We start from the raw sequence: 109,825 nt of genomic DNA, 5'->3' as shown, positions 1-109,825 counted from the left end.
TCAAGTTCGAGTACAAGCACACGCCCGCGAAGGTCACCACCGAGCAGGCGAACAAGATGGGCATCAAGGAGGTCATCGGCGAGTTCCAGACCGGTGGCTTCGCTCCCGCCTCGGGCGTCAACATCCGGGTCGTGGCCGAGAAGGTCAACGGCGCGATCGTGAAGCCCAAGGAGACGTTCAGCCTCAACAAGCACACCGGCCCCCGCGGTACCGCGCAGGGCTACGTCGAGGCGGGCATCATCGAGAACGGCATCCCCGGCATGGCGGTCGGTGGCGGCATCTCGCAGTTCGCGACCACGCTCTACAACGCGTACTACTACGCGGGCATGAAGGACGCGGGCCACAAGGAGCACAGCTACTGGATCACGCGGTACCCGAAGGGCCGCGAGGCCACCGTGTTCATGGACGGCGCGGGCAACAGCCTGATCGACATCGCCTTCACGAACCCGGACGACACGGGCGTCGCCATCCAGACGATCTGGACCCCGGGGTCCATCAAGATCGTGCTCTGGGGCACCAAGAACTACGACGTCACGGGCTCCACCAGCGGTGACTTCAACCCCACCCAGCCGCAGGAGAAGAAGGTCAACAAGGCCGGTTGCGCGCCGAGCAACGGCGCTCCGGGCTTCTCGGTGACGGACACCCGCACGATCACGGACCGTCGCACGGGCCAGACGCGCAGCGAGTCGCGCACGGTCCGGTACGACCCGCAATTCAAGATCATCTGTGAGCCGCCACCCGGCGGCTGAGCAAATTTCAGGTTGACAGTGGCCACGCGCGGGTAGTCACCCGTTCGTGGCCACTGTTGCGCAAGAGGCGCGAAGACACCCCGTCGTCCAGACGCTCGGACGGGCGGGAATGGTGTTGTACGGGGTCGTGCACGTCCTTGTGGCGTGGCTCGCGATCCAGGTCGCGTTCGGCAGTTCCGAACAGGCCGACTCGAAAGGCGCGCTGAGCGACATCGCTCAGGGCGGCGCGTGGTTGCTGTGGACGCTCGCCATCGGGCTCGTGTGCTTCGCACTGTGGCAGCTGCTGCTCGCCTTCGTCGGATACACCTACATCAGCAAGAAGCGGAAGCGCATCTCCAAGCGCATCGGCTCCGCGGCACGCGCCATCACGGCGACCGGTATCGCGCTGGGTGCCTTCAAGTACGCGACGGGCTCGGGTGGCTCCGGCGACCAGAGCCAGCAGCAGCAAGAACTCACGGCGCAGGTGCTCGCCCTCCCCGCCGGCCAGTTCCTCGTCGGCGCCGTGGCGATCGGCATCCTCTGCATCGCCGGCGTGATCATCTACAAGGGCATCAAGAAGTCCTTCGAGAAGGACCTCGACATGAGCCGCGCCCCGAGCTGGATCGAGCCGGTCGGCAGGATCGGCTGGATCGGCAAGGGCACCGCGTACGGCGTGATCGGTGTCCTCGTCGGACTCGCCGCCGTCAACGCCGACCCCCAGCAGTCCGGCGGCATGGACAAGGCGCTGAAGACGCTGGCGGCACAGCCTTACGGCATGTTCCTGCTGTCCGCCGTGGCGATCGGCATCGCCGCTTTCGGCGTGTACTGCTTCGCGGCGGCACGCGCTCTCAAGGAGTGACGGAGGTGGCCGTGCGCCTGTGCCGATGCCGGGCCGCGGCCGCCTGCGCTTCCACCGTCATGGACGACAGCACCTGTCCCGGCGCCACGTAGAGGACGTTGGGGCTGGCGGAGTCCGGACCCCAGCCGGGACTGCCGCGCAGCAGCAGGAGGTCGCCGGGACTCGGGTCCATCCCCTCGAACCAGGAGTCCTGCTCGACTCCGGTGCGCTCCCACGCGATCACGGCCTTCGTGCCGCGCTTGGCTCGCTGGTACACCTGCGCGACCCTCGCCAGCTCCGCTTCCGGTGACACCTCGCGCAGCGCGTTCATGTGCTGCTCGTACCCGAACCACAGCTCGTCCTGGCGCACCTGCCGGTTCTTCAGGCGTCGCAGGACGATCGTCGCCAGCGCCACGACGCCGACGACCGCGCACAGCATCAGCAGGTACAGGAACACCGGCCAATCTTTGATTCCGAACGAGGGCCTGTCAACTGACAACGAAATCAAGCTGCACCGTGTGAGGTGATCGCGCTACCGTGCCGATCATGTCGAGTCCTGAGGCATCCAGGGTCGGGTCTGCGGTCTGAACCGTCAGCCCCGGTAAACCCCTCGTCCTCGGAGCTCCTCCGTGCCTTTTTCGCTGTACCTGCTTGCCCTGGCCGTGTTCGCCATGGGCACCTCTGAGTTCATGCTCTCCGGGCTGTTGCCCGCCGTCGCCGCCGACTTCCACGTCTCCGTGGGCACCGCCGGCACGCTCACCTCGGCCTTCGCGGCGGGAATGGTCGTCGGCGCACCGCTGATGGCCGCGCTGGCCCGTGCCTGGCCACCGAGGCTGAGCCTGTTCGCGTTCGTCGCCGTCTTCTTGACGGCACACCTGGTCGGGGCCGTCACCGAGAGCTTCGCCGTGCTGCTCGTGACCAGGGTGGTGGCCGCGCTCGCGAACGCCGGTTTCCTCGCCGTGGCGCTGACGACCGCCACGGCGTCGGTACCGCCACGTCAACGTGGACGGGCGCTCGCCGTGCTGCTGTCCGGCACGACGGTGGCCATGATCGCCGGTGTGCCGGGAGGATCGCTGCTCGGCACCGCGCTCGGCTGGCGTGCCACGTTCCTCGCCGTCGCGGTGCTCTGCCTGCCGGCCGCTGTCGGTGTCCTCCAAGGGACTCCACCGCGTCAGCAGCACGCCGCCGTCGCGTTGCGACCCGAGTTGGCGGAGCTGCGGAAACCGCGGCTGGTGCTGGTGATCGTGCTCGCGGTGCTGGTGAACGCGGTGACCTTCGGCCACTTCACGTTCCTGGCGCCGGTCGTCACCGATGTCGCCGGACTGGGCGAGTGGTGGGTGCCGGTCGTGCTGGTGCTGTTCGGCGTCGGCTCGTTCGCGGGGGTCAACGCGGGTGGACGCCTGTCCGGCTCCGCGGCACGCCCGGTCGTCGCGGTCGGCGGGGTGCTGGTGCTCGCCGGGTGGTTCAGCCTCGACGTGCTCGGCCGTGAGCCGGTCGTGTTGCTGCCGCTGGTGTTCGTGCTCGGTGCGCTGTCGTTCGCGGTGGGCAGCACGTTGATCGCGAGGGTGCTGCACCACGCGGCGGGAGCGCCGACGATGGCCGGCTCGTACGCGACCGCCGCGCTCAACATCGGTGCCGTGGCCGGTCCGCTCCTCTTCGTGGCGCAATGAAAAACGGGTCCTCGCACCTCGGGCAGGAGGTGCGAGGACCCGTAGTCCCTCGAGGCGCTTTAGAAAACGCTCTCGTCGATGTCCATCAGCGCGTTGTCCGTGGACTCCGCGATCTTGCGGCGGGCGGTGAGCTCCGGCAGCACGGTCTTCGCGAAGAACGACGCCACCGCGATCTTGCCCTCGTAGAACGCCTTGTCCTTGGCGGACGGCGTGCCACCGAGCTTCTCCAGCGCGACCTCGGCCTGGCGCAGCAGCAGCCAGCCGACGAGGACGTCACCCGCGGTCATCAGCAGGCGGACCGAGTTCTGGCCGACCTTGTAGAGGTTGCGGACGTCCTCCTGCGAGGTGGTCAGGAACCCGACCAGCGCGCCGAGCATGCCCTGCAGGTCTTCGAGACCCTGCTTGAGCAGCGCCCGCTCCTCCTTCAGTCGACCGTTGCCGCCCTCGTTGTCGAGGAAGGACTGGATCTCGCCGTTGATGAACGTGAGCGCCTGGCCCTTGTCGCGGATGATCTTCCGGAAGAAGAAGTCCAGCGACTGGATGGCCGTGGTGCCCTCGTACAGCGAGTCGATCTTCGCGTCGCGGATGTACTGCTCGATCGGGTACTCCTGCAGGAAGCCCGAGCCGCCCAGCGTCTGCAGTGACTGCGCCAGCTGCTCGTACGCGCGTTCCGAGCCGACACCCTTGACGATCGGCAGCAGCAGGTCGTTGACCTTGGCCGCCAGCTCGGCGTCGTCGCCACCGAGCATCACCTTGTCCTGCAGCGTCGCGGTGTACAGGTACACGGCGCGCAGGCCCTCGGCGTACGCCTTCTGCAGCATCAGGCTGCGGCGGACGTCCGGGTGGTGGGTGATGGTGACGCGGGGCGCGGTCTTGTCCGTCATGCGCGTCAGGTCGGCGCTCTGCACGCGCTCCTTGGCGTAGGACAGCGCGTTCAGGTAGCCGGTCGACAGCGTCGCGATGGCCTTGGTGCCGACCATCATGCGGGCGTACTCGATGACGTCGAACATCTGCGCGATGCCGTCGTGCACCTCGCCGAGCAGCCAGCCCTTGGCGGGCACGCCGTGCTGGCCGAAGGTCAGCTCGCACGTGGTGGACGCCTTGAGGCCCATCTTGTGCTCGACGTTGGTGACGAAGGCGCCGTTGCGCTCGCCCAGCTCACCGGTCTCCGGGTCGAAGTGGAACTTCGGCACCAGGAAGAGCGACAGGCCCTTGGTACCGGGCTTCGCCTCGATGCCTTCGCCCTCGGGACGCGCGAGCACCATGTGCATGATGTTCTCGGTCAGGTCCTGGTCGGCGGACGTGATGAACCGCTTCACGCCCTCGATGTGCCAGGAACCGTCCTCCTGCTTGAAGGCCTTGGTGCGGCCGGCGCCGACGTCGGAACCGGCGTCCGGCTCGGTCAGCACCATCGTGGCGCCCCAGCCGCGGTCGATCATCAGCTGAGCCCACTGCTTGTCGCGCTCAGTGCCGTTGTTGTAGACGACCGTCGCGAAGCTCGGGCCCGCCAGGTACATGTAGACGGCCGGGTTCGCCCCGAGCAGCAGCTCGGACGCGGCCCACGTGACCGACGGCGGGGTGCCGAAACCGCCCAGCTCGTTCGGCAGGAACAGGCGGTACCACTCGCCGTCCCACACCGCCTGGTACGACTTCTTCAGCGACTCGGGCAGGGTCGCCGAGTGCGTCGCCGGGTCGAACACCGGCGGGTTGCGGTCGGCGTCCACGAAGGAGTCCCCGAGGACACCCTCCGCGAGGTTCTTCACCTCGGCCAGCACGCTGCGCGCAGTGTCCTCGTCGGACTGCTCGAACGGCCCCTTGCCGAGGTGGTCCTGCACGTTGAAGACCTCGAACAGGTTGAACTCGAGATCCCGGACGTTGCTCTTGTAGTGGCCCATCTCGTCAGCTCACTCCTCAGGGTCGCGGCGGGGTCGCCTACTGACCGGTAACAACAGGGTATTACTCGACAGTAACCCCGGCAAGGCCGACCACCCACTGGTGGCGAACCAGACAGTCCTCCGCGTCACCTGAATCGGGCATGAGGGCCGGTCAGACGCGTGCCGGCCGCTGGAGGGGCCAATTTTCGGCGGCGCCGGGTTCGTCTGCTCGCGAAGCTCGGTGAAGGCGGGTGTTCGGGCTACTCGAACGCGGCCGGACAGCCGATCAGCAGGCCCGACCGGTAGGCGAGCGACACCGCGTGCGTCCGGTCGCGTGCGCTGAGTTTGCGCAGGATGCCTTTGACGTGGGTGCGCACGGTCTCCACGGACACGATCAGCTCGTTCGCGACCTGCTGGTTCTCGAGGCCGTCCGCGATCAGCGTGAGCACCTCGTACTCGCGCCTGCTCAGCGTCGGCCGCTCCTTCGGTCGCAGGTCGGGGTGCACGTACCCGCGCGAGCGGACCGTCTCCGCGATCACCCGCGCGATCTGGCCGGACTCGGCGCTGCGCGGCACGACCCCGCGGACCCCTGCCTCCAGCGCGGACGTCACGTAGTTCGCGTGCGAGTGCGCGTCGCGGACCAGTCCGATGACCAGCAGGGCCGGGTCGCGCTCGGCCAGCAGCCGGGCCACGTGGCCCACCGGGTCGAGCACGGAGTCGATGAGGAGCACGTCGGGCCGCAGTCGTTCGTGCAGGCGAACGGCGGCGTGCGGATCGCCCGTCGAACCGAGCCAGCGCAGGCCGGGGGTCCGTCTGATCAGGGCGGACAGGCCTTCTCGGTAGAGCGGCACGGGATCGATCAGCGCGACGCCGGGGGCAGGCCGGCCGGGCGGGAGCATCAGCACCTCCGTTCGTGCTTCTGGAGGAGAGACGTCGTTCCCTCGGACGTGTGACGCGGAATAGGCAGTTCACGTGGATGAACAAGGGTCACGAATGTGATTCAAGACGGCCGAAGGTCTTCCATCCCACCGCAACAGTCTCGTAAGACCTACGTCACATATCCCGTGCGGATGTGCCAGGTTCCGCCGCCATGAGGCCTGGTGCTCTCGCGGGCACACGTGTGTGCACGCAAGGAGGTCACATGGGCACCCTCGATTGGATCGTGGTTGTCGGCTATTTCTTCGTGATGGTCGGGATCGGGCTCTGGTCGCGCGGGCGAGTCCACAACATCGCCGACTTCTTCACGGCAGGCGGCAAGATGCCGTGGTGGTTGTCCGGCATCTCGCACCACATGTCGGGCTACAGCGCGGTCATGTTCGTCGCGTTCGCCTCTGAGGCGTACCGGCTCGGACTCACCGTCTACGTGTGGTGGTCGCTGACCATCGGCATCGGCGTCGGCATCGGTGCGTTCCTCTTCGCGCCCCGGTGGAACCGGCTCCGCGCGAAGCACGACGTCAAGTCGCCGCTCGAGTACCTGGCGAAGCGCTACAACGTGCCCACCCAGCAGGTCATGGCCTACGCGGGTGCGTTGCTCAAGGTCGTCGACATCGCCGCCAAGTGGGCGGCCGTCTCGATCCTGCTCCGCGGCTTCGCGGGTGTCCCGATCACCTGGGGCATCGTCATCATCGGCCTGGTCACGATGATCTACTCCGTGCTCGGCGGCCTCTGGGCCGACGCGCTCACCGACTTCGGCCAGTTCATCATCCAGGCGGCCGCGGGCTTCGCGATGCTGTTCGCCGTCGCCGGCGCCCTCGGCTGGGACTTCCCCGTGACGATCTGGGACAAGCTCCCGGACAGCCACAGCGACCCGCTGGCGGGCCCGTACACGTCGACGTTCCTGATGGCGCTCTTCCTCATCAAGACGCTCGAGTACAACGGCGGCATGTGGAACCTGGCGCAGCGCTACATGGCCGCGCCGTCCGGCTTCGCGGCCAAGCGGTCCGCGCTGCTCTCGTCCGCGCTGTGGCTCGTGTGGCCGCTCGTGCTGTTCTTCCCGATGTGGGCCGCCCCGCTGATCGTGCCGGGCCTCGAAGGCGCCCAGGCGGAGAACGCGTACATCGAGATGGGCAAGGAGATGCTGCCCGCGGGCATGATCGGCCTGGTCCTGGCGGGCTTCTTCTCGCACACCATGGCCATGGTGTCGTCGGACGCGAACGTCATCGCCGCGGTCATCAACCGCGACATGCTGCCCCACCTGTGGAAGAAGGTGAAGACGTTCTCCGCGGACAACCAGCTGAAGCTGGCTCGCATCACGACCTTCACCTTCATCGGCGTGAGCATGATCATCGCCATCGCCTCCGGAGGCCAGGGCTTCGTGCTCAAGGTGGTGGTCGACCTGGTCGCCGCCACGATGGGGCCGATCGCGATCCCGCTGATGCTCGGCCTGCTGCCGTGGTTCCGCAAGATCGGTTCGACGGCGGCGATCGCCTCGGTCGTCGGCGGCCTGGGCATGTGGGCGTTCCTGTACGTCGAGCAGATGAACAAGGCCGCCTGGGTCACCAAGGGCGTGCTCGTGTCGTGGCCCCTGCTGCTCTCGCTGGTGCTCTACCTGTCGATCGGCTTCCTGAAGAAGGAGCCCTCCACCGAGCGCGACGTCCTGCTCGACTCGCTCAACTCCGACGAGCCCGAGCCGGAGCGGGTGAAGGCGTAAGCCGTTCGTTCCGCATGATCCTCGCGGCGGCGCACCCGAACAGGGTCGCCGCCGCGAGCCACACGTAGGGCATCGGCGTTCCGGTGTAGGTCTGCGCCGTGCTCGCCAGCACGACCGTCGCACCCGCGACCAGCCCGGTCGTGTGCGTGACCGGGAACTCGCTCCTCAGCACCGTGAAGACCGCGACGGGCACGAGCAGGAAACCGTAGGCCAGCACGCGCGTCAGCAGGTTGGCGTGATCGGCGATCTCGTACTTGAGCGCGGGGAGGGCGAGCATCGTGAGGACCACGCCCAGAGCGAGCCCTCGTGCGAGGCTCTTCACGCTTTGCCCTTGCCAGGAACGCGTCATGCGCTTCAGGACGCGTGTGTGGCGCATCGGTTGCCGTGGCGTGCGTCATCGTCACGAGACTCTTCCTGCTCTCGCATGCACAGTGGATGCATGGGTAAGTGGTCTCCCGCAGACGACGCGGAACTCGCCACGGGCTGGCGGCTCTGGCTGGAGCTGAGCGACCGCGTGTGGCCGGACCCGTCGTGGGACGGCACGCCGGCCGACGCCATCCGTCAGGTGCGATCGCTGCTCGCCGTGTGCGAGGAGATCCGCCTCTCCTACCTCGCGGAGACCTCGCGGCCTTCCGTGGCTCTGCTGCAACTCCTGCAGTCGATGTCGTTCGTCGCCTCGTTCCCGGTCGACCTGTGGCACGACGACACACACCCGTTGGACGTCGAACGAGCCGAGCTGCTGCACGGGGACCTGGCGTCGTTCGCCGAGCACGTGGCCGGTGTGCGCGCTGCGCTCGCACGCGGTGGCGGCTGGGTGGAGCTCGACCGCCGGCCGTGGGGCCTGCCGGTCGACTGAAGCTTTTCGGGTTTGTTCCAGAAATGCCGAAAGCCCTCACGCGTGGAGGGCTTTCGGCATTTCTGCGCGCTGATCCGGTCTAGACGATCAGGTCGGACTCGATGCGCTTGAGCTGGTGCCGGGCCAGCGCGAGGTTCGCGTTGTCCCTTTCCAGCACCAGGTACAGGAACAGCGACCCCCTGTTCTTCACGCCGCCCATCAACCGGATCAGGTGGTACTGCCGGTGCAGCGTGATCAGGATGTCCTCGATGCTGTCGCTGAGCCCGAGCGACTGCATCACCCGGAGTTTCGAGCGAATGACCTCGGTGTTCCCGGCCGCCGCGATCTCCAGGTTCAGCCAGTCACCTCCGCCGCTGGTGCCGAGCGACATCCCGCTGTCGTAGTCGACCAGTGCGACACCGACAGCGCCGGAGATCGACATGGCTTCTTTCAGCGCGGTATCGATGTTCATCAAACTCCACTTCCCTATGTCTACTGGTGATCGAGGCGGCGCATCCGATTTGCCGTCACTCGGTCGTGTGCGGACATGTCTCCAGAACGAAGACATCATTGACGAGAACCGTGAACCGAGCGTGGGCATGAGCGGCGACCATTTTTCGCACTGGTGCTTCTACGAGGAAAGGATCACGCCGACTCGCTCGATGACGGGCCGGGTCTCGTGCAGAAGACGGCCGAGGTTCAAACCCTTGTCCCCGAGCACGACCATCAGGGACAGCCTGCCGATGGCGTACACGGCCATGTAGCCCTCGCTGCCGAACACCACGGTCTGGCTGAGGGTGCCCAGACCGATCACCTCAGCCGCCTGACGTGCGATGCCGAGGTCGGCGGCGGCCAGGGCCGAGATGTGGGCGGGGTCGATGTTCTTCGCCACGTCCGCGACGATGGGGATGCCGTCGGACGCGGCGATGACGGTGTCGGTCACTCCGGCGACGTTTTCTCGAAGCTTTCGCAGCTCGGCGCTCAGAGCGTCGTAGTCCAATTCACTCCCTTTCAGGATCGGAAATGTCGAACCGCTCAGGACAAACATCACACCTCCGAAGACCTCAGGGAGATTTCGACATCCGGTTCGGCGCGCGTCCGCGGGCGCAACGCGGCCAGCCCCCAGTGCGAACACCGGAACGACGTCGCGGGCGGGGCGATTTCCAGCAGTCCGTCCTCGAGCATCCGGCCGATCTCGACGGTGACCGGATGAAGACTCCGGCCGAGCGCGAACGCCAGGTCCCGCGCGGTGCGCCGTCCGTCGGCGAGCGCGACGATCTCCCGTCGTTCCGCCGACAGACCGGCCGGCTCCGTCACGCGGCCGGGCATCACCCGGTCCCGGTACGGCGACAGGGAGAACGCGGCGATCGCGTCCAACCGGCGGGCGGTCCCGGCCAGAAGCACGTCCGGCGCGACGCCTTGCTCCGCAGGTAGCAGCGGCGGATCGATGCACTCGTCGAAGACGTATCGCTCGATCTCGCCCGCGGCCGTGGCGAACGCCCCGTCCTGCACAGCGACCATCACAAGGCTCTGGATCTCGGTGGCGGCGATCCCGCGGGCGACGAGCGCCGCCTGCAGGGACCGCGTCTCGACACTTTCCACCAGAGCCGCGGTCCAGTCCCCTTCCTCGATCCGGCCCGAACTGAGCAGCAGCATCTCCGCTCCGGGCGAGCCGGGACTGTCCACCGAGATCACCGCGCCGTCGCGGAAATGGAACTGCCCGCCTGCGTTGCCCGCAATGCGCAATGTTCCGGTGACTCGATCCGCGTGACACCGCGCCAAAGCCTGCACGAGGACGTCGAATGCGGCTCGATTGTCGCGTCTCAGGGGGTGACTCCGGGTTAAATCGAACTTACGGAGAGGGACTGCCTGGCCAAGTGATCATCCGATCGAGTGCGGTACTCGAATCGAAAGAGCGACAGCCAGGGCTACTTCTTACCTTCCGATAGCGCGAATCCATGCCATGCGTCACCTGATCGAGTGAAACATTCCAATTGAGACGGGAACGTTTTATTCACGATAAATGAATCAAGCGGTAAGAGGGGTGCCCCGCTGCGACGTCACGGGGTCCGGGGGTCCGGGGGCGGAGCCCGCCCGGCTGGGGTCTGGGGGCTCGGCCCCCAGAAAACACCGAAGCCGGTGCGGCCTGCGTTTTCCGCAGGCACACACCGGCGCCGGTTTCGAGCGGGTGACGGGAATCGAACCCGCCTCTACAGCTTGGGAAGCTGTCGTTCTACCAATGAACTACACCCGCGATGAGACCGCGTGAGCAAGCTCGCCGCCGATCATACACAGAGCGGGAACCTGCGGTGCGCCCGTCTTCGGTTAGCCTGTCCCGGTGCTGCTGAGTGACCAGGATCTGCGCAAAGAGGTCGAGTCAGGCCGTCTCGTCCTCGACCCCTTCGACGTCGAGATGCTCCAGCCGTCGAGCTTCGACGTGCGGCTGGACCGGTTCTTCCGGGTCTTCAACAACACCAAGTACACCCACATCGACCCCTCGCAGCAGCAGGACGAGCTGACGAGCCTGGTCGAGACGCCGGAGGGTGAGCGGTTCGTGCTGCACCCCGGTGAGTTCGTGCTCGGGTCGACGTACGAGATGGTGACGCTGCCGGACGACCTGGCCGGGCGGCTCGAGGGCAAGTCCAGCCTCGGCAGGCTCGGTCTGCTCACCCACTCCACCGCGGGCTTCATCGACCCCGGCTTCTCCGGCCACATCACGCTGGAGCTGTCGAACGTCGCGAACCTGCCCATCACGCTGCACCCCGGCATGAAGATCGGGCAGCTGTGCCTGTTCAAGCTGTCGAGCCCGGCGGAGCACCCGTACGGCTCGAAGCAGGCCGGCAGCCGGTACCAGGGCCAGCGCGGTCCGACTCCGAGCCGCGCCTACCTGAACTTCCACCAGACCGACACCCGCCGCTAGCTCAGGTCGCCGTACCGCTCCAGCACCCGCCGGCGCAGTTCGGGGTCGGTGCGCGGGACGGGTTCGAGGAAGATCTCGTCCAGGTCCGGGAACTGCGTGCGCAACTCCGCGGAGATGCGCACGCACGCGTCTTCCAGCTGATGTGCCGTCAACGCGTCGTCGAAGTCGAGTCGTGCGCACAGCAGCACGCGGTCGGTGCCGATCGACATCGTCAGGACGTCCACGACGGCGTCGACCTCGGTCACCTCTGTGAGCCGGCGCCAGATCGACTTCACCATCACCGGGTCCGCCTGCTGCCCGATCAGCAGGCCGCGGTTGGTGCGCGCCAGCACGTAGGCGACCAGCGCGAGCAGCACGCCGATCGCCAGCGACGCGAGGCCGTCCCACAGCGACGAGCCGGTCAGCTGGTGCAGGCCGAGGCCCGCGAACGCCAGCACCAGGCCGATCAGGGCGGCCGAGTCCTCCAGGAACACCGTCTTCACGGTCGGGTCGTCCGAGACGCGCAGGAAGTCCCAGAAGCCGCGGCCGTGCGCGGCGGACTCGGAGCGGACCTGCCGGAACGCCTGCGTCCACGAGATGGACTCCAGGACGAACGCCAGGCCCAGCACGACGTAGCCGACCAGCGGCCGGGTCTGCTCCTCCGGCTCGCCGAAGACCGTGCGGAAGCCCTCGTAGAACGCGAACATCGCGCCCGAGGCGAAGATCGAGACCGCGGCCAGCAACGACCAGAAGTAGCGCTCCTTGCCGTAGCCGAACGGGTGGCGGCGGTCGGCCGGCCGGTCCGAGCGGCGCAGGGCGGTCAGCAGGAGTGCCTCGGTGAACGTGTCGGCCACCGAGTGCGCGGCTTCGGAGAGGATCGCGGCCGATCCGGTCAAAACACCCGCGACGGCCTTCATGACCGCGATGGCCAGGTTGACCAGCAGTGCGAGGACGACGGTCAGCGTGCTTTCGCCCGAGCCCTGCGGCTTCTCGCTCATGTCGATCAGCCTAGGCGGCGGGCCGCGAAGCACCCGTCCACTACTGCATTCGAGTGACATTCGGCGCCGGGGGCAACATCGGCCGCGGCTGAGGTGTCTTACAGGCGGGATCCGCAACCGGGGGGGACGCTGATCACCAGGGGGTAAGACGGAACGGCCCGCGTCCGGGAGAGACGCGGGCCGTTCTGCATGTCCGCCTCTTGTCGGGGAATCACGATCCGATCACTGTGGCAACCGGCCGGCTGGCTCGTGCGACCCATGTCCGCAAGCCCTGGGGAGGGCTTGCGGACATGGATTCTCTGGGGGAGAAATGCGCAAGTTCACCGTTGGTCTCGTCGCGGTCGCGTCCGTTCTGCTCGCCGGTTCGCCGGCGCTCGCCGAGCGGCCCAACACCGTCAACGGCGAGATCTGGCTCGACGTCAACGAGGACGGCGTTCGTCAGGCCGGCGAGCCGCCGCTGGCGGGCGCCGGGGTCGGTCTGCCGGGCAAGCCCGCCAACGCCACCACCGACGAGCACGGCCGGTACCGGTTCACCGGCCTCGCCGACGGCACGTACGACATCGAGTTCTTCCGGCCGGTGGGGCACGGTCTCACCAAGCCCGGCATCGACTCCGACGTCGACTGGCTCAGCGGCGGCAGGCACTCCGTCACCGTGCGGCACGGGTCGCGGCAGCGCGTGGACGCCGGTTACCGCAGGGCCGACCACAACAAGAGCGTGGGCGTGGTGGAGGCGGACCGGCAGTCGATCGCGGTCGGCGAGCGCGTCACGTTCAAGGTGTTCTACGCCAACGTCGGCAACGTCGCGGACCAGATCCAGCTCGACGCGCGCTGGGGTGCCGGGTTGAAGCTGGAGAGCATCTCCGGCGCCGTCCACCACGTCTGGGCCACCGAGGCCTCCACGTTGCTCGGCGCGGTCGCACCGAGTTCGGGTGCGACCTTCGCACTGGCCACGTTCGTCGCGACCGCTCCGGGCGGGACGAGCGTGGAGTTCGGTGTTCCCGCCGACGTCGAGGGCGACTCCGACCCGGCGAACAACGTCGCCCACGGGCACGTCACCGTCGTCGGCTGACGGAACTAACATCGTGGGATGGGCAACCGTGGTGCGGACGACACCGATGCCGAGGTCGAGTCGTGGAGGGCCATGGTTCCGGCGATCGATCCGGTGGTCGAAGGCGTGGTCGACCGGGTGCACCAGATCAGCAAGTACCTCGACTTCCTCGCCACGGAGATCGCGGCGCCGCACGGGCTGAACCGCGCGGACTACGAGATCCTCGCCCGGCTCTTCTGGATCGGGCCGCCGCACCGGCTCACGCCCAAGCAGCTCGCGAACGGCACGTTGAGCCCGGCGACCACGATCACGAGCCGCCTCGACCGGCTGGAGAAGGCGGGTCTCGTGGTCCGCGCGCTCGATCCGAGCGACCGCCGCTCGTTGCCCGCGACGCTGACCGACGCCGGTCGCGAGATCTTCCTGCAGATCGTCGCGGGTCAGGCGGAACGGGAGCGCGACCTCTTCACCGCGCTGCCCGGTGCCGACCTGGAGCACCTGCGCGACCTGTTGCGGCAGGTGATGGAGGTGTTGTCGGGCGAACTCGGGCCGGCTCACCGTCGCACCAGGCTCGCACTCGACAGCAAGGAGTAATTGCTGCGAACTCGTACTATCCGATATCGTGCTAACTGGCATGAGAGGGAGGGGTGCGAGATGGGTGGCTACCCGTTGTCGGAGTGACCTGGAACACGCAACACTGACCCCCGGTGTACCGATGTCCTAAGTGGAGCAATTCGGACACTGGGGGAGTCAGTGAGGAACACCTTCGCCGTCGCGACGACGGCTGCCCTCGTGCTGACCGCGACGGGCGCTCCCGCCCTCGCGCAGGACGAGACCATCAGCATCACCGGCCGCGTCTTCGTCGACCACAACGGCAACGGCACCTTCGACGAGGGCGACGGCGTCCGGGTCGGCGGGCCGGGCGTCCGGATCACCGACGAGGACGGGCGCACGACGGACCTCCCGGTCGGTCCCAGCGGCATGTACCGGGTCCAGAAGCTGCTCAAGTCCACGTACAAAGTGGAGACGCTCGACGTCGTCAACTACACCACCGCCAAGAGCTCCTACACGACCTCGGAGACGGTGACCGGCGGCGACTTCGCACTGGTCGGTCAGGTCGCGAAGGGCATCGCGTACGTCGACGCCAACGGCGACGGCGCCAAGCAGGCGGACGAGAAGTCCGTCACCGAGGGGATCAGGGTCACCGGTACCGCCAGGGACGGCTCCCCGGTCGACGTGACCAGGACCGCCGGCGCGGACGGCGCTTACCGGTTCGACCTGCCGCTCGGCGACCACACGCTCACGGCGCCGCTGCTCAACGCCGACAACCTGGTCCTCGGCAAGCCCAACGCCGCCACGGACATCGACTGGGCCACCGGCATCCGCAAGCTCACCGGTCCGGCCGAGCAGGTCGACCTGCGCTACATCACCGCGGCGGCGAACATCACCGTCAAGGGTTCGCTCGTGCCCGCCAAGGACACCTACGTGGTCGGCGAGGAGATCACCGCGAAGGTGCGGCTCGTCAACACCGGCAACGCGCCGGTCATGCCGACCATCGGGCTGGGCCAGTTCCACGCGAAGGTGCTGCGGCACAGCGACAACCTCGAGGCGGAGGGCAGCACCCAGTTCGAGCTCGAGCACCGGATCGTTCCCGGTGCGACCGAGGAGATCGAGCTGACGTTCACGCCCACCGGCACGATCTTCACCGCGTTCAACCTGGTCGTGTTCGACTCGATGCGCGCGCTGAAGGACGTCGACACCACCGACAACGTCCTGCTGATCTCCACGAAGGTCGTCGAGAAGGGCGCGGAGACCACCGCCCCGGCCACGACGACCACCACGGTCGCTCCGGCCACGACGACCACCACGCAGGCCGTGGCGCAGGCGGGCAACAAGTCCGGGCTCGCCTCGACCGGTGCGTCACCGCTGGGCTTCCTGGCCCTCGGCAGCGTGCTGCTCGCAGCAGGTGCGAGCGCGTTCTTCCTCGCACGCCGCCGCCGCTCCTGATCACAGCAGTTCTTCTGGGGGACAAGTGAAAAAGCTCTTCGCCGTCACCATGACGGCTGCTCTCGCGCTGCCCGCGGTGGCCACCACCGCGGCGGCCGAGAACGAGACCATCACCATCGAGGGCGCGAACTTCCTCGACCGCAACGCCAACGGGAAGTTCGACGAGGGCGAGACCCTGCGCCCGGACACCCGCATGCAGGTGAAGGACCTCGAGACCCGCCAGATCGTGTGGGACTCGCACGCCAACCGAGGCGGTCGCTACCACGTCGAGCTGCGGAAGGGACCGAAGTACTCGATCACCGTGGACCTCGGCGCCTACACGGCCGAGCGCACCGAGTTGATCGTCTCCGAGGACGACGCCCACGCCGACTTCGCGTTCACCGGCACCTTCCTCAGCGGCTTCACCTTCGTCGACTCCAACGGTGACGGCGTGAAGCAGGCCGACGAGAAGCCTCACACCGGCAAGGTGAAGGTCAGCGGCGTCACTCGGGCCAACCTCAGCTTCACCGCCGAGACCGAGGCCGACGCGAACGGCGCCTACCTGTTCGACCTCCCCCTGGGCGACCTGACGATCACCGCGCCGGATCTGAGGAAGAGCCGCCTCACGCTCGCGGAACCGAAGTCCGCCAACGACATCGACTGGCTGACCGGCACGCGCGCGGTGGGGGAACCGGCGAGCCGCCGGCTCCAGGTCGACCTGCGCTACGTCGAGGCCAAGGCCGATTTCGCGCTCGCCTCCACGATCACGCCGCTCAAGGAGACCTACACCGTCGGCGACCAGATCGAGCTGAGGCTGGCGGTGTCCAACAAGGGCAACGTGCCGGTCGCACCGACCGTCGTCCTGGGATCGTTCGCCGCGAAGCTCCTGTCGCACAGCCCCAACGTGACCGTGGAGGACGACGACGTCTTCACCACCGTCGACAAGATCCTGCCCGGCGAGCAGGCGGAGATCGCGCTGAAGATCGAGTTGGACGACGTGGAGTACGCGGAGGTGCACGCGATGGTGCGCTTCGTCCCCGGCGGCTACCAGGACGTCGATCCGACGAACAACGTCGTCAGCACGCTGATCAAGGTCGTCGGGAAGGCCGGGGAGAGCACCGCGCCGACCACCACGACCACCACCGCGCCGGCGTCGACGACCACCACCACGACGGCTCCGGCCGTCGCGCAGGCGGGCACCAGGTCCGGCCTCGCGTCCACCGGCGCCTCGCCGCTGGGCTTCCTGGCTCTCGGCGCCCTGCTGCTCGCGGCGGGCACCAGCGCGTTCTTCGTGGCGCGCCGCCGCCGGTCCTGACCACTTAGGACCCGCCACGGTTAGTCTGCGGCATGGGCATCTTGGTGCATGTGCTGCTGACCGCCGTGGCGGTGTGGGTGTCGACCGCCCTTCCCGGCATCGACCTGGGCGAGGGTTCCACCGGGTCGAGGATCCTCACGCTGATCGGCGTCGCGGTGATCTTCGGCCTGGTGAACGCGGTCGTGAAGCCGCTGGTGAAGTTCTTCGGCTGCCTGTTCTACCTGGTCACGCTCGGCCTCATCGGGCTCGTGGTGAACGCGCTGCTGTTCATGCTCACCGGGTGGCTGGCCGAGCAGTTCGACCTGCCGTTCCGCGTCGACGGCTTCTGGCCCGCGTTCTGGGGCGCGATCATCGTCGCGCTGACCGGCTGGGTGCTGAACGTGGTCTACGACAAGATCACCGACAGCGACTGACACACGAACGAAAAAGGCCCTCGGTCCACAACGGACCGAGGGCCTTTCGCTTGTCCTGACTAGGCCTTCGCCTTGTCCTCGTCCGGCAGCGGCGTGCCGGTCGGGACCTCGTCGGTCGGCGTGTCCGGCTTCTCCGTACCGCGCTTCACGGACTCGAGCAGCATCTGAGCCACGTCCACGACCTCGACGTGCGCACCCGCCAGGCCGTCGGACTGGCGTGCGGTCACGCCGTCGGTCAGCATCACGCGGCAGAACGGGCAGCCCGTCGCGATCTTCGACGGCGCGGTGGACAACGCCTCGTCCACGCGGTCGACGTTGATCCGCTTGCCGATCCGCTCCTCCATCCACATGCGAGCGCCACCGGCGCCGCAGCACATGGACCGCTCCTCGTGCCGCGGCATCTCGCGCAACTTCGCGCCCGACGCCCCGATCAGCTCACGCGGTGCCTCGTAGACCTTGTTGTGACGGCCCAGGTAGCACGGGTCGTGGTACGTGACGTCCTCGGTGACCGGCGCGACCGGCACCAGGCGGCGTTCGCGCACCAGCTTGTTCAGCAGCTGCGTGTGGTGCACGACCTCGTACGTGCCACCGACCTGCGGGTACTCGTTCGCCAGCGTGTTGAAGCAGTGCGCACACGTCACGACGATCTTGCGCTGACCGGCGGGCCGGTCCTCGAACACCGAGTTGAGCACCTCGACGTTCTGCTGCGCGAGCATCTGGAACAGGAACTCGTTGCCGGCGCGGCGGGCCGGGTCACCGGTGCAGGTCTCCTCCGGGCCGAGCACCGTGTACTTGACGCCCGCCGTGTGCAGAAGCTCGGCGACGGCGCGCGTGGTCTTCTTCGCGCGGTCCTCGAACGCGCCGGCGCAGCCGACCCAGAACAGGTACTCCGCGTCGCCCAGCTCGCCCTCGAACACCGGCACCTCGAACTCGAGGCCCTCGGTCCACGCCAGGCGGTCCTTGGCGTTCTGGCCCCACGGGTTGCCCTTGTTCTCCAGGTTCTTGAACATGCCGCCGAGCTCGCTCGGGAAGTTCGACTCGATCAGCACCTGGTAGCGGCGCATGTCGACGATGTGGTCGACGTGCTCGATGTCCACGGGGCACTGCTCGACGCACGCGCCGCAGGTGGTGCAGGACCACAGCACCTCGGGGTCGATGACGCCCAGCTCGTCCGGGCCGCCGACCAGCGGGCGCTCCGACTCGGCCATCGCCAGCACGTCGATGGACTCGAGGCGCTTCTTGTAGTCCTCGTACTTGTCCTCGGTCAGGCCGACCTCGTCGCCGGCCATGTCGCGCGAGCCGCCGGCCAGCAGGTACGGAGCCTTGGCGTAGGCGTGGTCGCGCAGCTGCGTGATGAGCAGCTTGGGCGACAGCGGCTTGGCGGTGTTCCACGCGGGGCACTGCGACTGGCAGCGGCCGCACTCGGTGCAGGTGGAGAAGTCGAGCCAGCCCTTCCAGCTGAAGTCCTCGACCTTGCCGACGCCGAACACGTCCTTGTCCGGGTCGGCCTCCTCGAGGTCCAGGACCTTGCCGCCGGACATCATCGGCTTCAGCGCGCCCAGGGCGACGCCACCGTCGTCCTCGCGCTTGAAGTAGATGTTGAAGAACGCCGAGAACCGGTGCCAGGCGACGCCCATCGTGAGGTTCCGGCCGACCACGATCAGCCAGATCATGCCGCTCAGCAGCTTGACCAGCGCCATCACCGAGACCCAGATGGGCGCGGCGGGGAGGATCTGCGCGAGCGGCTGCGTCACGAACGACGTCCACAGCGGGGCGACCTCCAGGCCGCTCGACTGCTTGAACGCCTTGACCAGCAGGATGCCGACGCCCTCGATGATCACGACGGCCTCGACGAAGTACGCGGACTTGAAGTCGGAGCCCTGGAAACGGGAGACCCGGTCGGCGCGGCGGGGGTGGTTGCGCTGGCGGATGACCGCCAGGGCCACACCACCGACGACCGTGCCCAGGCCCAGCAGCTCGATCAGCAGCAGCCACACCGACCACGTGCCGATGATCGGCCAGTGGAAGCGCGGGTCGAACACCTCGCCGTACGCCTCGAACAGCACCGCGGAGCCGATGAGGAAGCCCCACATCACCATCCAGTGCCACGGCGCCACCGAACGGAACTTCGCCATTCTGGTGTGCGCGACGAACTCGACGATCATCGTCTTCATGCGCGGCACGAACGGGCCCATGCGGGTGCCGTCCGGCTGGCCGAGCCGAATGATCTTGATCTGCTTCAGCACGGCGGCGACGAACACGCCCCAGGCGACGACGCTCACCGCCACGGCGACGAGTCCGAGAACCAGCTGGAGGGTCATGGCGGGATTCTAGGCCACGTTACTCATCAGTAACCACTTGGACGTGGCCGGTGTCTCCTCACGTACCGGTCAAGTATCCGGAAATTGATCAAAAACTTGTGGAACACTTGTTCAGGTAGTTGTCCCGAGCAGCCGGAGGCCGCCGTGTTGTACCTGTACCTCGCCGCGGCGATCGCGGCGGAGGTCGCCGCCACCGTCTCGTTGAAGCTGTCCGAGGGGTTCACCCGACTGTGGCCGTCCGTGGTCGTCGTCCTCGGCTACGCCGTCGCCTTCACCGTGCTTTCGCGCGCTTTGAAGTTGGGTATGCCCGTGGGCGTCGCCTACGCCGTGTGGTCCGCTGTCGGCGTTGCCTCGGTCGCGATCATCGGCTGGAAGTTCCTCGGCGAAACCCTCAACCCCACGATGGTCATCGGACTGGTCCTGATCATCGGAGGCGTGGTGACGCTCGAACTCGGGAGGACGCACTGACCGCGACAGCGGAGTTGCAGAAGGTCGACGGCCGCAAGGCGCGCGGCGAGAAGAAACGGCGCGCCATCGTCGAGGCCACCCTGCGCGTGATCGAACGCGACGGCGTCGCGGGCGTGACGCACCGCAGCGTCGCCCGTGAGGCGGGCGTGCCGACGACGGCACCCACCTACTACTTCGCGACGCTCGACGACCTGCTGATCGCGACCCTGCTGTGGTCGGCGGAAGAGCTGTGCGACGAGATGCTCAAGATCGTCGCGAGCGGCGGCAGCGCCCGCGAGATCGCGCAGAGCCTGGCGAAGGCGGTCAACGAGAACCGCGGCCGCACGCTCGCCGAGTACGAGCTGTACCTGCTGGCGGGCCGGCGTCCCGAGCTGAAGCCCGCCGCCCGCCGGTGGCTGGACCTGGCCGTGGAGGTGGTGCGGCCGGCGGACCCCGTCGCCTTCAGGGCGTTCCTCGCGGCCGTCGACGGGCTGCTGATGCAGGGCCTGATCGCCGACGTTGCTCCGAACGAGGACGAGCTGGAGCCAATCGTGTCCTTCTTGATCCGCGGCTGCGACGATTTCACGCCCGCCCCGCGGGAAGAATGAGGCCATGAAGTTCGCGCGAGAGGTGTCCGGCATCAGCCACGGGGTGAGCCTGGGGCTGCTCGCCGCGCTCTACGTGCGCGACTCGCTGGCGTTGTCGGTCGACGTCGAGCCGCACGTGCCGGGCCTGGACCCGTCGTTACCGGTGCAGGTGCCGCTGGGCACCGACCGCGCCGCGGTGACCGCCGAGTGGCCGGGCTGGTGGAACGACGCGCTCGACGCGTGCCGCCGCGGAGCCGAGCCCCTGACCGCCGAGGACGCCGAGGCGTTGCTGACCCGCCCGGCCAGCCGTGCCGCGGTGCTGGCGCTGAAGCCGGGCATCGAGCGGTTGCACCAGGTGCAGAGCCCTGCCGCGTTGCCGATGGGCGACGTGCTGCGCGGCATCGAGTCGCGCATCGGCCGGTGGGCGCAGAGCGTCGAGCTGCACATCGCCGAGGTGCCGGTCGACGGCCTGCTGTGGGAACGGATCGCTCCCGCGCACGTGCTGGCGTCGACGAGGTTCCTCAACGACCCGGCGCGCACGGCTCCCGCGTTGCGCGCGGTGCTCGAAGACCTGGTCTGAGAACGGTAGGGCCAGCCCCACCCCCGCTTCGGGGGCTTGCTGCCGTGTGACCGGGGCGCCGCGACCTCTAGTTTTGTGCTCATGATGAGGACGGCGCTGGTGGCGTTGGTGGTGGGGGCGGTGCTCGCAGTGTCGACCGGCTGTGGCATTCGCATCATGAAGTACGAGTTCTCCGACGACCACGTCGTGGCGGAGAAGTTCGCTTCGGTGAAGGTGCGCGGCGGCAACGACGCCGGGGACCTGACGATCCGGTACCAGCAGGGGCTGACCGAGACGAAGATCCACCGCAGGGTCGAGCACTCGAAGGACAACAAGCCCTCCGGCGTCTCGCACCGCGTCGAGGGCGACGCGCTGGTGCTGGAAGGCTGCGGCGACGACTGCGAGATCAACTACGACGTCCTGGTCCCGGACGCCAAGATCACGGTCCAGGGCGAGACCGGCTCCGGGGACGCCAGCTTCGAGGGCGTGGCCGCGGTCGACTACCGGACCGGGTCCGGCAGGGTGAAGGTCACCGACGTCGCGGGGGACGTCCGTTCGACCTCGGGGTCGGGTGACTTCGAGGCGGCCCGGATCGGCGGTGGCCTGATGGTCGAGGTCGGCTCGGGGAACGTGATCCTCGACCTGATCAAGGGCAAGACGATGGTCGTCACCCACTCCGGCGACGTCACCGGCACGGGGATCGACAACGAGGTCACGGCGGACGCGTCCTCGGGCAACGTCTCGCTCACGCTCCTGTCGGAGCGGTCGGTGCGGGCGAACTCCGGGTCCGGCGACATCAACCTGCGGATCCCCGGCGGCCCGTTCAGGATCGTCGGCCAGTCCGGGAGCGGTGACCGCCGGATCACCGTGCCGACCGATCCGGCCGCGAGGACCGAGCTCAAGCTGGACACCGGGTCGGGGGACATCCGCGTGGTCGGCATCTGAAGCAGAGCGACTGTGTCGAGGGCCACTCCACAAGGGGTGGCCCTCGGTGCGTTGTGAGGGAACAACCAGACCTTGTCGGCCGTTGGGACAGTCAGAAAGCTTGAGTCGGGTAGGCTCAAGGTTGGGTCGGGTGGCAAACTTGAGCCAGCAGCACTCAACAAGTACTAGCGGAAGGAACTCCAATGGCGCGTGCAGTCGGCATCGACCTCGGGACGACCAACTCGGTCGTCGCAGTCCTCGAAGGCGGTGAGCCGACGGTCATCGCCAACTCGGAGGGCTCCAGGACGACCCCGTCCATCGTCGCGTTCGCCAAGAACGGCGAGGTCCTCGTGGGTCAGCCCGCGAAGAACCAGGCCGTCACCAACGTCGACCGCACCATCCGGTCGGTCAAGCGCCACGTCGGCACCAACTGGCAGACCGACGAGATCGACGGCAAGAAGTACACCTCGCAGGAGATCAGCGCGCGCGTGCTGATGAAGCTCAAGCGCGACGCCGAGGCGTACCTGGGCGAAGAGATCACCGACGCGGTCATCACCGTCCCCGCCTACTTCGAGGACGCGCAGCGCCAGGCCACCAAGGAGGCCGGCCAGATCGCGGGCCTCAACGTGCTCCGCATCGTCAACGAGCCGACCTCGGCCGCTCTGGCCTACGGCCTCGACAAGGGCGAGAAGGAGCAGACCATCCTGGTCTTCGACCTCGGTGGCGGCACGTTCGACGTCTCGCTGCTCGAGCTCGGTGACGGCGTCGTCGAGGTCCGCGCGACCTCCGGTGACAACCACCTCGGTGGCGACGACTGGGACCAGCGCGTCGTCGACTGGCTGGTCGACCGCTTCAAGCAGGCCAACGGCATCGACCTGACCAAGGACAAGATGGCCCTCCAGCGCATCCGCGAGGCTGCGGAGAAGGCCAAGATCGAGCTGTCGAGCTCCAGCAACGCCTCGATCAACCTGCCCTACATCACGGTCGACGCGGACAAGAACCCGCTGTTCCTCGACGAGACGCTGTCGCGCGCCGAGTTCCAGCGCATCACGAACGACCTGCTCGAGCGCACCCGCGCGCCGTTCAACAACGTGATCAAGGACGCGGGCGTCTCCGTCGGTGACATCGACCACGTCGTGCTCGTCGGTGGCTCGACCCGCATGCCCGCCGTCGCGGAGCTCGTGAAGGAGCTGACCGGCGGCCGCGAGCCCAACAAGGGCGTGAACCCGGACGAGGTCGTCGCCGTCGGCGCCGCCCTGCAGGCCGGTGTCCTCAAGGGTGAGGTCAAGGACGTCCTGCTGCTCGACGTCACCCCGCTGTCCCTCGGCATCGAGACCAAGGGCGGCATCATGACCAAGCTGATCGAGCGCAACACCACGATCCCGACGAAGCGCTCCGAGACCTTCACGACGGCCGACGACAACCAGCCGTCCGTGCAGATCCAGGTCTTCCAGGGCGAGCGCGAGATCGCGGCGCACAACAAGAAGCTCGGCATGTTCGAGCTGACCGGCCTGCCGCCCGCCCCGCGTGGCGTGCCGCAGATCGAGGTCACCTTCGACATCGACGCGAACGGCATCGTCCACGTGTCGGCGAAGGACCTGGGCACCGGCAAGGAGCAGTCGATGACGATCACCGGTGGCTCCGCGCTGCCGAAGGACGACATCGACCGCATGGTGAAGGACGCCGAGGCCCACGCGGAGGAGGACAAGCGCCGCCGCGAGGAGGCCGAGGTCCGCAACCAGGCCGAGACGCTCGTCTACCAGACGGAGAAGGTCGTCAAGGAGAACGACGACAAGCTCCCGGCCGAGATCAAGGACAAGGTCAACGCCGCCATCGCCGAGGCGAACGAGGCGCTCAAGGGCACCGACATCAACGCCATCAAGACGGCGGTCGAGAAGCTCGCGACCGAGTCCCAGGCCATCGGCCAGGCCATCTACGCCAACGCTCCGGGTGCCGCCGGTGCCGAGGCCCCCGGTGCCGACGCTCCGGGTGCCGCTGGTGCGGGCGCCGGTGCCAAGGCCGGCCAGGACGACGTCGTCGACGCCGAGATCGTGGACGAGGACGAGAAGAAGTGACCGAACCGAGGCACGCCGCCCCTGACGAGGAGCAGCCTCAGGTAGTCGTGAACGACCGGCGCCGGATCGACCCCGAAACGGGTGAGGTCCGGGCGCCGGCCCACGCTGCCGGCGAGGAAGGTGCTGCTCCGGACGAACCTCTGGTCGCCGAGGTCGTGGACGAGGTGGCCGCCGAGCTGAAGACCCAGCTCGACGAGCGCACCGCCGACCTGCAGCGGCTCACCGCCGAGTACGCGAACTACCGCAAGCGGGTGGAACGCGACCGGGAAGCGGTGATCAACAACGCGAAGGCGTCCGTCGCCTCCGAACTGCTCTCGGTGCTGGACGACATCGAGCGGGCCGCCGCGCACGGCGACCTGACCGGTGCCTTCAAGGCGGTGGCGGACAAGCTCGTGTCCGCGCTGCAGAAGACCGGCCTGGAGCCGTTCGCGCACGACGGCGAGGCGTTCGACCCGTCGGTGCACGAGGCCGTGCAGCACAGCACGTCCCCGGACGTCGACGGCCCGACCGTCACGGCCGTTCTGCGTCGTGGCTACACCTTCGGCGACAAGCTCGTCCGGCCCGCGCTCGTCGCGGTGACCGACCACGAGCCCGCCGCGTCGTCCGAAGAAGCCTAGGGAGGAGGAGCCGTCCGGTGAGTCAGAGGGACTGGATCGAGAAGGACTTCTACCGCGAGCTGGGCGTCTCCTCCGAGGCGACCGCGGACGAGATCAAGAAGTCGTACCGCAAGCTCGCCCGCGAGCTGCACCCGGACGCGAACCCCGGTGACGCCAAGGCCGAGGCCCGCTTCAAGGCGGTCTCCGAGGCCTACGGCGTGCTGTCGGACCCGGCCAAGCGCAAGCAGTACGACGAAGCCCGTCGCCTGTTCGCGGGCGGCGGCGGGTTCCCCGGCTCCGGTGGCTTCGGCTCCGGCGGGTTCGACGTCAACGACCTGTTCGGCCGCGCCGCGCAGGGCACCGGTGGCGGTGGCCTCGGTGACCTGCTCGGCGGGCTGTTCAACCGGCGCGGTGGCGCGGCGGCGGGTTCGCCCACGCGTCCGCGCCGTGGTGAGGACGTCGAGACCGACGTCCGCATCGACTTCACCGAGGCGGTGAAGGGCGCGACGGTGCCGCTGCGCCTGTCGTCCCCCGCCGCCTGCACGACGTGCAGCGGTTCCGGTGCCAGGCCGGGCACCACGCCGCACACCTGTGCGACGTGTTCGGGTTCCGGTCTCGTCACGCGGTCGCAGGGCGCGTTCGCGTTCAGCGAGCCGTGCCGCGACTGCCGCGGCACCGGCCGGATCATCGACGACCCGTGCCCCGAGTGCGGTGGCGACGGCGTCAGCACCCGCACCCGCACGCTGACCGTCCGGATCCCCGCCGGGGTCGCCGACGGCCAGCGGATCCGCCTCGCGGGACAGGGCGAACCGGGCCGCAACGGTGGCCCGAACGGTGATCTGTTCGTGCGCGTGCACGTCAACCCGCACGGCATCTTCGGCCGTCAGGGCAACGACCTGACGCTGACGGCGCCGATGACGTTCTCCGAGCTCGCGCTCGGAACCACGTTGACCGTGCCCACGCTGGACGGGAAGGTCTCGTTGAAGGTGCCCGCCGGCACCGCCTCCGGGCGGGTGCTGCGGGCGCGGGGCAAGGGGATCACGAAGCGGGACGGGACCGCGGGCGATCTCCTGATCACCCTGGAGGTCGCGGTGCCGAACAACCTGTCGTCCGAGGCCCGCAAGGCTCTTGAGGCCTACGCGGACGCGACTAAGGACCACGACCCGCGCGGCGATCTGAACGCACTCCTTGAAGGGCGGTGAGTTCGGTGGGTTTTCCGTTCCCCCCGGGGACCGATGAGGACACGCCGTTCTTCGTGATCTCGGTGGCGGCCCAGCTGTCGGGCCTGCACGCCCAGACCCTGCGGTCCTACGACCGGATGGGCCTGGTCTCGCCGGGCCGCACGTCCGGCGGCGGCCGCCGGTACTCGATGCGCGACATCGTGCTGCTGCGGGAGGTCCAGCGCCTCTCGCAGGACGAGGGGGTGAACCTCGCCGGCATCAAGCGGATCATCGACCTGGAGAACCAGGTGGACGCGCTGCGGTCGCGGGTCGCCGAGCTCCAGCAGGAGCTCGCGCAGGCGATGGCGGCGGCGGACTCCGCGGCCGCCGCCGTGCACGCGTCCTATCGTCGTGATCTCGTGCCCATCCGGCAGGAGACCGCCCTCGTCGTCTGGAAGCCGAAGCCCCGCAAATGATCGAGCGACTCTACGAGGTCTTCGCGACGCCGCGTCCCAGCGTGGTCGACTTCTGTGACCACTGCGTCACAGCGGAGGACGTGGCGCCGTTCACGACCGTTCCGCTGCGAGAGCTGACCTCCGGCCAGGTCGGGAGGTTCTGGCTGAAGTCGGGGACGATCGGCGACGAGGACCTCGTGCGCTACCTGCTCCCGCGCGTGATGGAGCTGATCGCGGCGGGGGAGCTGGAAGCGGACTTCTTCTGGCTGCGCCTGGTGTCCGAGGCCTATGCGAAGGGCGACCCGCGTGAGCAGGCGGTCGTGCGCGAGTACTTCCTCGCCACACCGGTCGCGTTGGCCGGGCTCGTGCGCGAAGGGCCGGAGGAAGGCCCTTTGACCACGTGGTCCCGGACACCGGAAACGCTTGCCGTGCTGGAGGAAGCGGCGTTGAGCGAGCCGGATTCCAGCGGTGTGCTCTCCGACGCGCACGCGGAGCTCGAAGCTCACCTCTCCTCGAAGTAGAACCCGGCCTCCAGGTCTTCCAGGACGCCGGGTTCCTCCGGTTCCCAGCCCAGCAACGCCTTCGTGCGCTCACCGGACGTCGGAGCGTCTCGCGAGACCATGAACGCGAGCGGGCCGAAGTGCTCCTGGGCGCGTTCGGCCGGAATGCTCTCGACGGGCACGTTCAGCTTGCGGCCGATGACCTCGGCGATCTCCCGCATCGTGACGGCCTCCTCGGCGACCGCGTGCAGCACCGAACCCGCCGGCGCCTTCTCGGCGGCCAGCCAGTAGAGCCGTGCCGCGTCCAGCGTGTGCGTCGCGGACCAGCGGTTCGCGCCGTCGCCGGGATAGCCGGAAACGCCTGTGGCGCGGGCGGTCCTGACCAGGATCGGGATGAAGCCGGCCACGTCCAGTGCACTGTGGACGGTCGGCGGCAGCACGACGACCGCTCCTCGGACGTCCCGGGCGTCGATGATCGCGTTGCGGGCGGCGCCTCGCGGGCCCTCGCTGGAGATCCTCTCCTCCTCGGTGGCCGTGCGGCCCAGACCTGAGTAGGCCAGCGTGCCCGCCGTGCCGATCAGCGCCTTGCCGGTGCCGGACAGTTCGTCGAGGAACGCCCGGACGACGGCCAGATCGGCATCCGAGGCGCCCTGGTAGTCGCCCGCGTACATCTCGTCGTGCTTGAACGCCAGGTGGATCACAGCGTCCGCCTCGGCGGCGCCCTTGCGCAACCCGTCCAGGTCGTCCAGGTCGCCGAGCCGGACCGCGGCGCCCTGGGCGTCGAGCTTGGCGGCGGAGGCGTCGGAACGGGCCAGTCCGACGACCTGGTGTCCCGCTCGCAGCAGTTCCGGGACCAGCGCCGAGCCGACGTGGCCGCTGGCACCCGTGACGAAGACCTTCATGGCACTTCCTCCATGTGATGGGACTTGGTCTCATCACCGTAGCAGAGTGATGGGACCAAGTCGCATCACTTAGGATGTGGGCATGGGTCGATGGGAGCCGGACGCGCGGGAGCGGTTGGTGCGCGCCGCACTCGACCTGTTCAGCGAGCAGGGGTACGAGAACACCGCGGTCGCGCAGATCGCCGAGCGCGCGGGTCTCACGAAGAGCACGTTCTTCCGGCACTTCCGGGACAAGCGCGAGGTGCTCTTCGGTGGCCAGGACGTGCTGGCCGAACTGATGACCGGCGCGATCTCCGGCGCTCCTGAGGAGGCCGGGCCGCTGGAAGCGGTCGAGGCGGCGCTGGTGGCGACGGCCGTGACGTTCACCGACGAACGCCGGGCGCACGGGCCGCAGCGGCTCGCGGTGATCGCGGGCAACGACGAGCTGCGCGAGCGGGCCGCGTTGAAGATGGTCGGGTTCGCCGTCGCGATGACGGACGCGTTGAAGCGGCGTGGTGTGCCGGAGCTGGAGGCCGCCGTGGCCGCGGAGCTGGGCGTGCTGGCGTTCAACCACGGCTACGAGCGCTGGCTGGAGACCGGCGGGGACTTCGCGGAAGTCACCCGCCGGACGTTCAGCGACGTGCGTGCGGCAGTCGGCTCACTCGAGGGAGCCGAGTAGCTCCTCGACCTCGGCGGCGATGCGGTCCAGCGCCTGGTCGTTGTCGTGGGCGGCGATCGCGCGGTCCATCCAGTCCGCGACCAACGGCATCTGCTCGGGCCTCAGGCCGCGCGTGGTGATGCCCGGCGTGCCGAGCCGGATGCCGGACGGGTCGAACGGCTTGCGGGTGTCGAACGGGACGGCGTTGTAGTTCAGCTCGATGCCCGCGCGGTCGAGGGCCTGCGCGGCCGGCTTGCCACCGATCAGCTTGGACGTCAGGTCGATCAGCACCAGGTGGTTGTCCGTACCGCCCGACACCAGGTCGAACCCGCGCTCCAGCAACGCCTCCGCGAGCGCCTGCGCGTTCTTCACGATCATGTGCGCGTAGTCGCGGAACTCCGGCTGCGAGGCCTCCTTGAGCGCCACGGCGATCGCGGCCGTCGTGTGGTTGTGCGGGCCGCCCTGCAGGCCGGGGAAGACAGCGCGGTCGATCGCCTTCGCGTGCGCGGCGTCGGTGAGGATCATGGCGCCGCGCGGGCCCCTGAGCGTTTTGTGCGTGGTCGTGGTGATCACCGGCGCGTGTCCGACCGGCGACGGGTGCGCTCCGCCGGCGACTAGCCCCGCGATGTGCGCGATGTCGGCGACGAGCAGTGCGTCGACCTCCCTCGCGATGTCCGCGAACGCCGGGAAGTCGATGGTGCGCGGGATCGCCGTGCCGCCGCAGAAGATCACCTTCGGGCGTTCGGCGAGTGCGAGCGCGCGGACCTCGTCCATGTCGACGCGGCCGGTGTCCTTGCGGACCTCGTACTGGACGCTGCGGAACCACTTGCCGGTGGCCGAGACGCTCCAGCCGTGCGTGAGATGGCCGCCCATCGGCAGGGACATGCCCATCACGGTGTCGCCGGGCTGCAGGAACGCCAGGTACACGGCGAGGTTCGCCGGGGAACCCGAGTACGGCTGGACGTTCGCGTGGTCGACGCCGAAGAGCGCCTTCGCGCGCTCCTGAGCCAGCAGCTCGACCTGGTCGATGACCTGCTGGCCCTCGTAGTACCGCTTGCCGGGGTAGCCCTCGGAGTACTTGTTCGTCAGCACCGAGCCCGTTGCCTCGAGCACGGCCGCCGAGACGTCGTTCTCGGACGCGATCATGCGCAGCTTGCGGGCCTGGCGGTGTTCCTCGGCCTGGATCAGGGTGGCGATCTCGGGATCGACTTCGCGCAGCACGGCATCACTCCGTGCCGGGCACCCAGGCGTTCGGTGCGCTCGGCCGTCGCTTCCCGGTGGTCACTTCCACCCTCGGCACGCCAGTCGCTTCGACGTGCCGAGTTTAGTCCAGCGTGAACGGGTCGTACTTGATCCGGTCGAGCGGGGTTCCGGCGACCAGCATGCGGGACACCGTCGATCTGATCATGGCCGGGCTGCCGCAGACCAGGACGTCGCGCTCTTCCCACGCGCCGTAGCGGGTGACCACGTCGGCGAGGCTGCCCTGCTCGACACCTCGGACGCCGGGGTCGGACTCCAGCACCGGCACGACCGTGAGCCACGGGTTCGTGGTCGCGATGCGCTGCAGGTTGTCCAGGTCGTAGAGGTCCTCGCGGGTGCGGCCGCCGTAGAACAGGTGCACGCGCGGGTTCTCGCCGTACTGCGCCATCTCGTCGATGATCGCGTGCATCGGCGCGACACCCGTGCCACCGGCCACCATCAGGATGTCCGTCCCGGCCGTGCGGTCGACCGAGAGACGTCCCATGGGCGGTCCGATGCGCCACGTGTCACCGGCCTGCGTGTGGCCGACCACCGAGCGGGACACCCAGCCGCCGTCGACGGACCGGATGTGGAACTCGATGACGCCGTCCTCGCGCGGTGCGTTCGCCGGCGAGTAGTACCGCCACAGGCGCTTGCGCTGCGGCGTCTCCACGCTGACGTACTGACCGGCCTTGTAGCTCACCGGGTGGTCCGGCTGCAGGCGCACGACGGCCAGGTCCCACGAGACGCGCTGATGCTCCAGCACCGTCGCGTGCCAGTAGGCGGGCCCGTTGTCGGCGTCGGCCGCCTCCTGCATCGCCCTGGCCATGAGGGTGTAGGCCTCGGCCCACGCCATCTCGACCTTGGGCGTCCAGGCGGCGCCGGCGAACTTCTTCACCGCGGACAGCAGTGCCGTCCCGACCGCCTCGTAGTGGACGTTGATGACACCGAACTTCCGGTGGTCACGGCCCAGCTGACGCAGGAAGGGGATGAGGTCGTCCGGGCGGTCGACCATCTGCACCACGTGCACGAGGGCCCGCAGCAGACGGCTGCGTTGCACCTCCATGTTCGCGGGGAACATCTCGCGTGTGGCAGGCGAGAGCGAGAAGAGCATTCCGTAGAAGAACTTCGCCACTTCTTCGGAGTGCGGCTCCACCACCGCGAAGCTTTCCCGGATCATCCGCACCATCGCGGTGACACCAGGCGGGGGCTCTCGGTGGGGCGGGGTAGGGATGGGGCTCAGCACAGCGTTCGCAGTCATGGTCCGCGCGCAGTCTCCACGTTCTTCATCGTCGTTCTGAGTGGTGCCGGCAAGGCACCGTTCGTCCTCGTCAAGCATCCGTCCCCCGACAGGGTGGACAGTAACCCCTGATCGGGCCTTTTGACTCCTTGATGCCACCTTTGAGCGAAGCATGGTCACTCTAGGTGAGTAGTTGTTACCGCAACAGTGTGAATGTGAGGGTCCGTCTGTACCGGGTTGCGTGCTTGCGTGCTTGGGTTGGGCGCGTGTCCCTGCCTGAAACCACCTCACCCGACCGTGTCGAGCTCCCCGGCTCCCGCGGCGAGCACTTCCTCCAATGTGCCCTGGAGACGTCCGACCGCGCTACACGCTTCTACTCGGACCAGGTTCTCGATCACCTCAACCCCGCGATGGCCGAGTTCGTCGGCCGGATGGAGATGGCCTTCATCTCGACCGCTGACGCGGACGGGGAGTGCGACTCCTCCCTGCGCGCCGGGCCGGCCGGGTTCCTGCGGGTGATCGACTCGCGGACCCTCGTGTACCCCGAGTACCGGGGGAACGGGGTGATGGCCTCCCTCGGGAACATCATGGAGAACCCGCACGTCGGGATGCTGATGGTCGACTTCGCCGACGATCTGATCGGGCTGCACGTGAACGGGCGGGCCCGGATCGCTCCGGTTGAGGAGTTCGCTGTCGAGGACGAGGCGGAGAGTGGCGTTGGGGGGAAGGACGCCGGCGCTGGGGGTGCCGGGAGTGCTGGGAAGAAGGTTGAGCGGTGGGTGGTGGTGGAGGTTCAGGAGGCCTACATCCACTGCCGCAAGCACATCCCTCGGATGGTGCCTGTGGACCGGGTTCGGCATTGGGGGACTGATGACGTCAAGAGGAAGGGTGGCGACTTCTTCGGGGTGAAGGCCGACAAGATGAGTGGTGCCGGCGAGTGACGGGTCGCCTTGCGGGCGGCCTGGTCGCCTTGCGTGCTTCCCCTGGGGGCTCTGCCCCCAGACCCCCGGCAATCTGATCAGAGGGCCCGCGCCGTGCGCGGGTAGATGGCACGCCTGTTGCGTTGGGCGGCCGCCTGTTGCGTTGCTGGGTGCGTTGGCGGTGGGACCCCACCGCCCTTGCCTTGTGGAAGGACGGCTCGCCCTCGGCATCGCTTGGGTGGGCTGCTGCTCGCCTTCGGCTTCGCGTGCGATCCGGGCTCCAGCGGGTGGGCCGATCCTGTCCTGGGTGTGATGCATCAGCTACCGAATTAGTTGGCCTAGCTAACTATCTCCAGATATAGTTGTATGACATCAACTAATCACTGGAGGTGTGCCGGTTTGACTCGGCCCTCGTCGCATCGGGAGATCCTCGAAGCACTGTCCGGCATCTGGGTGGCGTTGCTGGTCGCGATCCTCAGCTCCACCATCGTTTCGAACGCTCTCCCGACGATCCTCGCCGAGCTCAAGGGCACGCAGACCCAGTACACGTGGGTCATCACCGCGATGTTGCTCGCGTCCACGGCCAGCACGCCGTTGTGGGGGAAGCTCGCTGACCTCTTCGACAAGAAGAAGTTGTTGCAGGCGGCGATCGTGTTGTTCGTCGTCGGGTCGGTGTTGGCCGGGTTCAGCCAGAACATGGAGCAGCTCATCTCGTTCCGGGTCGTACAGGGGCTCGGGATGGGTGGTGTGCAGGCTCTGGGGCAGGTCGTCGTCGGTGCGCTGCTCAGCCCGCGGGAGCGCGGGCGGTACAGCGGGTACACCGGGATGGTGATCTCCGCCGGGACCGTTGGAGGGCCGTTGGTCGGTGGGTTCCTCGTCGACTGGCCCGGGTGGCGGTGGTGTTTCTTCGTCTGTGTCCCGTTGGCGCTGGTGGCGCTGGCCGTGTTGCACAAGACGCTGCACCTGCCGGTCAAGAAGCAGCACGTGAAGATCGACTACCTCGGTGCCACGCTGATCACCGGTGGGGTGAGCCTGGTGCTGATGTGGGTGTCGTTCGCTGGTAAGGACTTCGCCTGGGTCAGCGGGGAGAGCGCGCTGTTCGTCGGTGGTGCCTTGCTGGCGATCGTGGGGGCCTACTTCGTGGAGCGGCGGGCCAGTGCGCCTGTCATCCCGTTGCACCTGTTCAAGAACCGGACCGTGGTGCTGGCGATGCTCGGGGGCGTCGCGGTCGGTACGGCGATGTTCGGTGCCTCGGTGTTCATGGGGCAGTACTTCCAGATCGCGCGGGGGTTCTCGCCCACCAAGGCCGGGCTGTTGACGGTGCCGTTGGTGCTCGGGCTGAGCATCTCGTCCACGGTCAGCGGGCAGTTGATCGCCCGGAGCGGGAAGTGGAAGAGCTACCTGGTGTGGGGGTCGTTCTCGCTGGTCGTGGGGCTTGCGCTGCTCGGGACGATCGACCACCGGACCAACCTGGTGCTGATGGGTGCCTACCTGGCGCTCGTGGGTGTCGGGGTGGGGCTGACCATGCAGAACCTCGTGCTGGCCGTGCAGAACGGGGTCGCGATGTCCGATCTCGGCGCCGCCAGTTCCACGGCCACGTTCCTGCGGTCGCTGGGTGGGACGGCCGGCGTCTCGGTGCTCGGGGCTGTGCTCGCTGCCTCCGTGAGCACCAAGACGCTCGACTCCGGCTCCCTCTCCCCCGTGGTGCGGGACTCCTACGGCGACGCGATGGGTGAGTTGTTCCTGATCGCCGCTGGTCTCGCCGTGTTCACGGTCATCGCGGTCCTGCTGATCAAGGAGCAGCCGCTGCGGGACTCGGTGGACGACGAAATTGTCACTCCAACGGGTTCTGGTGCACAGACGGTCGCCACTGAAATCGGTTCACCTGTGGATACTGACCAGCGGGTTGTGGACAACTCCGCATCCGCTGTGGACAAGCTGTTGGTGCTTTCGAGTGACAGCGATCAGGAGGTCGCGGCGCGTTCGGCTGCGCTGCGTTCCACGCAGAACTCGTTGCCCTCCGGGTCGCGCATCGTGACCCAGCCGGTGCCGTCCGGCCTGCGCTGATCGTCGAAGATCGTCGCGCCGATGCCGACGAGGCGTTCCACCTCCTCGTCGCGGGTGCCGTCGGTCGGCTGCAGGTCGATGTGCAGGCGGTTCTTGATCTCCTTGTCCTCCGGCACGTTGATGAACAGGTAGCGGATGCCGCCCGGCAGGTGGATCAGGCACTCCGGGTCGCCGGGGTTGTCCTCCGGGTCGAGCGGCAGGTCCAGGACCTGGCCCCACCAGGACGCGATGCCGTACGAGTCACGCGCGTCCACCGTGATGTTGTGGATGATTGAGGTCATGGCGCTGATCCTCGCCCAACCCGTGCGAGCGGCGGCCTGAATTTCGGAGCGGACGTGTGATCTGCGACGAGTTCAAGGTTGAGCGGAACACACTCAACTTTTCTGACGTTGTGCGGGATGATGGTCCATGCTTGAGGCTGACCACGAGGTGGAGGAATGGACGCTTTCAACCCGACGACCAAGACGCAGCAGGCCGTCTCCGCGGCGGTGCAGGCCGCGACGCTGAACGGGAACCCGGACGTGGGTTCCGTGCACCTGCTCAGTGCACTGCTGGCGCAGACGGACGGGTTGACCGCGCCGTTGCTGTCGGCGGTGGGTGCCGACCCGGCTCAGGTGCGCAAGGAGCTGGAGCAGCTCTCCCGCTCGTTGCCCAGTGCTTCCGGTTCCACCGTGTCCGCCCCGCAGTTCTCGCGCGACGCCGTGCGGGTGCTCGGCAAGGCCCAGGAGCTCGCCACCGAGATGGGTGACGAGTACGTGTCCACCGAGCACCTGCTCGTCGGGCTGGCGCAGCACGGCGGCCAGGTGGCCGACCTGCTGCGGCGGCACGGTGCGACGCCCGACGCGCTGACCGACGCCTTCGCGAAGGTGCGCGGGTCCGCGCGGGTGACGTCGGCCGATCCCGAGGGCACCTACAAGGCGCTGGAGAAGTACGGCGTCGACCTGACCGAACGTGCGCGCAAGGGCGAGCTCGACCCCGTGATCGGCCGTGACGCCGAGATCCGCCGGGTCGTGCAGGTGCTGTCGCGGCGCACCAAGAACAACCCGGTGCTGATCGGCGAGCCCGGTGTCGGCAAGACGGCGATCGTCGAGGGCCTCGCGCAGCGCGTCGTGGCCGGTGACGTGCCGGAGTCGCTGCGCGGCAAGAAGGTCGTCGCCCTGGACCTCGGCTCGATGGTCGCGGGCGCCAAGTACCGCGGTGAGTTCGAGGAGCGGCTCAAGGCCGTGCTGAAGGAGATCACCGACTCGGCCGGGCAGGTCATCACGTTCATCGACGAGCTGCACACGATCGTCGGTGCCGGTGCGACCGGTGAGTCGGCGATGGACGCCGGCAACATGATCAAGCCGATGCTCGCCCGCGGTGAGCTGCGCATGGTCGGTGCCACGACCCTGGACGAGTACCGCGAGCACATCGAGAAGGACGCCGCCCTGGAACGCCGCTTCCAGCAGGTGCTGGTCGGCGAACCCTCCGTCGAGGACACGGTCGGCATCCTGCGCGGGCTCAAGGAGCGCTACGAGGTGCACCACGGCGTCCGCATCACCGACGCCGCCCTCGTCGCCGCCTCGACGCTGTCCGACCGCTACATCACCGCGCGCTTCCTGCCGGACAAGGCCATCGACCTCGTCGACGAGGCCGCGTCCCGGCTGCGCATGGAGATCGACTCGCGGCCCGTCGAGATCGACACCGTCGAACGTGCCGTGCGGCGCCTCGAGATCGAGGAGATGGCGCTGGCCAAGGAGTCCGACCCGGCGTCGATCGAACGGCTGCACGCCCTGCGCGCCGAGCTCGCGGAGAAGCGCGAGGAGCTGTCGGCGCTGACGGCCAGGTGGCAGAACGAGAAGGGCTCCATCGACCGGGTGCGCGCCCTGAAGGAGCAGCTGGAGTCGTTGCGCGGCGAGTCCGAACGGGCCGAGCGCGACGGTGACCTCGGTCGTGCCGCCGAGCTCCGCTACGGCCGGATCCCCCAGCTGGAGAAGGAACTCTCCGTCGCCGCGGAATCCACACAGGACGCCGCGATGCTGAAGGAGGAGGTCGGCCCCGACGACGTCGCGGACGTGGTGTCGGCGTGGACCGGCATCCCGGCCGGCCGGCTGCTGGAGGGCGAGACCGCCAAGCTGCTGCGCATGGAGGACGAGCTCGCCCGCCGGGTCGTCGGCCAGGCCGAGGCCGTGCGGGTCGTGTCGGACGCGGTGCGCAGGACGCGCGCCGGAGTCGCCGACCCGGACCGCCCGACCGGCTCGTTCCTGTTCCTCGGCCCCACCGGTGTCGGCAAGACCGAGCTCGCGAAGGCGCTGGCGGCGTTCCTGTTCGACGACGAGCGGGCGATGATCCGCATCGACATGAGCGAGTACTCCGAGAAGCACTCGGTGGCCCGCCTGGTCGGCGCGCCTCCCGGCTACGTCGGGTACGACCAGGGTGGCCAGCTGACCGAGTCGGTTCGCCGCCGCCCGTACTCGGTCGTGCTTCTCGACGAGGTCGAGAAGGCGCACCCGGACGTGTTCGACGTGCTGCTGCAGGTCCTGGACGACGGCCGCCTGACCGACGGCCAGGGCCGCACGGTCGACTTCCGCAACACGATCCTGGTGCTCACCTCGAACCTGGGCTCGCAGACCATCGTGAACCCGTCGCTGACCGAGCTGGAACGCAAGGACGCCGTCATGGGCGTCGTGCAGCGGCACTTCAAGCCGGAGTTCCTGAACCGGCTGGACGACGTCGTGGTGTTCCACGCGCTCGCCACCGAGGAGCTGACCTCCATTGTGGACATCCAGATCACCCGTCTGGCTGACCGGCTCGCGGCTCGTCGCCTGACGCTGGACGTCACGCCGGCGGCACGCGACTGGCTGGCGCTGAACGGCTTCGACCCGATCTACGGGGCCAGGCCGCTGCGGCGGCTCGTGCAGTCGGCGATCGGTGACCAGCTCGCGAAGGAGCTGCTGGCCGGCGAGGTGCGCGACGGCGACAAGGTGCGGGTCGACGTGCTGGACGACAACAGCGGCCTGATCGTGGGCCGCGCGGCTTAGTGCCTCTAGTGGGTGGTTTCCGCCGTTATCAGGGCGGAAACCACCCACGACCTGTTTGACCAGGCGTTCGTGTGCTCGCGTACGTCGATTCGGCACACGCAGGTCACGACGCGCGGAAGTGATCTTCGTTCCTCGCCTCCGACCCACTAGGCTCTGGCTGTGGGCATACCGGCGTGGGTCTGGTTCACCGTCGCCGCGGTGGCGGGCGTGGCGGGGTTCGCCCTGCTCGCGACCGACCGGGCGCAACGAACCGCGCGTAATCGTGAACGGCGCCGTTGGGCTGCTCTGCGCGGCTGGCAGTTCGAGGAGACAGACCACGTGCTGCCGACCCGGTGGGAAGCCGGGGCCATCGCGTACTACGGCACGGGTCTCGCCCGTGACGTCGTCGCGGGCTCCACCTTCACCGCCGACGGGCGCAGGCAGGTCTACGTGCTCGATCACGAGACAGGCGGCAAGGTCAACTCCGTGCTGGTCGGCGTGCGCTGCCGCAGGGCGCTGTCGGTGGTGATCGAACTGTGGCTGTCGACGGTCCCGTTCCAGCGCGACAACGACAAGGTGCCGATGCCCGACCTGCTCGGGCCGGTGGGGTCGCGGTACGCGTTCGTCACCGACGTGCCGGCGGCTCGCAAGATCATCACACCGGACCTGATCGACGCCGCCGAGGAGATCGGGGGCGACGTCACCGTCGTCTGGATGGAGAACGACTGGGTACTGGCCGCCGCGCCGCCGAACTCGTCGCCCGCGCGCCTCGAACGGCTGCTGCGCGACGTCGGTGAGCTCGCGGACGTCATCGACCCGTTCGACCCGGACCCGTCCGAGCGCGAGGAGCCGGTGGCCGAAGAGAACGAGGGCGGCGAGGTCTACCGCCCGTCGTTCGGCCGCAAGCAGCCCTGACGAAAACCTCCACCGAAGCCGCTGCCGAACACCCGGCAGCGGCTTTTTCGTCGCCTGCGCACGCCTGGACCATGTGACGTTGGGTGATCAACAAGATTTACGTACCGCCTGTCGTGCCGCCTCGACCAGCGCTATTCCACACCGCATCCAAAGTAGTGTGAGCTACATCACACTTCGCTCTGTGTAAAACATCGGCGCTTGATTCAGATACTCCGTGCAGCAAGTCCGTCGTGTCCCCGAACCCCCGGAGGGAAGCACGATGTACGGAGGAAAGATTGTCCCGCCCGCAGCCGTGGCCGGTACGGCGTCCGTCGTGACGCTGGCCAACACGGGTGCGTCTGTCGGGTGGATGCTGTTCGGCGGTGTGGCGCTGGTCGTCTCCGGCCTCGCCCTTCGCCTGTTCGTGCTCCGCCGTCCGGCGAAGCGCGAAGCGTGATCATCGGCGGCCTTCGGCCCCGGCGACTTTCCGACTACCGTTCGGTGGCATGCCAACCGCATTGGTGACCGGATCGACCGTCGGGATCGGGGCCGCCTTCGCCCGCAGGCTCGCGGCCGAGGGATACGACCTCGTGCTGGTCGCGCGCACCGCGTCCGCACTCGAAGAACTCGCGAAGCAGCTGCACGACCGCCACGGCGTGAACGTGGACGTCCTGCCGGCCGACCTCAGCGACCACGACGACCGCCTGAAGGTCGAGCAGCGACTGGCCGAGTCGGCCGTCGACCTGCTGGTCAACAACGCGGGCTTCGCGAACACCGGCGAGTTCTTCGCCGCGGACGTCGACGACCTGCAGGCCCAGCTCGACGTCAACGTCACCACGGTGCTGCGGCTGTCCAGGGCCGCCATCCCCGCGATGATCGCGCGCGGCAAGGGCGACGTGATCAACGTGTCCAGCGTCGCCAGCTTCCTGCCCGGCCGCGGGACGAGCTACAGCGCCGACAAGGCGTGGGTGACGATGTTCTCCGAGGGCATGTCCCTCGCGGCGGAGGGCACCGGCGTGCGGGTCATGGCGCTGGCCCCCGGTTTCGTGCGGACCGAGTTCCACAAGCGCGCGAAGATCGACATGTCGAAGACCCCGAACTGGCTCTACGTCGACGTCGACAAGCTCGTCCACGAGGCGCTGCGCGACCTGCGCCGCGGCAAGCCGCTGTCGATCCCCGGCCTGCAGTACAAGGCGATCGTGACCATCACGGGGCTGCTGCCCCGCGCGCTCGTGCGCAAGATGGCGTCCCGGTTCGCGGGCGGCCGCGGTCGCACGTGATTGGAACCGTTCGGCCTAACGGCGCGTCGGAGCGGTCGTGAGCGAACAGTTCCAGGTCGAACCGGACGAGCTGCGCGGGTACAGCGAGCTGCTGGACCGCAACGCCCAGCACTTCCTGACCATCAAAGACCACGCCATCTCCAAGGGCGGCGACACCAGCGGGTTCACCGGCCTGCTGACCTTGCTGCACCCCGTCGTGACCGGCGTCGCGCGCCTCTACGGCGAGACGCTGGACTTCGCGAACAAGACGATGCTCAAGGACGCCGACGCGCTGCGGAAGACGGCCGACTCCTACGAGAAGGTCGACCTGCACGGCGTCCAGCTGGTGCAGCGGGCCGGGGGTGGCCGATGACCACGGCGTACGCGGACGTCCAGGACCCGTCGGTCGCGCTGAACGCGGCCGCGGAGAACCGTCCTGGCCGGCAGACCACCAAGGAGCTGATCGAGGCCGCCGGGTGGAAGCTGCAGGGCGTCAACTGGATCTACGAGAAGGTCACCGGCGAGAACCTGATCGAGTCGCTGATCAGCCCGCTGGTCGGCGACTTCGAGAAGATCGACGCCAACGCCAACGCGTGGGACCAGGTCGCCAAGGCGCTCGACGCCGTCCGGCACAACGTCGGTGACGGCGTCGGTCAGCTCAACCCGCACTGGAACGGTGGTGCCGCGCAGGCGTTCGAGCGCCGCATGGACACCATGTGGGTCATCGCGATCGAGGCGGACTCCCAGGTCGCCCGGATCATCGGCAACAAGTTCCAGTCCATGGCCTCCGCGTGCCGGTCGGCCACGAAGGTCGCGCTGTTCCTGCTCGACAAGCTCTGCACCATGCTGCTCGAGGCGGCGATGACCGCGGTGATCCCGGTCGTCGGCTGGGGCCGCGCGGTGTGGATGGTCTACGACGCGATCCAGATCGTCGACGCGATCCGCAAGATCATCCAGTCGATCATGACGCTGATCGAGGGCGTCCAGGGCATGGTCGACGGCATCGTGGCCATGGGCACGGCGCTGATGAAGCTCAAGGACGTGCGGGACGTGAACGACGCGCTGGACGTCGTCGACGGCGTCCAGGACGGCAAGCAGAAGTACGACAACGGCGTGGCCGCGGCCAAGTCCGGCGCGATCGGTGTCGGCCTCGGTGCCTACAGCCTCGGCAAGGCCGGTTCCGCGGCCTCCGGCCGGTACAGCACCCCGAGCTCGGGCAGCGGCGGCGGAGCCGGTGGCGGCGCTCCCGCTCCCGCCCCGGCACCCACCGGCGGGGGTCAGCAGTGACGTTCCCCTACGACCAGGCGCGGCTGCAGGCCCTGTTCTCCGAGGTCGACTCCAGGGTTGACGACCTCGGGAAGGTCGCGACGGCCGCGTCGCAGGTGCAGCGCAGGTCGCGCGGGCTCTCCGAGCAGGACCTCGCCGAGATCGAGCGGTTCGCGAAGTCGCCGGGCGCGCCGAAGGAGCTCAAGGACCTCCAGCGGCGCGTGGACGCGGGCGAGATGTCGTGGGCCGACGTCGCGTCCGGCCGCGCGGTGAACGACGAGGGCGTGCAGAAGGCGCTCGCGGTCGGCGTTCCCGACCTCCAGCGCGCCTACCGCGCGATCGAGGAGGGCCAGGACATCGACGACATCATCACCTCGGGCAACCCGGCAGCCCACCAGCCGCCGCCCCGCCCGCGCCGTGATGACGACGAGGGCGACGGCCCGAGCCACTTCCGCGAGGACGCCTGGTAGCCAGGCCTAGACGGGCCAGTCCACCCCGCCGCTGCTCGTGTGGCTGGTCCCGGTACCCCGGACGACGTCGAAGGCGACCGCGCAGGCGGTCGCCAGAGACCGCAGCGGCTCGGTCACCTGCGGGTTGATCCGGACGACGTCGCGGCGTACGCGCCTGCCGTCCCGCTTGGCACGGCCACCGGTCTCGATCCGCGCGACGTCGCCGAAGAAGCAGAGCTGCTGACCGCTCGCGTCGTGCAGCGACTGCTGCCACGCGCCGTGGGTCTTGATCGTCCCGATCACCTGGCCCTGCGGCGTGCTGACGCGGACCTGCGACCGCCGCCCGAATCCCCTGCTGATGTGCATGATCGGCTGGCCGTGCGGGGCGACGACGTCGAGCTCGAACGTCGTCCAGCCCGAGAACCCGGTGTGCCGCAGGGGCCGCTGCAGGCCGGGGCCGGATCGTTCCCTGACCACCGCCACCGGAGCGCCGTGCTCGTCGAACACCTCCACCCGGTAGTGCGGCCGGAACAACAGGCTCATCGCGGTCCACGGCTGTTCGACGTAGAGGGTGCTCACGGTGATGCAGCGTACGAGGCGTCGGACGCGCGGGTGTGCGAAGCTTGCGACCCGTGCGAACTGAAGTGGTCTTGGACGCGAACGCTAAGTCAGAACTCGCTCGTCTCGTGAGCGAATTGGCCGTGGTGCACGGCAAGGTGACCCTCTCCAGCGGCAAGGAAGCCGACTACTACGTCGACCTGCGGCGGGCGACGCTGCACCACGCGGCGGCACCGCTGATCGGCAAGCTGCTGCGGCAGCTCACGTCGGACTGGGACTTCGTCGCCGTCGGCGGTCTGACCCTCGGCGCGGATCCCGTCGCCTACGCCATGATGCACTCCGCCGGCGCGGACGGTGACGTGCTCGACGCGTTCGTCGTGCGCAAGGCGAACAAGGCCCACGGCATGCAGCGCCAGATCGAGGGCATCGACGTGCGCGGCCAGCGGGTGCTCGCGGTCGAGGACACCTCCACCACGGGTGGTTCGGTGCTCACGGCCGTCAACGCGCTGCGCGAGCACGGGGCCGACGTGATCGGCGTCGCCACGGTCGTCGACCGCGGCACCGGCGCCAAGGAGGCCATCGAGGCCGAGGGTCTGCAGTACCGCTACCTGCTCGACCTGAACGATCTCGGGCTCGCCTGAGGTTTTATCGAGAGCGCTTCGAGCCACCCCGTCTTAGTCTGGAGGACGGGGTGGTGCGAATGGCCAGGGTCTTCGCCGAAGCGGTCATGCTGCTGCACTTCGCCGTGCTGGCGTTCCTGCTGGTGGGCGGGTTCATCGCATGGCGGTGGCGTGGTGTGATCTATCCGCACCTGGCGATCGGCGCGTGGGCTGTCCTGAGCCTGCTGATGCCGGTGACGTGTCCGCTGACGACCGCGGAGGAGTACCTCCGCGCGCAGGCGGGCATGCCGCCGCTGGGGACGGGTTTCATCGACCACTACATCGACGGCGTCTGGTATCCGGAAAGTGCGTCGACACTGGTCCAGCTGGTGCTGGGGTCGATCGTGATCATCTCGTGGATCGGCTTCTATGCTGGTCACCGTGCTGCTCGAAGGCTTTCACGCTGTTAAGCACGCGTTGCGCTTCGGCGCCGACGTGCACCCGCTGATCACGACGGACCTCGCCGCCGCGATCAGCCTCGCCGAGACGCACGCACCCGACCTGCGCGAGCGGTTCGAGGCCGCCACGGAGGTCGACCAGAACCACTTCAAGCTCAGGGTCGGCCGCACGCACCCGACGGGTGTGGCGGGGTTCGCGGAGAGGCCCGACCTGCCGTTCGACCGGGACGCCCCGGTCGTCCTGCTCGACAACCCGCGCAACCTCGGCAACTTCGGCGCCGCCATCCGGGTGGCTGCCGGCCTCGACGCGGGTGGCGTGATCTCCACCGGTGACGTCGACCCGTGGCACCCCAACGTGCTGCGGGGGTCGGCCGGACTGCACTTCGCGCTGCCGGTCGCCAAGGTCGGCAGCCTCGACTTCTCCGGCGAGCTGATCGCGTTCGACGCGGACGGTGACCTGCTGAAAGGCCCGATCCCCGACGACGCGGTGCTGGCGTTCGGCTCGGAACGCCACGGGCTCTCGGCAGAGGTCCGCGAGAAGGCCGTGAGGATCGTCCGGCTGCCCATGCGCGAGAAGGTCAGCAGTTACAACCTCACAACTTCTGTGGCCATGGGCCTGTACCACTGGGCGATTCACCGAGCTTCTTGACCGGTCAAGCACGCACGATGGCCAGGTGGTGATCGCGAAACTGCTGGCGGCACGCGCGGGTGTCGCGGAGCGCGCGGTGTACTCCAGGCACCTTCGGCGGGTCTGGGGTGTGCCGGGCACGCTTCTCGGCGCGAGGGCGTGGCCCCCGCTCTTCAAGGACAAGATCCACACCAGCTTCAACTACTGGTGGCAGGCGCACCTGCTGGACTGCATGATCGACGGTTACCTGCGCTCGCCCAGCGAGCTGCGCAAGACGGCCGTCGCCAAGGTCGTGCGGGGCATCCGGGTGCGCAACGTCCTCGGCTGGACCAACGACTTCTACGACGACATCGCGTGGCTCGGCCTCGCCCTGCAGCGCGCCCAGCGCGAGGTCGGCATCGCCAAGCCCAAGGCGCTGGACGCGATCGCCGTGCGGCTGCGCGACGGCTGGACCGACCACGCCGGTGGCGGTATCTGGTGGAAGCGCAACGACGACTTCAAGAACGTCCCCGCGAACGGTCCGGCCGCGATCTTCCTGGCCCGCCAGAACGAACGCACCGACCTCGCCCGCGCGCGGTCCATCGTGGACTGGGTCGAGGAGCACCTCGTCGACCCCGGGAACGGTCTCGCGTGGGACGGCCTGCACGTCCACCCCAACGGCGAGATCCGCGAGTACGAGAAGAACATCTACACGTACTGCCAAGGAGTTCTCATAGGCGCGTGCGTCGAGCTGGCCCAGCACGGGCAGCAGGACAAGTGGCTCGACAAGGCCGCCCGCACGATCACCGCCGTGCACGACGACCTCGCCACCAACGGCGTGATCCGGGGTCAGGGCGGGGGTGACGGCGGCCTGTTCGCGGGCATCCTCGTCCGCTACCTGGCCCAGGCCGCGCTGATCATTCCCGGCCTCGACCCCGAACGGCACGAGACGGCCGACCTGGCCAGGGAGCTCGTGGTGCAGTCGGCGGAAGCGGCGTGGAACAACCGCGTGATGGCGGTGAGCGGGCCGCTGTTCGGTCCCGAGTGGGCCGCCCCGGCCGACGAGGTGGAGGGCCGCGACCTGTCCGTCCAGCTCGGTGGCTGGATGTGCCTGGAGGCGGCCGCCCTGCTCGAACGGAACGGTCTGGACGTCGCTACTGCTTGAGCCAGCCCAGCAGCGTCCTGGCGTCCTCGCGGAACTGCTCCGGCGAGTCGTCCAGCACGAACTCCAGCAGCGCGTTGCGCTCGACGCCGTCGCGCGCCAGCTCGGTCAGCACCGGCTTCCAGAGGTCACGGCGCTCGGCGAGCGGGAACCGCTCCTCGAAGCCACCGGTGCCCCACGAGAAGACGTGCGCCGTCACCGGCTCCAGCGTCCGCACCTCGTGCACGGCCGAGAACACGTCCTGGCCTCCGCGCGGCTGCCAGTACGACACCACGCCGTCGACCTCGTCGAGCAGCTGCACCGTCGAGTCCAGCGTGTCCGTCAGAGTGTTCCGGTGGTACTCCAGCGCGATCTTCGTGCCCATCGCCTCCGCGTGTTCGACGGCGTGGTGCAGCGCATCGACCACCGGCGCGCGGTCGGGGCACTCCTCCGATCCGGACGTGCCCGCCCAGACCCGCACGAGCGGCGCGTCGAGCTCGGCCGCGGTCTCCAGGATCGGCGCCAGGTCGGCCCGGTCGGAGACGCCCGCGCGGTAGTACGACCCGTACGCGGCTACCTTCAGGCCCGTGTCCAGCGCCCGCCGCGCCGCAGCGAAGTCGCCGGGCGGCACGTGCACGTCGCCGCCCCACTCGACGGCCTGCAGCCCGCACTCGGTCGCCAGCTCGCCGATCTCGGAGATCGTGAGCTGGCGGAACGTCACCGAGACCAGCCCCGGGATCAGCATCCGCAGGACTGCCTGTGCCGGAGCGAGGGCGCGAGCCGGATCGTCTCCGGCGGCCTCTGCGGGTCGGCGATGCGGGAGAGCAGCAGCTTCACCGCGGTCCGCCCGATCTCCTCGACCGGCTGGGCCAGTGTCGTGAGCGGCGGTTCGATCAGGGTGGCCCACTCGACCTCGTCGTAGGCGACGACGGCCAGGTCGGTGCCGAGCTTCAGGCCGCGGGCCCGAGCCTCGTGCAGCATGCCGACCGTGACGAGGTGGTCCGCCGCGACGACGGCCGTGGCCGGGTCCTCCTGGTCGAGCAGCGGCGCGAGCCAGCCGCTCTGCGACACCAGCGCCTCGTCCCACTTCAGGCCCGCGCGGCCGAGGCCGAGGCGGTAGCCGAGGATGCGTTCCTCGGTCGTCGCCACGCCCGCCTGGCCGCAGACGATGCCGATCCGGCGGTGGCCCAGCTCCGCGAGGTGTTTCACCAGACCCGACGTGGCCTGCACGTTCTCCGGCCCGACCTGGTCGATGTCCTTGGCCACGGTCAGCCGGTCGACCAGCACCGTGGGGATGTTCAGCCTCTTGAGCTCCGGCAGCACGAGGCTTCCCCCGGCGCCGGCGGACGGTGTGAGCAGCAGCCCGTCGACTCTTCGCGAGCGCAGTGTTCTGACCGCGGTCTGCTCGGATTCGGGGGTGTCCCTCGTGTCGATCAGCACGAGCGAATAGCCGTTGCGAGTCGCCTCGGACTCGATGGCGGCGATCAGCTCGGCGAAGTACGGGTGGGAGACCAGTGACACGGCCAGGCCCAGCGACTTCGTGCCGCCCATGACCAGCGATCGCGCGATCGCGTCGCCCGTGTACCCGGTCTCGTCGATCGCCTTCTGGACGCGCTCGCGCGTGTCCCCGGCGACCGGCCTCGTCTCGTTGATCACGTGTGACACCGTGGTGATGGAGACCCCCGCGAGAGCCGCGACATCCCGCATGGTGACCATGACCTGGGACCATACCCGTTTGGAGGAAGGCCAGATGGCAGCCGTGCTGTGTGTCGGGCTCACAACTCTCGACGTGACCCAACGGGTGGACGAGTTCCCGGACGCCGGGCAGAAGGTCCGCTCGCTGAGCGCGGTGTTGTCGCCCGGCGGTCCGGCGGCCAACGCGGCGCGTGCGGTCGCGGCACTGGGCGGCGGGTCCGCGTTGCTCACCGCACTGGGTGCCGACGCATTGGGTGAATTCGTCAGGGCCTCCTTGGACCCGGTCCAAGTGACCGCCGTGCCGGGCACGACGCCCGTGAGCATGGTCGTCGTCAGAGACGCTGATGGGGAGCGCACGGTCGTTTCGCGGAACGCCTCGGTGCCGGTGACGGCGCCGGATTTGTCTGATCTTCTGGCTGCCGCGGACGTGGTGCTCTTGGACGGACACCACGAAGGCCTCGCGATCCCGGTCGCCCGGCGGGCGAAAGCCGCGGGATTGCCTGTGGTGCTCGACGCCGGGAGCTGGAAACCTGTCCTCGATCACCTGTTGCCGCTGGTGGACGTGGCCGCCTGCTCTCACGGGTTCGAGCGGTCCGAGGCCGAGGTGCACTCCTACGGGGTGCCGCTGGTCATTCGCACGCACGGTGCGAAGCCGGTCACCTGGTCGCGGAACGGCTCTTCCGGAGAGCTGCCCGTCCCCGCGGTGGAGGTGAAGGACACGAACGGTGCCGGCGACGTCTGGCACGGCGCGTACGCCTACGCGCTGGCGTCAGGCGCGGACCCGGTGGGTGCCATCGGCTTCGCGTCGGAGGCGGCCGCCGTTCGCGTCGGTGCGGTCGGGGACTGGGTTGAGGAGCTGGCACGGTGGCAGGACAGCAGGTCAGGTTCGACGAGCTGCTAGAACGGGCTCGGGTTCTCACCGATCAGGGTGAGCGCAAGATTCTCGGCATCGGCGGCGCACCCGGTTCGGGCAAGTCGACACTCGCGCGGAGGCTCGTCGAGGCGCTCGACGGCCAGGCCGTGCTCGTCGAGATGGACGGCTTCCACCTCGCGCAGAGCGAACTCGAACGGCTGCGGCTGGTCGAGCGCAAGGGCGCGCCCGACACGTTCGACATCCCCGGCTACGTGGACCTGCTCGGCCGGATCAAGGCCTGCGGCCCGGACATGATCTACGCGCCGGAGTTCCGCCGCGAGATCGAGGAACCGATCGCCTGCGCCGTGCCGGTGCACCCGGACGTCCCGCTCGTCGTCACCGAGGGCAACTACCTGCTGCTCAACTACGACAAGTGGAAACGCGTCCGGATCATCCTGGACGAGGCGTGGTTCCTGTTCATCGACGAGGACGTGCGCGTGCAGCGCCTGATCGACCGGCACCTGCGGTACGGGCGCACCTTGTCGGAGGCGGAGGAACGGGTGCTGCACGGCACCGACCACGTCAACGCGTTGATGGTGAACTCGTCGAAGGGGTCGGCCGACCTGCTGATCACCGAGGTCCTGTAGGCAACCGGACCGGCGGCGCGTGCGTGCTTCCCGCGGGGGGATGAGACGTGGACTCTGCGCTGGGAATCCTGTTGCGCCATCACCGGATCGCCGCCGGACTCACCCAGGAGGCGCTGGCCGAGAAGGCCGGCCTGAGCGGTCAGGCGGTCGGCTCCCTGGAACGGGGCGACCGCCGGTACCCCCATCGCGCCACGGTGCTCCGGCTCGCCGACGCGCTCGGCCTGAGCGCGGACGAGCGGGCCGAGTTCGCCGCGGCCGCCGCCCGCACGCCCCAACCCCGCCGCACGCCGTGCGCACCGGTCAGGCAGCTGCCCGCCGCGCCGGTGCGGTTCTCCGGGCGGGAGGCCGAGGTCGCCGAGCTGACCGGCCTCGTCGAACGGTCGGGCGTGGTGGTCGTCGCGGGCATGGCGGGAGTCGGCAAGACGTCGCTCGCGTTGCACGTCGCCCACCGCGTCGGCGAGCTCTTCCCCGACGGCCAGCTCTACCTGGACCTGCGCGGAAGCCTGCCGCCGCAGGACGCGCTGGGCCAGCTGCTGCGCGCGCTCGGCAGGCCCGACCACGGCGGGACGCTGGCCGAGACCGCCGCGCGGTTCCGGTCCGCACTGGCCGGGAAGCGGGTGCTGCTCGTGTTCGACGACGCGGCGACGGCCGGCCAGATCCAGCCGCTGCTGCCCGGCACCGCGGGCTGCGCGACGGTCGTGACCAGCCGCCGGGCCATGGACACCCTGCCGCAGGCCCGTCACCTGAGGCTGGACGTGCTGCCCGAGCGCGAGGCGCTCGACCTGCTCGCGGCCTACGCGGGACCGGAACGGACCGCCGCCGACCCCGAGGCCGCTGCGCGGGTCGTGGAGCACTGCGGACGGCTGCCGCTCGCCGTCCACCTCGCCGGTGCCCGGCTCGCGTCCCGCCCTGCCTGGCCGCTCTCCCACCTCGCCCGCCGGCTGGCCGTGCGCAGGCTCGACGAGCTGGACCGCGACGACGCGGGGATCCGCGCGAGCTTCGCCGTGTCCGTCGACCAGCTGGTCCCGTCGGACCAGAGCGCGTTCACGCTGTTCGGCGTCTTCGAGGACGTGTCGCTGCCGGTCGCCGCCCGGTTGCTCGACGTGGACGGGCTCGCCGCCGAGCTGGTGCTGGAACGGCTGGCCGACCTGCACCTGGTGCAGGCCACGACGCCCGGCCGTTACCGGATGCACGACCTCGTCCGGGCCTATGCGCGTGAACAGCCCGCGGACCCCGAGGCGCTGGGCAGGGTCGCCGGTCTGTTCGTCGCGGTGGCGTGGCGGTCGGTGGCGCTCGCCGTGCCGCACAGCTTCCGCGGCACCTGGGCCGACCCGGCGTGGGCGCAGGGTGCGCCGGACTTCACCACGGCCGCGGCGGCGTTCACGTGGCTCGACGAGCACCGCCCCCACCTGGTCGGCCTCTGCCGGACGCCCGGTGTGCCGGCCGGGGCGCTGGTCCGGCTCGCGACCGGCCTGTTCCCGTACTACCTGAGCCGCGGCCATCGCGAGGACTGGGCCGAGATGTGCCGGCTGGCGTTGCCCGTGGCGAGCGACCCGCCGGCGCGCGCGATCGTGGAGATGGACCTGGGCGTCGCGCTGCAGGACGCCGGTCACCTGCACCGCGCCCTGGCGAGGTTCCGGGAGCTGGGCGACACCAACGGCGTGGCGGTGTGCCTCACCAACCTCAGTGAGGTGATGGAGACCGTGGAGATGGGTGAGGAGAGCCTCGCTCTGGCGCGTGAGCTGGGACTGAAGTGCGTCGAGGCCGCGGTGTTGGAACACCTGGGAAGTGCCTACGGCAAGAGAGGAGACCACGCGCGCGAGCTCCGTTGCTATCAGGAAAGCCTGAGGCTCAGCTCTCTCGAAGGCGACGATCGGGGGTGCGCGGGCGTGCTGCACCGGATCGGCGCGCTGCACCGCCGGTCGGGCCGGACCGAGGACGCCGCGACGGCGCTGGCGAGGAGTCTGCACCTGTTCCGCGAGGGTGCCGACGCGGCGGGTGAGGCGGCGAGCCTGGAGGAGCTGGGGCTGGTGCACCTGCTGCGCCGGGACCGGGCGACGGCGGCGGAGACGTTGCGCCTCGGCCTCGGCATCGCCGAGCGGCACGGCGACCTGGGACGGCAGGCGAGCCTGCGGCGGCACCTCGCGAAATGTGGAGGTTGATCGTGGAGGTTGTCGCTGTTGAGGTTCTTGCGTTCTCGCAACCATCGACGACATGAACAACTTCTCGAGGAAACTCGCCAGGACGGTCGTCGCCGGCGCACTCGCCGCAGTGGCCGTCGCCGTCGCCACGCCCGCCGCCTCGGCCGCGGCACGCGACGGCGTGTGCAACAACAACGAGATCTGCCTCTACCACTTCAGCGCCTTCAGCGGATCGCTCTCGGACTTCACCGGGAACATCGCGAACTACGGCGACTCGCAGCCGACCTGCTACGAGTTCAAGAAGCCGAATGCGGCGGGCTACCTGCAGTGCGTCAAGAACAACGCCGCATCGGTGTGCAACACGACCGACCGCGACGTCCGCGTGTACTTCAACAGCAACTACGGCGGCGCGTTCGACACGGTTCCGGCCAACACCTGCCGCAACCTCGTCAACACCTACTACGAGAACGCGTCACACAGGTTCATCTAGGACGCGACGTCGACAGTCTCGTCGATCGGCTTCGCCATCTCCTGGCGGTAGCGCCACACGCCCCAGCCGGTGCCGCCCAGGAAGAACGCGACGCTGACGACGATCGCCGCCGTCTCGAGCCACGGGATCTGCTGCAGGACGCCCGCGCCGTAGTAGCCGGCCAGCACCAGCGTCGGCACCCAGGCGATGGCACCGATGGTCGTGGCGAGCGTGAACCTGCGGAGGTCCATCCTCGCCGCGCCCGCGATCATCGGTGCCAGCGTGCGGATCCACGGGATCCAGCGGGCGAGCACGACGGCCCAGAACCCGCGGCGGTCGAGGAACTCGCCCGCGCGTTGCAGGTTCTGCCGGTTCAGCACCTTGCCGCCCTTGCGGGCGAGCACGCGCGTGCCGGTGCCACGGCCGATGAAGTACCCGACCTGGTTGCCGACGACGGCGATGATCAGAGCCGCGAGGGACAGCAACCACGCCGACAGCTCGCTGTTGTGCGTCGCCAGCACCACGCCGGCCGCGAACAGCAGCGAGTCACCGGGCAGGAAGAGCCCGAAGATGAAAGCGCACTCGACGAAGATGAAGCTCAGCACGATGACCCAGACGGCCACCGGACCCGCGGTCTCCAGCGAGGCGAAAGCATGCGCCACGGTGAGCCAGCCTACGTCGTGCCGGGCCGGCGTCGCGGCGACTTCGGGCTGACGGGAGGGCGAAATCTGGGTTGAGCACGCTGAGTCACCGCATGAACTCCGTTCCGCCGAGATCACCTCGGGTGAACCGGCCGAACCGGACTAGCGTGGGAGCCATGGAGAGCTTGCTCGCAGAACTCCGCAGCGCAGTGGGTGACTCCGGCGTCCTGACCGATGCCGACGTCACCGCGAGCTACCGGCGCGACATGATGCCGCTGGCGCCGCACGGCAGTCCGTTGGCGGTGGTGTTCCCGCTGGACACCGAGCAGGTCCAGGCGGTGGTGAGGGCGTGCGCGAGCCACCGGGTCCCGATCGTCCCCCGCGGCGCGGGCAGCGGTCTCTCCGGCGCCGCGAACGCCATCGAGGGCTGCGTCGTCCTGGTCACGACGAAGATGGACGCGATCGTCGAGATCGACACCGACAACCGCCTAGCCGTCGTCGAGCCGGGCGTGGTCAACCTCGACCTGCGCGGCGCCGTGGAGAAGCACGGCCTGTTCTACCCGCCGGACCCGAGCAGCTACGACTGGTGCACGATCGGCGGCAACCTCTCCACCAACGCGGGCGGCCTGTGCTGCGTGAAGTACGGCGTGACCACCGACTCCGTGCTCGGCCTGGAGGTCGTGCTGGCCGACGGCGAGGTGCTGCGGACGGGCCGCCGCACGGTCAAGGGCGTGGCGGGCTACGACCTCACCAAGCTGTTCATCGGCTCCGAGGGCACGCTCGGCGTGATCACCAAGGCCACGCTGGCGCTGAAGCCCCTCCCGCAGGCCCCTGCGACGCTCGTCGCCGCGTTCGGCAGCACCGCCACGGCGGGTGCCGCGGTCAGCCGGATCGTCCGCGAGGGCCTGGTGCCGTCGCTGATGGAGATCATGGACCGCACCTCGATCGAGGCCGTCGAGCAGTACCTGAAGACCGAGCTGGGTGCTGGGCCGGGCTGCGCGGCGTTGCTGATCTGCCAGTCCGACGCGGGCGGTGAGCAGGCCCGCCACGAGCTGCGCAAGATCGAGGAGATCTGCCTGGAGGCCGATCTCGTCTACGCGACCCACGACGTCAACGAGGGCCGCGACCTGCTGACCGCGCGCAGGGCCGTGCTGACCGCGCTGGAGGTCTACGGCTCGTGGCTGACGGACGACGTGTGCGTGCCGCGCACCCGCATCGCCGAGCTCATCCAGGGCTGTGAGGACATCTCCGCGGAGGTCGGCCTCAAGATCGCCGTCGTCGGCCACGCGGGCGACGGCAACATGCACCCGACGATCGTCTACGACCCCGCCGACGCCGACCAGTTCGCCCGCGCGCAGAAGGCGTTCGACGACATCCTCGCGGTCGGGCTCGCGCTGGGCGGCACGGTCACCGGCGAGCACGGCATCGGCAAGATAAAGCGCGAGTGGCTGGCGAAGGAGATCGGGCCGGTCGGCCTCCGGGTCCACCGCGAGATCAAACGCGCGCTGGACCCGGACAACCTGTTCAACCCCGGCTCGATGTTCGATCAGCAGCAGGTCCGCTGAACGGCGGGGAACGGCTCCTGGGCCGCTTTCTCCACCTCGGCGAGCACCTGCCTGCGCACGTCCGGACCGAGCACGCGCCCGCGCGTCAGCACGGTGTGGATCCGTTGCGTGTTGCGGATGTCGGCCAACGGGTCGCCGTCCAGCACGACGAGGTTCGCCTCCTCGCCGGGCTTGAGCACGGCGCCCCGCGTCCCGGCCTTCAACGCCGCCTTCGGTGACAGGCCCGCGTCGACCAGCAGCTCCAGTTCGTCGTGCACCGAGAAGCCGGAGAACGAGTACGGGTTGCCCGCGTCCGTGCCGAGCAGGACCTCGACGCCGTGCGAGTGCATCTCGGCGACCATCTCCTGGCGGCGCCGGAAGAACTCGGCCTGCTGCCGGATCTCCCGCGGTGTCACCGGAACCCACCGAGTCAGCCCGTCGCGCCACAGGTCCCGGTAGAACGCCGGCATGTACTTCATCCGCGGGTCGTTCGCGAACCTGTCCGCGGGACTGGAGTACACCCGCATCGCGACCATCGTCGGGCACAACGCGGAGTTGTTGCGCCGCAACCGCTTCGCGAGTTGCAGAGCCTTGGTCCGGCTGTGCGAGAGAGTTGCCTGCCGTTCGAACTCGAGCACCTGCTTGAACCACGCGAACGGATCCGCAGGGTCGAGCGGCAGGCCCGCGATCGCCTGGCGCAGCTGGGTTTCCCGCGTGCTGGTGGCGAGCGGCAGGCCGTACATGTGCTCGAACGTGCGCTGCCCCAGGTCACTCGCGTCGCCCAGCGGCACGTGGTTCGAGCAGTGCCCGGCGAACGTGACGGCCTGCCGGGAGCACTCGTCGGCGATGGCCGCGAGCGTCGCACGGTCCAGGTACGAGTAGACCTTCACGAAGTCCGCGCCCTGCGCCTTCGCGTCCCGCACGGCCTGCCGGCCCTCGTCGGGCGTGCTGACGATCAACGCGCCGGGCAACGTCGAGTGCGGTCCGTCGATGATCGTGCTGCCGACGACCAGCCGAGGCCCGAGCACCTCACCCCGCTCGATCCGTTCGCGCAGCTCGTAGATCGGCGGGAAGCCCCACATCTCACGGATGCCCGTCACGCCGTTGACCAGGCACAGCGGCAACGTGATCCGGTCGAGGAACGCGCCGTGCACGTGCATGTCCCACAGGCCGGGGATGACGAACTTGCCGTTGAGGTCGAGCACCGCGGAGCCGCGCGGCAACGGCAGGTCGCACGAGCCGACGGCGAGAACCCTGTTGTCCGCCAGCACGATCGTGGCGTTGGAACGCACGCCGGACGAGTCGATGAGGGTGCCACCGCGCAACGCGGTGACGCTCGTGGAAGCGCTGACCTGGCCCGGCAGGAACAGGCTCGCGCCTGCCGCCGCACCGAGCCCGGCCAGCCATCCCAGCACTTCACGTCGAGTGGTGTCGGTCATGCCGTTCAACCAACACCTTGACGTTGCGTGAGACTCAAATGCTTTCGGCGAGACCGCCTCGGTCATGGCCGTGGCACCTGGCAGAGGATGTGGAGATGACACCGAGGTCTGGGGCGTTCGGAGCTCTGCTCAACATCGCGGAGGACGAGCACGCTTCTTGGCGCGCGGTCCAGTTGGCCGGCCGAGGAATCGCGCTGTACGCGTTCGCCAACCAGAAGATGCCGGCGGAGAAGGCCACGTTGAGCGCAGAGGAACTCGCCAGCAGGCTCATCGCGGAGGAGGAGATGCTCGAGGACCTGGAAACGGCCTGGCGTTCCTACGAGGACGGCGACCTCTCTCCCGGGGACCTCGTTCCGCGGCTGGAGGCGTTCGTCAACGGGTTCCGGGAACACCACCCCGAGGAAGCCGACAGCTAGGACCGCGGCCTGTGGCCGAGCGTTCTAGCTGTCACACGGCACGGCAGGCCCTGAGGTAGCTGAGGAACGAGGCCTGCAGACCGGTCACGTGCGTCTCGCGCAGCACCTCGCTGGTGACGGCCGCGCCGCGGGAGATGAGGCGGTGCAGGACGGTGGCCGCGTTCTTCGTGAGGTTCTGGTAGACGGGCACGTTCCCGAGGATCTCCCGGTCGTTGAAGGTCAGGTGGAGCTTGGCCGGCTGCGAGCCCAGCTCCTCGATCTGCGCGAAGACCTGGCTGCCCTCGCTGGCGACGCCAGGGCTGCCCGCTCCGACGCTCTCGAAGAGGGTGGTGCCGGTGAGCCAGGCGTAGAGGCTGAAGAGTCCGCCGTAGGAGTAGCCGAAGAGGCCGTGACCGGTCGTGGCCGTGCCGTAGTCGCGTTCGATCCGAGGGTGCAGTTCCGAGGTGAGGAAGCTCAGGAACGCGTCGGCCCGTGTGTCCCGCAGTTCGTCGACGTAGGCGTCGGCCTGCTCGCGGGTCATCGCACCCGACTGGACTCCCATCTCCACGGCGTCGAGGAACTCCTGGGCGACGGGCTCGCCGGGCGGCACGAGGTCCCTGTTGCGCAGCCTCGCCCAGTGCTCCGCGTCCTCGCCCGCGTAGCCCACGCTGACCTGGATGTACGGCTTGATCTTCTGCATGGGGTCCTGCTGGGTGACGATGAGCGGCGCCGTCAGGCCCACGGCCCAGTTGCCGTCGAGCACGTAGACGGCGGGCGCCGGCGCCGTGGCGGGGTCGTAGTTCGGCGGCGTGGTGACCCAGACGCCGTAGTCGTGCCCGCCGCTGGAACGCAGCTCGAAGTAGTCGGTGTCGGCCAGGCAGCCGTTCCACATGGTGCTCATCGGAGATCCTTCACGACACGTCCGGCTTGGACGACTAGTACGGCGTTGGCTGGGTCGGCGAAGACGTTCGGGTCTTCGAGCGGGTTTCCGTTCCAGAGCACGAGATCTGCCTGTTTGCCGGGAGCGATGACGCCCACCTCGGCCAGACCGGTGATCTCGGCGTTGGTCTTCGTGGCCGCCACGAGAACTTCCATCGGTGTCTCGTGCTGCGCGCGCAGCACGAGTTCCTCGCCTCGGCGGTCCTGGACCGGGCCGATGAGGTCGGAACCCAGCCCGATCCGCACCCCGGCCTCCTTGGCGACGGCGAGTGCCCCGGCCATCCGCTCGCGCACCCCCGCCACTCGATCGCGGACCGGTTCGCCCAGACCGGCTGCGGCTGGGTCGTGCAGCAGCCGTTCGACTACGGCGAACGTGGGTACGAGGGCGACACCGCGAGCGGCCATCAGGGCGGCTGTCGGCTCGTCGAGATCCGTACCGTGCTCGACGCAGCGCGCCCCGGCCTCGACCGCGTTCCGGATGCCTTCGTTGTTGTGGGCGTGCACCGTCACGTAGGTGCCGCGCGCCGCGGCCTCCTGCACGGCGACGGCGATCTCCTCGACGGTGAACTGGGTGTCGGCCAAGCGGTCCTTGCCGCCCACCACCCCACCGGTCACGCAGAGCTTCAGGAACGACGCCCCGCGCCGGAACGCCTCGCGCACGTTGCGGCGCAGCTCGTCCGCGTTGCCCGCCATCATGGACAGGGCGCACAGACCAGGAACGTGGTGGCTGCTCCACAGCTCGGTGGGCTCCCACTCGGCCCCGTAGTAGCCGTGGCCGCCGGTCTGGCACTGAACAGGCCCGCACGACACCACGCGCGGCCCTCTGACCTTGCCCTTCGCGATCGCGGTGACGACACCGCCGTCGATCCCGCCGGTGTCCCGGACGGTCGTGAAGCCCGCGTCGAGCGCCGCTCCGGCCGTGGCGAAGATGTCCGCCGCGATCTCGGCGGCGCTGATCTGGAACGAGAACTGCGGCCCGACCAGGCTCGACAGTCCCAGGTGGACGTGGGCGTCGATGAGGCCGGGCGTCATGGTCAGCCCGTCGGCGTCGAGCCGCTCGCCGTGCGCGCTGGAGGCACCGAGCCCGGTGATGCGCCCGTCCTCGACCGTGACGGCGGCGTCGTCCGGATCGCGACCCGACCCGTCCACGACCGTCGCGCCCACCACCTGGAAACGTCCCACGAACCCTCCGACGAGTTTTCCAATGGATAAATCTCTTTTCCAATGGATAAACTACGGCGGTGGACCTGTCAAGCACGGCACGTGAGCGCCTCCTGGCGCGGCTACTCGACGTCTTCGACGACGGCCTGCCGCCACCGGAGACCTCGCTGCGCGAGATCGCGGCACGGGCCGAGACCAGCCACGCGCTCCTGCGGTACCACTTCGGGTCGCTCACGGGCGTCCTGGCGGCTCTGCTCGCGGCACAGCGGACCCGCGACAACGAGGCGTTGTTCCGCGAGGCGGGGCAGGGCACCTTCGCCGACCTCGTCCTGGCGATCTGGCGGGCCTACACCAGCCCGGAGCAGCTGTCGCGCGTCCGCGGGTTCTTCCACGTCGTGGGGCTGGCCGCGTACAGCCCGGACGACTTCGGCGAGTTCGTCTCGTCGCTGGACGACCTCACCAGGATGCTGGCCTCGCTGGCGGAGCGCGAAGGGCTCGGCCCCGGCGAAGCGCTCACCAGGGCCACCGTCACCGTCGCGGCCATCCGCGGCCTGCTGCTGCAGGAGGTTCTGACGCCGGGGGCCTGCTCGGAGGACGCGGTCGCGCTGATCCTGCGCCTGTAGTGCCGGCGGGCCATGACGTTCGGCCGCTCCGGCCAAGCAAAAGGCCCGCCTGTCGCAACAGGCGGGCCTCGCTGTGTTCGGTGGTCCGGCGGGGTCAGCGCTCCACGCGGGGGATGATCTGCGTCGAGTCGTCCTGCAGCTGCGCCTGCATGACCTGCGTGATGTCGTCCGCCTCTTCCTCGATCAGCGACTTCTTCTCCTTGCGCGCCTTGATCACCTCGATGATGATCGGCACGATCGACAGGAAGACGATGGCGAGCAGCGTGATCTCCAGGTTCTCCTTGATGAAGGAGACCTGGCCGAGGAAGTAGCCCAGGACCGTCAGACCCGCGGCCCACGCGACGCCGCCGATCGCGGAGTACGTGAAGTACTTCTTCGGGTCCATCTTGCCGACACCGGCCATCGCCGTGATGAACGTGCGGACGATCGGCACGAACCGGGCGAGGACGATGGCGCGCGCGCCGTACTTGTCGAAGAACTCCTGCGTCTTCTCGACGTACTCCTTCTTGAAGATCTTCGACTCCGGCTTGCTGAACAGCGCCGGACCGGCCTTCACGCCGATGTAGTAGCCGACGACGTTGCCGACGAACGCGCACACCGTCAGCAGCACGCAGACGAGCCAGAGCGGGGTGTCGATCGTGCCCGCCGCGACGAAGAGACCCGCCGTGAACAGCAGCGAGTCGCCCGGCAGGAAGAAACCGACGAGGAGCCCGCACTCCGCGAAGATGATGAGGCACAACCCGATGAGCATGTACGGGCCGAGCCCGTTCAGCAGAACGGTGGGGTCCAGCCAGTCAGGGCCCAATGCAATCGTCACGGCGACAACGGTACAGGTCAGCTCAGCGTGATCACTGCGGCCACCGTGCCCGCTGCCAGGCCCAACAACAACGCGAGCCCCAGGATCCACCACACCGGCATCGGCGAGAGGGGTTCATCGGCGATTGGGACATGCGCGACAAATCCGGCGTTCGTGCTGGTCGCCTGCGCCCTCAGCGCGTCGGTCACCAGTCGTTCCGGATCGTCCGCCATGCACCTAGTCCTTGACCCACTCGCCCCTGACCATCACGTCCCTCGGCTTCAATTCTGCATCCAGGACGACGATGTCCGCCGCACAACCCGGCTGAAGCTTGCCGGTGTCGAGGCCGAGGAGCTCGGCGCCTCGGGTCGACGTGGCGTACGCGGCCTCCACGAGCGTGAGCCCGCAGGAGTTGACGGCGTTGCGGAACGCCACGTCCATGGTGAGCGTGCTGCCGGCCAGCGCCGCGCCACCGGCCAGCGTCGGCACCCCGTCGACGACGCGCACCTCGAGGCCGCCGACGTCGTAGACGCCGTCACCGACACCGGCGGCCGCGATGGCGTCGGTGATCAGGATGGTGCGCTTCCGCCCGGCGTGCCGGGCGGCGAGCCGGACCGCGGTCGGGTGCAGGTGCACCAGGTCGCAGATGAGCTCGACGGTCACGCGGTCGTCGTCCAGCAGCGCGCCGATCGGGCCGGGCTCGCGGTGGTGCAGCGGGCGCATGCCGTTGAACAGGTGCGTCGCCACCGACGCGCCGGCGTCGACGGCTGGGCGGACCTGCGCCTCGGTCGCGTCGGTGTGGCCGATGGCGGCGATGACGTCGTTGTCCACGAGCTGGTGCACGGCTCGGACCGCGCCCTCCAGCTCCGGTGCGATGGTGATCATGCGGACGGTGCCCTTGCCCGCGTCGAGCAGCTTCGTCACGGAGGTCTGCTCCGGCGGGCACAGGATCGCCGGGTCGTGCGCGCCGCAGCGTGCGGCGGACAGGAACGGGCCCTCCAGGTGGATGCCCGCGACCACGCCCTCTTGGGTCAGCTCGGCCAGGGCGGACACCTGGTCGGCCAGCTCCGGCACCGGGCGCGAGACCAGCGAGGCCAGCAGGGTCGTGGTGCCGTGCCGGCGGTGCGCCGACGCGGCCTTGCGCACCTTGGCCGGATCGCTGCTGGTGAACGCGTCACCGCCACCGCCGTGGCAGTGGATGTCGACGAATCCGGGCACGAGGGTGCAGCCGCTGACGTCGGTCACCGGGCCTTCGGGCGCCACTCCGTCCCCGACCGCGGCGATCCTGCCGTCGCGAACGCTCACCCACCCGTTCTCGAGCACTCCACCAGGCGTGACGACCCGACCACCGGTCAGGATCACGTCGACCGGTCCACCCCACGTGCTCATCACGCCTCCAGCGTGTCGATGGCCAGCAGCGCCGCGCCGAGGAAGCCCGCCTCGTCGCCGAGCGCCGCGAGCCGAAGCTCCGGTCGGCGCTGGAAGGCGATCAGGCCGTCCAGCCTTTCCCGCAAGGGATCCACCAGCAGGTCTCCCGCCAGTGCGAGCCCACCGCCGAGCACGACGGCCTCCGGACCGAGCAGCGTCGCCAGCACCAGGATCCCCCTGGCGAGCGCGTCCACGGCCTCGTGCCACACGGCGACGGCGTCCTGCTCCCCGTCCCTCACCCTGAGTGCGACCTCAGCGGCTCCCTTGACGGGGGTGCCGGTACGCGCGGTGTACCGGCGGGCGATCGCCGCGGAGGACGCCACCGTCTCCACGCAGCCGATCTGGCCACAGGCGCACGGCACGCCGTGGCCGACGTCCACATGCCCGATCTCACCCGCGTAGCCCTCGCCGCTGTAGATCCTGCCGTCCAGCAGCAGCGCGCCGGCGATTCCGGTGCCGATCGGCATGATCACCGCGTTGCACAGGTCCTTGGCGGCACCCATGCGGCATTCGGCGAGGCCCGCGGCGCGCACGTCGTGGCCGAACGCGACGGGCACGCCCAGCCGTTCGGTCATGACCGCGCTGAACGGGAACTGGCTCCACGGCAGGTTCGTCGTGTACACCCCGACGCCGCTGGCCTCGTCCACGATGCCCGGCGCCACGATCCCCACGGCGTCGATCTCGTGCTCGGAGGCGTTGCGGAGCTCGTCGACGAGTTCGGCGATGACGTCGAGGAGGGGTGCCAGTTCGCCGGGCGTCGCCCGGCGCGCGTGCTTCTCCGCCGCCACCGACTCCGAGGTGCCGGAGACGAGCGCCGCCTTGGTTTCGGTGCCACCGATGTCGACGGCGACCACGTGTCTGCGTGCCACGGGAACTGATCCTGCGGCATGGGAGGCCTATTGGTCTATACCAAGTACCGATTTGGGCGCGTGGTCTTACTGGCTGAAACCGCCCGCATCGGGCAAAACGGCCTCAACTGGGGAAACGGTGAAGTTTGTTGCCTGGTCGGCTCAACCCGCCATGATCTTCTGCAGGGCGTCCAAGGCGCGGGAAGCCGTCGACTTCACGGTGCCCTTCGAGATGCCGGTGGCCTCGGCGATCTCCGCCTCGGACAGGTCGCCGTAGTAGCGCAGCACGAGCACCTCGCGCTGGCGCGGCGGAAGCTGCTGCAACGCCTTGACCACGGCCTGGTGCTCCGCCGTCAGCATCGCGAGGGACTCGGCCGAACGTGCGTTCGCCACGTGCGGCGGCGTGTAGTCGCGGGCCGTCTTGCGGCGGCGCAGCACGCTGCGGGAGCCATTGACCACGGCCGTGCGGAGGTAGCCGACGGCCGCCTGGGAGTCGCGCAGACCCTTCCAGTTGCGGTGCAGGCCGGTGAAGGCCTCCTGGACCACGTCCTCGGCCGTCGACGGCTCGTCGACGAGCAGCAGCGCGAGCCTGACCAGGCGCATGCGGTGCTGCTTGTACAGGTCTTCGAGCGTGAGGGGCCCTGTGGGAGGTCCTGCGACGCCGTCCTTGATTCGCAGGTTGGTCAGGGTGTCCTGCACGGTGCGCGGAGTTTCTTCGCCAACCACGATGTAGGACGGTACCGGTCAGCTTCACTACGGTGGTGGCATGGCCCGCTTTGCAGTGGAATTGGTGTTCGGCCCGGATCGCGAGAAGCGCCTCGCGGTGCGCCCCGAGCACCGCGAGTACATCACCTCTCTCGCCGAGAAGGGCGTGGTCCTCGCCTCAGGTCCGTACGCGGACGACACCGGCGCGTTGATCATCTACGAGGCGGCGGACGAAGCCGCGGTGAAGGAGATCATCGCCGCCGACCCCTACACGCCCGCGAACGTCGCCGAGTGGCGCATCCGAGAGTGGAACGCGCTGCTCGGCTCCTGGGTCAGGTGACGTCCGGGTTCGTGCCGGGCGTCCGACCGGCACGAACCCGCGGTCAACGACTGGCGGCCTGCCCGCCCGGCCCGACCAGGCCCGACGTGTCGCTCGCGGCCATCTGCCGGTCGGCGTCGGCCACCTCCTCGACCGCCTGGCGGTCCACGACCACCGGCGTGAACGCGCGGAAGTACTTCAGAACGCCGACCCAGCCGGGCACGTGGACCGCCTTCGCCCGCTTCTCGATGCCCCGGACCACGGCCCTGCCGACGTTGCGGACGGGGTACTTCTTGCCGGCGACGCCCGGCATGCCCTGCCGCAGCTTGCCGAAGACGGGGTGCTCGTCGGCGCTGTTGACCATGTCCGTGGAGATCCACGAGAAGTACGCCGTGCCGACGTCCACGCCCAGGTGCCTGATTTCGGCCCGGAGGCTGTCCGCAAACGCTTCGCAGCCCGCCTTCGCCGCCGAGTAGGCCGCGTTGCCGGGGATGTGGACGATCGCCGCGAGCGACGAGACGACCAGGCAGTAGCCGCGGCTGCGGATCAGGTGCGGCAGCGCCGTGCGGACCGTGCGCCACACGCCGAGCAGGTTGACCTCGATGACGCGTTCGAACGCTTTCGGGTCCATCGAGCGCACGAAACCGGTGGCCGCGATGCCCGCGTTCGCCACCACGACGTCGATGCCGCCGAAGTGGCCCACGACCTCGTTCATGACGCGGTCGAGCGCGTCCCAGTCGGTGACATCGACTTCCCACGCCTTGCCGCCGGTTTCGCGCGCGACCTCTTCGAGCTGGGCTTTCTCCAGCCCGACGAGCGCGAGGCGAGCCCCGCGCGTGGCCAGTTGCCTCGCCACCTCGGCGCCGATGCCCCTGGCCGCGCCGGTGATCACTACCACCTTGCCCGTGACGTCCATGCTCGTCACGGTAACGCAACCTACTCCCGGTAAGCTACTGGCAAGTTAAATTGCGCTCAGGCGGTCCACCTCGGCCTGGGTGAGTTCCAGCGTCAGCACTGGCAGCAGGTCGTTGAGCTGCTCCAACGTCCGGGCGGACGCGATCGGCGCGGCCACCGTCGGCTGCTGGGCGAGCCAGGCGAGGGCGACCGCCGCGACCGTGGTCCCGTGCGTCTCGGCCAGCTCGTCGAGCACTTCGAGCACCTGCAGACCGTGCTCGTCGAGGTACTTAGAGGCCGCGCCCGCCCGTGCGCTCCGCACCTCGACGCCCGGCCGGTACTTGCCGGTCAGGAAGCCCTTGGCGAGCGACCAGTACGGCACGGTCGCCAGGTCGTGCCTCGCGACGGCGTCCTGCAGCTCACCCTCGAACTCGTCGCGGCTGACCAGGTTGTACTCGGGCTGCAGCGCCACGAACTTCGCGAAGCCCTCGCGTTCCTGGATCTCCAGCGCCTTCTCCAGCCGTTCGGCGGAGAAGTTGGACGCCGCGAGGTAGCGGACCTTGCCGTCGCGGACGAGCTGGTCGTAGGCGGCCAGCGTCTCCTCCAGCGGCGTGTTCGGGTCGTCGAGGTGGTTGTAGTAGAGGTCGATGTGGTCCACGCCGAGCCGCTTCAGCGATCGTTCCGCGGCGGTCAGCACGGTGTCGCGCTTCTGGTTGTTGAAGCCGGCGAGCATGCCGACCTTCGTGGCCACCACGATCCGGTCGCGGTCGCCGCGCCCGGCCAGCCACCTGCCGATGATCGTCTCCGACTCGCCGCCGGAGTTGCCCTCGCCCCAGGCCGAGTACACGTCGGCGGTGTCGAGGAAGTTCCCGCCCGCCGCGGTGTAGGCGTCGAGCACCGCGAACGACTGGTCCTCGTCCGCGGTCCAGCCGAACACGTTGCCGCCCAGGCAAAGTCGGGACACGGTCAGCTCGGTGGTGCTCAAGATCGGCATACTGCGAAAGGTAGTCCGCCACGACGATTGGGGTTCGGATGCTGGGAACGTTCGGAGTCTGGGGTTCGCACTACGAGTGGGCCGGGAAGCTCGGCGAGGTCGCGGAGCTCGAAGCACTCGGCTACGGCACGTTCTGGATCGGCGGCTCGCCGGACGTCGCCCTGGTGGGGCAGGCGCTGGACGCCACGAAGTCGATCACCATCGCCACCGGCATCGTCAACGTCTGGCAGACCGAGCCGGAAGCGGTCGCCGCCGAGTTCCACCGCCTCGCGAGCGACAGGTTCCTGCTCGGCGTCGGTGTCGGCCACCGGCAGCTCGACCAGGCCTACGAGAAGCCCTACGACAAGCTCGTGTCCTACCTCGACCGGCTCGACGTGCCGGCCGACCGGCTGGTGCTCGCCGCCCTCGGCCCGAAGGTGCTGGAGCTCGCCGCCGACCGGACCGCGGGTGCCCACCCGTACCTGGTGCCGGTCGAGCACACCGCCGAGGCGCGCAAGGCGCTCGGTGACAAGCTCCTCGCGCCCGAGGTGACCGTCGTCGTCGAAGAGGATCCGGACGCCGCGCGGGCCATCGCGCGCGAGAAGCTGGCGATCTACTTCACGCTCACCAACTACGTGAACAACTGGCGGCGGTACGGGTTCTCCGAGGAGGACGTCCAGGGATCGGACCGCCTGCTGGACGCCCTGGTCGCGCACGGCAGCCCGGACCAGGTGGCCGCGAAGCTGCGGGCGCACGTCGACGCGGGTGCCGACCACGTGGCCGTCCAGTCGCTGAACGGCCACTACGCGGAACTGGCGTCGGCCCTCGGGCTCAGTCGCTGATCTCGACGCCCTTCCAGAACGCCACGCGGCCCTTGATCTGCGCCGCGGCCTCCTTGGGCTCGGCGTAGTACCAGGCCGCGTTGGTGTTCTCGGCGCCGTCGACCTGCAACGAGTAGTAGTTCGCATCGCCCTTCCACGGGCAGTGCGAGGTGTGGTCGGTCGGCTTCAGGACGTCCGGATCGACGGACTCCAGGGGGAAGTAGTGGTTGCCCTCGACGACGACCGTGTCGTCGCTCGAAGCGATGATCTTGCCGTTCCACTGAGCGGTTGCCATGTCATCCAGTGTCCCCCTACCGGCGGGTAGCGCAGACCGGCTGGTCAACTGGTACTTGATCGATCACTGTGTGATGGCGGCCACCGAGTTGGCCCCGTGACACACCCTCGTAGGATGCGGGTCGACACCCGTTCAGGGCGCCTGAGGAGGACCACCGATGCCCATCGCAACTCCCGAGGTCTACGCGGAGATGCTGGACCGGGCCAAGGCGAACGAGTTCGCCTACCCCGCCATCAACGTCACGTCGTCGGAGACGCTCAACGCGGCTCTGCGCGGCTTCGCCGAGGCTGAGAGCGACGGCATCATCCAGGTCTCGACCGGCGGTGCCGAGTTCGCCTCGGGCACCAAGGTCAAGGACATGGTGACCGGCGCCGTGGCGCTCGCGGAGTTCGCGCACGTCGTCGCCGCGAAGTACCCGGTCAACATCGCGCTGCACACCGACCACTGCCCGAAGGACAAGCTCGACGGGTACGTGCGTCCGCTGATCGCGATCAGCCAGGAGCGGGTGGACAAGGGCGGCAACCCGCTCTTCCAGTCGCACATGTGGGACGGCTCGGCCGTCGCGCTGGACGAGAACCTCCAGATCGCGAGCGAGCTGCTCGACCTGTCCGCCAAGGCGAAGCTCGTCCTCGAGATCGAGGTCGGCGTCGTCGGTGGCGAGGAGGACGGCGTCGACAACGAGATCAACGACAAGCTCTACACGACGCCCGAGGACTACCTGAAGACCGTCGAGGCGCTCGGCGCGGGCGAGAAGGGCCGCTACCTGCTCGCCGCGACCTTCGGCAACGTGCACGGCGTCTACAAGCCGGGCAACGTCAAGCTGCGCCCGGAGATCCTCAAGCAGGGTCAGGACGTCGTGGCGGAGAAGCTCGGCCTCGCGGCCGGCTCGAAGCCGTTCGACCTGGTCTTCCACGGCGGCTCCGGCTCGCTGCTCGAGGAGATCCACGAGGCCGTGTCGTACGGCGTCATCAAGATGAACATCGACACGGACACGCAGTACGCGTTCACCCGTCCGATCGCCGCGCACATGTTCTCGAACTACGACGGTGTGCTGAAGATCGACGGCGAGGTCGGCAACAAGAAGGCCTACGACCCGCGCAGCTACCTCAAGGCCGCTGAGCAGGCCATGGCCGCCCGCATCGCCTCGGCGTGCGAGCACCTCAAGTCGTCGGGCCGCATGATCGCGGGCTGACACAGGTCGTGAGGAAGGGCCCCCGGCGTCGCGCCGGGGGCCCTTCGCCTTGTCAGCGGAACACCTCGACGTGGCGGGCGACCCAGTCGGCGAACGTGCGCGGGGCGCGGCCGAGGACCTTTTCGACGTCCGGGCTCACCGCCACCTCGTCCGGGGTGGGCGAGCCCAGGATGTCCAGGGTGTCGTCGGCGAGCTCGCCCGGCATCAGCTGTTCCATGCCCGCCTTCGCCTCGGCGCGGGTGAGCTCGTGGAACCGCACCGGTTCGCCGAGCGCGTCCGCGATGGCCTCCGCCTGCTGCCGCGGCGTGATCACCTCCGGCCCGGTGAGCTCCAGGACGCCGTTCCTGTCGCTCAGCAGGGCGGTGGCCGCGACCTCGGCGATGTCCGCCGGGTCGATGATCGGCAGGCCGGTGTCCCCGAACGGTGCCGCGACGGTCCGCTGGGCGCGCACGGTCTCGGCCCACCACAGCGCGTTGGACGCGAACCCGCCCGGTCGCAGCACCGCCCAGTCGAGGCCGGACTCGCGCAGCACGTCCTCCAGCCCGCGCAGTTCGATCCGCGTCGTGCCGAACGGCCTGGTCCGCACGCCCAGCGAAGACAGCAGCACCACCCGGCCCACCCCGTGGGCAGCGGCCCGTCCGATCAGCTCGGAAGGGCTGGCACCGACGGCGTGCAGGTCGCCGGACAGCAGCAGGAACAACGCCTTCGCGCCCGTCAGGTCGAGGCTCGCCGGATCGGAGAGGTCCGCCACCTGGTGCCGCACGCCGTCCGGCACCTCCGCGGGGGTGCGCGACACGGCCACCACCTGCTCGCCCGCGTCGTTCAGCGCCTTCGTGAGGGGTCGCCCGATGTTCCCGGTCGCCCCGGTCACCACGATCATGTCCAGCTCCTTCGTCGTTTGGTGGAGGCGACGCTAGGAACCGGGCTTACTTTTCGTAAGGACGTACCTGGAGGTAAGCTCCGGACGTGGAGGTCGGAAAACAGTTCACGCTGGCCGGTCCGACGGGGCGCTATGAGGTGTTTCACACCACGTGTCCCGCGCGCGAGATGGTCGACCACGTCACCAGCCGGTGGGGCATCTGGGTGCTGATCTCCCTGCAGACCAACGACCTCAGGTTCTTCGAGCTGCGCGAGAGCATCGTCGGCATCAGCGAGAAGATGCTGTCCCAGACGTTGCGCGGGCTGGTCGCCGACGGCCTGGTCTGGCGCAGGGTGGAGCCGACGACCCCGCCCCAGGTCACCTACGGGTTGACCGAGTTCGGGCGGGACGTCGGCGAGCCGCTGGCCGACCTGTTCGGCCGGATCACGGCGAGGTTGTCAGCCCAGCTCGAGGCGTGACGCGAGCAGCCGGGCTTCCGGCCGGCGGACCACCACGTCCCCGACCGTCCACAGCACCGCGAGCAGCACGGCCGTGACCGCCGCCGACGCGAACGCGATCGGCGGGCCCCACAGGTACTCCTGCTGGAACCAGATGCCGACGTAGCCCGCGGTCGTGACGGTCGCGGAGCCGAGCACCGCCTTCGCGGGCGTCGGCATGTCGAGCACGTGCGCCGCGTCGATCGCGAGCCCGACGAGCACCAGGAACAGCGGCACTGCGGACTTCGGGAAGTCGATCCCGGCGAGCAACGGCCAGATCAGGCACCGGTACACGACGTACCCGCCCGCGACGGCCGTGGCCGCCCACGGCTTCGCGATCGTCCGGCGCGCGATGACCAGCACGATCGCCGCCGCCACGAGCCCCCAGACCGGGTAGACCCAGTCCGCGATGGGCAGCGCGAAGTTCACGACCGCCTCGCGCCCGACCGGGACGCCGAGCTGGTCCGCGGCGAACTGCAGCAGGATGGGCTCGGCCTCGGGCCGGCCGCTGTCGTAGGCCTGCAACGCCCGCACGCCGTACTCCTGGTGCTGGTTGGGGAACCAGACGTTCTCCAGGAAGAAGAACCACAGCGCGACGAGCCCGAACGTCCGTGCGCCGCCCTCGGGGAAGTACTTCATCCACCCGCGGATCGCGCCGGCGAGCATCACCGCCGTGCCGAGGTAGAGCAGCGCGTGCGACCCGCTCCAGCTCGTGATGTCGAGGCCGTTGATCCGGTGGTTGATGATGTCGATCGGCAGGGCGACGAGGAAGATCCCGCAGCCGACCTGCATCAACCGGATCGTCAGCTTGTCGCCGCCGTACCCGGTGAACGTGTGGAACAACGTCAGCCCGACCACGATGACGGTGCCGACCGTGTTGATCAGGTGCGGCGGCGCGAGGTCGTCGCGCAGCCACTTGAAGTGCCACGAGACGTCCCACGACGACCCGATCAACTTGAGCAGGAGACCGACGAGCCACAGCTGGTAGAGCTGCTTCGTGAGTGCCGCCGGTGTCTCCCTGCCGGGCTCGCCCCGCTCCCAGTACTGGTCGCGGAACTGCCTAACCCCCTGAACCATCCGCACATCATGAGCGCCGCCCCTGCCCCCAGGTAGGCGGAACGGCCCTGGTTTTACCCTGATGTTTCCAATTCGTGTGCACGATGGAGTGAACGAAGTTGAACTTCGGCGGGCGGGCTCGGCAAGGTGCACGGCCATGAGCTCTGACGCGACCGACAGCTACAAGGCCACCACGAAGCAGCGGATCATCGCCGGGGTGCTCGTCACCGTGCTGATGCTGGCCGTTGTGGCCACCGTCATGAGGATGTTCGTCTAGCCCGGTTCGGCGGATGCGGCACGATGGGCCGCATGGTTGAGAACCTCCTCGGGCCCGAGCCGACTCGTCTTCCCGAACGCCCTGAGGCGCAGTCCGCCGCTGATGGTGGCACCGATCCCGCCAAGATCGTCCGGGCTTACCCGGACTTCTCCGAGGCCTGGGCGCTGCTGGCCGAGCGCGCTCTGCACGCCGGGGACCCCGTTGCCGCCTACGCCTACGCCCGCACCGGGTACCACCGCGGGCTCGACCAGCTGCGCCGGTCCGGGTGGAAGGGCTTCGGGCCCGTGCCGTGGAGCCACCGGCCGAACCAGGGCTTCCTCCGGGCGCTCGCCGCGCTGGCGCTGGCCGCCCGCGAGATCGGGGAGGACGAGGAGTGGGACCGCTGCTCCAAGTTCCTCGCCGACTCGGACCCCGAGGCGCCGGCCGCGCTCGGGCTGGTCTGATCCGACGCCCCGACCTCGCGGTGTGAGGTTGATTGCCCTTGGGCAAGGAAATGCCTTGCTGCAGGTTGTGACTGGTGGCCGTTGGTTCGAGACTGGCGGCGGGCACGGCGGACAGCGGGCGGGGTGAGTGGTGGGCGCGGTTGCGGATGCGGTCAGGCGCGGGCTTGGCCGCTGGCGCGGGGCCGCGCTGCCGATCGTCCAAAGTGCCCTGTCCGCCGGCCTTGCCTGGTCGGTGGCGACCCTGGTCATCGGCCACCAGCACCCGTTCTTCGCGCCCATCGCCGCCGTCGTCTGCCTCGGCGTCTCGCTGGGGCAGCGGTTGCGGCGCGTCGGTGAGCTCGTCGTCGGTGTCTCGGTCGGTGTCGGGGTCGGCGACGCGCTGATCAGCTGGATCGGCAGCGGTCCCTGGCAGATCGCACTGGTCGTCGGGCTGGCGATGTCGGCCGCCGTGCTGCTCGACGGCGGGTCCGTGATCGCGTTGCAGGCCGGGAGCAGCGCCGTGCTCGTCGCGACGTTGCTGCCGCCCAGTGCCGGTGGCGGGTTCGACCGGATGATCGACGCGCTGACCGGCGGCCTGGTCGGGCTGGCCGTGGCCGCGCTCATCCCGGCGAACCCGGTGACGGTGGCGCAGCGGCAGTTGAAGGTGCTCACGAACACGCTCAGCGGGGCGTTGCGCGACCTCGCGGCGGCCCTCGACTCGAAGGACTCGGTCAAGGCTGCCGGAGTGCTCGCCGAGCTGCGGACCAGCCAGACGACCATCGACGACTACAAGTCCGCGTTGCAGACCGGGAGCGAGATCGCCCGGATCGCGCCCATCAGGTGGCGGTCCAAGGACGAGCTCAAGCGGTACCAGACGGCGGCCGGGCCGGTGGACTACGCGATCCGGAACACGCGGGTGCTCGCGCGGCGGGCGATGGCGGCGTTGAAGGCCGACGAACCCATTCCGGACGGGGTGCCGGACGTGCTCAAGGACTACGCGGACGCCGTGGACTGCCTGAAGGGCGAGCTGGAGAAGGGCCAGGAGCCGAAGCTGACGCGGGAAGCCGTGCGGGACGCCGCGCGGGTGCTCACCGCGCGGCGTCTCGGCGGGGACGGGTTCTCGTCCAAGGTCGTGCTGGCGCAGATCCGCAGTGTCGCGGTGGACCTGCTGCAGGCGACGGGCCTGAACCGGAGCGAGGCGATGGAGGCGTTGCCGCCCCTCAGCCCTCCGGCCGATGCAAAAGCCCGTGCAGAAGAGAGTGCACCTGTTCGTGATCACGAGGATCGGCCAGGACGCACGAACCACCCGTGATCGCGTACCACTCGTCCGCGCCTTCGTAGCGGACCTGGGCGAGGAGCTTTCCGTCGTCGGAGAGTTCCGTGCGCAATTCCAGGTCACCCGTGACGACGCCGACCTCGTCGGTCATCACGCCGCCGGGTCCCGCTGCGAAAAGCGAGGAGAGTGGCGTCATCAGCACCTTCCGAGCATGCTCGTCAATTCTGTCTTCTCGGCCGAGTTCACGCTTAGGCTGTACTTCGCTTTCACGTGTACCCACATCTTGGCGTACGTGCACCAGTAGGACGTCACCGGCGGCTTCCAGGTGGCCGGGGTCTGGTCGCCCTTGGCCTGGTTCACGTTGTCGGTCACCGCGATCAGCTGCGGGTAGTCGGTGTCGTTCGCGAACGCCTGGCGACGGGCCGTGGTCCAGGACGCCGCTCCGGACCTCCAGGCGGCCGCCAGGGGGACGACGTGGTCGATGTCCACGTCCGAGGCCGCGGACCACGTCGCGCCGTCGTAGGGCGAGAACCACCTGCCCGACGTGGCGGCACAACTGGAGTCGGTCACCACGTTGGTGCCGTCCCGCTTCAGAACGGCCTCCCGAGTGTTGCAGGTGCCGGACTGGGTCACCCAGTGAGGGAACTTGTCGCGTGAATAGCCCGTCATCGAGCCGTCCGCGCGCACGGTGAGACCGGCCAATTCGGACTTGGCCGTGGCAGCGGTGGGGATGTTCGGCGGTGTCGCGAGTGCAGGGGAAACAAAACCAAAGGTGAGAGCCGCTGTGGCAACTAGAACACCAATGGTTCGGTTAACTTTTGACATCGTCCCGACCTTCCTCGTGGAAAGTGATCGGGACCTACCCTCAGTCACATTATGAAATTAGGCAATGCCTTCGAGTGACACTCAAGTGAATGACAGGTACATGACTAGAGCCCTCGGACGAGCCTCAAGTCCTCGGTGTGGCGGTACCAGGTCCACTTGTCGACCGGTCGCGGGTGCTTGTGACCGTCCAGGACCGCCGTCGTGGGCAGGCAGCCGAGCTGGAACGCGCGCGGGCGGCTCACCCGGACCTTGGAGCCGAAGAAGCGCTTGTTGACGATCCGGATCTGCAGGCCGAGGCCGCCGTCCGGGTCCGGCGTGCACTCGATCCGCGAGGCCTGGCCGCGCAGCACGTTGTCCGCGTCGCTGTAGCCGACGCCCCGGACGGGTGCCAACACGCCGAGACCCATCAGGACTCCGCCGACGTCGTCGCGGACGAGCGGGACGGGATCTACGTCACCGTTCAGGGCGATGTCGAGGGCCCGCGCGGGGTCGGTCGAAAGCCCCCAGAGAGAGGCGACGGACGAATCGGCGAGGGGCACGTAACCCAGTGCCACCGAGCCCAGCTTCTCCTTGCGCAGCAACCGCAGCGCGACCGCGGCGAGGTCGGCGTCGGTGCCCGCCACGACCAGCCGTTCGGCGTCCAGATGTGGATCTACGTGGTCCTTGCCGGGCCTCGCCGGGACGACGTGGACGTCGTCACGTTGAGCGATCATTGGCAACTGCGCGTTTCCGCAGGCCAACACGATTCCGCGCACGGTCATCTCCTGGTCTACCCTCACTTACCGGCATTCGCTCGAACCAGTCCAAGTGCTTGGAGTTTCACATGCCGGCCGTCGTGCTGATCGGTGCCCAGTGGGGCGATGAGGGCAAGGGCAAGGCCACCGACATCCTCGGTGAGCGTGTCCAGTGGATCGTTCGTTACCAGGGCGGCAACAACGCGGGTCACACCGTCGTCCTCCCGGACGGTCAGAAGTTCGCCCTGCACCTCATCCCGTCCGGCATCCTCACGCCCGGCGTGAAGAACGTGATCGGCAACGGTGTCGTGGTCGACCCCGGCGTGCTGCTCACGGAGCTCGCGGGCCTGGAGGAGAAGGGCGTCGACACCAGCGGGCTGCTGATCTCGTCGGACGCGCACTTGATCATGCCGTACCACGTGGCCATCGACAAGGTGACCGAGCGCTACCTGGGCAAGGCGAAGATCGGCACGACCGGCCGCGGCATCGGCCCGGCCTACCAGGACAAGCTGGCCCGCGTCGGCGTCCGCGTGCAGGACCTGCTGGACGAGAAGATCCTCCGGCAGAAGGTCGAGGCGGCCCTGGACTTCAAGAACCAGGTGCTGGTCAAGGTCTACAACCGCAAGGCGCTCGACCCCGAGCAGGTCGTCGACCAGGTGCTGGAGCACGGTCAGCACTTCGTGCACCGCATCGCCGACACCCGCCTGCTGCTCAACCAGGCGCTCGACCGCGACGAGATCGTCGTGCTGGAGGGCTCGCAGGGCACCCTGCTCGACGTCGACCACGGCACCTACCCGTTCGTCACGTCGTCGAACCCGACCTCGGGCGGCGCGACCGTCGGTTCCGGTGTCGGCCCGACCCGCATCAGCACCGTGATCGGCATCCTGAAGGCGTACACGACCCGCGTCGGCTCCGGTCCGTTCCCGACCGAGCTGAACGACGACCAGGGCGAGTACCTGCGCAAGCAGGGCGGCGAGTTCGGTGTCACCACCGGGCGCTCGCGGCGCACCGGCTGGTTCGACGCCGTGATCGCCCGCTACGCCTCGCGCGTCAACGGCATCACCGACTACTTCCTCACCAAGCTCGACGTGCTGTCCGGCCTCGAGAAGGTCCCGGTCTGCGTCGCGTACGAAGTGGACGGTCGCCGGGTCGACGAGATGCCGATGACGCAGACCGACGTGCACCACGCCGTGCCGGTCTACGAGGAGCTGCCGGGCTGGTTCGAGGACATCTCGCACTGCCGTTCGTTCGACGAGCTGCCGGCGAACGCCAAGTCCTACGTCGAGTACCTGGAGAGCATCATCGGTGCCCGCGTCTCGGCGATCGGTGTCGGCCCCGGCCGCGACCAGACGATCGTGCGCCACGACGTGCTCAGCTGACAGCTCGTCCCTGGGCCTCGATCAGCGCGGTCTGCGTGACCTCCAACTGGTCGAGGCCCTTCAGGAACTCCTTCGTCATCGAACCGTCGTCCGGGCCGTTGTCCCGGAACACGACGAGACACGAGCGCGTGCCGTTCTCGAGCGCCAGCAACGCTTCCGCCCAGCTCGTCGCGATCTTCGGGTCCGGGGGCGCGGGGAACGGCGCGCGCAGCACCGGCCCGAGCGCCTCGCACCCGGCCGCGATCGCCGCCGGGTCCGCCGCCCGCACGCCGGTGAACACCTGCTCGCTCGCCCGTACGACGGCCGTCACCCGGTCCCAGCCGCCGCCGTACATCCACGTGCCCACGGCCACGTCCTGGTCGCCCTGAGGCCGCCCTGCGGTGGTTCCCAGGACGACGATCGCGAACGGCACCAGCACCGCGACGACGAAGGCGCGGAACACCGCCTGTGTGGCGGAGTCGAGCGCGAGCCCGGCGGGCGGCTCGGCCGGTTCCTCCGGACCAGGAGTCAGGTTGCGCCGGTAGCGCGTCCAAGCCGGCTGGATCGCGTAGAACAACAGCGCCACCACCAGGAGCAGTGCCGGACCGGCGGCGAGCCACCACAGCCGGTTGCCGAGGAACGCCGCCATGCACTCCCGATAACTGTCCCGTGTGGACTCACCGACGTCTTGGGTCAGGTAGAAGCCTGACCGCACCTGGCATCGGGCGTCGTCGAGCGGAGTGGCCGTCGTCCACGCGTGCGCGTACCGGTCGAAGATCAGCAACGTGGCCGCGACCGCCAACAGCGTCAGTGACGCGAACCTGAGCTTGGTGCCGAAAGGCACCCCCGGTCTGTCGCCCTCCGAATCCATGGCGTGAATCGTGATCGATCCGGCCGGAACTGTCACTAAGCCGTTGGCAGGAATATGTCCGTGCGGCGAACATGTCGATGTACGACGCGTTTTCACGATTTGGGCGTCGTTGACTCGTCTCGTGGGCTCGCCTGTACTTCCTGCCCATGACCTTGTCCATAGCAGGAGTGGCCGCGCGGCCGAAAACCGCGACGCCCGTGCAGACGCGGAAGTTCACGCTGCCGCTGCGGTGGATCAGCCCTGTCGCGCTGGTGCTGCTGTGGCAACTGGCCAGCTCAACGGGTGTGCTGTCGCCCGACAAGCTCGCTTCTCCGCTCACCGTCGCACAGGCCGCCGGTGAGCTGGTCGCGGACGGCCAATTGGGCGAGGCGTTCGCCGTGTCCATCACGCGTGTTCTGTTCGGATTTCTGATAGGCGGTTTTGCCGGGGTCGTTCTCGGGCTCGTGTCCGGCCTTTCCCGTTGGGGCGAGACATTGCTGGACCCGCCCGTGCAGATGTTGCGGACGCTGCCGCACCTCGGCCTGATCCCGTTGTTCATCCTCTGGTTCGGCATCGGTGAGGAGCCGAAACTCGCGCTGGTCGCGGCCGGGGTGGCGTTCCCGCTCTACCTCAACCTGCACGCGGGCATCCGGCAGACCGATCCCGGTCTGGTCGAGGCCGCCAGGGTGCTCGGCTACAGCCGGTTCGAGCGGATCGTGCACGTCGTGCTGCCGTCCGCCGTGCCGCAGACCCTGGTGGGACTGCGGATCGCGTTCGGCACCGCCTGGCTGTCGCTGATCGTCGCCGAGCAGATCAACGCCGACGCCGGTCTCGGCTTCCTGATCAACAACGCCCGTGAGTTCCTCCGCACCGACGTCGTGGTCGTCGGCCTCGTGGTCTACGCGCTGCTCGGCCTTACGACGGACGCCCTGGTGCGGTTGCTGGAAAGGAGGATCCTGCGATGGCGAGCCCGGTGAAGCCGGCCGTGAGCGTGCGAGGTCTGCACAAGGCCTTCGGCGCTCGAACGGTGCTGGACGGCATCGACCTGGAGGTCGAGCCCGGTGAGTTCGTGGCGCTGCTCGGACGCAGCGGGTGCGGCAAGTCGACGTTGCTGCGCATCCTCGCCGGCCTGGACCGCGAGGTCGGAGGCGAGGCGGAGGTCCCCGGCACGGTGTCGATCGCGTTCCAGCAGCCGCGTCTGCTGCCGTGGCGCAAGGTCTGGCGCAACATCTCGCTGGGCCTGCACAAGCCGAACGGCCGCGCGATCGCCCTGAAAGCGCTGGAAGAAGTGCGGCTGACCGACCACGCCGACGCGTGGCCGCTGACGTTGTCCGGCGGTGAGGCACAACGGGTCTCGCTCGCACGGGCGTTGGTGCGCGAACCGGACGTGCTGCTGCTCGACGAACCGTTCGGCGCGCTGGACGCGCTGACCAGGCTCGCCATGCACCACCTGGTGGAAGACCTGTGGGCCAGGCACAAGCCCGCCGTGCTGCTCGTGACGCACGACGTCGACGAGGCGCTGCTGCTGGCCGACCGGATCCTCGTGCTCGACGAGGGCCGGATCGTCGCGACCCACCACGTCGCCCTGCCCCGCCCGCGCCGCCGGGCATCCGTTGTGGAGCAACGCACCCGCGTGCTCGCTGACCTTGGAGTGGACGTTGAAGAAGCTGCGTGACAGAAGCCTGCTCGGCCTGCTGGCCGCGATCCTCTTCGCCACCGGGTGCTCGACGGGCACGCAGTCCGCGGACACGCCCGCCGCCGACGTCGTCCTCAAGGTCGGTGACCAGAAGGGCGGCGCCAAGTCGGTGCTGACCGCGGCCGGCCTGCTGGACGACTTCCCGTACAAGATCGAGTGGTCGACCTTCACCTCCGGTCCGCCCCTGCTCGAAGCGGCCTCCGCCGGTGCCATCGACGTCGGCGCGGTCGGCAACACACCGCCGATCTTCGCCGCGGCCGCGAACGCCAAGATCGCCGCGATCGGCGTCTCCAAGGGCCAGGTCGAGGCGGACGCGATCCTCGTGCCGGAGAACTCGCCGCTGCGCGCGGTCGCCGACCTGAGGGGCAAGAACATCGCTGTGGCCAAGGGGAGTTCGGCGCACGGCCAGATCCTGCTGACGTTGCGCTCGGCCGGTCTCACGACCAAGGACGTCACGCTGAACTTCCTGCAGCCCGCCGACGCGTACGGCGCGTTCACGCAGGGCCGGGTCGACGCGTGGGCGGTCTGGGACCCCTACACCGCACAGGCGCAGCAGGAGGCCAAGGCGCGCGTGCTCACCACCGGCGAGGGGAAGTCGAACGGGTACGGCTTCCAGGTCGCCGGCAGGAAGGCCTTGGACGACAAGGGGAAGAACCCGGCGCTGAAGGAGTACCTGATCCGCTACTACAAGGCCCAGAAGTGGGCCGACACGCACCGCGAGGAGTGGGCCAAGGCGTGGGCCGCGGAGACGGGCCTGAAGTACGAGGTCGCGCTGGCCGCGGTGAACCGCAACGGCGACGCGGTGGTGAAGCTGGACGACACGGTGATCAGGTCCGAGCAGGAGCTCGCGGACGCGTTCACCGAGGACAAGACACTGCCCGGCAAGGTCGACTTCGCGAAGTTCGTGGACACGAGGTTCCAGGGAGATCTGGCATGAGCATCACGCTGCACTGGTTCCTGCCGACGTCCGGTGACGGCCGCACGGTCGTGGAGCACTTCCACGCCAACCGCGCGCCCGCCGCCGGGGCACGTCGTGAGCCGGACATCGACTACCTGGCGCAGATCGCGCGCACGGCCGAGCAGGTCGGGTTCACCGGCGTGCTGACGCCGACCGGAACGTGGTGCGAGGACGCCTGGCTGACCACGTCCGCGTTGATCGCGCAGACGACGAGGCTGAAGTTCCTGGTGGCGTTCCGGCCCGGCGTGCTGTCGCCGACGCTGGCGGCGCAGATGGCCGCGACGTACCAGCGGATCTCGCGCGGCCGGTTGCTGCTCAACGTGGTCACCGGCGGCGACTCCGTGGAGCAGCGCCGGTTCGGTGACTGGCTGGACAAGGACCAGCGGTACGCGCGCACCGACGAGTTCCTGCAGGTGGTGCGCGGGATCTGGACCGGCAAGCCGTACACGTTCCAGGGCGAGCACTACCAGGTGCAGGACGCGACCGTGCTGGCCGCGCCGGACCCGGTGCCGCCGATCTACTTCGGTGGCTCGTCCGACGCCGCCCTGCCGGTGGCGGCCGCCCGCGCCGACGTCTACCTGACCTGGGGCGAGCCGCCGGAGGACGTGGCGGCGAAGATCGCGCGGGTGCGGGCGCTGACCGACCGCCCGATCCGGTTCGGCATCCGGTTGCACACGATCAGCAGGGACACGTCGTCGGAGGCGTGGGCGTCGGCCGCGAAGCTGCTCGACGCGCTGGACCCGGCCGCGGTGGCGAAGGCGCAGGAACAGCTCGGCGCGTCGGAATCCGTTGGACAGCAACGGATGCTCGCACTGCACGGCGGTGACCTGAGCCGCGGGGTGCGCGGTCTGGAGGTCTACCCGAACCTGTGGGCCGGCGTCGGGCTCGTGCGCGGTGGCGCGGGAACGGCGCTGGTGGGCTCGCACTCCGAGGTCGCGGACCTCATCGAGGAGTACCACTCCGTCGGCATCGACGAGTTCGTGCTGTCCGGCTACCCGCACCTGGAAGAGGCCTACTGGTTCGGCGAGGGCGTGCGGCCCCTGCTGAGGCAACGAGGGTTGCTCGACGGGGACCGCACGCTCGCACTCGCTAGCGCTTGACCTTGGCCTCCACGGCCGTGTCGGGGTTGTCCGCGAACACGCCGTCGACGCCCTGCTTGAAGAACAGGTCGTACTCCTCGAAGGCCCGGCCGTACGCGGCCGGGTCGGTCGAGGACCGGAAGTCCGCGGGCAGGAACGAGTTCTCGTTGCGGAACGTCCAGGAGTGCACGACCAGACCGGCCCTGTGGGCGTCCTTCACGACGGTCGTCGGCGCCTTGAGGAAGCCGCCGGCGTCACGCGGGATGATGATGTCCTTGGTGAGGCCGACGCCGTCCGCGTAGGAACGGATCTCGCGCAGACCCGCCGGGGTGACCAGGTCGGCGTAGGTGCGCTTGTCACCCGCCACGACGAAGTCGTACGGCGCGCCGGAACCGTTGACGAGCTGCACGATCGGCACGCGCAGCGACCGGTTGAGCTCCTTGAGGTTCGCGACCTCGAACGACTGCACGTAGACCTTGGCGCTGCTCCGGTTGAGGCCGTTGCGGTTCAGCACGTCGACGAGCTTCGGCTCCAGCGCGAGACCGATCGACTTGAAGTACGTCGGGTGCTTGGTCTCGGGGTAGATGCCGATCTCGCGGCGCAGCTCGCGGGACAGGCGCTTGGAGAGGTCGATGACCTCCTGCAGCGTCGGCACCTCGAACCGGCCGTCGTAGAGCGTGTTGCGCGGGCGGATCGCCGGGATGCGTTCCTCGGCGCGCAACGTCTTCAGCTCGGCGAGCGTGAAGTCCTCGGTGAACCAGCCGGTGACGGCGACGCCGTCGATGGTCTTGGTCTTCTTGCGGTCGGCGAACTGCGCCTTGGTGGCGACGTCGGTGGTGCCGCCGATCTCGTTCTCGTGCCGGGCGACCAGCTTGCCGTCCTTGGTGGGCACCAGGTCCGGCTCGATGAAGTCGGCACCCATGCGCGCGGCGAGCTCGTACGCCGCGAGCGTGTGCTCGGGCCGGTACGCCGAAGCGCCGCGGTGCCCGATGACGATCGGACCCTTGTCGTCATGTGCCGAGGCGGACGGCAGCGACGCCACCACCGCACCCGCGAACACGAGGACCACGGCGGCCAGACCTCTGCGTCCGATCCCCTTGGGGTTCATCGTTCGACCTCCCGTTGTGTTGAGAGCGCACCCAAGCATCGCAACACGAAATGCAGGTGAACGGTTACTCACGGGACAGTGCGGCTTCCTCCAGGTCCAGCTCCCGCAGCACGCGGAAGAGCACCTCGTCGTCGATCTCGCCCTTGTCCCTGGCCTTGACGAACTCGTCACGTTCCGCGCTGAGCATCACCCGGCGCAGCCTCCGGTACGCGGCCGCCGGGCTCTCCTCGTCCTGCCGCCCGAGCCGTTCCCACGCGGCGTTGCCGCGGTGCTCGGCGAGCGACCGGAGCTGGTCGCGGACGTGGTCGGGGACGTCCTCGGTCTCCTGGTCGAGCCTGGTGACCGCGGCCTGCGCGGCCCGGTGCTGCACCTGCGCCTCGGCCAGCGCGTCCTTGCGGGCGTCGTCCCCCGCGAAGCCGATCTTGCTGATCAGCCACGGCAACGTCGTGCCCTGCAGCAGCAGCGTCGCGACCGTGACCACGAACGCGCAGAACACGATGATGTCGCGGCCGGGAACGTCCTGCGGGATCGCGGCCGCCGCGGCCAGCGTCACCACACCCCGCATGCCGGTCCACGAGATCACCGTCACCTGGCCCAGGTGCGGCACGCCCTCACGTTCCCTGATCTTCTTGTTCAGCAGGACGGGCAGGTAGGACGCCGGGTACATCCACACGAACCGGGCGAGGACCGTGGCCAGCAGCACCGCCCCCGCGCCGAGCAGCAGGGCGGCGTTGAGGTCGGCGGCGCTGATGATCGACGACACCTGCAGCCCGATGAGCGCGAACACGAACGACTCCATCAGCGCGTCCACCGAACGCCACACCGCCCCGTCCTGCAGGCGGGTCGTGTAGCTGCCGCGCGGGGCGTTGTGGCCGATGTAGAGGCCGGCGACGACGACCGCGAGGACACCGGAGACGTGGAAACCCTCTTCCGCGAGCAGGTAGGCGCCGAACGGCACGAGCAGGCCGAGCGCGCTCTCCAACACGCCCTCGCAGAGCCGTTTGCGCAGGAAGCGGACGACGATCCCGACGACCAGGCCGATCGCGATGCCGCCGATCGTCACCTTCACGAACATCCACACCCCGTCGAGCGGGTGCATCGCCGCGCCCGCCGCGGCCGCCACCGCGACCTTGAACGCCGTCAGCGCCGTCGCGTCGTTGATCAGGCTCTCGCCGACCAGCAACGTCATCGCGCGGCGCTGCAACCCGAGCTTGCGGCCGATCGCGACGGCCGCCACGGCGTCCGGCGGCGCCACGACCGCGCCCAGCACGAGCGCGGCGGCGAACGGCAGGTCCGGGAAGACCAGCTTCGCCGTGACGCCCACGACGAACGTCGTGAACAGCACGAGCCCCACCGCGAGGAGACCGATCGGACGCAGGTTCGCGCGGATGTTGAGGTAGGAGCTGTCCAGCGCCGCGCTGTAGAGCAGCGGCGGCAGCACCACCAGCAGGATCAGGTGCGGATCGAGCTCGAACTCCGGCACGCCCGGGATGAACGAGACGATCAGGCCGACGGCCACGAGGACCAGCGGCGCCGACCAGTTCAACCGGCGCGCGACGGCCGTGACGATCAACGCCCCGAGGAGCAGCAGCAGAAGCTCAGGCCCGTACATGCCGCTCATTTTGCGCTCAACCGGCGCTCGTCCGCGCCGGGCGAGCAGTGGCGCCGGTGCTATGTGGACACTTCCGCCGGATGAGTCTTTGCAGTTCCTTTGGATTGATCCTCTGCTGCTGTGATCGCCCCCACAGTACGGTCGGTCCGTGGCCAACCCGGACCTCGCCCGCATCGTCGCGGAGCACGACGAGGAGATGCCGTCGCGTTCGCTCTCACCCAGGTGGGAGCGGGCGCTGTGGATCGCCGGCCTGCTGATCGCCCTCCTGGTGCTCAAGCAGGTGTTCTTCCCGTTCGCCAAGGGAAGCCAGTACTACCTGATCATCTTCCTGGCGGTGACCCTGCCGCTGGTGTTCCTCGCCTACGGCCGCGGGCACGCGCCGCCCTGGTGGGACTGGGTGCTGGCCGGTGCGGCCTTCGTGGCCGGCGCCTATCCGCTGTTCGGGGGCTTCGACGAGTTCCTGAACAGGCAGGGCCAGCTCTCGACGCTCGACGTCGTCGCGGGCTCGGTGCTGCTGGTGCTGATCCTGGAGGCGTGCCGGCGCACGACCGGCTGGGTGCTCCCGGTGGTCTGCCTCGCGTTCATCGCCTACGCCTACTACGGCGGGTTCCTGCCGCCGGCGTGGTCGATCGCGCACTCCGGCGTCGACTTCCCCCAGATCATCAACGGCTTCTTCAACGACGCCAGCGGGTTCTACGGCACGCCGCTGGACGTCGCGGCGACCTACATCGTGCTGTTCACGATCTACGGCGCCGTGCTGAACGCGTCGGGCGCGGGCAAGTTCTTCGTGGACGTCAGCTTCGCCGCCTTCCGCAAGTCGCGGACCGCTCCCGGCCGCACGGCGGCGACCGCGGGCTTCCTGCTGGGCACGGTGTCCGGCTCCGGCACGGCGACCACGGTGTCGCTGGGCGCCGTGACGTGGCCGATGCTGCAGAAGGCCGGATATCCCAAGGAGAACGCGGGCGGCCTGCTCGCGGCGTCCGGCATCGGCGCGATCCTCTCGCCGCCCACGCTGGGCGCGGCGGCGTTCATCATCGCCGAGTACCTGCAGGTCTCGTACCTGTCGGTGCTGATCTGGGCGATCATCCCGACGCTGCTCTACTACCTGGGCATCGCCCTGGCCGTGGAGGCCGACGCGCGGCGGTTCGGGGCGCGGCCGGTCGACGTGGACGCGCCGCGGTTCTTCGACGTGCTGAAGCTCGGCTGGTACCACTTCCTGTCGCTCGGGATCATCATCGTGTTCCTCGCGATGGACATCCCGGTCTACAAGGCCGTCGTGTACGCGACGGGCGTGGCCGCGCTGTTCGCGCTGATCAACCACCGGCACGAGTGGCTGAAGCTGATCGCGGACGCGCTGTCCGTGGGCGTGCGCTCGGCGTTCCCGGTGATCGCGGTGTGCGCGGCGGCCGGTGTCGTGACCTCGACCATCACCAAGACCGGGCTGGGGCAAGCGCTTGCGGGGTCGCTCGTCGACCTGGCTTCGGCCCTGACGTCCGAGCCCGTCGTGGTGCTGATGCTGACGGCGGTGCTCGCGGCCGTCGCGGTGTCCGTGCTCGGCCTGGCGGTGCCGGTGACGGCGTCGTTCATCATCTCGTGGGTCGTCATCGGACCGGCGTTGATCACGCTGGGCGTCGAGCCGGCCGAGACCGCGATGTTCATCTTCTACTACGCGGTGCTGTCCGAGGTGACACCGCCGACCGCCCTCGCCGCCGTCGCCGCCGCGGCGCTGACCGGCGGCGACGTGATGAAGACGATGTGGCAGACGTGGAAGTACACGCTGCCCGCGTTCCTCGTGCCGCTGGCGTTCGTGCTGACCGACGCCGGCGCCGCTCTGCTGCTGCGCGGGCCGCTGCTGGACTCGGTGTGGGCGTTCGGAGCGTCCGCTCTCGGGGTGGCCGCGCTCGCCGTGCTGACGGGCGGCTGGTTGTTCGGTCCCGCTCGCTGGCCGGAGCGCGCGCTGTGCGTGCCGGCCGCGTTGTTCCTGCTTTACCTGCAGCCGTTGACGATCGCCATCGGGGCCGGGTTCCTCGTGGTGGCCGTCGCGGTACACCTGGTGACCCGTGGGAGGGTTCGTGATGCTGCGTAAGTACGCGATCGGTGCGATCGCTTTGGCGCTCGTGGTTTCCGGGTGTGGCGGCAAACGCACGCCCACCACTCCGGACGCTTCGGGCGGCGGTGCGTCCTGCGAGGCCTCGGACGGCCGGATCACGATCGCGACCGGCAACTCCGGTGGCGTGTACTTCGTGGTCGGCGGCGGCCTGGCGAAGCTGATCTCCGACAACTCGAAGCTGAAGGCGTCGTCCGCCGAGACCGGTGCGTCGGTGCAGAACATCCAGCAGCTCGTCGCCGGCACCTACGACATCGCGTTCTCGCTGGCGGACACCGCCGCAGACGCCGTCAACGGTGCCGGGGCGTTCAACGGCAAGAAGGAGAAGATCGCGGCGCTGACGCGGATCTACCCGAACTACACGCAGGTGCTCGTGCGCGCGGACTCCGGGATCAACTCCGTCGCGGACATGAAGGGCAAGCGGATCTCGACCGGGTCGCCGAAGTCCGGCACCGAGGTGATCGCGGGACGGCTGCTGAAGTCGGCGGGCCTCAACATCGACTCGGACGTCCAGGCGCAGCGGCTCGACCTGACCAAGACCGCGGACGGCATGAAGGACGGCAGCATCGACGGCCTGATCTGGTCGGGCGGGCTGCCGACGCCGCAGATCACGGACATCACGACGTCGCTGAAGGACCGGGTGAAGTTCGTCGACATCACCCCGCTGCTGCCGGAGATGAAGAAGATCAGCCCGGTGTACGACACCGCGCCGATCCCGGCTGCGACCTACGGGGTGGCCGAGGTCTCCACGATCGTGGTGCCGAACCTGCTGCTCGTCCGCGAGGACTTCGCGGCCAACAACGCCTGCGCCGTCACCAAGCTGATCTTCGACAAGAAGGCTGACCTGGAGAAGGTGCACCCGGCCGTGAAGGACATCGTTCGCGACAAGGCCGCGGCCTCCGACCCCGTCCCGCTGCACCCTGGGGCGAAGCAGGCGCTCGGCTGAACTACGCTGGGCCCTCGTGCGCGTCCTGGTCATCGGGTCTGGAGCCCGTGAGCATGCCCTTGTCCTCGCGTTGTCGCGCGACCCGCAGCTGACTGCTTTGGCGTGCGCGCCGGGCAACGCAGGCATAGCCGGGCACGCCGAGATCTACGGCGTCGACGTCGCCGATGCCTCGGCCGTCGCCGGCCTCGCGAAGGAGTGGAAGGCCGATCTCGTCGTCATCGGCCCCGAACAACCTCTGGTGGTCGGGGCCGCTGACGCGGTCCGGGCCCTCGGCATCCCGTGCTTCGGCCCGTCGAAGGCCGCCGCCCGGATCGAGGGCTCGAAGGCGTTCGCGAAGGACGTCATGAACGCGGCGGAGGTGCCGACCGCGCACAGCGAGGTCGTGGACAACCCCGCCCGCCTCGACGCCGCTCTCGCGCGGTTCGGGCCGACGTGGGTCGTGAAGGACGACGGTCTCGCCGCCGGCAAGGGCGTCGTCGTCACCTCCGACCTGGCCGCGGCCCGTGCGCACGCCATGACGTTGCTCGACGGCGGCCACCCGGTGCTGCTGGAGTCGTTCCTGGACGGCCCGGAGGTGTCGCTGTTCTGCGTCACCGACGGCGAGACCGTGGTGCCGCTGATCCCGGCGCAGGACTTCAAGCGCGTGGGCGACGGCGACGCCGGCCCGAACACCGGCGGCATGGGCGCCTACGCGCCGCTGCCGTGGGCGCCGGAGGGCCTGGTCGACGACATCGTGTCGCGGTGCGTGCAGCCCGTGGTCGACGAGCTGCGCGCCCGGGACACCCCGTTCGTCGGCCTGCTGTACGCGGGTCTGGCGCTGACGTCGTCCGGCGTGCAGGTGATCGAGTTCAACTGCCGCTTCGGCGACCCGGAGACGCAGTCGGTGCTCGCACTGCTGAAGTCGCCGATCTCGGCGCTGTTCCTGGCGGCGGCCACCGGCTCGCTGGCGTCGCTGCCCGCTCTGGAGTGGGAGAACGGCTACGCCGTGACCGTCGTGATCGCGGCCGAGGGCTACCCGAACCTCCCGCGCACGGGCGACGTGATCACCGGCGCCGAGGCCGACGGCGTCCTGCACGCCGGCACGCGCCGCCGTGAGGACGGCGCCGTGGTCTCCGCGGGCGGCCGCGTCCTGTCCGTCGTCGGCACCGGCAAGTCGCTGTCGAAGGCCCGCGAGCGCGCCTACAAGCGCATCGCGGACATCCACCTCACCGGCTCGCACCACCGTTCCGACATCGCGTCGAAGGCCATCGACGGCAAGATCACCTTGCCGTGAGCCTTCTCGGGTGTGTGCTGGGCGGGGCCGTGGGAGATGGCCTGGGCGCGCCGATCGAGTTCTCGTCGATCGACACGATCCGCCACCTCCACGGCCCTTCGGGCGTCGTCGACCTGCCGTCGTTGGAGATCACCGACGACACCCAGATGGTGCTCTTCACCCTCGAGGGTCTCCTCCTCGCCCGGCAGCACGGAGTGGACCCGAGGCTGACCGTGCGGGCCGCCTACGGGCGCTGGCTGCACACGCAGGGCGGCCCGCTGGTCGCCTCCGACGGCTGGCTGATGGCCGACCAGCGCCTGCACTCACGGCGGGCGCCGGGCCACACGTGCATCACCGCGTTGAAGCACAACGAGAAGAACAACTCGAAGGGCTGCGGCGGCGTCATGCGCGCCGCCCCCGTCGCCGTCTGGTCGGACGACGTGCGCGAGGTCTTCTCGCTGGCCGCGGACACCGCCCGCATGACGCACCACCACCCGAGCGGCTACCTGTCGGCAGGCGCTCTGGCAGTGATCGTCCAAGCCCTGCTGGCAGGCTCGGACCTGGTTTCGGCGGTGGCCGTGGCACGCGCGGAACTCGTCCGCTGGGAAGGCCACGAGGAACAGACCTCGTTGCTGGACAAGGTGATGGGCCTCGGCCTGTTGACCCCGGAGGAGATCGAGTCCGAACTCGGCGGCGGCTGGGTGGGCGAAGAAGCCCTGGCCATCGGCCTGCACGCCGCCCTCGTCGGCGAGAACTTCGCCGACGCCGTCCGACTCGCCGTGAACCACTCGGGCGACTCCGACTCGACGGGCTCGATCTGCGGCAACATCCTCGGCGCCCGCGACGGCACGGACGTGATCCCCGACGCGTGGCTGGCCGTGCTGGAACTACGAGACGTGATGGAACGCCTGGTGCTCAGCTGGTGACAGGAATCCACAGCTCGGCAGTGGCCTGGTCACCGTCGATCTGCGTGCGCAACATCGACGGCCCCTCAGCGCTCTCGTAGCTGTTGGACGGGAACCACTGCGTGTAGACGTCCCGCCACATGTGCTGAATCGTCTCGGGATACGGCCCAGAAGCCGTGAACACCGCCCACGTGTTCTTGGGCACCTCAAGGGTTTCCATGTCCTCCGGCGCCTCCCGGCTGGTCACCACCCCCTGGAAGTAGTCGAGCATGTCACCTTCCTCGACCCCCTCCTGGTTGAAGGTGAGCGCCAGCATCCCCGCGGGCTCCCCGTCACTCAGCTCCTTCATCCTGTCGAGCGTGGGCATCCCGATGCCCTTCACGAACTCGACGATCGCGGGGTTCATCCCCAAGTGCACCAACGGCACCCGCGTCCCCCGTCCGACAACCCGGAACGCGTCCTTCTCGACAACCCGGTACTCCATGTTGGAACTCCCCTCGACAACTAGCCTGAACGTGAGAATCTGCTGCGACTGCAACGCCTTCCTGCCGGCCCGAGCCTCCTGCGGCCCGATCCCGTGCATGGCCTTGAAGGCCCGCGCAAAGGCCTCGTTGGACCCGTAGCCCCACTTGACGGCAATGTCGAGCAACGACCCGTGTCCACTAAGGACCTCGTTCGCCGCCTTCGTGAGCCGCCGGCGCCGGACGTACTCGCTGAGCGGAATCCCCGCCAGCGCACTGAACATCCGCCGCAGGTGGTACTCACTGGTCCCCGCGATCCGCGCGAGCACCTTGACGTCCACCTCTCCTTCGAGGTCGTCCTCGATGCGGGCCATGGCCTCGTTGAGTCGCTCTAGCACGTGTTCAACGCTATGGGGCTCGTGGCGTTCTCACCCGACTAGCTGTGCCCTATCCGATCGCCTCGCGCACCTCGTCCGCGACCTTCTGCGCTACCGCCTCTGCAGGGTTTTGATCAACACTGCCGCCGTGATGTCAGCTCTCGATCGGCACGCCGGAGCAAAGATGACCTCGATGATCAATCCGATGCGCTTCTTCACCGGCGGTTGCTGGAATGGGTGTTGAGGATTCACGCGTGCTCTCCAGGAACGACACCGACCGTGATGTGGAACCAACGAGGGGTGGTCTTCGTCCAACCACAGGTGCGTCTTACGCAGGCGTTGGTAACCTGCGAAGCGGGACCGAACCGTTACCAACCGTACGGGGGTAGGACGTCGTGACACAGGAGAGCGTGGGGGCGGAAGCCGTTCTCGGTGCCGCTGCGGGGGTGGCTGGTGGCGCGATGGCCGGTGCGGTCAGCGCGCTGAAGGCCGCGAACTCGGTCATGGACCGAGTTTCGGAGAGCCTGGCGGGCGGCGGGACCCAGAAGTTCCACGTCGAGAAGGACACCGTCCTTCAGGCAGGCAAGGTCGTCCACGATCAGTGGATGCTTCTCAACGCGGCGTACGTCAAAATCACACCCAAACTGCGAATTGTGGCCTCCGACGGCCAGGTCACATCGGACGTCGTGAATGCTTGGAACGATCGGTTGCTGTTTCACGACGACTCGTACGCGAACCGGATTTTGGCCTACATGAAGGTTCTGGAGAGTCTTTCGGACCAGCTGAAGGCTTCGGCTGAGCAGTACGGCTTCAGTGAAGAAGCGATCATGACGACGTTCAAGCCGAAAGCGTGACGATGCGTATCTCCAAGCTTGCCGCAGCAATGGCCTTCGTGGCGATTCTGGCGGCTTGCACCAGTGGCGGTGGTGAGAAGGGGACCCCTACTCCTGCGCCGCAGACGAACACCTCGTCCGGCAACGACTCGTCGGGCAAGCTGCCTGAGCGTCCGGCGAACCTGAAGGTTGATTCGGTGGACGCGTGCAAGCTGCTGACCGCCGACCAAACGCCGCAGATCGAGACGTCGTCTTCCAGGGCGGAGAACCTCGAGCTCGTGGACGGCAAGGAATCGGCGAGCTGTCACTACGAGAACGCCGGTCGTTACACCTACACAATTGGCGGGGTCACGCACAACGGCGTCGACTACTGGCTCAAGGGTGGAAACTTCACCACCAAAATCATCAGGGTCGCCGACTACGGCGCGGTACAGATCGAACTGTCCGGTGGCAGCGGTTTCGACTGCTCCGTGGCGATCGACGTGGCCGATGGCCAGCAGTTGATGGTCAGCTACATCCCGCTGACGACAGGTGAGAAGGACCAGGCCGTGCTCTGCAGCAAGGCCGCCAAGGCCGCTGGTCTCGCACTTGCGACGCTCAAGACATTGAAGTGAGGGGGAGTCATGTCGGGATATCGGCAGCTCACTGACTGGAACTTCGAGGGTTGGTCCAACGCGGATCTCGCGAGCGAGGTCCAGAAGCTCTCAGGTACCTCGGTCGCTTCCAAGTTCGGTGAAGCGTCCGCGGCGCTGCGCAGCCTTGCCAACACTCTGGAGTCGGTCGACCAGACGATCCGGGACCAGCTCAAGACGCTCAAGATCGAGTGGGGCGGTGCCACCGCTGAGAAGAGCCACACGAAGACCGACGTGGTCGCCGCAGGTCTCGACGACAGCAGCCAGGCGTCCAACGAAAGCTCTCAGGCGATGAGGCAGCAGAGTGAGAGCACCAGCCAGGCCCGTCACAGCACGCCTCCGTCGCAGGACCTGCGTGGCGACACCGAGCAGAACTTCGGGGACAAGGTCGGCGGCTTCTTCGGCATCGAGACCGACCACGCCAAGGAGGTCGAGGCGACGAACAGGGCTCGGCAGCAGGCGATCGACAGTCTGAACGGATACGTCACCGGCAGTCAGAACTCCCTCGACGGCTTCCGCGCTCCTGCTCAGGCGCCCGACATCGTTGTGGCCAGCTCTGCTGTCGCCACCCCCGTCGGTCCCCAGGTCGGCATGCCCGCAGGCGGCCCTCCCGGCATCAACGGCGGCGGCCCCGGCTTCACCGGCTCGCCCGGTAGCCCCGGCACGCCCGGCGTCCCAGGCGCCCCCATCCCGAGCACGCCCGGCAACGCCACCGGTGTCATGCCCGGCACCGGCACGCCGACCCCGCTCGCCGCAGGCCCCGGCCTGCCCAAGCCGTTCGGCACCCCGCCCATCGGCCTCGCCGCCGCGACGGCCGCGGCCGCGGGCATCGCCGGTGGTGCGGCCAGCGCGCGTGGAGCGCAGGTCGTCGGTGGTGGACGTGGTCCCAGCCAGGCTCCCAAGACGCCCATCGCGCCCGCTGGACCGAAGGGTGCGCCCAGCACGATCGGCGGCACCAAGGCTGGTGGCGGCGGTGCTGGAGCCGGTGGTGCTGGTGCTGGCGGTACCGGTGCTGCGGGCAAGGGACCCGGTGGCGCCATGACGCCCGGCGGCGCCACTGGCGTCGGACCCGAGGCGAATCGTGGCGGTGCTGCGGCTGCTGCCGGTAAGGCCGGTGTTGGTGGCAAGGGCGCTGGTTCGCTCATGTCGCCAGCGGCCAGCGCTGCCAGGGGTGAGGGCGAGGAGGACGGCGAGCACGTGCGCAAGTACGGCGTCGACTCCGACGAGATGTTCGGTGATGACCGCATGGTGGTTCAGTCCGTCATCGGCGAAGACCCGAAGGACAAGTAGATCCCTTGAGCTCACCAGGTTCTGTGGTTCTGTCCACAGTGGAGTTCGCCGTGGTCTGGGAGGCGCAACGCCTCCCGGCCGCGCACGTCGCGCTCGACACGCGGATTCCCTCCATCACCCACACCGAGAAGTCCGAGGTGGTGAAGCGGGCCTGGGAGTCGCTGGAGGCGCGCGGTCTCGCCCGCAACGGGCGGGTCGTGCCCGAGCTCGCCGATGGGTTCGCGTTGCTGGCGAACCACCAGGTGTCGATCGACCTGTGGATCTGGGCCGACCGGCAGATCAGCGGACTCGCGGCGGCGATCGGGGACGAGGCGATCCTGGCGGTGCAGGACCGCGACGAGATGTGGTTGATCGAGGCCCGCGGCACGGCGCTCGCCGAGGCCGCGGTGTCGGTCGCCGGGGAGATGCCCGCCGGGTTCGGGCGGTCGACCAGCATGCCCTACGACGAGCTGGTGGCCGCTGCCAAGAACGTCGGGCTCGACGCGCAGGCGATGATCACCTCGCTGGAGCGGCGGGGCATGCGGCTCGGTGACGCCCAGGAGCTCGCCGGCATGCTCGACGGCATCTCCACGCGCGGACAGTTCGGCGCGCAACGCAACGGGCGGCGTGCCGATCGCGTCGTTTCCTTCCACGACACGCACAACGGGCGGTATCTCCGTCAGCTCAAGCCGAGCAGCGACGGCCGCAAGTGGTGCACCATCACGCCGGTCGACAACCATCGGCTCGCCGGAGCGATCTGGGAGCTTTTGCAGGAAGTCTGATCACGGAACCCTCGCACGTGCCCGCCCGTCGAACTCGACGGGCGGGCATCGTCGTCTCGAAAGAGCGAATCGGCGCACTGCCCGACGCAATTCGTTCTAAAGTCGGTGAGCAGACGTTGAGGGGGTAGGGCGCGCATGGCTGCGACGAAGTTCAACACTGAAGCCATGGAACAGTGCCGAACGACCGTGAGCAGTCAGGCCGGACAATTCGGCGCGATCGGTGACGGCTTTTCCGGCCAGTACGGCAATCCGGACATTTTCGGAAAGCTCGGATCGTCCGGTGCGATCTCCGCGGCGGTGTCCGCAATGGACCAGGCGGGCACGCAGGAGTTCGAGGCGGCCGAAAAGGTGCTGCGCAAGGTCGAGGGTGCGCTGGACACGATCCAGACCGGCGTCGCGGACGTCGAGGAAGCCAACAAGAACTCCTTGAAGGCGGTCTGACATGAGCGCGATGGACGAAGTCGCGGCGCTGCCCGGCGGCGCCGACCTGGCCGCGCTCGCGGACAAGATCGAGACCGCACAACCCCAGGCCGTGCGCGACATCGCGAACCGCTGGAAGCAGGCCGCGGGCAAGTGCGGCGACCAGACGAACGTCCTGCAGCGGTCCGTCACGCAACTCGACGGCGCCTGGGAAGGCAAGTCCGCCGACGGTTTCATCGCCTACATGGCCGGCGTCACCAAGTGCGGCACCTCGATGGCCGAAGCGCTCAACAACGCCGCGACCGACCTGGAGGCGGCCGCGAACGCGTTGGAAACCGCGAAGACCTCGATGAGCCGCATCTGCGAGAACCTCCTGAGCCGCGCCCGCCAAGCGCGCCAGCAACTGCACAACCAGCCACAAGAAGACGTCGACAGCGTGATCCGCGGCTACTGCGCCGAAGCCACCAGCGACGCCCAACCCGTTGTGTCCCAAGCGGAAAGCGCGGTCAACGCCGCCGCCGGCACCCTGAAGTCCCGCCCCGGAGCACTGACCCCGAAGTTCTCGTCGCTCGCGGACCCGAACACCCAGTCCTTCACCCCGGCCCCCGGCAAGCCCGTCGAGTGGGCCCCGACCCCACCGCCGGACGAGTCGACCAAGACCTCGTCCGCACCGAACCCGCAGCCCGCGCCGGCCACCACGTCCAACCACGGTGGCGGAGGCGGCGGAGGAGGTGGCGGCGCTTCCGGTGGAGGCGGCGGTGGCGGAGGCGGTGGAGGTGAGGGCGGCGGCATGGGCGGTCTCGGCTCCAGCGGCGGCCCGCCCTCCGGCAGCCCGCCTCCCGGCAACGTCGAGGAGTGGATCCGCGAGGCCATCAAGATCCTCCAGGCCGCAGGGATCCCGGTCACCGAAGAGAACATCGACGAGATCTGGAAGATCATCGAGAAGGAGTCGAGCGGCAACCCGCACGCCATCAACCTCTGGGATTCCAACGCCCAGGCGGGAACGCCCTCCAAGGGCCTCATGCAGTGCATCGACTCGACGTTCAACGCGCACAAGCTGCCCGGCCACGACGACATCTGGAATCCGGTGGACAACATCATCGCGGGTGTCCGGTACACGTTCTCGCGCTACGGCGGCTTCGAAGGACACCCCGGCCTGAAGGCGATGTCCCAGGGCGGCGGTTACCAAGGGTATTAGTGCGCTCGATCGGGTGAGCTTTGTCCGGAATCCGGCACTTCTTCGTCAGGTGAGTCGTGACGGAAATGCGCGGGATGTTGGTTATCCACACCCACACGGGTGACGAATGTCCTGAAACACTGTTATCTGCGCCCGCATATTGCGGAAGCGCGGGGGGTGCGACCAACGGTGTTGCGCCCAGGAACGTTGTGAGTTGACGTGATGGGACCTGGAGGCTGGGTCGCTGGGGCGAGGGTGCCGGGCCGGTGAGATCTAGGACGCAGGGTGCTGGGGTGGCGAGGACTGGAGTGGCGGGGCTCTGACGACGGGGCGCTGCGGCAGTGGGGCTGAGATGGTGATGGTCAGGGACCGAGACCGGTGCCGGAAATCTGGGACAGGTACCGGAGGTCTGGCCGCGACCGGAGGCTGGACGGGCACCCGAGGCTGGACGGGGACCAGAGGCCTGGGTCTGGGACAGGACCTGAGGATCGGGACCTAGAGATCGGGCACTGGGACCTGGGGACTTGGACCTGGGAGGACTCGGACTTGGGGATCTCGGGTAAAAGCTGACGCGGCCGGGCCGAGGTGGCGATCCGAGGCGCCGCGCGAACCTGCCGGACGTGAGCCGCGAGACGGACAGAGGTGTGGCGAGGTAGCGGGCAGTTAGCCTGACGGCATGCTGACCGTGGCTGCCCGCGCCGACGTCCCGCCCTTCCACGTCATGGACGTGCTGTCCGCCGCCGCGCGGAGGCAGCGGACGCACGGTGACGTGATCTCCCTGGCCGCCGGCCAGCCGTCTAGCCCCGCGCCGCGGCCGGTGCGGGAGGCCGCGGCACGCGCACTGGACGCGCACGCGCTCGGCTACACCGAGCAGCTCGGGATTCCGGAGCTGCGGCAGGCCATCGCCGGGCACTACAAGCGGCAGTACGACCTCGACGTGTCGGCGGACGACGTGGTGGTGACCACGGGGTCGTCGGGGGCGTTCACGCTCGCGTTCCTCGCGGCCTTCGACGCCGGTGATCGGGTGGCCTTGGCGCGGCCGGGGTATCCGGCTTACCGCAACATCCTCAAGGCGTTGGGGTGCGAGGTCGTCGAGTTGCCGTGTGGGCCGGAGACGCGGTTCCAGCCGACGGTCGAGATGCTCGATCCCGGGCTCAAGGGTGTGATCGTGGCCAGTCCGGCCAACCCGACCGGGACCGTCGCCGAGGTCGAGCCGATCGCGGCGTGGTGTGCCGCCAACGGGGTTCAGCTGATCAGCGACGAGATCTACCACGGGATCAGCTACGGCGAGCCGCTGAAGTGTGCCTGGGAGACGTCGCGGGACGCGATCGTCGTCAACTCGTTCTCCAAGGCCTTCGCGATGACCGGGTGGCGGCTCGGGTGGATGTTGCTGCCGGAGCGGTTGCGCCGGGCCGTGGACTGCCTGACCGGCAACTTCACGTTGTGTCCGCCCGCGCTGGCGCAGTACGCGGCGGTCGAGGCCTTCCACGAGGACGCGTACGCGGAGACGGCCGAGCACCTCAAGCGGTACAAGGTGAACCGCGACCTGCTGGTCGAAGGGCTCACGGACCTCGGCATCGACAAGCTCGCGCCGGCCGACGGGGCGTTCTACGTGTACGCGGACGTGCGGCATCTGACGGACGACTCGATGGGGTTCTGCAAGAAGCTGCTCGAAGACACCGGGGTCGCGATCGTGCCCGGGATCGACTTCGACCCCGTGGACGGGCACCACTTCGTGCGGATGTCGTTCGCGGGCTCCACGCAGGACGTCGAGGAGGCCCTGCGGCGGCTGAAGGCCTGGCTCTGACCCAACGCAAGCCCATCAGCCCCGCGAAGCCCAAGGCCAAAAACCAAGAGCAACAAATCCGGGCGGCCGGACGTTCACAGAGCGAGGAACGGGAGGTCCTATGTGGGCGATCATCGGGTGGCTCGTGGCGATCTGGATCGTGCTGGCCGTCGTCGGCGCCGTCGTGAAAGGCCTTTTCTGGCTCGCTGTGATTGGAGGACTACTCCTCGCAGGCACGGCGGCTTACGGTGCCGTCAAATCCAAGCGATGACTCTGGATTAATGCGAACGCACCGCTCACCATGAGGCGGTGTTGTTAGCCAACGAGGCCCGCCTCGAACGGTGGGAACGAAAGGTCGAGTGGCCGTTGACGGCACTCGCCGTGGTGTTCCTCGCCGCCTACGCGTGGCAGGTCTTCGACGATCACGGGGCGATGCACTTCACCCTGGAGATCGTGTTGTGGCTGATCTGGGCCGTGTTCGCGGCCGAGTTCGTCATGAGGCTGACCCTGGCGCAGAACAAGCTGAAGTTCTTGAGAACGCACATCTTCGATCTTGCGGCAGTGATCTTGCCGATGGTGCGGCAGCTCAGGGTGCTTCGGCTCATCACGGTCATCACGCTGCTGAACAAGAAGTTCCAGCACAAGATCAGGCAACGCGTCGGCATTTACGTCGCGGGCGTGACGGTGATCGTCGCGTTTTGTGCGAGCCTCGCGGTGCTGGACGCGGAAAGGCACGCGGAGAACGCCACCATCACCACGTTCGGCGACGCGCTGTGGTGGACGCTGACCACCATGTCGACGGTCGGGTACGGCGACCGCTACCCCGTCACGGGTGAGGGGCGGCTCGTCGCCGGGCTGTTGATGGTCGGCGGCATCGCGTTGCTCGGTGTCATCACCGGCACGATCGCCAGCTGGCTCGTGGAGAAGCTGCGCGGTGTCGAGGAAGCCGAGCTCGAGACCGCGCAGGAGCTCCGGAACCTAAGGGCGGAGCTCGCCGAACTCCGCAAGGAGCTCAGCCCGCGCAGCAGCGGCTGACGTCCACAGCCGCGCGTCCCAGCCCGCGGCCAGTGCGCCCTCCACGTTGGACGCGCGGTCGTCGAAGAAGATCACGTCCGACGAGCCGAGCACGGACGACGTGTGCTTCCAGATCTCCGCGTCCGGCTTCGCGCAGCCGATGTCGCCCGAGAAGATCAGGTGCCGGAAGTGCTTGGCCCACGGCACCTTCTCGGCCAGCCTTCCCAGCGTCGAAGGCGCGTTCGACAGCAGCGCCAGCGGCACCCCGAGGGACGCCAGGTCCTCGATCAGCGCGACGGTCTCCAGCACCGGATCGTCGAGCCAGCCCGCGTTGTCCATGGCGGTCAGTTCGCGGACCAGGGCGTCGTCGAGGCTCAGCCCGAGCGCGGAACCGATCCGCCCCCAGTAGTCGGAGTCGGATCCGCCGCGGTCGTAGGCGTCGCGGTCCCAGTAGGCGGTCTCGAAGACCTCCAGCGTCACCCCGAGCTTCGCCGCCATGGCGGGCCGCGCCGGGTTCCGCTGGCTGATCACCTCGCCGAAGTCGAACACGATCCAGCGCATCTCAGATGTCCTCTCGCAGCCTGCGAAGCACCTCGGCGACGTCGGACGAGTCCACGTCGCCGTGCGTCACGAACCGAACCTTGCCCGACATGGGACTGGCCAGAACCCCGACATCGCGCAACGACAACAGCGTCTTCTCCAGATCGGGTACCGACGCCAGCACGATGTTCGTCGAGGGCTCGTCCACCTCCCAGCCCAGCGCCCTCAACCCGGAAGCCAATCCATTGGCATTGGAATGATCGGCCGCCAGGCGGTCGATCCGGTCGAGAGCCACTAGACCCGCGGCCGCGAGCACACCGCCCTGCCGGACGCCGCCACCCAGCATCTTCCGGACGCGACGGGCCTCCACGACGAACGACGCGGAGCCGGCCACGACCGATCCGACCGGCGCGCCGAGCCCCTTCGACAGGCACACCTGCACGGTGTCCACGCCGGCCGTCAGCGACGTCAGCGGCACCCCGAGGGCGACGGACGCGTTCCACAGCCGCGCGCCGTCGAGGTGCACCGCCAGCCCGATCGAACGAGCGGCTGCGACCAGGGCGGCGTGCTCGTCGACGGAGGTCACCGTGCCGCCGGAGGCGTTGTGCGTGTTCTCCACGCACAACAACGTGGTGCGCAGCCCGTAGTAAGGAGACTCGCCACCGCCGGCGGCGATCACGGCCTCCGGGGTGAGGACCGGCAACGCGTGCGGCATCCCGCCGGCCAGCCACGCGGCGGTGCCGAGCTCGGCGTCCAGCACGTGCGCGCCCAACGGGGCGAGGAACCGGTCACCGCGCTGCAGGTGCAGGAAAAGGGCGATCAGGTTGCCCATGGAGCCCGAGGGGACCCACAGCGCGGCCTCGACCCCGAGGAGCCCGGCGACCCGCTCCTCCAGGGCGGCCATCGTCGGGTCGTGGTCCAGGACGTCGTCGCCGACCTCGGCCGCCGCCATCGCGCGGCGCATGGCCTCGTCGGGCTGGGTGACGGTGTCCGAGCGCAGGTCAATGGGGGTCACAGCCCCGATCACATCACATCAGGTGAGCGACCGAGGGGGTGATGTAGCTCTCGCCGGTGGTTCGTGCAACCGTTGGTGCCTCAGTTTCCGTCCAGTCAGTGCAACTCGAGGAACGAGCGGAGAGCAGTCCGCGTGGATCAGCGCGACGAGCAGGAGTTCGCGGAGTACTTCGTGGCTCGCCGTGAGGCCGTGCGCCGAACGGCATACCTGCTGTGCGGCGACTGGCACCGCGCTGACGACTTCGCGCAGACGGCCTTCGTCGCGGTGCACAGGAGGTGGCGGAAGATCAGGGACAAGCAGGCCCTCGACGCCTACGTCCGACGTACCGTCGTGCGCGCGGTGATCGACGAGTCACGCCGTGCGTGGCGGCGCGAGAAGTTCACCGACGAGATGCCGGAGTCACCGACGACGGACAACGAGATCGGTGACACCGTCGCGACGCGCCAAGCGTTGATGAAGGGCCTGCGCAGAGTTCCGCCCAGGCAACGGGCCGTGCTCGTGCTGAGGTTCCTCGAGGGCCTCGACGTCACGGCCACGGCCGAGGCGCTGAAGTGCTCGGAAGGAACTGTGAAGAGTCAGACCGCCCGAGGGCTCGCCGCACTGCGGGAAGCTCTGGGTGACGCCATCGACGACCTGCGACCGGCGTCGTGACCAGCGAGAGGAGGACGTAGATGGACGAGCAGAAGCTCGCGGACCTGTTCCGCGACGCCGCACACGACGCTCCACCGGCGTCCTTCGACGCGGGCGACGTCCGCAAGGCCTCGCGCCGCGCCACGCTGCGCCGGCGCAACTCCATCGCGGCCGGCACCACACTGGTCGTCGTGCTCGGCTTCGGCGGGGTTTTCGCCGCCAACGGCTGGGTAAGCCAAGACACGAGCACTTCGAACAGCGCGGGTTCTGGGCATAAGCAGGACAACGCGGCAGAATCCCCGATGACTCCACTAGAGGCGCAACCGCCCACGAACTTCTCCGGTGAAGGCAAGTCCACGCAGGGGGACGGGTCGATGCCGGGAAGCACTGGTCTTTCGGCCAGTGAAAGCACAGTGCAGGGCTGTGCAGGTGTGGACCGAGAGCTCGCCGACGCCCTCGCCGTCGAGCTTTCGGTCTCACCGGACTTCGCCGTCGCGCCCACGCTGACCTGCTCGCCCGACTCCCGCTCGGCCGCGTTCAAGATCGACGGGCTGACGATCACCGCGATCGTCACGCCGCAGCCGTTCGAGGCCCCGCCCGGCGCGGAGAAGACGAGCACCGCCAAGGGCCAGGACCTCTACGTGTTCACGCAGGGCGACGGCGAGCTGAAAGGTCAGGCCAAGCGGTTCGCGGACGCACTGGCCCCGAAGTTCTGATCCTTCGCCCAGTACCCTGGCTCGACTATGACGGCAGCAACTCCCAAGGGTGAGCGCAGGCGGCAGGCGCTCGTGGAGGCCGCGTCCGGCCTGTTCGCCGAGGGCGGGTTCGACGCGATCAGGCACCGCGCGGTCGCCGAACGCGCAGGTCTGCCGCTCGCGTCGACCACGTACTACTTCGACTCGCTGGACGAGCTGATCACCGCGGCCGTCGAGCTCCACGGCCGCAGCGAGCTCGCGAGCTTCCGGCAACGGCTCTCGTCGATGCCGGAGAAGATGACCGACGACGTGCTCGTCGAGTTCATGCTCGACCTGCTCGTCGGCGAGGACGCGACCGACATCGAGGCCGTGCTGCTGCGCTACGAACGCCTCGTCGCGACCGGCCGCCGCCCGTACCTGCGGCCGTTGATGCGCGCGCTGTCGACCGAGCTGCGCGAGCTGATCGCCGACGTCTTCGCCCGCTCGGGCCGCGACGTCGACGGCGACCGGGTCGAGGAGCTGATCGCGCTGGTCGACGGTTCGGTGGTCAACTCGTTCATCGAGCTCAAGTCGGATCCGCGCGGGGTGGCGGGCAGGATGCTCCGTTCGGCTCTTTCCCGTCACGCGTGATGCAACCCCGCGTTCCTCCGATGCGTTCCCCTGGTTGAGGACGCGAGAGGGGTACGCATGCGCAAGGCCGACGAACAGGGCTTTCGCGAGTTCGCGGCAGCCAATGCCGCGTCTTTGCGACGTACTGCGTACCTCTTCTGCGGCGACTGGCACACAGCGGAAGACCTGATGCAGTCGAGCCTCATGAAGATGTACCTGGCGTGGAAGCGCATCAAGGACCTGGACAACCTGATCGCCTACGCCCGCAAGGTGCTGTTGCGCACCTGGCTGGACGAGAAGCGCAGGCCGTGGCGCCGCGCGGAGCAGCGCGACGGGGAGCTGCCCGACGCCGCGGACGCCACCGTGGATCCGGACACGACCAGCGCCAAGCTGTGGGCACGTGAGCTGGTGCACACCGCGCTGCTGCAGGTGCCGCCGCGTCAACGCGCGGTGCTCGTGCTGCGTTATTTCGAAGACCTGTCGGTCGCCGAGGTGGCTGTGGCCATGGGGTGCACCGAGGGAACGGTCAAGAGCCAGACGGCGCGTGGTCTCGCGACGCTGCGCACCATCGTGGAGAAGCTCGACAGCAGTTCGGGGAGGGTCGCGTCGTGAGTGAGCAGGAGATCCGCGAGGGAATGCTGCTGGCCGTCTGGGACGAGCCGCCGCTCGACTTCGACCCCGACACCCTGATCAGGCGGGTCGAGCAGAAAAAAAGTCGTCGACGAGCGCTGGTCGCTGTGGGCGTGGCTACGGCGATGATCGCCGTGGCGTCGTTGTCGCTGCCCGGCCTGCTGCCGCGCGACAGGGACACCCAGCTCGGTGCCGAGACCCAGACGAGCTCGTCGTCGGCGCCCACCGAGTCGCCGGAGAGGAAGGCCCAGCGCATCGGCGACAAGCTCGTGGAGTCGCTCGGGGTCCGGATGACGAACTTCAAGGAGCTCTACGCGTCGTTCGCCCCCGGCCGGAACCCGGTCTACCCGCCGTCCGCGACGAGGGCGCCGGAGTGGAAGCCGGACGAGAAGGAGTACTCGGGCTTCCTGTACCTGACCGACGGCATCGGACCGACCGCGTTGCAGGTGCGGGTCTCCAAGAAGTCGTTCTCCAAGAACGCCTTCTGCGGCGGGTCGACGACGTGCCAGGAGGTCAAGCAGGAGGACGGGTCGGTCCTGCACTCGGTCGAGCAGCTCTACGACTCCCCCCAGGTCCAGCAGGCCGCCGTCGCGCGCCAGTTCGAGAGCGGGCTCATCGTGGAGATCACCGCCTACGCCTACAACCCCTCGAACGGCAACGGGCAGCGCGAGACCGTCCCGGTGCGCGTGGGAGTGCTCACAGAGCTGGTCATGGAGCCCGGCATCAACTGGGAGTGAGTCCCGGGTGCACTAATCTGAGGGCGTGACGAAGCCCCGCATCGCCAACGTCCTCGCAGGTCGGTACGCCTCCACGTCGCTCGCGACGCTCTGGTCGGCCGAGCACAAGATCGTGCTGGAGCGCCAGCTGTGGCTCGCGGTCCTGCGGGCACAGGCCGCCGCGGGCATCGACGTGCCGGCCACCGCGGTCGCGGACTACGAGCGCGTGCTGGAGCAGGTCGACCTGGAGTCGATCGCGGCGCGCGAGCGGGTCACCCGTCACGACGTGAAGGCGCGCATCGAGGAGTTCAACGCGCTCGCGGGCCACGAGCAGGTCCACAAGGGCATGACCTCGCGCGACCTGACCGAGAACGTCGAGCAGCTGCAGGTGCTGCGGTCGCTGGAGCTGATCCGCTCCAAGGTCGCCGCCGTCCTCGGCCGGCTCGCACGCCTCGCGGCCGAGCACTCCGACCTCGTCATGGCAGGCCGATCGCACAACGTGGCCGCGCAGGCCACGACGCTGGGCAAGCGCTTCGCGACGGGCGCGGACGAGCTGCTGGTGGCGTTCAGCAGGCTCGACGAGCTGATCGCGCGCTACCCGTTGCGCGGCATCAAGGGCCCGGTCGGCACGGCCCAGGACATGCTCGACCTGCTCGGCACGCCCGAGAAGCTGCAGGAGCTGGAGCAGACGGTCGCGGGCCACCTCGGCTTCGAGCGCGTGCTCACGAGCGTCGGCCAGGTCTACCCGCGCTCGCTCGACTTCGACGTCGTCTCCACGCTCGTGCAGCTCGCCGCGGCGCCGTCGTCGGTGGCGAAGACGATCCGGCTCATGGCGGGCCACGAGCTGGTCACCGAGGGCTTCAAGCCCGGCCAGGTCGGGTCCAGCGCCATGCCGCACAAGATGAACACCCGCTCGTGCGAGCGCGTGAACGGCTTCGCGGTGATCCTGCGCGGCTACCTGTCGATGGTCGGCGAGCTCGCGGGCGACCAGTGGAACGAGGGCGACGTGTCGTGCTCGGTGGTCCGCCGGGTCGCGCTGCCGGACGCGTTCTTCGCGTTCGACGGGCTGCTGGAGACGTTCCTGACTGTGCTCGACGAGTTCGGCGCCTACCCGGCCGTCGTCGCTCGCGAGCTGGACCGCTACCTGCCGTTCCTCGGCACCACGAAGGTGCTGATGGCGGCCGTGCGCGCGGGTGTCGGCCGTGAGACCGCGCACGAGGCCATCAAGGAGAACGCGGTGGCCGTCGCGCTGGCGATGCGCGAGCAGGGCCTGGCGCAGAACGACCTGCTGGACCGGCTCGCCGCGGACTCCCGCCTGCCGCTCGACCGCGCCGCCCTGGACGCGCTGCTGGCCGACCGCCTGTCGTTCACCGGCGTGGCGTCGGCGCAGGTCGCGTCCGTGGTGGAGCAGGTCGCCGCGGTCGTCGACAAGTACCCGGTCTACGAGCCGGAGCCGATCCTGTGATCGTGTCCGACCTGGTCGTCTACCCGATCAAGGGTTGCGCCGGGTACTCCCGCGCCTCCTCGGCCGTGGAGCCGACGGGGCTGCGCGACGACCGGATGATGATGCTGGTCGACGACGGCCTGTTCCTGTCGCAGCGCAAGGTTCCGGAGATGGCCGCGCTGCGTCCGTCCCTCGAGGACTCGACGCTGTCGATCGGCGGCGAGTCCTTCCCGGTCGTCGCCGACGGTCCGCGGGTTCCGGTGGTCGTGCACGTCTGGCACGGCACCGGGATCGACCAGGGTGACGAGGCCGCCGCGTACTTCTCCGACGTGCTCGGCAAGTCCGTGCGGCTCGTGCGGACACCGCCGGACCTCCACCGCGAGACGACGGGCGAGACCACCGGAGTCGTCGGGTACGCCGACGGCAACGCGTTGCTGGTGCTCTCGCTGTCCTCATTGGACGGGTTGAACGAGCGCATCCTGGAACGCGGCGGGGAACCGGTGCCGATGAACCGCTTCCGCCCCAACGTCGTCGTGTCCGGCTGGCCGGAACCGCACACGGAGGACCGGGTGCGGCGCGCGGCGATCGGTGACGTGGAACTGGCCTACGCCAAGGACTGCGTGCGCTGTGCGGTGCCGATGGTCGACCAGGAGACCGGGCTGAAGAACGGCCCCGAGCCGATTCGTTCGCTGGCGACCTACCGCCGCGACCCCGACGGCGGCGTCACGTTCGGCATGAAGGCGCAGGTCGTGCGCACCGGCACGATCAGCGTCGGCGACAAGATCGACGTGCTGGAGTGGCGGGCCTAGGCCTTCTGCCAGCGCAAACGGTCGCCGCGCTGCGGATCCTTGCGGCACACCAGCTTCTCGCCGAGCAGACCGATGCCGCTCGCGCCCTCGGGATCGCAGCGCGCGCCCTCGTTGACGAGGAGTCCCTGCTGCGGGGGCTCGGTGGTCGTCGGCTGCTGCACGGGTGGAGGCTGCTGGGCCGGTGGCGGCTTCGGCTGCGTCGTCTTCGTCGTGGTGGTGGCCGGCGCCTCGGAGGAGGAGCCCTTCACGGTGATGTCGGCGACGTCCGGGGTCGGCACGATGCTCACCGACTGGGTCGTGCTCGTGTTCAGCGAGCCGCCCGACGAGGGGGATGAGATGGGACTGGAGTCGAAGCTCCACCCGGCCACGCCCAGCACGATGAGCAGTCCCAAGCTTGCCAAAGCCGGGATCCACAGGGCCTTTCTAGGGAGCACGGGTGCACCTTAAGCTTCTTCGCCCTTGATCTGTAGTGGTGGCGGGGTGTACGTCGCTTTCAGGACAAGGCCACGTAGGCTCACCGGCGTGCCTACGCTCGCTGACTACCAGCACGTCGCCCGCGGCAAGGTTCGCGATCTGTACGACGTGGACGACGAGCTGCTGCTGTTCGTCGCGTCGGACCGCATCTCGGCGTACGACCACATCCTGAGCTCGGAGATCCCCGACAAGGGGCGCGTGCTCACCGCGATGAGCGTTTTCTGGTTCGAGCGGCTCACCCCGAACCACCTGGTCGCGTTCGACGACCCGCGCATCCCCGCCGAGGTCCGCGGCCGTGCGTTGCTGGTGCGCAAGCTGCAGATGGTCGACGTCGAGTGCGTGGCGCGCGGGTACCTGACGGGCTCCGGCATGGCCGACTACACGGCGACCGGCGCGGTGTGCGGGATCGAGCTGCCGGCCGGGCTGGTCGAGGCGTCCGAGCTGGAGCCGCCGATCTTCACGCCCGCGTCGAAGGCCGAGATCGGCGCGCACGACGAGAACGTGTCGTTCGACGTCATCGCCGAGAAGCACGGTGTCGAGCTGGCGTCGAAGCTGCGCGACCGCACGATCGAGCTGTACAGCGAGGCGCGCGCGTACGCGTTGACGCGTGGCCTGATCCTGGCGGACACGAAGTTCGAGTTCGGGCTGGACGCCTCGGGCGAGCTGATCCTCGCGGACGAGGTCTTCACGCCGGACTCGTCGCGCTACTGGCCGGCCGAGGGCTACGAGCCCGGCCGCGTGCAGCCGTCGTTCGACAAGCAGTTCGTGCGCGACTGGCTGACGTCGTCCGCGTCCGGCTGGGACCGCAAGAGCGACGTTCCGCCGCCTCCGCTGCCCGCCGACGTCGTCGAGGCGACCCGTCAGCGGTACGTCGAGGCCTACGAGCGGCTCACCGGCCGGTCCTTCGCTGACTGGCTTGCGTGAGTTAGCTCTGCTTTCACGCGGATGTCACCACGGCGTGGCGCACTCATACCGTGCACTCACAGCTCGTGGTCTCCCTGTCCGGCATCGGTCCGCAGACACTCGACCGATGCGCTGATCTCGCCGCGGCCCTTGATCCGCGGCAGGTGCCGTTGTCGCTGCTCGTAGCCCCTCGCGAGCTCGGCAGGGCGCAGGAATGGGTGCGGCACCGCACCTCGCTCGGCGATGCCGTCGTGCTGCACGGTCTCGGCCAACGGCGGCTACCCGCCTACGAAGCCGGGTTGTTGTTGATGGGCGCGCGTCTGCAGATGGACGCCATCGGGCTCAACGCCGACACGTTCGCGCCACGGCGTTGCGTGGCGTCGCCCGGCACGTTGATCGCGCTGGCCAAGCACAAGTTCAACCGGTGCGCCGACGCGCATGCCGTCCGCGAGGTCGGCAGCGGACTCGCGACCCTCGGCCGCCTGCACGCGCTGACCGAACGCACCAGCTTCGGCGAACTGCGGTCGCTGGCACTGGTCTACGCGGCCGCCAGGTCCGCGCGCCGCGGCGGGCTGACCCGGATCACCGTCGACGCCCGCGACCTGCACCGGCCCGGTGCGCGGCAGGCCGTGCTCGACGCCGTGGACATCGCTCTCGCCCACGACGCCGCGCCGACCACCTACGTCAGACTGCCGTCTCCTCGCCTGGCGTCAGCGGCCTGACCTCGGTGCCCTCCGGCTTGAGCATCTCGAAGAGCCGGTGGGCCATCTGCGGGCTCGCGAGCGTCTTCTCGTGGATCGGCACGGCGACACGCGGCTTCACGGCACGCATGAAGTCGACCGCCTCGCCGGTGCGCATCCAGGGCGCGCCCGCGGGCAGGCCGAGCACGTCGACGTCCTCGTCCGGCACGAACAGCGAGTCGCCGGGGTGGTAGAACGCGCCGTCGCCGACCACGTAGGCGGCGTTCGGCACGATCGGGATCTCCTCGTGGATCATCGCGTGCTGCCCGCCGACGACCCGGACGGTCGTGTCGCCGACCTTGAACGTGTCACCCGGCCGGGCGACGGTCGCGTCCTCGACGATGGGCGCCGTGCCCTCGTCGACGATGAGCTGCGCCCGAGGGTTGGCCTTGAGCAGCGCGGGCAGCTTCTCCACGTCGACGTGGTCGAAGTGCTGGTGCGTGATCAGCACCGCGTCCAGGTCCTCCAGCCCCTCGAAGCCGGCGGAGAACGTGCCCGGATCGATCAGGATCCGCGTCGACCCCGAGTCCAGCAGCACGCAGGCATGACCGAAATGGACAAGTTGCACAGATTCCTCCATTACCGACGTTCGGCGGGCTGACACGGTCAGGTGACGTCGGAAGTATCAAAAGGCATGAGGAAAACCCTGCAACTCCTCACGGCACTGGCGCTTGCCCTGCCGATGACGTCCATCGTCCCTGCTACCACCACCTCTACACCTGCTCAGGCGGCTTCGCCGCAGAGTCAGGAAATCGGCACTGAGGAATCGGTCTCAGTCCGCGTGGGTGGCGCGAACCGTTCGACGGTGATCGAACGACCGGGGTCCGGTTACGTGAAGCTGCATTTCACGGACCTGCGGATCCTCCCCGGTGACGTGCTGACCGTGTCGAACCCCGACGGCACCGAGAAGTACACGTACACGAGAGACCTGAAGGCCTCGCTGACCGCCACGGTCGACGCGTCGGGCTTCTGGGCCATGTCTGTCACGGGCGACCGGGCCGTGGTGTCGGTGACGAACCCGCTGTCGCGCGTCCGGATCGACAAGCTCACGCGCGGCTACACCGAGGCCGAGATGTCCTCGCAGCCGTCCGTGCAGAGCATCTGCGGCACGAACGACTACAAGGACGCGGTCTGCTACCAGTCCAGCAACCCGACCGAGTGGGGCAAGACCGCGTCCGTGGCGAAGCTGCTGCGCAACGGCAGCTCGCTGTGCACGGCGTGGCGGGTCGGCCCCAACAACCGCATGCTGACCAACGAGCACTGCTTCACCAGCACCAGCGGCATCGAGGTGTGGTTCAACTACCAGTGCCCGACGTGCGGTGGCACCACCTCGGCCACCGTCACGAAGGTGCTGGCGGCGCAGGTCCTGAAGTACAGCGCCGCACTCGACTACACCCTCTTCACCGTGAACAACTTCGCGGCCATCAGCTCGTTCGGTTACCTCGAACTGGACGCGCGCGTTCCGGCCGTGGGTGAGGAGATGTACATCGTCGGCCACCCGGCCGGGAAGCTGAAGAAGTTGTCGTTGCGCGACAACAACAACGGCGGCGGCTACTGCGTCGTGCGCGCGGTACGGGTGAACGGCAGCTCGTCGCAGTCCGACATCAGCTACATGTGCGACACCGAAGGCGGCTCGTCCGGCTCACCCGTGCTGTCGAGGCGCACGCACAAGGTGATCGGGCTCCACCACTTCGGCGGCTGCCCGAACCAGGGCGTGCGCATCGACCTCGTCGCCGCGCAGATCAACTCACTGCTGTGAGGATCTCCTGCTCCTCCTGCTGAGTGAGCCCCGCCTTGCGGGGCCGGTCCAGCCCGAGGCCGCGCTCGTACTCCAGCGAGTCGAGCGCGGTCTCGGCCAGCGGCCTGACCCGCAGCCCGTTGGCCAGCGCGTTGCTGACGTCGCGGCCGACCATCTTGGCCCACTCCTGCGGCAGCCACAGCGGCAGTGACCGAGGCCCGGCCCACGGGTTGATGCCCAGCTCCTTCAGCACGCTCTCCGACACCGGTACGAGCTGCGTCCCCGGCTGAGCGGTCGCGCCGGCGATCTCGCCGATGGCCATCTGGAACGGCATGACCGGCCCGGTCGAGTCGTACGTGCCCGTCACCCGCTCCTCGGCCGCGAACACGATCCACTGCGCCAGGTCCCGCGCGTCGATGTGCTGGAACCCCAGGTCAGGGCTGTCCGGAACGACCACGCGCCCGCCCTGCGCCATCCGCGCGGGCCAGTACCCGAACCTGTCGCTCGGGTCGTCCGGCCCGGTGATGAGCCCGGCCCGCACGATGAAGTCGCGACCGGCGACGGCCTCCCTGACGGCGATCTCGCTGGCGACCTTGACGCTGCCGTACCGCTCGGCCGTGAACTCGGCTGAAGGGTCGTCCTCCAGCGGCGGCAACAGCTCGTCGCTGCCCGTCGAGTGGTCCGCGTAGACGGAGATGCTGGACACGAACGTCCAGTGCGGCGTCGTCGCCCCGAACGCCTCCAGCGCGTCGCGCACCCAGTTCACCGAGTACTTCGACACGTCGATCACCGCGTCGAACTGCTCGCCGGCCAGCGCGTCGAACGCACCGGGCTTGTTCCTGTCGACCGGGACGAGCGTGGCGCCCTCCGGCACCCCGCCGGAGGCACCGCGGGCAGCGCAGACCACGTCGTGGCCACGGCGGACGGCCTCCGCCGTGACGGCCTTGCTGAGGAACACGGTTCCGCCGAGCACGAGGATCTTCATGATCTCCAGCATCCGTCCGATCGGGCTCGGCTGCCAGTGGTCTCGCTTTGGGCGAAATAGCCTGTTGGAATAGGTCCAATTCCTGATCGTTTGGACTCGATCAGTTGGAGTTGCTGAACTGCTGGTCGCGGCTGGCCGATGGACGTTTCGTGAGTGTGCACGCCTTCGTCGACGAGTCTCGGCGCAACGACACGTACCTGCTGGCGGTGGCCCTGGTGTCGCCTGCTGCCGCAAGGGCGAGGAACGTGCAAGGCAGACCTGCGTTGCCCGGCTGACTGACGACGTCCTGAAGGTCGGCGTCACGCGGTTGGTGTTCGACAGCCGGGAGGTTCGCGACGACCACGACCTGCTGACCATCCGAACGACTCTCGGCAAGTCCTCGTGGGGCACGGGCTTGTTCTACGAGCACCTGCCCAGCGAGAACGATCCGTTGTTGTGGATTCCGGACATCGTCGCGTGGTGCTACGGCGCTGGCGGCGACTGGCTGCGACGCGTTCGACCGTTGATGGGCAATGTCATCGACACGAGGTTGCCCTAGAAAGCGCGAAGCACGGCGGCCGACCGTCCGGACGGGCACCGTGCTCACTTCTCCGGCTTACGGGCCGAAGCTGAGACCAGATTACCAAACGGCCCCGCTGAGACAAGCTCGTTCACCCGAAGGTGGACCGGTGACGATGTGCCCCCGAACACGTGTCGGGAGGATGAACGCACAGGTCAGATAGGCTCTCGAGGTACCGCCAGCCCCTCAAACCCGGGAGCAGTCTGTCGTGGCCCGAGTCGTCGTCGACGTCATGCCGAAGCCCGAAATTCTCGACCCCCAAGGCCAGGCGGTGGCGAACGCGCTGCCCCGTCTCGGCTTCGACGGCGTCACCGCCGTCCGTCAGGGCAAGCACTTCGAGCTGGAGGTCGCCGACGACGTCGACGACGCCACGCTCGCCAAGATCGCCGAGACCTTCCTCGCCAACCCCGTGATCGAGGACTGGACCGTGCGCAGGGTCGAGGCATGAGGGTCGGTGTCATCACCTTCCCCGGCAGCCTCGACGACGTCGACGCGCAGCGGGCCGTCCGGTACGCCGACGGCGAGGCCGTGCCGCTGTGGCACGGGGATCACGACCTCAAGGGCGTTGACGCGGTCGTCGTGCCCGGTGGGTTCTCGTATGGCGACTATCTGCGGTGCGGTGCCATCGCGCGGTTCGCGCCCGTCATGCAGGAAGTGATCGAGGCCGCGAACAAGGGGATGCCGGTTCTCGGCATCTGCAACGGTTTCCAGATCCTCGCCGAGGCGCATCTGCTGCCCGGTGCGCTCACCCGCAACCACAAGCTGCACTTCGTGTGCCGCGACCAGTGGCTCGCGGTCGAGAACAACACCACGGCGTGGACCACCCGCTACGACAGGAACGCCGAGATCCTCGTGCCGTTGAAGTCGGGCGAGGGCGGCTACCAGGCCGACGAGGACACGCTCAAGGAGCTGGAGGACAACGGCCGCGTCGTCTTCCGGTACGTCGGCGACAACCCCAACGGCAGCCGCAACAACATCGCGGGCATCACGAACGCCAGGGGCAACGTCGTCGGGCTGATGCCGCACCCCGAGCACGCCATCGACGCGCTCACCGGCCCCACGGACGACGGACTGGGCATGTTCCTGTCCCTGCTCGACACGGTGGTGAAGGCATGATCGACACCGTCAAGAACGCCGAGGCGACGCCCGACCAGGAGCAGCCTTACAAAGAGCTCGGCCTCAAGGACGACGAGTACGCGCGCATCAAGGAGATCCTGAAGCGCCGCCCGACCGACGCCGAGCTCGCGATGTACTCGGTCATGTGGAGTGAGCACTGCTCCTACAAGTCGTCCAAGGTGCACCTGAAGTACTTCGGCGACACCACGACCGACGAGATGCGCGGCAAGATGCTTGCGGGCATCGGCGAGAACGCCGGCGTCGTCGACGTCGGTGACGGCTGGGCCGTCACGTTCAAGGTCGAGAGCCACAACCACCCGTCGTACGTCGAGCCCTACCAGGGTGCCGCGACGGGGGTCGGCGGCATCGTGCGCGACATCCTCGCGATGGGCGCGCGGCCGCTCGCGGTCATGGACCCGCTGCGGTTCGGCAGGCCCGACGCCGAGGACACGAAGCGCGTCCTGCCCGGCATCGTCGCGGGTGTCGGCGGCTACGGGAACTGCCTCGGGCTGCCGAACATCGGCGGCGAGGTCGTGTTCGACGAGTCCTACCAGGGCAACCCGCTGGTCAACGCCCTGTGCGTCGGTGCGATGCGCGTCGAGGACCTGCACCTCGCGCACGCGAGCGGCACCGGCAACAAGGTCATCCTCTACGGCGCCCGCACCGGCCTCGACGGCATCGGTGGCGTGAGCGTCCTGGCGAGCGAGACGTTCGACGACACCGCCGGCAAGCGCAAGAAGCTGCCGAGCGTGCAGGTCGGCGACCCGTTCACCGAGAAGGTGCTGATCGAGTGCTCGCTCGAGCTCTTCGAGAAGGGCCTCGTCGCGGGCATCCAGGACCTAGGCGGTGCGGGCCTGTCCTGCGCGACGTCCGAACTGGCGTCCGCGGGCGACAGCGGCATGCACGTCCGGCTCGACCGGGTGCCGTTGCGGGCCACCGGCATGACTCCGGCCGAGATCCTCTCCAGCGAGTCCCAGGAACGCATGTGCGCGGTGGTCGAGCCGGCCAACGTCGAGGCGTTCATGGAGGTCTGCGCGAAGTGGGACGTCATCGCCACCGAGATCGGTGAGGTGACGGAAGGCGACCGGCTGGTCATCACCTACCACGACGAGGTCGTCGTCGACGTGCCTCCGCGCACGGTCGCGCACGAAGGCCCGGTCTACCACCGGCCGATCCAGCGGCCCGCCGACCAGGACGAGCTGCAGGCGAACACGCCGGACAGCCTTCCGCGGCCGGGCAGGGACGAGCTGCTCGCGTTGGTCAAGACCATGGCGGCCAGCCCCAACCTGGCCTCCAAGAAGTGGGTCACGCAGCAGTACGACCGCTACGTCCGCGGCGGTACGGTCCTCGCGCAGCCGAGCGACAGCGGCATGATCCGGATCGACGAGGAGACCGGCCGCGGCGTGGCGCTCTCCACGGACTGCAACGGCCGCTACACGTTGCTCGACCCGTACGAGGGCGCGAAGCTGGCGCTGGCCGAGGCCTACCGCAACGTCGCGGCCACGGGTGCCACCCCGGTCGCCGTCACCAACTGCCTCAACTTCGGCTCGCCGGAGGACCCGGCGGTCATGTGGCAGTTCGAGCAGGCCGTGAAGGGCCTCGCGGACGGCTGCGCCGAGCTCGGCATCCCGGTGACCGGCGGCAACGTCAGCTTCTACAACCAGACCGGCTCCACGGCGATCCTGCCGACGCCGGTCGTGGGCGTGCTGGGCGTCATCGACGACGTGCGCCGCCGCATCCCCACGGGGATCGGCGCCGAGGCCGGCGAGACGCTGCTGCTGCTCGGCGAGACGCACGACGAGTTCGGCGGATCGGAGTGGGCGCACCACGTCCACGGCCACCTGGGTGGACGGCCGCCGAAGGTCGACCTGGCGCGGGAGAAGCTGCTGGGCGAGATCCTCGTCGCGGGCTCGCGCGACGGCATGGTCTCCGCCGCGCACGACCTCTCCGAGGGCGGCCTGGCGCAGGCGCTGGTCGAGACGTGCCTGATCGGCGAGGTGGGCGCGCGGGTCTTCCCCGAGGGCGACCTGTTCACCTCGCTGTTCAGCGAGTCCGCCGGCCGCGTGCTGGTCGCCGTGCCGCGCACCGAGGAGCAGCGGTTCACCGACATGTGCACCGCGCGCCGGCTGCCGTGGCGCAAGATCGGCGTGGTGGACCCGGAGTCGAACGCCCTTGAGGTCCAGGGCCTCGGCGAGCTCCCGCTGGACGAGCTGCGCGAAGCCTGGGAGGGCACCCTCCCGGCGCTGTTCGACTGAGCACGAAGGGCCCCGTCGCCGACGGGGCCCTTCTCAGCTCGCGGCGATGCGCTGCAGCTGCTCGAACCTGCCGTTGAACAGGTTCTGGTCACCGGGGAAGAGCCCGGCCGCCTGCCACTGCCAGATCGTGTGGAAGTCGAACCCGACCGGCAACGGGCCGAGCTTCGAGTTGTAGTGCGCGATCCACAGCGGGTTGTTGTCGCCGAACTTCACCGAGCCGCCGACGCACTTGTTCCACCAGTTCGTGGACGTGTAGATCACCGGATAACGCTTGGTGCGCGCGAAGACCGTGTCGCTGAACTGCTTGACCCACGCCGTCATCGCGGTCTGGTTCATGTTGTAGCAGGTCTCGCCGTACGGGTTGTACTCCATGTCGAGCGCGGGCGGCAGCGTCTTGCCGTCGGGTGACCACCCGCCGCCGTTGTCGACGAAGAAGTTCGCCTGCTGCACGCCGGTGGCGCGGTCCGGCAG

The 109,825-nt window shown here is 68.8% G+C and carries 121 protein-coding genes, 1 tRNA gene, 1 pseudogene and 1 riboswitch (2 of these 124 cut by a window edge); of the genes and pseudogenes, 80 read left to right on the top strand and 43 right to left on the bottom strand.

Going from position 1 to position 109,825, the window contains the following annotated elements; translation table 11 throughout:
* Both ORI60_RS08370 and ORI60_RS08365 read left to right on the top strand, forming a co-directional pair.
* Positions 1–749: the 3' portion of a VanW family protein gene (locus tag ORI60_RS08370; protein WP_416234383.1), read on the top strand. It extends 1,036 nt beyond the left edge of the window; 749 of the gene's 1,785 nt are visible here — the last part of the coding sequence; its start codon lies beyond the left edge, outside the window; it ends in the stop codon at positions 747–749.
* Positions 750–795: 46 nt separating this feature from the next.
* Positions 796–1,587 carry a DUF1206 domain-containing protein gene (locus tag ORI60_RS08365; RefSeq protein ID WP_266036019.1) on the top strand — a complete coding sequence of 264 codons (792 nt, stop codon included), beginning with the start codon at positions 796–798 and terminating at the stop codon, positions 1,585–1,587.
* Here ORI60_RS08365 and ORI60_RS08360 read toward each other — a convergent pair.
* On the bottom strand, positions 1,577–2,023 hold the full coding sequence (locus ORI60_RS08360; RefSeq protein WP_266036017.1) for a hypothetical protein: 447 nt from the start codon (positions 2,021–2,023) through the stop codon (positions 1,577–1,579). The two genes, ORI60_RS08365 and ORI60_RS08360, sit on opposite strands and share 11 nt — an antisense overlap.
* A gap of 172 nt (positions 2,024–2,195) precedes the next feature.
* Between ORI60_RS08360 and ORI60_RS08355 the strand changes: the two are divergent.
* Positions 2,196–3,221, top strand: a pseudogene (locus ORI60_RS08355) (Cmx/CmrA family chloramphenicol efflux MFS transporter); the annotation flags it as partial.
* A 74-nt stretch (positions 3,222–3,295) separates the two neighbouring features.
* Here the strand turns inward: ORI60_RS08355 and ORI60_RS08350 are convergent.
* Positions 3,296–5,131, bottom strand: a complete 1,836-nt coding sequence (locus ORI60_RS08350) for an acyl-CoA dehydrogenase (RefSeq protein WP_266036013.1) — start codon at positions 5,129–5,131, stop codon at positions 3,296–3,298.
* Between the two features lie 239 nt (positions 5,132–5,370).
* Complete coding sequence (locus ORI60_RS08345; protein ID WP_266036011.1) at positions 5,371–6,009, bottom strand: response regulator transcription factor; 639 nt, start codon at positions 6,007–6,009, stop codon at positions 5,371–5,373.
* Between the two features lie 242 nt (positions 6,010–6,251).
* Here ORI60_RS08345 and ORI60_RS08340 point away from each other — a divergent pair, with 242 nt between their 5' ends.
* Positions 6,252–7,760, top strand: a complete 1,509-nt coding sequence (locus ORI60_RS08340) for a sodium:solute symporter family protein (protein ID WP_266036009.1) — start codon at positions 6,252–6,254, stop codon at positions 7,758–7,760.
* Here the strand turns inward: ORI60_RS08340 and ORI60_RS08335 are convergent.
* Positions 7,720–8,082 (bottom strand): hypothetical protein, encoded by a 363-nt coding sequence (locus ORI60_RS08335; RefSeq protein ID WP_266036008.1) that lies wholly within the window; start codon positions 8,080–8,082, stop codon positions 7,720–7,722. The genes ORI60_RS08340 and ORI60_RS08335 overlap by 41 nt on opposite strands.
* A gap of 117 nt (positions 8,083–8,199) precedes the next feature.
* On the opposite strand from ORI60_RS08335, the gene ORI60_RS08330 reads away from it, so the two are divergent.
* Positions 8,200–8,616 (top strand): hypothetical protein, encoded by a 417-nt coding sequence (locus ORI60_RS08330; RefSeq protein WP_266036006.1) that lies wholly within the window; start codon positions 8,200–8,202, stop codon positions 8,614–8,616.
* Positions 8,617–8,695: 79 nt separating this feature from the next.
* On the opposite strand, the gene ORI60_RS08325 is transcribed toward ORI60_RS08330, so the two are convergent.
* The 4 genes from ORI60_RS08325 to ORI60_RS08310 form a co-directional block, all read right to left on the bottom strand.
* Positions 8,696–9,067 (bottom strand): hypothetical protein, encoded by a 372-nt coding sequence (locus tag ORI60_RS08325; RefSeq protein ID WP_266036004.1) that lies wholly within the window; start codon positions 9,065–9,067, stop codon positions 8,696–8,698.
* A gap of 159 nt (positions 9,068–9,226) precedes the next feature.
* Positions 9,227–9,643 carry a roadblock/LC7 domain-containing protein gene (locus tag ORI60_RS08320; protein ID WP_245983082.1) on the bottom strand — a complete coding sequence of 139 codons (417 nt, stop codon included), beginning with the start codon at positions 9,641–9,643 and terminating at the stop codon, positions 9,227–9,229.
* Entirely contained in the window at positions 9,643–10,386 is a 744-nt protein-coding gene (locus ORI60_RS08315; RefSeq protein ID WP_266036000.1) for a hypothetical protein, read from the bottom strand. Before ORI60_RS08315 ends, ORI60_RS08320 begins: the two co-directional genes overlap by 1 nt.
* A 392-nt stretch (positions 10,387–10,778) precedes the next feature.
* Positions 10,779–10,849: transfer RNA gene (locus tag ORI60_RS08310), tRNA-Gly, on the bottom strand.
* A gap of 84 nt (positions 10,850–10,933) precedes the next feature.
* On the opposite strand from ORI60_RS08310, the gene dcd reads away from it, so the two are divergent.
* Positions 10,934–11,515 carry a dCTP deaminase gene (dcd, locus tag ORI60_RS08305; RefSeq protein WP_266035997.1) on the top strand — a complete coding sequence of 194 codons (582 nt, stop codon included), beginning with the start codon at positions 10,934–10,936 and terminating at the stop codon, positions 11,513–11,515.
* On the opposite strand, the gene ORI60_RS08300 is transcribed toward dcd, so the two are convergent.
* Positions 11,512–12,492, bottom strand: coding sequence for a cation diffusion facilitator family transporter (locus ORI60_RS08300; protein WP_266035995.1), 981 nt, complete (start codon positions 12,490–12,492; stop codon positions 11,512–11,514). The genes dcd and ORI60_RS08300 overlap by 4 nt on opposite strands.
* A gap of 310 nt (positions 12,493–12,802) precedes the next feature.
* Between ORI60_RS08300 and ORI60_RS08295 the strand changes: the two genes are divergently transcribed.
* The 5 genes from ORI60_RS08295 to ORI60_RS08275 all read left to right on the top strand — a co-directional run bounded on the left by ORI60_RS08295 (position 12,803) and on the right by ORI60_RS08275 (position 17,251).
* On the top strand, positions 12,803–13,561 hold the full coding sequence (locus ORI60_RS08295) for an SdrD B-like domain-containing protein (RefSeq protein ID WP_266035994.1): 759 nt from the start codon (positions 12,803–12,805) through the stop codon (positions 13,559–13,561).
* Positions 13,562–13,579: 18 nt separating this feature from the next.
* Positions 13,580–14,131 (top strand): MarR family winged helix-turn-helix transcriptional regulator, encoded by a 552-nt coding sequence (locus ORI60_RS08290; protein WP_266035992.1) that lies wholly within the window; start codon positions 13,580–13,582, stop codon positions 14,129–14,131.
* Between the two features lie 159 nt (positions 14,132–14,290).
* Positions 14,291–15,544, top strand: a complete 1,254-nt coding sequence (locus tag ORI60_RS08285; protein WP_266035991.1) for a hypothetical protein — start codon at positions 14,291–14,293, stop codon at positions 15,542–15,544.
* A gap of 25 nt (positions 15,545–15,569) precedes the next feature.
* Positions 15,570–16,838 carry an LPXTG cell wall anchor domain-containing protein gene (locus ORI60_RS08280; protein ID WP_266035990.1) on the top strand — a complete coding sequence of 423 codons (1,269 nt, stop codon included), beginning with the start codon at positions 15,570–15,572 and terminating at the stop codon, positions 16,836–16,838.
* A gap of 32 nt (positions 16,839–16,870) precedes the next feature.
* Complete coding sequence (locus ORI60_RS08275) at positions 16,871–17,251, top strand: phage holin family protein (protein ID WP_266035988.1); 381 nt, start codon at positions 16,871–16,873, stop codon at positions 17,249–17,251.
* 59 nt (positions 17,252–17,310) lie between these two features.
* Here ORI60_RS08275 and ORI60_RS08270 read toward each other — a convergent pair whose 3' ends face one another.
* Positions 17,311–19,572: a (Fe-S)-binding protein gene (locus ORI60_RS08270; protein ID WP_266035986.1), complete on the bottom strand. Its 2,262-nt coding sequence runs from the start codon at positions 19,570–19,572 to the stop codon at positions 17,311–17,313.
* A gap of 144 nt (positions 19,573–19,716) precedes the next feature.
* Between ORI60_RS08270 and ORI60_RS08265 the strand changes: the two genes are divergently transcribed.
* From ORI60_RS08265 to ORI60_RS08225, 9 genes are all read left to right on the top strand, one after another.
* On the top strand, positions 19,717–20,040 hold the full coding sequence (locus ORI60_RS08265; RefSeq protein ID WP_266035984.1) for a DMT family transporter: 324 nt from the start codon (positions 19,717–19,719) through the stop codon (positions 20,038–20,040).
* A gap of 14 nt (positions 20,041–20,054) precedes the next feature.
* A complete protein-coding gene (locus ORI60_RS08260) occupies positions 20,055–20,627 on the top strand; it encodes a TetR/AcrR family transcriptional regulator (protein WP_266035982.1) in 573 nt (190 codons plus the stop codon).
* Between the two features lie 4 nt (positions 20,628–20,631).
* Complete coding sequence (locus ORI60_RS08255) at positions 20,632–21,186, top strand: hypothetical protein (protein WP_266035980.1); 555 nt, start codon at positions 20,632–20,634, stop codon at positions 21,184–21,186.
* 81 nt (positions 21,187–21,267) lie between these two features.
* Positions 21,268–22,110: a DUF4097 family beta strand repeat-containing protein gene (locus ORI60_RS08250; RefSeq protein WP_266035978.1), complete on the top strand. Its 843-nt coding sequence runs from the start codon at positions 21,268–21,270 to the stop codon at positions 22,108–22,110.
* A gap of 182 nt (positions 22,111–22,292) precedes the next feature.
* On the top strand, positions 22,293–24,164 hold the full coding sequence (gene dnaK / locus ORI60_RS08245) for a molecular chaperone DnaK (RefSeq protein ID WP_266035976.1): 1,872 nt from the start codon (positions 22,293–22,295) through the stop codon (positions 24,162–24,164).
* A complete protein-coding gene (gene grpE / locus ORI60_RS08240) occupies positions 24,161–24,781 on the top strand; it encodes a nucleotide exchange factor GrpE (RefSeq protein WP_266035974.1) in 621 nt (206 codons plus the stop codon). Before dnaK ends, grpE begins: the two co-directional genes overlap by 4 nt.
* Before the next feature lie 17 nt (positions 24,782–24,798).
* Entirely contained in the window at positions 24,799–25,962 is a 1,164-nt protein-coding gene (gene dnaJ, locus ORI60_RS08235) for a molecular chaperone DnaJ (protein WP_266035972.1), read from the top strand.
* A 5-nt stretch (positions 25,963–25,967) separates the two neighbouring features.
* Positions 25,968–26,396, top strand: coding sequence for a heat shock protein transcriptional repressor HspR (locus ORI60_RS08230; protein ID WP_266035970.1), 429 nt, complete (start codon positions 25,968–25,970; stop codon positions 26,394–26,396).
* Positions 26,393–26,896, top strand: a complete 504-nt coding sequence (locus ORI60_RS08225) for a hypothetical protein (RefSeq protein WP_266035967.1) — start codon at positions 26,393–26,395, stop codon at positions 26,894–26,896. The genes ORI60_RS08230 and ORI60_RS08225 overlap by 4 nt, the downstream gene beginning before the upstream one ends.
* On the opposite strand, the gene ORI60_RS08220 is transcribed toward ORI60_RS08225, so the two are convergent.
* Entirely contained in the window at positions 26,878–27,777 is a 900-nt protein-coding gene (locus ORI60_RS08220) for an SDR family oxidoreductase (RefSeq protein WP_266035965.1), read from the bottom strand. The genes ORI60_RS08225 and ORI60_RS08220 overlap by 19 nt on opposite strands.
* Before the next feature lie 82 nt (positions 27,778–27,859).
* Between ORI60_RS08220 and ORI60_RS08215 the strand changes: the two genes are divergently transcribed.
* Positions 27,860–28,435 (top strand): TetR/AcrR family transcriptional regulator, encoded by a 576-nt coding sequence (locus ORI60_RS08215; RefSeq protein WP_266035964.1) that lies wholly within the window; start codon positions 27,860–27,862, stop codon positions 28,433–28,435.
* On the opposite strand, the gene glyA is transcribed toward ORI60_RS08215, so the two are convergent.
* Both glyA and ORI60_RS08205 read right to left on the bottom strand, forming a co-directional pair.
* The gene (glyA, locus tag ORI60_RS08210) at positions 28,415–29,635 is read right to left on the bottom strand and encodes a serine hydroxymethyltransferase (protein WP_266035962.1); all 1,221 of its coding nucleotides are present in this window, start codon (positions 29,633–29,635) and stop codon (positions 28,415–28,417) included. The two genes, ORI60_RS08215 and glyA, sit on opposite strands and share 21 nt — an antisense overlap.
* 13 nt (positions 29,636–29,648) lie before the next feature.
* A riboswitch (ZMP/ZTP riboswitch) is annotated at positions 29,649–29,733 on the bottom strand.
* A gap of 5 nt (positions 29,734–29,738) precedes the next feature.
* Positions 29,739–30,842 (bottom strand): FAD-binding oxidoreductase, encoded by a 1,104-nt coding sequence (locus tag ORI60_RS08205; RefSeq protein ID WP_266035960.1) that lies wholly within the window; start codon positions 30,840–30,842, stop codon positions 29,739–29,741.
* Positions 30,843–31,138: 296 nt separating this feature from the next.
* Here ORI60_RS08205 and ORI60_RS08200 point away from each other — a divergent pair, with 296 nt between their 5' ends.
* Both ORI60_RS08200 and ORI60_RS08195 read left to right on the top strand, forming a co-directional pair.
* Positions 31,139–31,834: a pyridoxamine 5'-phosphate oxidase family protein gene (locus ORI60_RS08200; protein ID WP_416234382.1), complete on the top strand. Its 696-nt coding sequence runs from the start codon at positions 31,139–31,141 to the stop codon at positions 31,832–31,834.
* Positions 31,835–32,179: 345 nt separating this feature from the next.
* The gene (locus ORI60_RS08195; protein ID WP_416234374.1) at positions 32,180–33,880 is read left to right on the top strand and encodes an MDR family MFS transporter; all 1,701 of its coding nucleotides are present in this window, start codon (positions 32,180–32,182) and stop codon (positions 33,878–33,880) included.
* Here ORI60_RS08195 and ORI60_RS08190 read toward each other — a convergent pair.
* Positions 33,778–34,161 (bottom strand): VOC family protein, encoded by a 384-nt coding sequence (locus ORI60_RS08190; RefSeq protein ID WP_266035956.1) that lies wholly within the window; start codon positions 34,159–34,161, stop codon positions 33,778–33,780. The genes ORI60_RS08195 and ORI60_RS08190 overlap by 103 nt on opposite strands.
* A gap of 156 nt (positions 34,162–34,317) precedes the next feature.
* Here ORI60_RS08190 and clpB point away from each other — a divergent pair, with 156 nt between their 5' ends.
* From clpB to ORI60_RS08155, 7 genes are all read left to right on the top strand, one after another.
* Positions 34,318–36,900 (top strand): ATP-dependent chaperone ClpB, encoded by a 2,583-nt coding sequence (gene clpB, locus ORI60_RS08185; protein ID WP_266035954.1) that lies wholly within the window; start codon positions 34,318–34,320, stop codon positions 36,898–36,900.
* Between the two features lie 159 nt (positions 36,901–37,059).
* On the top strand, positions 37,060–37,794 hold the full coding sequence (locus ORI60_RS08180; RefSeq protein WP_266035952.1) for a hypothetical protein: 735 nt from the start codon (positions 37,060–37,062) through the stop codon (positions 37,792–37,794).
* 259 nt (positions 37,795–38,053) lie between these two features.
* Entirely contained in the window at positions 38,054–38,230 is a 177-nt protein-coding gene (locus tag ORI60_RS08175; RefSeq protein WP_266035950.1) for an LPXTG cell wall anchor domain-containing protein, read from the top strand.
* 49 nt (positions 38,231–38,279) lie between these two features.
* Complete coding sequence (locus ORI60_RS08170) at positions 38,280–39,053, top strand: SDR family NAD(P)-dependent oxidoreductase (RefSeq protein ID WP_266035948.1); 774 nt, start codon at positions 38,280–38,282, stop codon at positions 39,051–39,053.
* A gap of 37 nt (positions 39,054–39,090) precedes the next feature.
* The gene (locus ORI60_RS08165; RefSeq protein ID WP_266035946.1) at positions 39,091–39,405 is read left to right on the top strand and encodes a hypothetical protein; all 315 of its coding nucleotides are present in this window, start codon (positions 39,091–39,093) and stop codon (positions 39,403–39,405) included.
* Positions 39,402–40,319: a WXG100 family type VII secretion target gene (locus tag ORI60_RS08160; RefSeq protein ID WP_266035944.1), complete on the top strand. Its 918-nt coding sequence runs from the start codon at positions 39,402–39,404 to the stop codon at positions 40,317–40,319. Before ORI60_RS08165 ends, ORI60_RS08160 begins: the two co-directional genes overlap by 4 nt.
* Positions 40,316–40,768: a hypothetical protein gene (locus ORI60_RS08155; protein WP_266035942.1), complete on the top strand. Its 453-nt coding sequence runs from the start codon at positions 40,316–40,318 to the stop codon at positions 40,766–40,768. The genes ORI60_RS08160 and ORI60_RS08155 overlap by 4 nt, the downstream gene beginning before the upstream one ends.
* A gap of 6 nt (positions 40,769–40,774) precedes the next feature.
* On the opposite strand, the gene ORI60_RS08150 is transcribed toward ORI60_RS08155, so the two are convergent.
* A complete protein-coding gene (locus ORI60_RS08150) occupies positions 40,775–41,326 on the bottom strand; it encodes a hypothetical protein (RefSeq protein WP_266035940.1) in 552 nt (183 codons plus the stop codon).
* A gap of 65 nt (positions 41,327–41,391) precedes the next feature.
* On the opposite strand from ORI60_RS08150, the gene pyrE reads away from it, so the two are divergent.
* Genes pyrE through ORI60_RS08130 form a run of 4 tightly spaced genes read left to right on the top strand, consistent with a single transcriptional unit; the run spans position 41,392 to position 44,134 of the window.
* A complete protein-coding gene (gene pyrE / locus ORI60_RS08145) occupies positions 41,392–41,946 on the top strand; it encodes an orotate phosphoribosyltransferase (RefSeq protein WP_090066190.1) in 555 nt (184 codons plus the stop codon).
* A gap of 59 nt (positions 41,947–42,005) precedes the next feature.
* On the top strand, positions 42,006–42,374 hold the full coding sequence (locus ORI60_RS08140) for a DUF2784 domain-containing protein (protein ID WP_266035938.1): 369 nt from the start codon (positions 42,006–42,008) through the stop codon (positions 42,372–42,374).
* Positions 42,334–43,011, top strand: coding sequence for a TrmH family RNA methyltransferase (locus ORI60_RS08135; protein ID WP_266035936.1), 678 nt, complete (start codon positions 42,334–42,336; stop codon positions 43,009–43,011). Before ORI60_RS08140 ends, ORI60_RS08135 begins: the two co-directional genes overlap by 41 nt.
* 25 nt (positions 43,012–43,036) lie before the next feature.
* Positions 43,037–44,134, top strand: coding sequence for a glycoside hydrolase family 76 protein (locus tag ORI60_RS08130; RefSeq protein ID WP_266035934.1), 1,098 nt, complete (start codon positions 43,037–43,039; stop codon positions 44,132–44,134).
* On the opposite strand, the gene ORI60_RS08125 is transcribed toward ORI60_RS08130, so the two are convergent.
* Both ORI60_RS08125 and ORI60_RS08120 read right to left on the bottom strand, forming a co-directional pair.
* A complete protein-coding gene (locus ORI60_RS08125) occupies positions 44,124–44,855 on the bottom strand; it encodes a sugar phosphate isomerase/epimerase family protein (protein WP_266035932.1) in 732 nt (243 codons plus the stop codon). The genes ORI60_RS08130 and ORI60_RS08125 overlap by 11 nt on opposite strands.
* Positions 44,849–45,826 (bottom strand): LacI family DNA-binding transcriptional regulator, encoded by a 978-nt coding sequence (locus ORI60_RS08120; RefSeq protein WP_266035930.1) that lies wholly within the window; start codon positions 45,824–45,826, stop codon positions 44,849–44,851. The genes ORI60_RS08125 and ORI60_RS08120 overlap by 7 nt, the downstream gene beginning before the upstream one ends.
* A 34-nt stretch (positions 45,827–45,860) precedes the next feature.
* On the opposite strand from ORI60_RS08120, the gene ORI60_RS08115 reads away from it, so the two are divergent.
* From ORI60_RS08115 to ORI60_RS08100, 4 genes are read left to right on the top strand one after another with little or no spacing between them, the layout of a single operon-like run.
* Positions 45,861–46,706 (top strand): PfkB family carbohydrate kinase, encoded by an 846-nt coding sequence (locus tag ORI60_RS08115; protein ID WP_266035928.1) that lies wholly within the window; start codon positions 45,861–45,863, stop codon positions 46,704–46,706.
* On the top strand, positions 46,670–47,305 hold the full coding sequence (locus tag ORI60_RS08110) for a nucleoside/nucleotide kinase family protein (RefSeq protein WP_045315649.1): 636 nt from the start codon (positions 46,670–46,672) through the stop codon (positions 47,303–47,305). The genes ORI60_RS08115 and ORI60_RS08110 overlap by 37 nt, the downstream gene beginning before the upstream one ends.
* A 47-nt stretch (positions 47,306–47,352) precedes the next feature.
* On the top strand, positions 47,353–49,467 hold the full coding sequence (locus ORI60_RS08105) for an ATP-binding protein (RefSeq protein WP_266035923.1): 2,115 nt from the start codon (positions 47,353–47,355) through the stop codon (positions 49,465–49,467).
* Positions 49,468–49,519: 52 nt separating this feature from the next.
* Positions 49,520–49,936, top strand: a complete 417-nt coding sequence (locus tag ORI60_RS08100) for a peptidase inhibitor family I36 protein (protein WP_266035922.1) — start codon at positions 49,520–49,522, stop codon at positions 49,934–49,936.
* Here the strand turns inward: ORI60_RS08100 and ORI60_RS08095 are convergent.
* On the bottom strand, positions 49,933–50,577 hold the full coding sequence (locus tag ORI60_RS08095) for a DedA family protein (RefSeq protein WP_266035919.1): 645 nt from the start codon (positions 50,575–50,577) through the stop codon (positions 49,933–49,935). The genes ORI60_RS08100 and ORI60_RS08095 overlap by 4 nt on opposite strands.
* Positions 50,578–50,732: 155 nt before the next feature.
* Between ORI60_RS08095 and ORI60_RS08090 the strand changes: the two genes are divergently transcribed.
* Positions 50,733–52,121: an FAD-binding oxidoreductase gene (locus tag ORI60_RS08090; protein WP_266035917.1), complete on the top strand. Its 1,389-nt coding sequence runs from the start codon at positions 50,733–50,735 to the stop codon at positions 52,119–52,121.
* Here the strand turns inward: ORI60_RS08090 and ORI60_RS08085 are convergent.
* Positions 52,103–53,539, bottom strand: a complete 1,437-nt coding sequence (locus ORI60_RS08085) for an amidohydrolase family protein (protein WP_266035915.1) — start codon at positions 53,537–53,539, stop codon at positions 52,103–52,105. The two genes, ORI60_RS08090 and ORI60_RS08085, sit on opposite strands and share 19 nt — an antisense overlap.
* A gap of 95 nt (positions 53,540–53,634) precedes the next feature.
* On the opposite strand from ORI60_RS08085, the gene ORI60_RS08080 reads away from it, so the two are divergent.
* The gene (locus ORI60_RS08080) at positions 53,635–53,955 is read left to right on the top strand and encodes a hypothetical protein (RefSeq protein WP_266035913.1); all 321 of its coding nucleotides are present in this window, start codon (positions 53,635–53,637) and stop codon (positions 53,953–53,955) included.
* Between the two features lie 31 nt (positions 53,956–53,986).
* On the opposite strand, the gene ORI60_RS08075 is transcribed toward ORI60_RS08080, so the two are convergent.
* Both ORI60_RS08075 and ORI60_RS08070 read right to left on the bottom strand, forming a co-directional pair.
* Positions 53,987–54,835, bottom strand: a complete 849-nt coding sequence (locus ORI60_RS08075) for an alpha/beta hydrolase (protein WP_266035911.1) — start codon at positions 54,833–54,835, stop codon at positions 53,987–53,989.
* Entirely contained in the window at positions 54,832–56,055 is a 1,224-nt protein-coding gene (locus ORI60_RS08070; RefSeq protein WP_266035909.1) for a metal-dependent hydrolase family protein, read from the bottom strand. Before ORI60_RS08070 ends, ORI60_RS08075 begins: the two co-directional genes overlap by 4 nt.
* 59 nt (positions 56,056–56,114) lie before the next feature.
* On the opposite strand from ORI60_RS08070, the gene ORI60_RS08065 reads away from it, so the two are divergent.
* Entirely contained in the window at positions 56,115–56,657 is a 543-nt protein-coding gene (locus ORI60_RS08065; protein WP_266035907.1) for a TetR/AcrR family transcriptional regulator, read from the top strand.
* Between the two features lie 94 nt (positions 56,658–56,751).
* Here the strand turns inward: ORI60_RS08065 and ORI60_RS08060 are convergent, their stop codons facing one another.
* The 5 genes from ORI60_RS08060 to ORI60_RS08040 all read right to left on the bottom strand — a co-directional run bounded on the left by ORI60_RS08060 (position 56,752) and on the right by ORI60_RS08040 (position 60,455).
* On the bottom strand, positions 56,752–57,474 hold the full coding sequence (locus tag ORI60_RS08060; RefSeq protein WP_266035905.1) for a DedA family protein: 723 nt from the start codon (positions 57,472–57,474) through the stop codon (positions 56,752–56,754).
* A 17-nt stretch (positions 57,475–57,491) separates the two neighbouring features.
* Positions 57,492–57,686 (bottom strand): hypothetical protein, encoded by a 195-nt coding sequence (locus tag ORI60_RS08055; protein WP_266035903.1) that lies wholly within the window; start codon positions 57,684–57,686, stop codon positions 57,492–57,494.
* 4 nt (positions 57,687–57,690) lie between these two features.
* Complete coding sequence (gene nagA / locus ORI60_RS08050) at positions 57,691–58,842, bottom strand: N-acetylglucosamine-6-phosphate deacetylase (RefSeq protein ID WP_266035901.1); 1,152 nt, start codon at positions 58,840–58,842, stop codon at positions 57,691–57,693.
* On the bottom strand, positions 58,842–59,750 hold the full coding sequence (locus tag ORI60_RS08045; RefSeq protein WP_266035899.1) for an ROK family protein: 909 nt from the start codon (positions 59,748–59,750) through the stop codon (positions 58,842–58,844). The genes nagA and ORI60_RS08045 overlap by 1 nt, the downstream gene beginning before the upstream one ends.
* Positions 59,751–59,891: 141 nt before the next feature.
* A complete protein-coding gene (locus ORI60_RS08040; protein WP_030477748.1) occupies positions 59,892–60,455 on the bottom strand; it encodes a SigE family RNA polymerase sigma factor in 564 nt (187 codons plus the stop codon).
* Between the two features lie 40 nt (positions 60,456–60,495).
* Here ORI60_RS08040 and ORI60_RS08035 point away from each other — a divergent pair, with 40 nt between their 5' ends.
* On the top strand, positions 60,496–60,774 hold the full coding sequence (locus ORI60_RS08035) for a YciI family protein (protein WP_266035896.1): 279 nt from the start codon (positions 60,496–60,498) through the stop codon (positions 60,772–60,774).
* A 43-nt stretch (positions 60,775–60,817) separates the two neighbouring features.
* On the opposite strand, the gene ORI60_RS08030 is transcribed toward ORI60_RS08035, so the two are convergent.
* Complete coding sequence (locus ORI60_RS08030) at positions 60,818–61,669, bottom strand: SDR family oxidoreductase (protein WP_266035894.1); 852 nt, start codon at positions 61,667–61,669, stop codon at positions 60,818–60,820.
* A gap of 45 nt (positions 61,670–61,714) precedes the next feature.
* Entirely contained in the window at positions 61,715–62,641 is a 927-nt protein-coding gene (locus tag ORI60_RS08025; RefSeq protein WP_266035892.1) for an aldo/keto reductase, read from the bottom strand.
* 38 nt (positions 62,642–62,679) lie between these two features.
* Here ORI60_RS08025 and ORI60_RS08020 point away from each other — a divergent pair, with 38 nt between their 5' ends.
* Positions 62,680–63,462 (top strand): LLM class F420-dependent oxidoreductase, encoded by a 783-nt coding sequence (locus ORI60_RS08020; protein WP_266035890.1) that lies wholly within the window; start codon positions 62,680–62,682, stop codon positions 63,460–63,462.
* Here the strand turns inward: ORI60_RS08020 and ORI60_RS08015 are convergent.
* Positions 63,452–63,736, bottom strand: a complete 285-nt coding sequence (locus ORI60_RS08015) for a DUF427 domain-containing protein (protein ID WP_266035888.1) — start codon at positions 63,734–63,736, stop codon at positions 63,452–63,454. The two genes, ORI60_RS08020 and ORI60_RS08015, sit on opposite strands and share 11 nt — an antisense overlap.
* Positions 63,737–63,893: 157 nt before the next feature.
* Between ORI60_RS08015 and fbaA the strand changes: the two genes are divergently transcribed.
* On the top strand, positions 63,894–64,928 hold the full coding sequence (fbaA, locus tag ORI60_RS08010; protein WP_266035886.1) for a class II fructose-bisphosphate aldolase: 1,035 nt from the start codon (positions 63,894–63,896) through the stop codon (positions 64,926–64,928).
* A 52-nt stretch (positions 64,929–64,980) separates the two neighbouring features.
* On the opposite strand, the gene ORI60_RS08005 is transcribed toward fbaA, so the two are convergent.
* Entirely contained in the window at positions 64,981–65,808 is an 828-nt protein-coding gene (locus tag ORI60_RS08005; protein WP_266035884.1) for an SDR family oxidoreductase, read from the bottom strand.
* An 86-nt stretch (positions 65,809–65,894) separates the two neighbouring features.
* On the opposite strand from ORI60_RS08005, the gene ORI60_RS08000 reads away from it, so the two are divergent.
* On the top strand, positions 65,895–66,266 hold the full coding sequence (locus ORI60_RS08000) for a winged helix-turn-helix transcriptional regulator (RefSeq protein WP_266035882.1): 372 nt from the start codon (positions 65,895–65,897) through the stop codon (positions 66,264–66,266).
* Here the strand turns inward: ORI60_RS08000 and ORI60_RS07995 are convergent.
* Complete coding sequence (locus tag ORI60_RS07995) at positions 66,246–67,361, bottom strand: hypothetical protein (RefSeq protein ID WP_266035880.1); 1,116 nt, start codon at positions 67,359–67,361, stop codon at positions 66,246–66,248. The genes ORI60_RS08000 and ORI60_RS07995 overlap by 21 nt on opposite strands.
* A 288-nt stretch (positions 67,362–67,649) precedes the next feature.
* Between ORI60_RS07995 and ORI60_RS07990 the strand changes: the two genes are divergently transcribed.
* Positions 67,650–68,060 (top strand): DUF3151 domain-containing protein, encoded by a 411-nt coding sequence (locus ORI60_RS07990; RefSeq protein ID WP_266035878.1) that lies wholly within the window; start codon positions 67,650–67,652, stop codon positions 68,058–68,060.
* A gap of 130 nt (positions 68,061–68,190) precedes the next feature.
* The gene (locus ORI60_RS07985) at positions 68,191–69,351 is read left to right on the top strand and encodes an FUSC family protein (protein ID WP_266035876.1); all 1,161 of its coding nucleotides are present in this window, start codon (positions 68,191–68,193) and stop codon (positions 69,349–69,351) included.
* A gap of 159 nt (positions 69,352–69,510) precedes the next feature.
* Here the strand turns inward: ORI60_RS07985 and ORI60_RS07980 are convergent, their stop codons facing one another.
* Both ORI60_RS07980 and ORI60_RS07975 read right to left on the bottom strand, forming a co-directional pair.
* Entirely contained in the window at positions 69,511–70,140 is a 630-nt protein-coding gene (locus tag ORI60_RS07980; RefSeq protein ID WP_266035874.1) for an HNH endonuclease family protein, read from the bottom strand.
* A 104-nt stretch (positions 70,141–70,244) separates the two neighbouring features.
* Positions 70,245–70,853, bottom strand: coding sequence for a hypothetical protein (locus ORI60_RS07975; RefSeq protein ID WP_266035872.1), 609 nt, complete (start codon positions 70,851–70,853; stop codon positions 70,245–70,247).
* Between the two features lie 110 nt (positions 70,854–70,963).
* Between ORI60_RS07975 and ORI60_RS07970 the strand changes: the two genes are divergently transcribed.
* Positions 70,964–72,253, top strand: coding sequence for an adenylosuccinate synthase (locus ORI60_RS07970; protein ID WP_030477761.1), 1,290 nt, complete (start codon positions 70,964–70,966; stop codon positions 72,251–72,253).
* Here ORI60_RS07970 and ORI60_RS07965 read toward each other — a convergent pair.
* Positions 72,246–73,103: a hypothetical protein gene (locus tag ORI60_RS07965; protein ID WP_266035869.1), complete on the bottom strand. Its 858-nt coding sequence runs from the start codon at positions 73,101–73,103 to the stop codon at positions 72,246–72,248. The genes ORI60_RS07970 and ORI60_RS07965 overlap by 8 nt on opposite strands.
* Before the next feature lie 146 nt (positions 73,104–73,249).
* On the opposite strand from ORI60_RS07965, the gene ORI60_RS07960 reads away from it, so the two are divergent.
* Genes ORI60_RS07960 through ORI60_RS07945 form a run of 4 tightly spaced genes read left to right on the top strand, consistent with a single transcriptional unit; the run spans position 73,250 to position 76,836 of the window.
* Positions 73,250–74,059: an ABC transporter permease subunit gene (locus ORI60_RS07960; protein ID WP_266035868.1), complete on the top strand. Its 810-nt coding sequence runs from the start codon at positions 73,250–73,252 to the stop codon at positions 74,057–74,059.
* Positions 74,044–74,757: an ABC transporter ATP-binding protein gene (locus tag ORI60_RS07955; RefSeq protein ID WP_266035866.1), complete on the top strand. Its 714-nt coding sequence runs from the start codon at positions 74,044–74,046 to the stop codon at positions 74,755–74,757. Before ORI60_RS07960 ends, ORI60_RS07955 begins: the two co-directional genes overlap by 16 nt.
* A complete protein-coding gene (locus ORI60_RS07950) occupies positions 74,750–75,715 on the top strand; it encodes an ABC transporter substrate-binding protein (RefSeq protein ID WP_416234381.1) in 966 nt (321 codons plus the stop codon). The genes ORI60_RS07955 and ORI60_RS07950 overlap by 8 nt, the downstream gene beginning before the upstream one ends.
* Entirely contained in the window at positions 75,712–76,836 is a 1,125-nt protein-coding gene (locus ORI60_RS07945; RefSeq protein WP_266035864.1) for an LLM class flavin-dependent oxidoreductase, read from the top strand. The genes ORI60_RS07950 and ORI60_RS07945 overlap by 4 nt, the downstream gene beginning before the upstream one ends.
* Here ORI60_RS07945 and ORI60_RS07940 read toward each other — a convergent pair.
* Complete coding sequence (locus ORI60_RS07940; RefSeq protein ID WP_266035862.1) at positions 76,826–77,923, bottom strand: glycerophosphodiester phosphodiesterase; 1,098 nt, start codon at positions 77,921–77,923, stop codon at positions 76,826–76,828. The two genes, ORI60_RS07945 and ORI60_RS07940, sit on opposite strands and share 11 nt — an antisense overlap.
* Positions 77,924–77,987: 64 nt before the next feature.
* Positions 77,988–79,535 (bottom strand): Na+/H+ antiporter, encoded by a 1,548-nt coding sequence (locus tag ORI60_RS07935; protein ID WP_266035861.1) that lies wholly within the window; start codon positions 79,533–79,535, stop codon positions 77,988–77,990.
* Between the two features lie 196 nt (positions 79,536–79,731).
* Here ORI60_RS07935 and ORI60_RS07930 point away from each other — a divergent pair, with 196 nt between their 5' ends.
* Genes ORI60_RS07930 through ORI60_RS07915 form a run of 4 tightly spaced genes read left to right on the top strand, consistent with a single transcriptional unit; the run spans position 79,732 to position 84,766 of the window.
* Positions 79,732–81,621, top strand: coding sequence for a TRAP transporter permease (locus ORI60_RS07930; RefSeq protein WP_266036587.1), 1,890 nt, complete (start codon positions 79,732–79,734; stop codon positions 81,619–81,621).
* Positions 81,611–82,588: a TAXI family TRAP transporter solute-binding subunit gene (locus ORI60_RS07925; protein ID WP_266036586.1), complete on the top strand. Its 978-nt coding sequence runs from the start codon at positions 81,611–81,613 to the stop codon at positions 82,586–82,588. Before ORI60_RS07930 ends, ORI60_RS07925 begins: the two co-directional genes overlap by 11 nt.
* 16 nt (positions 82,589–82,604) lie before the next feature.
* Positions 82,605–83,861 carry a phosphoribosylamine--glycine ligase gene (gene purD, locus ORI60_RS07920; RefSeq protein WP_266035859.1) on the top strand — a complete coding sequence of 419 codons (1,257 nt, stop codon included), beginning with the start codon at positions 82,605–82,607 and terminating at the stop codon, positions 83,859–83,861.
* The gene (locus ORI60_RS07915; RefSeq protein WP_266035858.1) at positions 83,858–84,766 is read left to right on the top strand and encodes an ADP-ribosylglycohydrolase family protein; all 909 of its coding nucleotides are present in this window, start codon (positions 83,858–83,860) and stop codon (positions 84,764–84,766) included. Before purD ends, ORI60_RS07915 begins: the two co-directional genes overlap by 4 nt.
* Here ORI60_RS07915 and ORI60_RS07910 read toward each other — a convergent pair.
* Entirely contained in the window at positions 84,756–85,604 is an 849-nt protein-coding gene (locus ORI60_RS07910) for an AraC family transcriptional regulator (protein WP_266035856.1), read from the bottom strand. The genes ORI60_RS07915 and ORI60_RS07910 overlap by 11 nt on opposite strands.
* A gap of 374 nt (positions 85,605–85,978) precedes the next feature.
* Between ORI60_RS07910 and ORI60_RS07905 the strand changes: the two genes are divergently transcribed.
* From ORI60_RS07905 to ORI60_RS07865, 9 genes are all read left to right on the top strand, one after another.
* Positions 85,979–86,437, top strand: coding sequence for a hypothetical protein (locus tag ORI60_RS07905; protein ID WP_266035854.1), 459 nt, complete (start codon positions 85,979–85,981; stop codon positions 86,435–86,437).
* Positions 86,438–86,439: 2 nt separating this feature from the next.
* A complete protein-coding gene (locus tag ORI60_RS07900; RefSeq protein WP_266036585.1) occupies positions 86,440–87,030 on the top strand; it encodes a DUF3558 domain-containing protein in 591 nt (196 codons plus the stop codon).
* A 9-nt stretch (positions 87,031–87,039) separates the two neighbouring features.
* Positions 87,040–88,338 (top strand): WXG100 family type VII secretion target, encoded by a 1,299-nt coding sequence (locus ORI60_RS07895; RefSeq protein ID WP_266035852.1) that lies wholly within the window; start codon positions 87,040–87,042, stop codon positions 88,336–88,338.
* A gap of 23 nt (positions 88,339–88,361) precedes the next feature.
* Entirely contained in the window at positions 88,362–89,099 is a 738-nt protein-coding gene (locus ORI60_RS07890; protein ID WP_266035850.1) for an ESX secretion-associated protein EspG, read from the top strand.
* 135 nt (positions 89,100–89,234) lie between these two features.
* A complete protein-coding gene (locus ORI60_RS07885; RefSeq protein ID WP_266035848.1) occupies positions 89,235–89,540 on the top strand; it encodes a hypothetical protein in 306 nt (101 codons plus the stop codon).
* A gap of 1 nt (position 89,541) precedes the next feature.
* A complete protein-coding gene (locus ORI60_RS07880) occupies positions 89,542–90,717 on the top strand; it encodes a transglycosylase SLT domain-containing protein (RefSeq protein ID WP_416234373.1) in 1,176 nt (391 codons plus the stop codon).
* Between the two features lie 655 nt (positions 90,718–91,372).
* A complete protein-coding gene (locus ORI60_RS07875) occupies positions 91,373–92,503 on the top strand; it encodes a pyridoxal phosphate-dependent aminotransferase (protein ID WP_266035844.1) in 1,131 nt (376 codons plus the stop codon).
* Between the two features lie 100 nt (positions 92,504–92,603).
* Positions 92,604–92,753: a hypothetical protein gene (locus tag ORI60_RS07870; protein ID WP_266035842.1), complete on the top strand. Its 150-nt coding sequence runs from the start codon at positions 92,604–92,606 to the stop codon at positions 92,751–92,753.
* A 38-nt stretch (positions 92,754–92,791) separates the two neighbouring features.
* Positions 92,792–93,517, top strand: a complete 726-nt coding sequence (locus ORI60_RS07865) for a potassium channel family protein (RefSeq protein WP_266035840.1) — start codon at positions 92,792–92,794, stop codon at positions 93,515–93,517.
* Here the strand turns inward: ORI60_RS07865 and ORI60_RS07860 are convergent.
* Positions 93,461–94,057, bottom strand: coding sequence for an HAD-IA family hydrolase (locus ORI60_RS07860; protein ID WP_266035838.1), 597 nt, complete (start codon positions 94,055–94,057; stop codon positions 93,461–93,463). The two genes, ORI60_RS07865 and ORI60_RS07860, sit on opposite strands and share 57 nt — an antisense overlap.
* Position 94,058: 1 nt before the next feature.
* Entirely contained in the window at positions 94,059–95,000 is a 942-nt protein-coding gene (locus ORI60_RS07855) for a threonine aldolase family protein (RefSeq protein ID WP_416234380.1), read from the bottom strand.
* A gap of 183 nt (positions 95,001–95,183) precedes the next feature.
* Between ORI60_RS07855 and ORI60_RS07850 the strand changes: the two genes are divergently transcribed.
* The 7 genes from ORI60_RS07850 to ORI60_RS07820 are packed head-to-tail and all read left to right on the top strand — an operon-like array spanning position 95,184 to position 100,584.
* Positions 95,184–95,702, top strand: a complete 519-nt coding sequence (locus tag ORI60_RS07850) for a SigE family RNA polymerase sigma factor (protein WP_266035836.1) — start codon at positions 95,184–95,186, stop codon at positions 95,700–95,702.
* 20 nt (positions 95,703–95,722) lie between these two features.
* Entirely contained in the window at positions 95,723–96,397 is a 675-nt protein-coding gene (locus ORI60_RS07845) for a hypothetical protein (protein WP_266035834.1), read from the top strand.
* Between the two features lie 27 nt (positions 96,398–96,424).
* Positions 96,425–97,006: a TetR/AcrR family transcriptional regulator gene (locus ORI60_RS07840; RefSeq protein WP_266035832.1), complete on the top strand. Its 582-nt coding sequence runs from the start codon at positions 96,425–96,427 to the stop codon at positions 97,004–97,006.
* A 57-nt stretch (positions 97,007–97,063) separates the two neighbouring features.
* Positions 97,064–97,597, top strand: a complete 534-nt coding sequence (locus ORI60_RS07835) for a SigE family RNA polymerase sigma factor (protein ID WP_266035830.1) — start codon at positions 97,064–97,066, stop codon at positions 97,595–97,597.
* Positions 97,594–98,352, top strand: a complete 759-nt coding sequence (locus ORI60_RS07830) for a hypothetical protein (RefSeq protein ID WP_266035828.1) — start codon at positions 97,594–97,596, stop codon at positions 98,350–98,352. Before ORI60_RS07835 ends, ORI60_RS07830 begins: the two co-directional genes overlap by 4 nt.
* Before the next feature lie 25 nt (positions 98,353–98,377).
* Positions 98,378–99,796 (top strand): adenylosuccinate lyase, encoded by a 1,419-nt coding sequence (gene purB, locus ORI60_RS07825; protein WP_266035826.1) that lies wholly within the window; start codon positions 98,378–98,380, stop codon positions 99,794–99,796.
* A 2-nt stretch (positions 99,797–99,798) separates the two neighbouring features.
* A complete protein-coding gene (locus tag ORI60_RS07820) occupies positions 99,799–100,584 on the top strand; it encodes an MOSC domain-containing protein (RefSeq protein ID WP_266035824.1) in 786 nt (261 codons plus the stop codon).
* Here the strand turns inward: ORI60_RS07820 and ORI60_RS07815 are convergent.
* Positions 100,581–101,018, bottom strand: coding sequence for a hypothetical protein (locus ORI60_RS07815; RefSeq protein ID WP_266035822.1), 438 nt, complete (start codon positions 101,016–101,018; stop codon positions 100,581–100,583). The genes ORI60_RS07820 and ORI60_RS07815 overlap by 4 nt on opposite strands.
* A gap of 88 nt (positions 101,019–101,106) precedes the next feature.
* Between ORI60_RS07815 and ORI60_RS07810 the strand changes: the two genes are divergently transcribed.
* Positions 101,107–101,982: a phosphoribosylaminoimidazolesuccinocarboxamide synthase gene (locus tag ORI60_RS07810; protein WP_266035821.1), complete on the top strand. Its 876-nt coding sequence runs from the start codon at positions 101,107–101,109 to the stop codon at positions 101,980–101,982.
* A 50-nt stretch (positions 101,983–102,032) separates the two neighbouring features.
* Complete coding sequence (locus tag ORI60_RS07805; RefSeq protein ID WP_266035820.1) at positions 102,033–102,683, top strand: DUF2334 domain-containing protein; 651 nt, start codon at positions 102,033–102,035, stop codon at positions 102,681–102,683.
* Here the strand turns inward: ORI60_RS07805 and ORI60_RS07800 are convergent.
* A complete protein-coding gene (locus tag ORI60_RS07800; RefSeq protein ID WP_266035818.1) occupies positions 102,646–103,269 on the bottom strand; it encodes an MBL fold metallo-hydrolase in 624 nt (207 codons plus the stop codon). The two genes, ORI60_RS07805 and ORI60_RS07800, sit on opposite strands and share 38 nt — an antisense overlap.
* 237 nt (positions 103,270–103,506) lie before the next feature.
* On the opposite strand from ORI60_RS07800, the gene ORI60_RS07795 reads away from it, so the two are divergent.
* Positions 103,507–104,460, top strand: a complete 954-nt coding sequence (locus ORI60_RS07795; RefSeq protein ID WP_266035816.1) for a trypsin-like serine peptidase — start codon at positions 103,507–103,509, stop codon at positions 104,458–104,460.
* On the opposite strand, the gene ORI60_RS07790 is transcribed toward ORI60_RS07795, so the two are convergent.
* The gene (locus ORI60_RS07790) at positions 104,444–105,424 is read right to left on the bottom strand and encodes an NAD-dependent epimerase/dehydratase family protein (protein ID WP_266035814.1); all 981 of its coding nucleotides are present in this window, start codon (positions 105,422–105,424) and stop codon (positions 104,444–104,446) included. The genes ORI60_RS07795 and ORI60_RS07790 overlap by 17 nt on opposite strands.
* 104 nt (positions 105,425–105,528) lie before the next feature.
* Here ORI60_RS07790 and ORI60_RS07785 point away from each other — a divergent pair, with 104 nt between their 5' ends.
* From ORI60_RS07785 to purL, 5 genes are all read left to right on the top strand, one after another.
* On the top strand, positions 105,529–105,699 hold the full coding sequence (locus ORI60_RS07785) for a hypothetical protein (RefSeq protein WP_266035812.1): 171 nt from the start codon (positions 105,529–105,531) through the stop codon (positions 105,697–105,699).
* Positions 105,700–105,734: 35 nt separating this feature from the next.
* Positions 105,735–105,962 (top strand): hypothetical protein, encoded by a 228-nt coding sequence (locus ORI60_RS07780; RefSeq protein ID WP_266035810.1) that lies wholly within the window; start codon positions 105,735–105,737, stop codon positions 105,960–105,962.
* A 229-nt stretch (positions 105,963–106,191) separates the two neighbouring features.
* The gene (purS, locus tag ORI60_RS07775) at positions 106,192–106,431 is read left to right on the top strand and encodes a phosphoribosylformylglycinamidine synthase subunit PurS (RefSeq protein WP_030477798.1); all 240 of its coding nucleotides are present in this window, start codon (positions 106,192–106,194) and stop codon (positions 106,429–106,431) included.
* Positions 106,428–107,099, top strand: coding sequence for a phosphoribosylformylglycinamidine synthase subunit PurQ (gene purQ, locus ORI60_RS07770; protein ID WP_266035806.1), 672 nt, complete (start codon positions 106,428–106,430; stop codon positions 107,097–107,099). The genes purS and purQ overlap by 4 nt, the downstream gene beginning before the upstream one ends.
* Complete coding sequence (gene purL / locus ORI60_RS07765; protein ID WP_266035804.1) at positions 107,096–109,354, top strand: phosphoribosylformylglycinamidine synthase subunit PurL; 2,259 nt, start codon at positions 107,096–107,098, stop codon at positions 109,352–109,354. The genes purQ and purL overlap by 4 nt, the downstream gene beginning before the upstream one ends.
* 33 nt (positions 109,355–109,387) lie before the next feature.
* On the opposite strand, the gene ORI60_RS07760 is transcribed toward purL, so the two are convergent.
* Positions 109,388–109,825: the 3' portion of a lysozyme gene (locus ORI60_RS07760; RefSeq protein ID WP_266035802.1), read on the bottom strand. Its footprint extends 357 nt past the window's final position; the window shows 438 of its 795 coding nt (coding positions 358–795); its start codon lies beyond the right edge, outside the window; its stop codon occupies positions 109,388–109,390.

Origin of the sequence: Lentzea sp. NEAU-D7, from assembly GCF_026242055.1 — a bacterium.
Taxonomy (GTDB): Bacteria; Actinomycetota; Actinomycetes; order Mycobacteriales; family Pseudonocardiaceae; genus Lentzea.
Note: the sequence above shows the minus strand (reverse complement) of the source record. Positions and strands in the feature narration are given on the sequence as shown.

What these genes read in the sequence shown, in the direction of transcription:
- ORI60_RS07900 (WP_266036585.1), top strand. Translation starts at nt 86,440, where the DNA reads ATGCGTATCTCCAAGCTTGCCGCAGCAATGGCCTTCGTGGCGATTCTG.
- ORI60_RS07995 (WP_266035880.1), bottom strand. Translation starts at nt 67,361, where the DNA reads ATGGTTCAGGGGGTTAGGCAGTTCCGCGACCAGTACTGGGAGCGGGGC.
- ORI60_RS07870 (WP_266035842.1), top strand. Translation starts at nt 92,604, where the DNA reads ATGTGGGCGATCATCGGGTGGCTCGTGGCGATCTGGATCGTGCTGGCC.
- ORI60_RS08250 (WP_266035978.1), top strand. Translation starts at nt 21,268, where the DNA reads ATGATGAGGACGGCGCTGGTGGCGTTGGTGGTGGGGGCGGTGCTCGCA.
- ORI60_RS07930 (WP_266036587.1), top strand. Translation starts at nt 79,732, where the DNA reads ATGCCGTCGCGTTCGCTCTCACCCAGGTGGGAGCGGGCGCTGTGGATC.
- ORI60_RS07895 (WP_266035852.1), top strand. Translation starts at nt 87,040, where the DNA reads ATGTCGGGATATCGGCAGCTCACTGACTGGAACTTCGAGGGTTGGTCC.
- ORI60_RS08295 (WP_266035994.1), top strand. Translation starts at nt 12,803, where the DNA reads ATGCGCAAGTTCACCGTTGGTCTCGTCGCGGTCGCGTCCGTTCTGCTC.
- ORI60_RS07790 (WP_266035814.1), bottom strand. Translation starts at nt 105,424, where the DNA reads ATGAAGATCCTCGTGCTCGGCGGAACCGTGTTCCTCAGCAAGGCCGTC.
- ORI60_RS08015 (WP_266035888.1), bottom strand. Translation starts at nt 63,736, where the DNA reads ATGGCAACCGCTCAGTGGAACGGCAAGATCATCGCTTCGAGCGACGAC.
- purQ (WP_266035806.1), top strand. Translation starts at nt 106,428, where the DNA reads ATGAGGGTCGGTGTCATCACCTTCCCCGGCAGCCTCGACGACGTCGAC.
- ORI60_RS07840 (WP_266035832.1), top strand. Translation starts at nt 96,425, where the DNA reads ATGACGGCAGCAACTCCCAAGGGTGAGCGCAGGCGGCAGGCGCTCGTG.
- ORI60_RS07885 (WP_266035848.1), top strand. Translation starts at nt 89,235, where the DNA reads ATGGCTGCGACGAAGTTCAACACTGAAGCCATGGAACAGTGCCGAACG.
- ORI60_RS07990 (WP_266035878.1), top strand. Translation starts at nt 67,650, where the DNA reads ATGGTTGAGAACCTCCTCGGGCCCGAGCCGACTCGTCTTCCCGAACGC.
- ORI60_RS08205 (WP_266035960.1), bottom strand. Translation starts at nt 30,842, where the DNA reads ATGGTGCGGATGATCCGGGAAAGCTTCGCGGTGGTGGAGCCGCACTCC.
- ORI60_RS08330 (WP_266036006.1), top strand. Translation starts at nt 8,200, where the DNA reads ATGGGTAAGTGGTCTCCCGCAGACGACGCGGAACTCGCCACGGGCTGG.
- ORI60_RS07880 (WP_416234373.1), top strand. Translation starts at nt 89,542, where the DNA reads ATGAGCGCGATGGACGAAGTCGCGGCGCTGCCCGGCGGCGCCGACCTG.
- ORI60_RS07970 (WP_030477761.1), top strand. Translation starts at nt 70,964, where the DNA reads ATGCCGGCCGTCGTGCTGATCGGTGCCCAGTGGGGCGATGAGGGCAAG.
- ORI60_RS07960 (WP_266035868.1), top strand. Translation starts at nt 73,250, where the DNA reads ATGACCTTGTCCATAGCAGGAGTGGCCGCGCGGCCGAAAACCGCGACG.
- ORI60_RS08320 (WP_245983082.1), bottom strand. Translation starts at nt 9,643, where the DNA reads ATGTTTGTCCTGAGCGGTTCGACATTTCCGATCCTGAAAGGGAGTGAA.
- ORI60_RS08160 (WP_266035944.1), top strand. Translation starts at nt 39,402, where the DNA reads ATGACCACGGCGTACGCGGACGTCCAGGACCCGTCGGTCGCGCTGAAC.
- ORI60_RS08090 (WP_266035917.1), top strand. Translation starts at nt 50,733, where the DNA reads ATGGAGAGCTTGCTCGCAGAACTCCGCAGCGCAGTGGGTGACTCCGGC.
- dnaK (WP_266035976.1), top strand. Translation starts at nt 22,293, where the DNA reads ATGGCGCGTGCAGTCGGCATCGACCTCGGGACGACCAACTCGGTCGTC.
- ORI60_RS08270 (WP_266035986.1), bottom strand. Translation starts at nt 19,572, where the DNA reads ATGACCCTCCAGCTGGTTCTCGGACTCGTCGCCGTGGCGGTGAGCGTC.
- ORI60_RS08275 (WP_266035988.1), top strand. Translation starts at nt 16,871, where the DNA reads ATGGGCATCTTGGTGCATGTGCTGCTGACCGCCGTGGCGGTGTGGGTG.
- ORI60_RS07945 (WP_266035864.1), top strand. Translation starts at nt 75,712, where the DNA reads ATGAGCATCACGCTGCACTGGTTCCTGCCGACGTCCGGTGACGGCCGC.
- ORI60_RS08035 (WP_266035896.1), top strand. Translation starts at nt 60,496, where the DNA reads ATGGCCCGCTTTGCAGTGGAATTGGTGTTCGGCCCGGATCGCGAGAAG.
- ORI60_RS08075 (WP_266035911.1), bottom strand. Translation starts at nt 54,835, where the DNA reads ATGAGCACCATGTGGAACGGCTGCCTGGCCGACACCGACTACTTCGAG.
- purL (WP_266035804.1), top strand. Translation starts at nt 107,096, where the DNA reads ATGATCGACACCGTCAAGAACGCCGAGGCGACGCCCGACCAGGAGCAG.
- clpB (WP_266035954.1), top strand. Translation starts at nt 34,318, where the DNA reads ATGGACGCTTTCAACCCGACGACCAAGACGCAGCAGGCCGTCTCCGCG.
- ORI60_RS08215 (WP_266035964.1), top strand. Translation starts at nt 27,860, where the DNA reads ATGGGTCGATGGGAGCCGGACGCGCGGGAGCGGTTGGTGCGCGCCGCA.
- ORI60_RS08140 (WP_266035938.1), top strand. Translation starts at nt 42,006, where the DNA reads ATGGCCAGGGTCTTCGCCGAAGCGGTCATGCTGCTGCACTTCGCCGTG.
- nagA (WP_266035901.1), bottom strand. Translation starts at nt 58,842, where the DNA reads ATGAGCACGTGGGGTGGACCGGTCGACGTGATCCTGACCGGTGGTCGG.
- ORI60_RS08100 (WP_266035922.1), top strand. Translation starts at nt 49,520, where the DNA reads ATGAACAACTTCTCGAGGAAACTCGCCAGGACGGTCGTCGCCGGCGCA.
- ORI60_RS07940 (WP_266035862.1), bottom strand. Translation starts at nt 77,923, where the DNA reads ATGAACCCCAAGGGGATCGGACGCAGAGGTCTGGCCGCCGTGGTCCTC.
- ORI60_RS07935 (WP_266035861.1), bottom strand. Translation starts at nt 79,535, where the DNA reads ATGTACGGGCCTGAGCTTCTGCTGCTGCTCCTCGGGGCGTTGATCGTC.
- ORI60_RS08300 (WP_266035995.1), bottom strand. Translation starts at nt 12,492, where the DNA reads ATGAGCGAGAAGCCGCAGGGCTCGGGCGAAAGCACGCTGACCGTCGTC.
- ORI60_RS08025 (WP_266035892.1), bottom strand. Translation starts at nt 62,641, where the DNA reads ATGCCGATCTTGAGCACCACCGAGCTGACCGTGTCCCGACTTTGCCTG.
- ORI60_RS07925 (WP_266036586.1), top strand. Translation starts at nt 81,611, where the DNA reads ATGCTGCGTAAGTACGCGATCGGTGCGATCGCTTTGGCGCTCGTGGTT.
- ORI60_RS07835 (WP_266035830.1), top strand. Translation starts at nt 97,064, where the DNA reads ATGCGCAAGGCCGACGAACAGGGCTTTCGCGAGTTCGCGGCAGCCAAT.
- ORI60_RS08080 (WP_266035913.1), top strand. Translation starts at nt 53,635, where the DNA reads ATGACACCGAGGTCTGGGGCGTTCGGAGCTCTGCTCAACATCGCGGAG.
- ORI60_RS07855 (WP_416234380.1), bottom strand. Translation starts at nt 95,000, where the DNA reads ATGCGCCGCGCGATGGCGGCGGCCGAGGTCGGCGACGACGTCCTGGAC.
- ORI60_RS07860 (WP_266035838.1), bottom strand. Translation starts at nt 94,057, where the DNA reads ATGCGCTGGATCGTGTTCGACTTCGGCGAGGTGATCAGCCAGCGGAAC.
- ORI60_RS08115 (WP_266035928.1), top strand. Translation starts at nt 45,861, where the DNA reads ATGGCAGCCGTGCTGTGTGTCGGGCTCACAACTCTCGACGTGACCCAA.
- ORI60_RS08325 (WP_266036004.1), bottom strand. Translation starts at nt 9,067, where the DNA reads ATGAACATCGATACCGCGCTGAAAGAAGCCATGTCGATCTCCGGCGCT.
- ORI60_RS08345 (WP_266036011.1), bottom strand. Translation starts at nt 6,009, where the DNA reads ATGCTCCCGCCCGGCCGGCCTGCCCCCGGCGTCGCGCTGATCGATCCC.
- ORI60_RS08290 (WP_266035992.1), top strand. Translation starts at nt 13,580, where the DNA reads ATGGGCAACCGTGGTGCGGACGACACCGATGCCGAGGTCGAGTCGTGG.
- ORI60_RS08170 (WP_266035948.1), top strand. Translation starts at nt 38,280, where the DNA reads ATGCCAACCGCATTGGTGACCGGATCGACCGTCGGGATCGGGGCCGCC.
- ORI60_RS07975 (WP_266035872.1), bottom strand. Translation starts at nt 70,853, where the DNA reads ATGATCGCTCAACGTGACGACGTCCACGTCGTCCCGGCGAGGCCCGGC.
- ORI60_RS08020 (WP_266035890.1), top strand. Translation starts at nt 62,680, where the DNA reads ATGCTGGGAACGTTCGGAGTCTGGGGTTCGCACTACGAGTGGGCCGGG.
- ORI60_RS08195 (WP_416234374.1), top strand. Translation starts at nt 32,180, where the DNA reads ATGACATCAACTAATCACTGGAGGTGTGCCGGTTTGACTCGGCCCTCG.
- fbaA (WP_266035886.1), top strand. Translation starts at nt 63,894, where the DNA reads ATGCCCATCGCAACTCCCGAGGTCTACGCGGAGATGCTGGACCGGGCC.
- ORI60_RS08350 (WP_266036013.1), bottom strand. Translation starts at nt 5,131, where the DNA reads ATGGGCCACTACAAGAGCAACGTCCGGGATCTCGAGTTCAACCTGTTC.
- ORI60_RS08220 (WP_266035965.1), bottom strand. Translation starts at nt 27,777, where the DNA reads ATGAAGGTCTTCGTCACGGGTGCCAGCGGCCACGTCGGCTCGGCGCTG.
- ORI60_RS08175 (WP_266035950.1), top strand. Translation starts at nt 38,054, where the DNA reads ATGTACGGAGGAAAGATTGTCCCGCCCGCAGCCGTGGCCGGTACGGCG.
- ORI60_RS08005 (WP_266035884.1), bottom strand. Translation starts at nt 65,808, where the DNA reads ATGATCGTGGTGACCGGGGCGACCGGGAACATCGGGCGACCCCTCACG.
- ORI60_RS08085 (WP_266035915.1), bottom strand. Translation starts at nt 53,539, where the DNA reads ATGACCGACACCACTCGACGTGAAGTGCTGGGATGGCTGGCCGGGCTC.
- ORI60_RS07965 (WP_266035869.1), bottom strand. Translation starts at nt 73,103, where the DNA reads ATGGATTCGGAGGGCGACAGACCGGGGGTGCCTTTCGGCACCAAGCTC.
- ORI60_RS08190 (WP_266035956.1), bottom strand. Translation starts at nt 34,161, where the DNA reads ATGACCTCAATCATCCACAACATCACGGTGGACGCGCGTGACTCGTAC.
- ORI60_RS07845 (WP_266035834.1), top strand. Translation starts at nt 95,723, where the DNA reads ATGGACGAGCAGAAGCTCGCGGACCTGTTCCGCGACGCCGCACACGAC.
- ORI60_RS08340 (WP_266036009.1), top strand. Translation starts at nt 6,252, where the DNA reads ATGGGCACCCTCGATTGGATCGTGGTTGTCGGCTATTTCTTCGTGATG.
- ORI60_RS08030 (WP_266035894.1), bottom strand. Translation starts at nt 61,669, where the DNA reads ATGGACGTCACGGGCAAGGTGGTAGTGATCACCGGCGCGGCCAGGGGC.
- ORI60_RS07875 (WP_266035844.1), top strand. Translation starts at nt 91,373, where the DNA reads ATGCTGACCGTGGCTGCCCGCGCCGACGTCCCGCCCTTCCACGTCATG.
- ORI60_RS08255 (WP_266035980.1), top strand. Translation starts at nt 20,632, where the DNA reads ATGAAGTTCGCGCGAGAGGTGTCCGGCATCAGCCACGGGGTGAGCCTG.
- ORI60_RS07955 (WP_266035866.1), top strand. Translation starts at nt 74,044, where the DNA reads ATGGCGAGCCCGGTGAAGCCGGCCGTGAGCGTGCGAGGTCTGCACAAG.
- ORI60_RS08120 (WP_266035930.1), bottom strand. Translation starts at nt 45,826, where the DNA reads ATGGTCACCATGCGGGATGTCGCGGCTCTCGCGGGGGTCTCCATCACC.
- ORI60_RS08135 (WP_266035936.1), top strand. Translation starts at nt 42,334, where the DNA reads ATGCTGGTCACCGTGCTGCTCGAAGGCTTTCACGCTGTTAAGCACGCG.
- ORI60_RS08125 (WP_266035932.1), bottom strand. Translation starts at nt 44,855, where the DNA reads ATGCTGATCCCGGGGCTGGTCTCGGTGACGTTCCGCCAGCTCACGATC.
- ORI60_RS08055 (WP_266035903.1), bottom strand. Translation starts at nt 57,686, where the DNA reads ATGGCGGACGATCCGGAACGACTGGTGACCGACGCGCTGAGGGCGCAG.
- ORI60_RS08225 (WP_266035967.1), top strand. Translation starts at nt 26,393, where the DNA reads ATGATCGAGCGACTCTACGAGGTCTTCGCGACGCCGCGTCCCAGCGTG.
- ORI60_RS07980 (WP_266035874.1), bottom strand. Translation starts at nt 70,140, where the DNA reads ATGTCAAAAGTTAACCGAACCATTGGTGTTCTAGTTGCCACAGCGGCT.